General features: G+C 52.1%; 109 protein-coding genes, 1 other RNA gene and 1 riboswitch (2 of these 111 cut by a window edge). Of the genes, 74 read left to right on the forward strand and 36 right to left on the reverse strand.

Going from position 1 to position 115343, the window contains the following annotated elements:
• From BKD14_RS16210 to BKD14_RS16240, 7 genes are all read left to right on the forward strand, one after another.
• Positions 1-1739: the 3' portion of a primosomal protein N' gene (locus tag BKD14_RS16210; RefSeq protein WP_075657255.1), read on the forward strand. 451 nt of this gene lie to the left of the window's left edge; 1739 of the gene's 2190 nt are visible here — the last part of the coding sequence; its start codon lies off the left edge, out of view; it ends in the stop codon at positions 1737-1739.
• 152 nt (positions 1740-1891) lie between these two features.
• Complete coding sequence (locus BKD14_RS16215; protein WP_022709892.1) at positions 1892-2281, forward strand: DUF4345 family protein; 390 nt, start codon at positions 1892-1894, stop codon at positions 2279-2281.
• Positions 2282-2812: 531 nt separating this feature from the next.
• Positions 2813-3373, forward strand: a complete 561-nt coding sequence (locus tag BKD14_RS16220; protein ID WP_022709893.1) for a F0F1 ATP synthase subunit delta — start codon at positions 2813-2815, stop codon at positions 3371-3373.
• Complete coding sequence (atpA, locus tag BKD14_RS16225; protein ID WP_022709894.1) at positions 3373-4902, forward strand: F0F1 ATP synthase subunit alpha; 1530 nt, start codon at positions 3373-3375, stop codon at positions 4900-4902. The genes BKD14_RS16220 and atpA overlap by 1 nt, the downstream gene beginning before the upstream one ends.
• 22 nt (positions 4903-4924) lie before the next feature.
• Positions 4925-5815 carry a F0F1 ATP synthase subunit gamma gene (locus BKD14_RS16230; RefSeq protein WP_022709895.1) on the forward strand — a complete coding sequence of 297 codons (891 nt, stop codon included), beginning with the start codon at positions 4925-4927 and terminating at the stop codon, positions 5813-5815.
• A 17-nt stretch (positions 5816-5832) separates the two neighbouring features.
• Complete coding sequence (atpD, locus tag BKD14_RS16235) at positions 5833-7314, forward strand: F0F1 ATP synthase subunit beta (protein ID WP_022709896.1); 1482 nt, start codon at positions 5833-5835, stop codon at positions 7312-7314.
• A 176-nt stretch (positions 7315-7490) separates the two neighbouring features.
• Positions 7491-7898, forward strand: coding sequence for a F0F1 ATP synthase subunit epsilon (locus tag BKD14_RS16240; RefSeq protein ID WP_022709897.1), 408 nt, complete (start codon positions 7491-7493; stop codon positions 7896-7898).
• A gap of 84 nt (positions 7899-7982) precedes the next feature.
• On the opposite strand, the gene BKD14_RS19385 is transcribed toward BKD14_RS16240, so the two are convergent.
• The 4 genes from BKD14_RS19385 to BKD14_RS16255 form a co-directional block, all read right to left on the reverse strand.
• Positions 7983-8129: a hypothetical protein gene (locus BKD14_RS19385; RefSeq protein ID WP_175576125.1), complete on the reverse strand. Its 147-nt coding sequence runs from the start codon at positions 8127-8129 to the stop codon at positions 7983-7985.
• 79 nt (positions 8130-8208) lie between these two features.
• Positions 8209-8508, reverse strand: a complete 300-nt coding sequence (locus tag BKD14_RS16245; RefSeq protein WP_075657355.1) for a DUF883 family protein — start codon at positions 8506-8508, stop codon at positions 8209-8211.
• A gap of 140 nt (positions 8509-8648) precedes the next feature.
• Positions 8649-8933, reverse strand: a complete 285-nt coding sequence (locus BKD14_RS16250) for a hypothetical protein (protein ID WP_139316454.1) — start codon at positions 8931-8933, stop codon at positions 8649-8651.
• A gap of 172 nt (positions 8934-9105) precedes the next feature.
• The gene (locus BKD14_RS16255) at positions 9106-9768 is read right to left on the reverse strand and encodes a GntR family transcriptional regulator (RefSeq protein ID WP_075657257.1); all 663 of its coding nucleotides are present in this window, start codon (positions 9766-9768) and stop codon (positions 9106-9108) included.
• Between the two features lie 292 nt (positions 9769-10060).
• Here BKD14_RS16255 and BKD14_RS16260 point away from each other — a divergent pair, with 292 nt between their 5' ends.
• The 11 genes from BKD14_RS16260 to pyc all read left to right on the forward strand — a co-directional run bounded on the left by BKD14_RS16260 (position 10061) and on the right by pyc (position 25194).
• Entirely contained in the window at positions 10061-10954 is an 894-nt protein-coding gene (locus BKD14_RS16260) for a dihydrodipicolinate synthase family protein (RefSeq protein ID WP_028233386.1), read from the forward strand.
• Positions 10955-11071: 117 nt separating this feature from the next.
• Entirely contained in the window at positions 11072-12349 is a 1278-nt protein-coding gene (locus tag BKD14_RS16265) for an FAD-binding oxidoreductase (protein ID WP_075657258.1), read from the forward strand.
• A gap of 8 nt (positions 12350-12357) precedes the next feature.
• Positions 12358-13359, forward strand: coding sequence for a 4-hydroxyproline epimerase (locus BKD14_RS16270; protein WP_075657259.1), 1002 nt, complete (start codon positions 12358-12360; stop codon positions 13357-13359).
• Between the two features lie 422 nt (positions 13360-13781).
• Positions 13782-14690 (forward strand): branched-chain amino acid ABC transporter permease, encoded by a 909-nt coding sequence (locus tag BKD14_RS16275; protein WP_022709905.1) that lies wholly within the window; start codon positions 13782-13784, stop codon positions 14688-14690.
• A 1-nt stretch (position 14691) separates the two neighbouring features.
• Positions 14692-16086: a high-affinity branched-chain amino acid ABC transporter permease LivM gene (livM, locus tag BKD14_RS16280; protein WP_022709906.1), complete on the forward strand. Its 1395-nt coding sequence runs from the start codon at positions 14692-14694 to the stop codon at positions 16084-16086.
• Between the two features lie 17 nt (positions 16087-16103).
• Entirely contained in the window at positions 16104-17381 is a 1278-nt protein-coding gene (locus BKD14_RS16285; protein ID WP_075657260.1) for an ATP-binding cassette domain-containing protein, read from the forward strand.
• Positions 17378-18112 carry an ABC transporter ATP-binding protein gene (locus BKD14_RS16290; RefSeq protein WP_022709908.1) on the forward strand — a complete coding sequence of 245 codons (735 nt, stop codon included), beginning with the start codon at positions 17378-17380 and terminating at the stop codon, positions 18110-18112. Before BKD14_RS16285 ends, BKD14_RS16290 begins: the two co-directional genes overlap by 4 nt.
• 168 nt (positions 18113-18280) lie before the next feature.
• Positions 18281-18625: a DUF6867 family protein gene (locus tag BKD14_RS16295; protein WP_022709909.1), complete on the forward strand. Its 345-nt coding sequence runs from the start codon at positions 18281-18283 to the stop codon at positions 18623-18625.
• Between the two features lie 296 nt (positions 18626-18921).
• Positions 18922-20034, forward strand: a complete 1113-nt coding sequence (locus BKD14_RS16300; protein ID WP_028233388.1) for a branched-chain amino acid ABC transporter substrate-binding protein — start codon at positions 18922-18924, stop codon at positions 20032-20034.
• Between the two features lie 241 nt (positions 20035-20275).
• Positions 20276-21394: a branched-chain amino acid ABC transporter substrate-binding protein gene (locus tag BKD14_RS16305; protein WP_028233389.1), complete on the forward strand. Its 1119-nt coding sequence runs from the start codon at positions 20276-20278 to the stop codon at positions 21392-21394.
• A 341-nt stretch (positions 21395-21735) separates the two neighbouring features.
• Positions 21736-25194 (forward strand): pyruvate carboxylase, encoded by a 3459-nt coding sequence (pyc, locus tag BKD14_RS16310; RefSeq protein ID WP_075657261.1) that lies wholly within the window; start codon positions 21736-21738, stop codon positions 25192-25194.
• Between the two features lie 34 nt (positions 25195-25228).
• Here the strand turns inward: pyc and BKD14_RS16315 are convergent, their stop codons facing one another.
• Together BKD14_RS16315 and BKD14_RS16320 are read right to left on the reverse strand one after the other, a co-directional pair.
• Entirely contained in the window at positions 25229-25828 is a 600-nt protein-coding gene (locus tag BKD14_RS16315) for a response regulator (RefSeq protein ID WP_075657262.1), read from the reverse strand.
• Positions 25825-27825 (reverse strand): PAS domain-containing sensor histidine kinase, encoded by a 2001-nt coding sequence (locus tag BKD14_RS16320; RefSeq protein WP_083647233.1) that lies wholly within the window; start codon positions 27823-27825, stop codon positions 25825-25827. The genes BKD14_RS16315 and BKD14_RS16320 overlap by 4 nt, the downstream gene beginning before the upstream one ends.
• Before the next feature lie 223 nt (positions 27826-28048).
• Between BKD14_RS16320 and BKD14_RS16325 the strand changes: the two genes are divergently transcribed.
• The 5 genes from BKD14_RS16325 to ispG all read left to right on the forward strand — a co-directional run bounded on the left by BKD14_RS16325 (position 28049) and on the right by ispG (position 33970).
• On the forward strand, positions 28049-29047 hold the full coding sequence (locus tag BKD14_RS16325; RefSeq protein ID WP_028233390.1) for a TRAP transporter substrate-binding protein: 999 nt from the start codon (positions 28049-28051) through the stop codon (positions 29045-29047).
• A 204-nt stretch (positions 29048-29251) separates the two neighbouring features.
• On the forward strand, positions 29252-29866 hold the full coding sequence (locus tag BKD14_RS16330) for a TRAP transporter small permease (RefSeq protein ID WP_075657263.1): 615 nt from the start codon (positions 29252-29254) through the stop codon (positions 29864-29866).
• Entirely contained in the window at positions 29863-31188 is a 1326-nt protein-coding gene (locus tag BKD14_RS16335; RefSeq protein ID WP_022709917.1) for a TRAP transporter large permease subunit, read from the forward strand. The genes BKD14_RS16330 and BKD14_RS16335 overlap by 4 nt, the downstream gene beginning before the upstream one ends.
• Before the next feature lie 184 nt (positions 31189-31372).
• Positions 31373-32566, forward strand: coding sequence for an MFS transporter (locus tag BKD14_RS16340; protein WP_245293665.1), 1194 nt, complete (start codon positions 31373-31375; stop codon positions 32564-32566).
• Positions 32567-32698: 132 nt separating this feature from the next.
• On the forward strand, positions 32699-33970 hold the full coding sequence (ispG, locus tag BKD14_RS16345; protein ID WP_075657265.1) for a flavodoxin-dependent (E)-4-hydroxy-3-methylbut-2-enyl-diphosphate synthase: 1272 nt from the start codon (positions 32699-32701) through the stop codon (positions 33968-33970).
• A 59-nt stretch (positions 33971-34029) separates the two neighbouring features.
• On the opposite strand, the gene BKD14_RS16350 is transcribed toward ispG, so the two are convergent.
• Entirely contained in the window at positions 34030-34878 is an 849-nt protein-coding gene (locus BKD14_RS16350; RefSeq protein ID WP_245293673.1) for a polyprenyl synthetase family protein, read from the reverse strand.
• A gap of 286 nt (positions 34879-35164) precedes the next feature.
• On the opposite strand from BKD14_RS16350, the gene mtgA reads away from it, so the two are divergent.
• The 8 genes from mtgA (at position 35165) to BKD14_RS16395 (ending at position 45263) form a co-directional block, all read left to right on the forward strand.
• Positions 35165-35932 (forward strand): monofunctional biosynthetic peptidoglycan transglycosylase, encoded by a 768-nt coding sequence (mtgA, locus tag BKD14_RS16355; RefSeq protein ID WP_075657267.1) that lies wholly within the window; start codon positions 35165-35167, stop codon positions 35930-35932.
• 259 nt (positions 35933-36191) lie between these two features.
• Complete coding sequence (rpmF, locus tag BKD14_RS16360; RefSeq protein ID WP_022709922.1) at positions 36192-36374, forward strand: 50S ribosomal protein L32; 183 nt, start codon at positions 36192-36194, stop codon at positions 36372-36374.
• Between the two features lie 303 nt (positions 36375-36677).
• Entirely contained in the window at positions 36678-37862 is a 1185-nt protein-coding gene (locus BKD14_RS16365; protein ID WP_075657268.1) for an acetyl-CoA C-acetyltransferase, read from the forward strand.
• Positions 37863-38717: 855 nt separating this feature from the next.
• Positions 38718-41807, forward strand: coding sequence for a helicase-related protein (locus tag BKD14_RS16370; RefSeq protein ID WP_139316456.1), 3090 nt, complete (start codon positions 38718-38720; stop codon positions 41805-41807).
• 4 nt (positions 41808-41811) lie between these two features.
• Positions 41812-42216: an RNA-binding S4 domain-containing protein gene (locus BKD14_RS16375; RefSeq protein WP_075657269.1), complete on the forward strand. Its 405-nt coding sequence runs from the start codon at positions 41812-41814 to the stop codon at positions 42214-42216.
• 490 nt (positions 42217-42706) lie between these two features.
• Complete coding sequence (fdxA, locus tag BKD14_RS16385; RefSeq protein WP_022709929.1) at positions 42707-43045, forward strand: ferredoxin FdxA; 339 nt, start codon at positions 42707-42709, stop codon at positions 43043-43045.
• Between the two features lie 437 nt (positions 43046-43482).
• Positions 43483-44061 carry a CarD family transcriptional regulator gene (locus tag BKD14_RS16390; protein ID WP_028233395.1) on the forward strand — a complete coding sequence of 193 codons (579 nt, stop codon included), beginning with the start codon at positions 43483-43485 and terminating at the stop codon, positions 44059-44061.
• A 296-nt stretch (positions 44062-44357) separates the two neighbouring features.
• Positions 44358-45263 carry an RNA polymerase factor sigma-32 gene (locus BKD14_RS16395; protein ID WP_075657358.1) on the forward strand — a complete coding sequence of 302 codons (906 nt, stop codon included), beginning with the start codon at positions 44358-44360 and terminating at the stop codon, positions 45261-45263.
• Between the two features lie 69 nt (positions 45264-45332).
• On the opposite strand, the gene pyk is transcribed toward BKD14_RS16395, so the two are convergent.
• From pyk to BKD14_RS16410, 3 genes are read right to left on the reverse strand one after another with little or no spacing between them, the layout of a single operon-like run.
• Positions 45333-46769, reverse strand: a complete 1437-nt coding sequence (pyk, locus tag BKD14_RS16400) for a pyruvate kinase (RefSeq protein WP_075657271.1) — start codon at positions 46767-46769, stop codon at positions 45333-45335.
• Positions 46766-47236 carry a DUF1036 domain-containing protein gene (locus BKD14_RS16405; RefSeq protein WP_022709932.1) on the reverse strand — a complete coding sequence of 157 codons (471 nt, stop codon included), beginning with the start codon at positions 47234-47236 and terminating at the stop codon, positions 46766-46768. Before BKD14_RS16405 ends, pyk begins: the two co-directional genes overlap by 4 nt.
• Before the next feature lie 30 nt (positions 47237-47266).
• On the reverse strand, positions 47267-47572 hold the full coding sequence (locus BKD14_RS16410; RefSeq protein ID WP_075657272.1) for a hypothetical protein: 306 nt from the start codon (positions 47570-47572) through the stop codon (positions 47267-47269).
• A gap of 292 nt (positions 47573-47864) precedes the next feature.
• Between BKD14_RS16410 and BKD14_RS16415 the strand changes: the two genes are divergently transcribed.
• From BKD14_RS16415 to BKD14_RS16425, 3 genes are all read left to right on the forward strand, one after another.
• On the forward strand, positions 47865-48662 hold the full coding sequence (locus tag BKD14_RS16415; RefSeq protein WP_139316457.1) for an N-formylglutamate amidohydrolase: 798 nt from the start codon (positions 47865-47867) through the stop codon (positions 48660-48662).
• 18 nt (positions 48663-48680) lie between these two features.
• Positions 48681-48986, forward strand: a complete 306-nt coding sequence (locus BKD14_RS16420; RefSeq protein ID WP_075657273.1) for a DUF1244 domain-containing protein — start codon at positions 48681-48683, stop codon at positions 48984-48986.
• A gap of 257 nt (positions 48987-49243) precedes the next feature.
• Positions 49244-49513: a DUF2312 domain-containing protein gene (locus tag BKD14_RS16425; RefSeq protein ID WP_075657274.1), complete on the forward strand. Its 270-nt coding sequence runs from the start codon at positions 49244-49246 to the stop codon at positions 49511-49513.
• A 62-nt stretch (positions 49514-49575) separates the two neighbouring features.
• Here BKD14_RS16425 and BKD14_RS16430 read toward each other — a convergent pair whose 3' ends face one another.
• Entirely contained in the window at positions 49576-49929 is a 354-nt protein-coding gene (locus tag BKD14_RS16430) for a DUF1428 family protein (protein WP_075657275.1), read from the reverse strand.
• Between the two features lie 72 nt (positions 49930-50001).
• Between BKD14_RS16430 and BKD14_RS16435 the strand changes: the two genes are divergently transcribed.
• Entirely contained in the window at positions 50002-50457 is a 456-nt protein-coding gene (locus BKD14_RS16435; protein WP_022709938.1) for a MarR family transcriptional regulator, read from the forward strand.
• 111 nt (positions 50458-50568) lie between these two features.
• Positions 50569-51516 (forward strand): aldo/keto reductase, encoded by a 948-nt coding sequence (locus BKD14_RS16440; RefSeq protein WP_075657276.1) that lies wholly within the window; start codon positions 50569-50571, stop codon positions 51514-51516.
• A gap of 63 nt (positions 51517-51579) precedes the next feature.
• Here BKD14_RS16440 and BKD14_RS16445 read toward each other — a convergent pair whose 3' ends face one another.
• From BKD14_RS16445 to BKD14_RS16455, 3 genes are all read right to left on the reverse strand, one after another.
• Entirely contained in the window at positions 51580-53391 is a 1812-nt protein-coding gene (locus BKD14_RS16445) for an ABC-F family ATP-binding cassette domain-containing protein (protein ID WP_075657277.1), read from the reverse strand.
• Between the two features lie 159 nt (positions 53392-53550).
• A complete protein-coding gene (locus tag BKD14_RS16450; protein WP_075657278.1) occupies positions 53551-53835 on the reverse strand; it encodes a glycine zipper 2TM domain-containing protein in 285 nt (94 codons plus the stop codon).
• 110 nt (positions 53836-53945) lie between these two features.
• The gene (locus BKD14_RS16455; RefSeq protein WP_075657279.1) at positions 53946-54587 is read right to left on the reverse strand and encodes a thiamine diphosphokinase; all 642 of its coding nucleotides are present in this window, start codon (positions 54585-54587) and stop codon (positions 53946-53948) included.
• A gap of 185 nt (positions 54588-54772) precedes the next feature.
• Positions 54773-54882: riboswitch (TPP riboswitch) on the forward strand.
• A gap of 67 nt (positions 54883-54949) precedes the next feature.
• On the opposite strand from BKD14_RS16455, the gene thiB reads away from it, so the two are divergent.
• The 4 genes from thiB (at position 54950) to BKD14_RS16475 (ending at position 60263) form a co-directional block, all read left to right on the forward strand.
• Positions 54950-55951 (forward strand): thiamine ABC transporter substrate binding subunit, encoded by a 1002-nt coding sequence (thiB, locus tag BKD14_RS16460; protein ID WP_075657360.1) that lies wholly within the window; start codon positions 54950-54952, stop codon positions 55949-55951.
• A 70-nt stretch (positions 55952-56021) separates the two neighbouring features.
• Positions 56022-57668 (forward strand): thiamine/thiamine pyrophosphate ABC transporter permease, encoded by a 1647-nt coding sequence (thiP, locus tag BKD14_RS16465; RefSeq protein WP_139316458.1) that lies wholly within the window; start codon positions 56022-56024, stop codon positions 57666-57668.
• Positions 57665-58399 (forward strand): ATP-binding cassette domain-containing protein, encoded by a 735-nt coding sequence (locus BKD14_RS16470; protein WP_075657280.1) that lies wholly within the window; start codon positions 57665-57667, stop codon positions 58397-58399. The genes thiP and BKD14_RS16470 overlap by 4 nt, the downstream gene beginning before the upstream one ends.
• Before the next feature lie 358 nt (positions 58400-58757).
• A complete protein-coding gene (locus tag BKD14_RS16475) occupies positions 58758-60263 on the forward strand; it encodes a M48 family metalloprotease (protein ID WP_051138948.1) in 1506 nt (501 codons plus the stop codon).
• A gap of 98 nt (positions 60264-60361) precedes the next feature.
• Here the strand turns inward: BKD14_RS16475 and BKD14_RS19390 are convergent, their stop codons facing one another.
• The 5 genes from BKD14_RS19390 to BKD14_RS16500 form a co-directional block, all read right to left on the reverse strand.
• On the reverse strand, positions 60362-61087 hold the full coding sequence (locus BKD14_RS19390) for a hypothetical protein (protein WP_175576126.1): 726 nt from the start codon (positions 61085-61087) through the stop codon (positions 60362-60364).
• A 143-nt stretch (positions 61088-61230) separates the two neighbouring features.
• Positions 61231-61356: a type B 50S ribosomal protein L36 gene (ykgO, locus tag BKD14_RS16485; protein WP_075657282.1), complete on the reverse strand. Its 126-nt coding sequence runs from the start codon at positions 61354-61356 to the stop codon at positions 61231-61233.
• 242 nt (positions 61357-61598) lie between these two features.
• On the reverse strand, positions 61599-62672 hold the full coding sequence (locus BKD14_RS16490; protein WP_075657283.1) for a 5-(carboxyamino)imidazole ribonucleotide synthase: 1074 nt from the start codon (positions 62670-62672) through the stop codon (positions 61599-61601).
• Positions 62673-62675: 3 nt separating this feature from the next.
• Positions 62676-63182 carry a 5-(carboxyamino)imidazole ribonucleotide mutase gene (purE, locus tag BKD14_RS16495; RefSeq protein ID WP_075657284.1) on the reverse strand — a complete coding sequence of 169 codons (507 nt, stop codon included), beginning with the start codon at positions 63180-63182 and terminating at the stop codon, positions 62676-62678.
• 120 nt (positions 63183-63302) lie between these two features.
• Positions 63303-63506: a YdcH family protein gene (locus BKD14_RS16500; RefSeq protein WP_033315775.1), complete on the reverse strand. Its 204-nt coding sequence runs from the start codon at positions 63504-63506 to the stop codon at positions 63303-63305.
• 334 nt (positions 63507-63840) lie between these two features.
• Here BKD14_RS16500 and BKD14_RS16505 point away from each other — a divergent pair, with 334 nt between their 5' ends.
• The gene (locus tag BKD14_RS16505) at positions 63841-64023 is read left to right on the forward strand and encodes a DUF465 domain-containing protein (protein ID WP_028233180.1); all 183 of its coding nucleotides are present in this window, start codon (positions 63841-63843) and stop codon (positions 64021-64023) included.
• Between the two features lie 96 nt (positions 64024-64119).
• On the opposite strand, the gene BKD14_RS16510 is transcribed toward BKD14_RS16505, so the two are convergent.
• Positions 64120-65505, reverse strand: a complete 1386-nt coding sequence (locus BKD14_RS16510; protein ID WP_245293666.1) for an MFS transporter — start codon at positions 65503-65505, stop codon at positions 64120-64122.
• 68 nt (positions 65506-65573) lie between these two features.
• Here BKD14_RS16510 and BKD14_RS16515 point away from each other — a divergent pair, with 68 nt between their 5' ends.
• Positions 65574-65972 carry a helix-turn-helix domain-containing protein gene (locus tag BKD14_RS16515; protein ID WP_075657286.1) on the forward strand — a complete coding sequence of 133 codons (399 nt, stop codon included), beginning with the start codon at positions 65574-65576 and terminating at the stop codon, positions 65970-65972.
• A gap of 33 nt (positions 65973-66005) precedes the next feature.
• On the opposite strand, the gene BKD14_RS16520 is transcribed toward BKD14_RS16515, so the two are convergent.
• The gene (locus BKD14_RS16520; protein ID WP_075657287.1) at positions 66006-67292 is read right to left on the reverse strand and encodes an MFS transporter; all 1287 of its coding nucleotides are present in this window, start codon (positions 67290-67292) and stop codon (positions 66006-66008) included.
• Positions 67293-67534: 242 nt separating this feature from the next.
• Complete coding sequence (locus tag BKD14_RS16525) at positions 67535-67726, reverse strand: DUF1192 domain-containing protein (RefSeq protein WP_028233183.1); 192 nt, start codon at positions 67724-67726, stop codon at positions 67535-67537.
• Positions 67727-68120: 394 nt separating this feature from the next.
• On the opposite strand from BKD14_RS16525, the gene BKD14_RS16530 reads away from it, so the two are divergent.
• The 3 genes from BKD14_RS16530 to BKD14_RS16540 all read left to right on the forward strand — a co-directional run bounded on the left by BKD14_RS16530 (position 68121) and on the right by BKD14_RS16540 (position 70197).
• Positions 68121-69125 (forward strand): NAD(P)H-quinone oxidoreductase, encoded by a 1005-nt coding sequence (locus tag BKD14_RS16530; RefSeq protein ID WP_075657288.1) that lies wholly within the window; start codon positions 68121-68123, stop codon positions 69123-69125.
• Positions 69115-69339 carry a hypothetical protein gene (locus BKD14_RS16535; RefSeq protein WP_075657289.1) on the forward strand — a complete coding sequence of 75 codons (225 nt, stop codon included), beginning with the start codon at positions 69115-69117 and terminating at the stop codon, positions 69337-69339. The genes BKD14_RS16530 and BKD14_RS16535 overlap by 11 nt, the downstream gene beginning before the upstream one ends.
• A 171-nt stretch (positions 69340-69510) precedes the next feature.
• Positions 69511-70197, forward strand: a complete 687-nt coding sequence (locus BKD14_RS16540; RefSeq protein ID WP_022709100.1) for a DUF1013 domain-containing protein — start codon at positions 69511-69513, stop codon at positions 70195-70197.
• Positions 70198-70268: 71 nt separating this feature from the next.
• Here the strand turns inward: BKD14_RS16540 and BKD14_RS16545 are convergent, their stop codons facing one another.
• Positions 70269-72197 carry a propionyl-CoA synthetase gene (locus BKD14_RS16545; protein WP_075657290.1) on the reverse strand — a complete coding sequence of 643 codons (1929 nt, stop codon included), beginning with the start codon at positions 72195-72197 and terminating at the stop codon, positions 70269-70271.
• A 203-nt stretch (positions 72198-72400) separates the two neighbouring features.
• Here BKD14_RS16545 and BKD14_RS19395 point away from each other — a divergent pair, with 203 nt between their 5' ends.
• A complete protein-coding gene (locus BKD14_RS19395) occupies positions 72401-72568 on the forward strand; it encodes a hypothetical protein (protein WP_022711757.1) in 168 nt (55 codons plus the stop codon).
• Positions 72569-72629: 61 nt separating this feature from the next.
• On the opposite strand, the gene BKD14_RS16550 is transcribed toward BKD14_RS19395, so the two are convergent.
• Positions 72630-73655: a class I fructose-bisphosphate aldolase gene (locus BKD14_RS16550; protein ID WP_075657291.1), complete on the reverse strand. Its 1026-nt coding sequence runs from the start codon at positions 73653-73655 to the stop codon at positions 72630-72632.
• Positions 73656-73946: 291 nt separating this feature from the next.
• On the opposite strand from BKD14_RS16550, the gene BKD14_RS16555 reads away from it, so the two are divergent.
• Complete coding sequence (locus BKD14_RS16555; RefSeq protein ID WP_075657362.1) at positions 73947-75104, forward strand: PQQ-dependent sugar dehydrogenase; 1158 nt, start codon at positions 73947-73949, stop codon at positions 75102-75104.
• 59 nt (positions 75105-75163) lie between these two features.
• Here the strand turns inward: BKD14_RS16555 and BKD14_RS16560 are convergent, their stop codons facing one another.
• The 3 genes from BKD14_RS16560 to tkt all read right to left on the reverse strand — a co-directional run bounded on the left by BKD14_RS16560 (position 75164) and on the right by tkt (position 79532).
• Complete coding sequence (locus BKD14_RS16560; RefSeq protein WP_075657292.1) at positions 75164-76357, reverse strand: phosphoglycerate kinase; 1194 nt, start codon at positions 76355-76357, stop codon at positions 75164-75166.
• Between the two features lie 85 nt (positions 76358-76442).
• Positions 76443-77450 (reverse strand): type I glyceraldehyde-3-phosphate dehydrogenase, encoded by a 1008-nt coding sequence (gene gap / locus BKD14_RS16565; RefSeq protein ID WP_075657293.1) that lies wholly within the window; start codon positions 77448-77450, stop codon positions 76443-76445.
• 96 nt (positions 77451-77546) lie between these two features.
• Complete coding sequence (gene tkt, locus BKD14_RS16570; protein ID WP_075657294.1) at positions 77547-79532, reverse strand: transketolase; 1986 nt, start codon at positions 79530-79532, stop codon at positions 77547-77549.
• A gap of 416 nt (positions 79533-79948) precedes the next feature.
• Here tkt and BKD14_RS16575 point away from each other — a divergent pair, with 416 nt between their 5' ends.
• The 6 genes from BKD14_RS16575 to BKD14_RS16600 all read left to right on the forward strand — a co-directional run bounded on the left by BKD14_RS16575 (position 79949) and on the right by BKD14_RS16600 (position 83724).
• The gene (locus tag BKD14_RS16575; RefSeq protein WP_028233611.1) at positions 79949-80221 is read left to right on the forward strand and encodes a DUF4164 domain-containing protein; all 273 of its coding nucleotides are present in this window, start codon (positions 79949-79951) and stop codon (positions 80219-80221) included.
• An 85-nt stretch (positions 80222-80306) separates the two neighbouring features.
• Positions 80307-80672, forward strand: coding sequence for a cell division protein ZapA (locus BKD14_RS16580; RefSeq protein ID WP_022710822.1), 366 nt, complete (start codon positions 80307-80309; stop codon positions 80670-80672).
• Positions 80673-80772: 100 nt separating this feature from the next.
• Positions 80773-80931: non-coding RNA, 6S RNA (ssrS, locus tag BKD14_RS16585), on the forward strand.
• 193 nt (positions 80932-81124) lie between these two features.
• Positions 81125-81715 carry a 5-formyltetrahydrofolate cyclo-ligase gene (locus tag BKD14_RS16590; RefSeq protein WP_075657295.1) on the forward strand — a complete coding sequence of 197 codons (591 nt, stop codon included), beginning with the start codon at positions 81125-81127 and terminating at the stop codon, positions 81713-81715.
• 48 nt (positions 81716-81763) lie between these two features.
• Positions 81764-82588: a TIGR00282 family metallophosphoesterase gene (locus BKD14_RS16595; protein WP_075657296.1), complete on the forward strand. Its 825-nt coding sequence runs from the start codon at positions 81764-81766 to the stop codon at positions 82586-82588.
• A gap of 389 nt (positions 82589-82977) precedes the next feature.
• Positions 82978-83724 carry a TerC family protein gene (locus BKD14_RS16600; protein WP_075657297.1) on the forward strand — a complete coding sequence of 249 codons (747 nt, stop codon included), beginning with the start codon at positions 82978-82980 and terminating at the stop codon, positions 83722-83724.
• Between the two features lie 84 nt (positions 83725-83808).
• On the opposite strand, the gene BKD14_RS16605 is transcribed toward BKD14_RS16600, so the two are convergent.
• Both BKD14_RS16605 and BKD14_RS16610 read right to left on the reverse strand, forming a co-directional pair.
• Entirely contained in the window at positions 83809-84384 is a 576-nt protein-coding gene (locus BKD14_RS16605; RefSeq protein ID WP_075657298.1) for a biotin transporter BioY, read from the reverse strand.
• Positions 84385-84726: 342 nt separating this feature from the next.
• Entirely contained in the window at positions 84727-85413 is a 687-nt protein-coding gene (locus BKD14_RS16610) for a GntR family transcriptional regulator (protein WP_075657299.1), read from the reverse strand.
• A 385-nt stretch (positions 85414-85798) separates the two neighbouring features.
• On the opposite strand from BKD14_RS16610, the gene BKD14_RS16615 reads away from it, so the two are divergent.
• Entirely contained in the window at positions 85799-86545 is a 747-nt protein-coding gene (locus BKD14_RS16615) for a YebC/PmpR family DNA-binding transcriptional regulator (protein ID WP_022710828.1), read from the forward strand.
• Positions 86546-86831: 286 nt separating this feature from the next.
• Positions 86832-87617 (forward strand): aspartate/glutamate racemase family protein, encoded by a 786-nt coding sequence (locus BKD14_RS16620; protein WP_075657300.1) that lies wholly within the window; start codon positions 86832-86834, stop codon positions 87615-87617.
• 128 nt (positions 87618-87745) lie between these two features.
• Here the strand turns inward: BKD14_RS16620 and rpmE are convergent, their stop codons facing one another.
• Positions 87746-87967, reverse strand: a complete 222-nt coding sequence (gene rpmE, locus BKD14_RS16625; protein WP_075657301.1) for a 50S ribosomal protein L31 — start codon at positions 87965-87967, stop codon at positions 87746-87748.
• 183 nt (positions 87968-88150) lie between these two features.
• Here rpmE and BKD14_RS16630 point away from each other — a divergent pair, with 183 nt between their 5' ends.
• The gene (locus BKD14_RS16630; protein ID WP_075657302.1) at positions 88151-89956 is read left to right on the forward strand and encodes an ABC transporter transmembrane domain-containing protein; all 1806 of its coding nucleotides are present in this window, start codon (positions 88151-88153) and stop codon (positions 89954-89956) included.
• A gap of 97 nt (positions 89957-90053) precedes the next feature.
• Here the strand turns inward: BKD14_RS16630 and BKD14_RS16635 are convergent, their stop codons facing one another.
• The 6 genes from BKD14_RS16635 to BKD14_RS16660 all read right to left on the reverse strand — a co-directional run bounded on the left by BKD14_RS16635 (position 90054) and on the right by BKD14_RS16660 (position 96420).
• Positions 90054-91082: a peptidoglycan -binding protein gene (locus BKD14_RS16635; RefSeq protein WP_075657303.1), complete on the reverse strand. Its 1029-nt coding sequence runs from the start codon at positions 91080-91082 to the stop codon at positions 90054-90056.
• Positions 91083-91092: 10 nt separating this feature from the next.
• On the reverse strand, positions 91093-92127 hold the full coding sequence (locus BKD14_RS16640; RefSeq protein WP_139316459.1) for a MotA/TolQ/ExbB proton channel family protein: 1035 nt from the start codon (positions 92125-92127) through the stop codon (positions 91093-91095).
• Between the two features lie 312 nt (positions 92128-92439).
• Positions 92440-93231: an inositol monophosphatase family protein gene (locus tag BKD14_RS16645; protein ID WP_022710518.1), complete on the reverse strand. Its 792-nt coding sequence runs from the start codon at positions 93229-93231 to the stop codon at positions 92440-92442.
• Positions 93232-93676: 445 nt separating this feature from the next.
• Positions 93677-94237, reverse strand: a complete 561-nt coding sequence (gene efp, locus BKD14_RS16650) for an elongation factor P (RefSeq protein ID WP_022710520.1) — start codon at positions 94235-94237, stop codon at positions 93677-93679.
• 335 nt (positions 94238-94572) lie between these two features.
• A complete protein-coding gene (locus tag BKD14_RS16655; protein ID WP_175576127.1) occupies positions 94573-95742 on the reverse strand; it encodes a tetratricopeptide repeat protein in 1170 nt (389 codons plus the stop codon).
• Positions 95743-95754: 12 nt separating this feature from the next.
• Positions 95755-96420, reverse strand: a complete 666-nt coding sequence (locus BKD14_RS16660) for a thiamine phosphate synthase (protein ID WP_075657305.1) — start codon at positions 96418-96420, stop codon at positions 95755-95757.
• Between the two features lie 74 nt (positions 96421-96494).
• Here BKD14_RS16660 and BKD14_RS19190 point away from each other — a divergent pair, with 74 nt between their 5' ends.
• From BKD14_RS19190 to BKD14_RS16745, 18 genes are all read left to right on the forward strand, one after another.
• The gene (locus BKD14_RS19190) at positions 96495-96770 is read left to right on the forward strand and encodes a hypothetical protein (protein ID WP_139316460.1); all 276 of its coding nucleotides are present in this window, start codon (positions 96495-96497) and stop codon (positions 96768-96770) included.
• 44 nt (positions 96771-96814) lie between these two features.
• Positions 96815-98035 (forward strand): OpgC domain-containing protein, encoded by a 1221-nt coding sequence (gene opgC, locus BKD14_RS16665; protein ID WP_075657364.1) that lies wholly within the window; start codon positions 96815-96817, stop codon positions 98033-98035.
• Between the two features lie 620 nt (positions 98036-98655).
• The gene (locus tag BKD14_RS16670) at positions 98656-99162 is read left to right on the forward strand and encodes a DUF1465 family protein (RefSeq protein WP_028233530.1); all 507 of its coding nucleotides are present in this window, start codon (positions 98656-98658) and stop codon (positions 99160-99162) included.
• Positions 99163-99423: 261 nt separating this feature from the next.
• The gene (gene ruvC / locus BKD14_RS16675) at positions 99424-99957 is read left to right on the forward strand and encodes a crossover junction endodeoxyribonuclease RuvC (RefSeq protein ID WP_022710526.1); all 534 of its coding nucleotides are present in this window, start codon (positions 99424-99426) and stop codon (positions 99955-99957) included.
• Positions 99954-100571, forward strand: a complete 618-nt coding sequence (gene ruvA / locus BKD14_RS16680) for a Holliday junction branch migration protein RuvA (protein WP_075657306.1) — start codon at positions 99954-99956, stop codon at positions 100569-100571. Before ruvC ends, ruvA begins: the two co-directional genes overlap by 4 nt.
• 36 nt (positions 100572-100607) lie before the next feature.
• Entirely contained in the window at positions 100608-101648 is a 1041-nt protein-coding gene (ruvB, locus tag BKD14_RS16685) for a Holliday junction branch migration DNA helicase RuvB (RefSeq protein ID WP_075657307.1), read from the forward strand.
• Positions 101648-102124 carry a tol-pal system-associated acyl-CoA thioesterase gene (gene ybgC / locus BKD14_RS16690; protein WP_075657308.1) on the forward strand — a complete coding sequence of 159 codons (477 nt, stop codon included), beginning with the start codon at positions 101648-101650 and terminating at the stop codon, positions 102122-102124. Before ruvB ends, ybgC begins: the two co-directional genes overlap by 1 nt.
• 483 nt (positions 102125-102607) lie before the next feature.
• Entirely contained in the window at positions 102608-103318 is a 711-nt protein-coding gene (tolQ, locus tag BKD14_RS16695; RefSeq protein ID WP_022710531.1) for a protein TolQ, read from the forward strand.
• A gap of 81 nt (positions 103319-103399) precedes the next feature.
• Positions 103400-103849: a protein TolR gene (gene tolR, locus BKD14_RS16700; RefSeq protein ID WP_022710532.1), complete on the forward strand. Its 450-nt coding sequence runs from the start codon at positions 103400-103402 to the stop codon at positions 103847-103849.
• 7 nt (positions 103850-103856) lie between these two features.
• Entirely contained in the window at positions 103857-104936 is a 1080-nt protein-coding gene (locus BKD14_RS16705) for a hypothetical protein (protein ID WP_075657309.1), read from the forward strand.
• 126 nt (positions 104937-105062) lie between these two features.
• A complete protein-coding gene (gene tolB, locus BKD14_RS16710; RefSeq protein WP_022710534.1) occupies positions 105063-106373 on the forward strand; it encodes a Tol-Pal system beta propeller repeat protein TolB in 1311 nt (436 codons plus the stop codon).
• Between the two features lie 336 nt (positions 106374-106709).
• A complete protein-coding gene (pal, locus tag BKD14_RS16715; RefSeq protein WP_022710535.1) occupies positions 106710-107225 on the forward strand; it encodes a peptidoglycan-associated lipoprotein Pal in 516 nt (171 codons plus the stop codon).
• A 235-nt stretch (positions 107226-107460) separates the two neighbouring features.
• The gene (ybgF, locus tag BKD14_RS16720; protein ID WP_075657310.1) at positions 107461-108435 is read left to right on the forward strand and encodes a tol-pal system protein YbgF; all 975 of its coding nucleotides are present in this window, start codon (positions 107461-107463) and stop codon (positions 108433-108435) included.
• 25 nt (positions 108436-108460) lie between these two features.
• On the forward strand, positions 108461-109915 hold the full coding sequence (gene tilS, locus BKD14_RS16725) for a tRNA lysidine(34) synthetase TilS (RefSeq protein WP_083647237.1): 1455 nt from the start codon (positions 108461-108463) through the stop codon (positions 109913-109915).
• Between the two features lie 152 nt (positions 109916-110067).
• The gene (gene ftsH, locus BKD14_RS16730; protein WP_075657311.1) at positions 110068-112005 is read left to right on the forward strand and encodes an ATP-dependent zinc metalloprotease FtsH; all 1938 of its coding nucleotides are present in this window, start codon (positions 110068-110070) and stop codon (positions 112003-112005) included.
• 266 nt (positions 112006-112271) lie between these two features.
• Positions 112272-113618: a phosphoglucosamine mutase gene (gene glmM / locus BKD14_RS16735; RefSeq protein ID WP_075657312.1), complete on the forward strand. Its 1347-nt coding sequence runs from the start codon at positions 112272-112274 to the stop codon at positions 113616-113618.
• A 251-nt stretch (positions 113619-113869) separates the two neighbouring features.
• Positions 113870-114736 carry an outer membrane protein gene (locus tag BKD14_RS16740; protein ID WP_075657366.1) on the forward strand — a complete coding sequence of 289 codons (867 nt, stop codon included), beginning with the start codon at positions 113870-113872 and terminating at the stop codon, positions 114734-114736.
• Positions 114737-114841: 105 nt separating this feature from the next.
• Positions 114842-115343, forward strand: partial view of an outer membrane protein gene (locus BKD14_RS16745; protein WP_075657313.1) — the 5' portion only. 203 nt of this gene lie beyond the right edge of the window; the window shows 502 of its 705 coding nt (coding positions 1-502); the start codon lies at positions 114842-114844; its stop codon lies off the right edge, out of view.

A 115343-nucleotide genomic window follows, 5' to 3' on the forward strand; every position in this document is an offset into this window, starting at 1 on the left:
CCGGCCTTGCCCATGCAGCCGGTGTCTCCGGCAGCGTGGTTGAAGGGCTGAAAGCGCAGGGGCTGTTCGAAGAGGTGATGATCCCGCCGCCGCCGGTGGTTGGTGAACCTGATCCGTTTTACGGGCAGGCGGATCTGTCAGAGGATCAGCAGGGCGCAGCACAATGTCTTGTCGAAGCGGTGGAAGAGCAAGCCTATTCAGTATCGCTGCTGCATGGTGTGACCGGTTCCGGTAAGACAGAAGTTTATTTTGAAGCAGTGGCGCGCGCTGTCGAGTTGGGCAAACAGGTTCTGATCTTGCTGCCGGAAATTGCGCTGACCCAGCAGTTTCTCGACCGTTTTGAAAGCCGTTTTGGCACGCGTCCTGCAGAATGGCATTCTGATCTGGCACCACGCCAGCGGGAGCGCGTCTGGCGGCAGATTGCGGAAGGTACGGTCAAAGTCGTGGCCGGAGCGCGCTCGGCTTTGTTTTTGCCTTTTGCTAATCCCGGTCTGATTATTGTCGATGAAGAACATGACCCCGCCTATAAGCAGGAAGACCGCGTGTTTTATAACGCCCGCGATATGGCGGTGGTGCGTGGTTCTATCGGCAAATTCCCTGTTATTTTGGCCTCGGCCACGCCGTCGATTGAAAGTCTGGTCAATGCCAATCAGGGGCGCTATCGCTATGTGCCGTTGCAGGGGCGTTATGCCGATGCGGCTTTGCCGGATCTGAAGCCTATCGATATGCGCCGTTCGCCACCCGTGACAGGACGGTTTTTGTCGCCTGCTCTGACGGAAGCTGTCGGGCAGGTTTTGCAACGTAAAGAACAGGCTTTGCTGTTTCTCAACCGGCGCGGTTATGCGCCGCTGACTTTGTGCCGCGTCTGCGGGCATCGTTTTCAATGTCCGGATTGTTCAAGCTGGCTGGTTGAGCACCGTTTCCGCGGTCAGCTGATGTGCCATCAATGCGGCTATCACGAGAAAAGTCCTGATGCCTGTCCGTCCTGTGGGGCGCTGGATCATCTGGTGGCTTGCGGTCCCGGTGTGGAGCGTATTGCCGAGGAAACTGCTGCAACCTTTCCGGATGCACGGATTATCGTGCTGTCATCCGATATGCTTGGCGGGGTGACACGGCTGCGCATGGAGATGGAGGCGATTGCCAAAGGGGAGGCGGATATTGTGATCGGCACCCAGCTGGTCGCCAAAGGCCACAACTTTCCTTTGATTACGCTAGTCGGTGTGATTGATGCCGATCTCGGTCTGGCCAATGGTGATCCGCGTGCTGCAGAGCGCACATTTCAGCTGCTCAATCAGGTGACAGGTCGTGCAGGTCGTACAGGGCGTAAAAGTGTTGGTCTCATTCAGACCTATCAGCCCGATCATCCGGTATTGAAAGCCATTATCGCCGGTGATGCGCATGCTTTTTATGAACGGGAAATTGAAGAGCGTCAGCGCGGTATGTTGCCGCCTTTCGGGCGGCTGGCGGCGCTGATTATTTCGGCTGACAGCAGAGCAGAAGCGGAGAGCCATGCCCGTGCATTGCGACGTGCTGCGCCGAGAGATAGCGAGATTGAAGTGCTGGGGCCTGCCGAAGCGCCTTTGGCAGTGATTCGCGGGCGGCATCGCTTCCGGTTGCTGGTGCAGGGATCAAAACGTTCTGATCTGCAGTCCTATTTGCGGGCATTGCTGCAGGCAGCGCCAAAAGCGCGCGGTTCCTTACGGGTGCAGGTGGATATTGATCCGCAAAGCTTCCTGTAACTTGCAGAGTTTTAGAAGCCTTGCTTGGCAGCGGTATCAATGCGAACCGATAATTTTGCTTTGCTTGGCTCGAAGTCAGGAATATAGCTCACTTATCGTGTTATGTTTGGTGCTGCTCACAGAGAAGCAACGACGGTTTTAAGAGGTGTAACGTGGCGTTTTATCTACCTTCAAGTCAGGGTGAATGGCTGGCATGGACTGTGGGCGTTATCACGTTGCTCTTTGGTTTGATCCTGATGTTTGCACCGGGAATTTCGCTGAAAATTCTGCGTCTCAACGCGCCTGATCTGCGTGCAAATGCTCTTTCATCGGTACGGGCGACAATTGCAGGGCCTTATATCGGCCTTGGCGTGGCCTGCCTGTTATTCGCGCAACCGTTTTTATGGATGGCGCTGGGTTGCGTCTGGGGCTTTGTGCTTTTCGGCCGTCTGATTTCGATGATGTCGGATAAGGCTAACAGTTTTTATAACTGGATTGCCGTTGTGGTCGAGCTGATGCTGGCCGCAGGCCCGTTGCTCTTTGCTTTCGGCTTTGTTGCCTGACTTTTGAAACAGGCCGCGCTTCAGCAGAATCTGTCAGACAGAGGCTGAAGCGGGAATCAGTTGCGGCTGAATTATGCTCCAAAGAAAAATCGTATGATGTGAGCATAATTTTGCCGGAATTCTGCAAATGGTTAGCGAAATGCCTGTTTGGATAATCCGGCATTTTCTTCGCGGTAAAATCATCCTGCATATTCATTTAAGTTATTGTTATATTTGAATAATTATAAGCGGTTCTGCTTTTTTCAGTCTGCAGTGCTTATGAACTTTAGCTCATGAAACTTGTCCGCAGCATCAAAATAGCACTGTAAAGCGCATGAAACGGCGGGATTCGCGTGTTGCGAGTCCTGATTGTCTATGCTAGACGGCTTTCGAATTTCAATGCAGTCAGGCGGGTCGTCCGCAGGGCACAGATGGCGGTGCAAATCGGCACTTCATCGGGGGGTATTGAAAAACATCAATAAAATCGCTGTTTTTGTGCATGGATAAACTATGCGTTAAAAGCGGGATTTCAACCAAGAGAGATGGTTATTCGTGACAGGATCGTCTTCGCTCATTTCCGGTGTTGCTCAGCGCTATGCTGGATCCCTGTTTGATCTGGCGCTTGAGTCTAAATCCGTTGCTCAGGTGGAGAAAGATCTTGGCCGCATCGAGGCTATGATCGGTGAAAGCGAAGAACTTCGCCGCCTGATCCACAGCCCGGTCTTCTCTGCTGAAGATCAGCTCCATGCAATCGCCGCAGTTGCAGACAAAGCCGGTATCACCGGTCTGGTCGGCAATTTCCTGCGTGTTGTTGCTGGTAATCGCCGGCTTTTCGTATTGCCGGACATGATCAAAGCTTTTTATCTGATCGCCGCTGAAAGCCGCGGTGAAGTTGCAGCTGATGTGACTTCTGCCCGCGAATTGACGCAGGCGCAGCAAAATGAATTGAAGGCGACGCTGAAGAGTGTGGCCGGCAAGGACGTGACAATCAATGTCACTGTCGATCCGTCGATTCTTGGCGGTCTCATTGTGAAGCTGGGATCGCGTCAGATTGACACTTCCCTTCGCACTAAACTTTCTTCTCTTAAGCTTGCACTGAAAGAGGTCGGCTGATGGACATCCGCGCTGCGGAAATTTCCGCAATTCTGAAAGAGCAAATCAAGAATTTTGGCCAGGAGGCAGAAGTCTCCGAAGTTGGTCAGGTTCTTTCCGTTGGTGACGGTATCGCCCGTGTATACGGTCTGGACAATGTTCAGGCCGGTGAAATGGTCGAATTTCCGGGTGGCATCCGCGGTATGGCGCTCAACCTTGAAAGCGACAACGTTGGTGTTGTTATTTTCGGTTCTGACCGTGACATTAAAGAAGGCGATACCGTTAAACGTACCGGCGCCATCGTTGACGTTCCAGTCGGTCCTGGCCTGCTCGGCCGCGTTGTTGATGCTCTTGGTAACCCGATCGACGGCAAAGGCCCGATCGTTGCAACCGAGCGTCGCCGCGTAGACGTTAAAGCTCCTGGTATCATTCCGCGTAAATCGGTTCACGAGCCGATGTCGACCGGTCTGAAAGCCATTGACGCTCTTATCCCTGTTGGTCGTGGTCAGCGCGAGCTGGTTATCGGTGACCGTCAGACCGGTAAGACCGCAATCATTCTCGACACCTTCCTGAATCAGAAGCCGATCCATGATAACGGCCCTGACAAAGACAAGCTGTTCTGCATTTATGTTGCGATCGGCCAGAAGCGCTCGACCGTTGCCCAGTTCGTTAAAGTGCTCGAAGAGCGCGGCGCTCTGGAATATTCGGTTGTTATCGCTGCGACTGCTTCCGATGCTGCGCCTCTGCAGTATCTGGCGCCGTTCACAGGCTGCGCAATCGGTGAATATTTCCGCGATAACAGCCAGCACGCTCTGATCGGTTATGATGACCTTTCCAAGCAGGCTGTTGCTTATCGTCAGATGTCCCTGCTGCTGCGTCGTCCTCCGGGCCGTGAAGCTTACCCAGGTGACGTATTCTATCTTCACTCCCGTCTTCTCGAGCGTTCGGCTAAGCTGAATGACGAACTCGGTGCAGGTTCTCTGACCGCTCTGCCGGTTATTGAAACTCAGGGCGGTGACGTTTCCGCGTTTATTCCGACCAACGTGATTTCGATCACAGACGGTCAGATCTTCCTTGAAACCAACCTGTTCCACCAGGGTATCCGCCCTGCTGTTAACGTTGGTCTGTCGGTTTCCCGCGTGGGTTCTGCCGCTCAGATTAAAGCGATGAAACAGGTTGCCGGATCGATTAAGGGTGAGCTCGCTCAGTATCGTGAAATGGCTGCGTTTGCGCAGTTCGGTTCCGATCTGGATGCTGCAACCCAGCGTCTTCTGAACCGCGGTGCGCGTCTGACTGAACTGCTCAAGCAGCCACAGTTCTCGCCGCTGAAAACCGAAGAACAGGTTGCTGTGATTTTCGCCGGTGTTAACGGCTATCTCGATAAGCTGGCTGTTAATCAGGTTGGCAAATTTGAAGCCGGTCTTCTGGCATCGCTGCGCAACGAGCACAAAGATGTGCTGGATGCGATCCGCGATCAGAAGGCAATCAGCGACGAAATCAAGGGCAAACTCAAGGCAGCTATCGACGCTTTCGCCAAGAACTTTGCTTGATTAACTCTGACGGGATGAACGGATGCCTTCACTAAAGGATCTGAGAAACCGTATCGCCTCGGTTAAGGCGACGCAGAAAATTACCAAGGCGATGCAAATGGTCGCCGCGGCTAAGCTGCGTCGTGCCCAGGAAGCAGCCGAAGCGGCACGGCCGTATTCTCAGCGGATGAGTGCAGTTCTGGCCAATATTGCCCAGAATGTAAGCGGTGATGATGCACCGAAACTGATGGCGGGTACCGGTAAAGACGATGTGCATCTGCTCATCGTCGCTACTGCGGAACGTGGTCTGTGCGGTGGGTTCAACTCGCAGATCGCACGTCTCGCCCGTGAACATGCCCGCCAGTTGCTGGCAAAGGGTAAGACAGTAAAAATCATTACTGTCGGCAAAAAAGGTGCGGACATTCTGCGTCGTGACTTTAGTGGTCAGATCATCGATCACGTTGATCTGCGCGAAGTTAAGCAGCTTGGTTTCGCCAATGCCGACCAGATCGGTCGCAAACTGATCGCGCTTTTCAACAAGGGCGAATTTGATGTTGCGACACTGTTCTACTCGCAGTTCAAGTCGGTGATTAATCAGGTTCCGACTGCTCAGCAGCTTATTCCGGCATCTGCCAATGGCGGGGCTGGTGATGCTGGGGAAGCGGTTTCTACTGGTGGTGCGATCTATGAATATGAGCCGGATGCGGCTGCTATTCTTGACGATCTTCTGCCGCGCAACATCTCTGTCCAGATTTTCAGCGCTCTGCTTGAAAATGTGGCCGGTGAAATGGGCGCAAAAATGAGCGCGATGGATAACGCAACGCGTAATGCGGGCGATATGATCAACAAGCTGTCGATCACATATAACCGTCAGCGTCAGGCTCAGATCACCACAGAACTGATTGAAATTATTGCGGGCGCGGAAGCGCTCTAATCGGAAGGTAAGGATCGATGGCTAAAGCAGCGACACCGAAAACTACCAAGACCACGGCAAAGGCTAAGTCCGGCGAGGCTGCATCTGGTGCAGTCGGCCGTATCAAGCAGGTCATCGGCGCTGTCGTCGACGTCCAGTTTGATGATCATCTGCCTCTGATCCTGAACGCGCTGGAAACCGACAACCTCGGTAACCGTCTCGTTCTGGAAGTTGCTCAGCATCTTGGCGAAAATACAGTACGTACCATTGCTATGGACTCGACCGAAGGTCTGGTTCGCGGTCAGGAAGTACGTGATACCGGCGATGCGATCCGCGTTCCGGTAGGGCCTGAAACACTCGGCCGTATCATGAACGTGATCGGTGAACCAGTTGATGAAGCTGGTCCGATCGTGACTGCTGCGACCCGCGGTATTCACCAGCCGGCTCCTGAATATATCGAACAGTCACCTGAATCCGAGATTCTGGTAACCGGTATTAAGGTTGTGGATCTTCTCGCCCCTTACGCTAAAGGTGGTAAGATTGGTCTGTTCGGCGGTGCGGGCGTTGGTAAAACCGTTCTCATCATGGAACTCATCAACAACGTGGCTAAAGCCCACGGTGGTTACTCGGTATTCGCCGGTGTTGGTGAGCGTACCCGTGAAGGTAACGATCTCTATCACGAAATGATCGAATCCGGCGTTAACAAGCTGGGTGGCGGCGAAGGCTCGAAAGCAGCTCTCGTTTACGGTCAGATGAACGAGCCGCCAGGTGCGCGTGCCCGTGTTGCTCTCTCCGGTTTGACGATCGCTGAAAGCTTCCGTGATGACGGTCAGGACGTGTTGTTCTTCGTGGATAACATTTTCCGCTTCACACAGGCTGGTTCGGAAGTGTCCGCGCTTCTCGGCCGTATTCCTTCCGCTGTGGGCTATCAGCCTACGCTGGCAACGGATATGGGCGCGATGCAGGAACGCATCACCACCACAACCAAAGGCTCGATCACTTCGGTGCAGGCAATTTACGTTCCTGCGGATGACTTGACTGACCCTGCGCCTGCGACTTCCTTTGCGCACTTGGATGCGACTACGGTTCTTAACCGTTCGATCGCTGAAAAGGGTATTTATCCTGCGGTTGATCCGCTTGACTCAACATCCCGTATGCTTGACCCGATGATCGTTGGTGAAGAGCATTACGAGACTGCCCGTCAGGTTCAGTCAATTCTGCAGCGCTACAAGTCGCTCCAGGACATCATCGCCATCCTTGGTATGGACGAATTGTCTGAAGAAGATAAGCTGACAGTGACCCGTGCCCGTAAGATCGAGCGCTTCCTGTCCCAGCCGTTCTTCGTGGCTGAAATCTTCACCGGTTCGCCAGGTAAACTGGTTGATCTTCAGGATACAATCAAAGGCTTTAAAGGCCTTTGCGCAGGCGATTACGATCACCTGCCTGAAGCAGCTTTCTACATGGTCGGTTCGATTGAAGAAGCGATTGAAAAAGCACAGAAGCTGGCACAGGCCGCTTAATGTGATTGGTCAGGCAGGCTTTGGTCTGCCTGACCGTTCTTACAACAGGTGTGTCTCTTCAGACCCTCTTGTAAAACAGTTAAAACTGACAGCGTTGTTTCGATACGCTGACCTATAGAATTCAACGCCGGAACACTGCTCTAGAGCAGCTTGTTCAGGAAATTTGAGTGAGAATCATGGCTGGAACCTTCAAATTCGAACTGGTATCACCGGAACGCCTGTTGCTCTCTGCTGAAGTGAGCGAAGTGGTCATTCCCGGTAGCGAAGGCTATCTGACAGTTCTGGCCGGTCATGCTCCTTTGATGACCACCATTATTCCCGGTAAAGTAACAGTCAAAACTGCTGACGGTAAGAGCGATGCTTATATCGTTTTCGGCGGCTTCACTGACATTACTCCGGAAGGTTGCTCATTGCTGGCAGAATCCGCACTTCATATTGATGAAGTTAAGCGTGAAGATATTGCTGCCCGCATCGAACATGCACGTCAACTGATTGATGATGCTGCTTCACCGGAGCATCGCACTGCTGCAGAATTGTTCCTGCATCAACTGACAACTCTTGAAGGCGCTATTCTGCCTGCATAATGCAGCGCGTTTACAGCCTTTTGATTATAAAAAAACCGCGATAAATTTATCGCGGTTTTTTTGTATCTCAATAGATTTACAAAATCAGTTCTGTTCAATCGATAGGCCTTGCTCACCGATTTTCAATTCGACACCTTTGGGTTTGGATTCCTGCTGATAGGTGTAAATCGAAAAGCCGATAATAATTACAATGAGCGCTCCGAGCAGAATATATAATCCGTTTTTATTCATAAGACCTCAGATATGCAGTGTTTTTCAGCGATCCCCGTGTATTACAGGGATCACTTCTGTCTTGCTGAAAGCTACGATCTTAACGGCGGGCTAACAGAGCCAGCACCAGACCGATACCAGCGACAAGCGCGGCGGTTGCCAAAGGATTTTCTTTGGCTGTTTCGGTCACGACCTGTGCCTGATGTCTGACCTCTCTTGCTGCAACGCGGCCGCGTTTACGGAGAGTCTCATAGGTTTGGGATGCATTCTCGCGGGCATCATCGTAAAATGCAGAACCCTGCTCGGAGAGTTTCTTGGTCACCGAAGCCAGTTCGCTTTTCAGTTCCGCAATCTGGTCTTCAAATGTCTTTTCTGCATCATTACGCAATTTGGAAGCCATAGGATCTCCTTGTGTGATGGCCATAAACCGGAGACGGGTATCTTCCGGTTCAGAAAACTATTCAAAGAGATAACGATGCAGCGCGAAATAAGTTCCTGAGTTTAATAAATTGCCTGTCTTCCCAGCCGAATAGGAGGAACTTAGTCCTGCTGCAAGCGGGTGGAGCAGGGGTCAATCACTACACCACCCTCAAAGCTGTTGGTCAGCATCCCGCTGACTTTCACATGATCTCCGGCTTTCAATGCACTATTGTCATATTCAAGACAGATGACTTGCAGTCTCTGGTTCGGGCAAAGCTCTGTTACGGCAATCGGATTGGCCTCATGTACAGCTTTGACTTTTGCCTGCAGGATAATTTCCGGCCATTGTTCGGATGTTTTGTCCCATTTGGCTGCAAGGGTGCCAATGGTCTTGCAGCTGGTCACAACCGGTCCCTGATAATCACTCTCAGCTGTTTGCGTAAAACCGGTACTGCTGAACAGGAATAGCAGGCAAGGTGCTGCTAATAATTTGAATGAAAAATGCGAATTAAAAACAAACATATAGCCGATAAGCCTTTCGGAGATGATGCAGGCTTATCGGCAGCAATTACGGCACTTATGGGGTGAGTGTACGCAGATAGGCGATGAGCTGTTTTGCGCTTTCAATGGCGGCTGTTTCATCGCGGGAGACAATTGCATCAATCATCTGCGTATGGGCGGTTGAAGAATCCTGCAGGCTGTTGTCACGACGCAGGCGGAACCAGAAGCGGCGGCTGTGGCTTTGCAGAGGCGCGGCCAGACGTGTGGCATAGTTGTTGAGTGAGGCGCTGCCAAGAACTTCATCAAACGCTTTATCGGCGTCCAGAAATAACGGGATATCCTGTGTTGTGGCGGCTTGCTTCATCATGACCGCAGCTTCGCGCAGTTTCTCATGCTCATAAGCACCGGAATAACGCGCTGCATCGCGGCAAAGAATTTGTTCGACACCTTCGCGGGCATCCAGAACCTTGGTGAAATCCTTAGGGTCAAGGGCCGTAATCGCAATGCCCGAGCGCGGCCGCACTTCCATCAGGCCTTCCCATGCCAGCCGCTGGATAGCTTCGCGCACCGGTGTTCTGCCCATGCCGGTGAGCTCGATCAGGACACGTTCATTGGTAACACTTCCCGGTTGCAGCTGCAGTGTAACAATATGGCGTTCGAGCAACCGGTAAGCCTGATCCGAGAGGCTGAGTGCGGTTACGGTCTGCTGGTCGTCGGAATAGTCTGACTGCCCTGACATAAAGGCTTTATCCTTGTTCTTGATAGCAGTTCTGCTGCCGGCAGAATTTGCGGCAAGCTGTGCTCTGCTTTAGTTTTTGCGAAGCCGATATCGCTGAAGCGCAATATGCAGGATGTATAAATTTCAATGATATTTTTCTGAGAGATACTACAAGAAGCTGGTTTTCTCAATATGAGTGCCGGTCGTCCTGGCTGGGCGATTGTTTATAAGTCTGCATTATCCCGTGCAGAATTTAATTGACGCGCATTCTGAATTTAGATATATCAGAAATATATCAATTGGGAGAATGATTATGTGGTCAGGTATTTTTCCGGCAGTCACAACAAAATTTACTGAAAATGATGCTCTGGATCATAAAGAGATGGAGCGTTGCTTCGGTCTGCAGATTGATGCGGGCGTTGACGGTTTTGTTGTCGGCGGCTCTCTGGGTGAAGGCCCGATGCTGTCGGGAGAGGAAAAGCTGGAAGTTTTCAAAACCGCCCGTGCGGTTGCCGGAAAACGTCCGGTGCTGATGACCGTTTTCGAGGCCGGTACACGTGAAGGTGCTGCTGCTGCCAAAGCTGCTGCGAAAGCCGGTGCAGACGGCCTGATGGTTGTGCCAAGCCCGATCTATTTCACCAATCCTCAGGAGACTGTCACCACGCTGAAAGCCATGGCTGCTGCCGGTGGTCTGCCGGTGATGATCTATTCCAACCGCATGGCCTATCGTGTGGATGTGACCGGTGAATGCCTTGAAGAACTGGCGAAGGACGATCTGTTTGTTGCGATCAAGGAATCCTCGGATGATATCCGTCGCACAATCGATATCGTCAATCAGTTCGGCGATCGTTTTGATCTTTTCACCGGCGTAGATAATCTGGCTTTTGAAGCACTGACAACCGGTGCAATCGGCTGGGTTGCCGGTGTTGTGACCTCACTGCCGCGTGAAACTGTGGTTCTGTATCAGCTTATCAAACAGAAGCGTTATGATGAAGCGCTGCCGCTTTATCGCTGGATGCGTCCGCTGCTTGATCTCGATGTTTCAACCTATCTGGTGCAGAATCTCAAGCTGATTGAAGTTCATGCGATTCAGTCGAATGACCGTGTTCGTCTGCCGCGCCAGCCGCTGAGCGGAGAGCGCCGTGCACAGGTTGAAAAGATTGTAAAACAGGCTCTGGCGACACGGCCTGAACTGCCAAAAATCTGACAATCTGAACCCCGGTTAATTCAAAAATAATCGGGGTTTTTCATAGCAAGAATGTATTTTACGGCGTAAGGTCTGCACCAGCTGAAATAACAATAAGTGTAGCAGGCAGGAGGGCACATGGCGTCGGTCAATAGCGTCAATGTGGATGGGAAGCAGAATAATTCTGAAATTATTATAATCGGGGCAGGTATTGTCGGTATCGCTGCAGCAGCTGTGCTGAGTGAGGCGGGGCATTCTGTGCTGGTTGTGGATCGTACCGGTATTTGTGAGGAGACAAGTTCCGGTAATGCGGCGGCACTGGCATTTTCTGAAGTCTTGCCGCTCGCTTCCAAAGGTGTGATGAAAAAAGTGCCGGGCTGGCTGATGGATCCGCTGGGGCCCTTCGCTATCCGTCCGTCTTACTTGTTGAAATTGCTGCCATGGCTTTATCGCTTCTGGCGTGCCAGCAGCCCTTCGGCTCTGCGCAACAGTACCGTCGTGCAAGGGGAGATGATGCAGCTTGCCGAGCGTGAAATGCTGGCATTGGCGGAACGCGCCGGTGTGACGGACATGATCCATCATGAAGGCAATCTTGAGCTTTATGAAAGTGAAGCTGAACTGCAGGCGGCTATGCCGGGCTGGGAAGCCAAAAAACAGGCGGGCATTGATTATACTGTGGTGCGCGGCGCTGAACTGGCAGCCTTGCAACCGGGATTATCACCGCGTTTTGTGGTTGGCTGTTTTGTTCCGAAATGGAAAAATGTCTCCGATCCGAAACTTTATGGCAAAGCTCTGTGGGCTTATGCAGAGAAACTCGGCAGCCGCTATCAGCAGGGTATTGTTACTAAAATCGCGCATATGCAGGGCGGTGCTGAAGTCACGCTGGCTGACGGCAGTAAGCTGCAGTGCAAAAAACTCATTGTTGCCGCAGGGGCTTGGTCACATCATCTGAGTGCCCAGCTGGGCGATGCGGTGCCGCTGGAAACAGAGCGCGGATATAATACGACACTGCCGGTCGGGGCTTATGACATCCGCCGTCAGCTGACATTCCCCGGCCATGCTTTTGTGATTACGCCGCTGACGACCGGCGTGCGCGTGGGCGGTGCGGTCGAACTCGGCGGGCTGACATTGCCGCCGAATTATGCGCGTTCAGAAGCTATGCTGAAAAAGGCAAAGCAGTTCCTGCCGCAGATGAATATTGAGGGCGGGCGGCAATGGATGGGCTATCGTCCTTCAACGCCGGATACGCTGCCGGTCATCGGTTATTCATCGGTCTCCAAAGATATTGTCTATGCTTTTGGCCATGGACATCTGGGGCTGACACAATCGGCGGCAACAGCACGGCTGGTAACGCAGCTGCTTAATCACGAAACAACCGCACTGCCTGTCAGTGCTTTCAGTCCGAAACGTTTTTGAGAAACATCATGGCAAAACATTCCTTCTTCTGTGTTGATGGTCATACCTGCGGCAATCCCGTCCGGCTTGTTGCCGGCGGGGGACCGAACCTGCATGGCTCAACAATGATGGAAAAGCGGGCGCATTTTCTGGCCGAATATGACTGGATCCGTACAGGGCTGATGTTTGAGCCGCGCGGTCATGACATGATGTCCGGCTCGATCCTGTATCCGCCGACACGGGAAGACTGCGATGTGGCCGTGCTGTTTATTGAAACATCGGGCTGCCTGCCGATGTGCGGACATGGCACGATCGGTACTGTAACCATGGCGATTGAGCAGGGGCTGATCACGCCGAAAGTACCGGGCAAGATCAATCTGGATACACCGGCCGGTAAAGTCGCAATCGAATATGAGCAGAACGGCCAGTATGTGGAGAGCGTGCGGCTGACAAATGTGCCGGCATTTCTCTATGCGGAAGGTCTGGAAGTGGAATGTCCTGATCTCGGCATGCTGAAAGTTGATGTCAGCTATGGCGGAAATTTCTATGCAATTGTTGAGGCGCAACAAAATTACACGGATCTTGCCGATTATTCGGTACTGGATCTGATCGGCTGGAGCCCTGTTTTACGTCAGCGACTCAATGAGTTGTATAAATTTCAGCATCCGGAACTGGCTGATATCAACCGCCTCAGCCATATTTTGTGGACAGGAAAACCGACGAAACCGGAAGCTCATGCACGAAATGCCGTTTTTTACGGGGAAAAAGCGATTGATCGTTCACCATGCGGCACCGGTACCTCGGCGCGTATGGCGCAGCTGGCGGCACGCGGAGAGCTGAAGGCAGGCGACGATTTTGTTCACGAATCTGTGATCGGGTCACTGTTCCACGGACGTGTGGAAGCAGAGGTACAAGTTGCTGATAAGAAAGCGATAATTCCGTCAGTTGCCGGCTGGGCGCGCATGACCGGATATAATACGATTTTTATTGATGACCGTGACCCGTTCGCGCACGGATTTGTAGTTCGTTAAAGACGTCGCAAACGGAACATTGTTCAATCTTTGAAACAATGCAGAAGGGCGATTGACCGGCATTAAATTATGAGTAATCTTAAATTTCAGGAGCAGAGCAGGGGGAATATAATACTATATTACTAGTCGTTATTTCTATAGTTTCTGTGTATGCGAGCTATCCGGTTTGGCGCATGTTCAGCCAAAGACAGAGGGAAGCTTGTCTGACTACGCAGAAACTATCGGGGGAGAATTTTGCCTGAAATGCTGAAATGAATAATGCCGGTCTGTCCTCAGGGACATGCGGCGGATCTATAAATGCTGGGCGGTACCAAGGCAGATTTTGCCTGCCGGATTGTGCAGTAGGAGTAAACGATCTGAAATATAAGGGAAGAGCCTGTTAAAGGTGACAATAATTCAGATCATAAAAGGGTGACTTTGCAATGGAATATTTTATCCAGCAAGTGATCAACGGGCTCACGCTCGGATCGATCTATGGATTGATCGCCATCGGCTATACCATGGTTTATGGTATTATCGGCATGATCAATTTTTCTCACGGTGATGTTTTTATGCTCGGCGCCTTTATGGCGCTTATTGTTTTTTTATTGCTGACAACATTTGTTGGTGCAGTACCTGTCGTACTTGCAATCCTGCTGATGATGATTGTCGCTATGATCCTGACCAGTATGTGGAGCTGGACCATTGAGCGGGTCGCCTACCGGCCATTGCGCGGGTCTTTCCGGCTTGCACCGCTGATTACAGCAATCGGTATGTCCATTGCGCTGTCTAACTTCGTGCAGGTAACACAGGGTCCGCGTAACAAGCCGATCCCTTCGCTGATTAATGACTCTTATTCATTATTCGGTACCAGTGTTATCATCTCGCTGAAACAGATCGTTATCATTGCAGTTACCATCGTTCTGCTCACAATCTTCTGGTATATTGTTAACCGTACATCCTTGGGGCGCGCCCAGCGTGCCTGCGAACAGGATCGTAAAATGGCATCGCTGCTCGGTATCAATGTTGACCGCACGATTTCTCTGACCTTCGTTATGGGCGCCGCACTGGCCGCCGTGGCCGGTACGCTTTATCTCACATTCTACGGGGTTATCTCGTTTACAGACGGCTTTATTCCGGGTGTGAAAGCGTTCACCGCAGCGGTTCTCGGTGGTATCGGCTCGCTTCCGGGCGCTGTGATCGGTGGCTTGCTGATCGGTCTGATCGAGGCGCTCTGGTCTGCCTATTTCTCGATTGATTATAAAGATGTTGCTGCGTTCTCGATCCTTGCGATTGTGCTGATCTTCATGCCTTCCGGCATTCTCGGCCGTCCAGAAGTTGAAAAGGTGTAACATGACCAATGCTTTTCAAACTTCTCCGGCGGGTGCACCGAAGGCTGAACCGTCAGATTTTGCAGCCGGTATCCGCGAAGGTATCATTGCAGCCATTCTGGCATTCGGCCTGTTCGTACTGATCGTCGGTTTCAAAACCGAGCAGAATATCAATAATGAGCTGGTGCTGGTTCAGCGCTGGGGGCTGTTGTTTACCCTTGTAGCTCTGGCAGGTATCGGCCGTTTTCTGCACCGCGCTTTTCTTGTGCCTTATATGGCAAAGCGCGGAAAATCCGAAAAACAGGTTGTTGCCAGCGGTGATGTTTCGTTCTTCCGTAAGAATTTTTCGAAACTGGCAATCCTTTTCCTGTTTATCTATCCGGTGCTGATTGTTCTGACACTTGGTTTTCAGGGCTCCCTGAAATGGGTTGATAATTTCGGTGTGCAGATCCTCATCTATATCATGCTGGCATGGGGGCTGAATATCGTTGTCGGTCTCGCCGGCCTGCTGGATCTGGGTTATGTGGCCTTCTATGCGGTCGGTGCTTATTCCTACGCATTGCTGTCCTCCTATTTCGGTCTGTCTTTCTGGACGCTGCTGCCGGTTGCCGGTATTCTCGCAGCCTTCTGGGGCATTATTCTCGGCTTCCCTGTGCTGCGTCTGCGGGGCGACTATCTTGCGATCGTGACGCTGGCTTTCGGTGAAATCATCAGACTTGTGCTGATAAACTGGACGGCGGTTACCAAAGGTACCTATGGTGTATCGGGTATTGCCAAGGCTACCTTCTTCGGTATTCCGTTCAAAGCCGGTCCTGATGGTTTTGCTGCCACTTTCGGCCTGCAATTTTCTGCAGCCCATTATAAAATCTTCCTCTATTACGTCATTCTGTTGCTGGCGCTTTTGACCGCATGGGTCACAATCCGTCTGCGCCGTATGCCGATCGGCCGTGCATGGGAAGCACTGCGTGAGGACGAAATTGCCTGCCGTGCGCTGGGTATCAATACGACAACAACCAAGCTGACCGCCTTTGCAACCGGCGCGATGTTTGGCGGCTTTGCCGGTGCCTTCTTCGGCGCGCGTCAGGGTTTTGTCAGCCCGGAATCCTTCATCTTCCTCGAATCCGCGGTTATTCTTGCCATTGTGGTTCTTGGCGGTATGGGATCGCTGATCGGTATTGCGATTGCTGCAATCGTGATGATCGGCGGTACAGAAATCCTGCGCGAACTTTCATTCCTGAAAGCCGTGTTCGGCCAAAGCTTTACGCCGGAACTCTATCGTATGCTGATTTTCGGTCTGGCTATGGTTGTGGTGATGGTCTGGAAACCGCGTGGTTTTGTCGGTCATCGTGAACCAAGCGCCTTCCTGAATGAGCGTAAGCTGGTGTCCGGTTCCTTTACCAAGGAAGGTCACGGTTGATGGCGGGGATAAATACTATGGCAAATTCTGAACTTGCTGAAAAAAGACAAAACGCCGATACCATTCTGAAAGTCGAGCATCTTTCCATGCGTTTCGGCGGTCTGGTGGCAATTAATGATCTGAGCTTTGAAGCCAAACGCGGCGAGATCACTGCGGTGATCGGACCGAACGGCGCCGGTAAAACCACTGTGTTTAACTGCCTGACCGGTTTCTACAAGCCGACCGGCGGCATGGTGACAATGCAGCATAAAAACGGCGATAAGTTCCTGCTGGAACGGATGCCGGATTTTGTGATTACCAAAAAAGCCAAGGTTGCCCGTACCTTCCAGAATATCCGCCTTTTCACAGGTCTGACAGTTCTGGAAAACCTGCTGGTTGCCCAGCATAATCCGCTGATGGTGTCATCCGGCTTTACTTTTCTGGGGCTGCTCGGATTTCCCGGCTATAAAAAGGCAGCGAAAGACGCGATTGAAAAAGCCCGTATCTGGCTTGAGAAAATCAATCTGATCCATCGTGCTGATGATCCGGCAGGTGATCTTCCTTATGGCGATCAGCGCCGTCTGGAAATTGCCCGTGCTATGTGCACCGATCCGGAAATGCTGTGCCTTGATGAGCCGGCAGCCGGTCTGAACCCGCGAGAATCTGCGGAGCTTAACAAGCTTTTGCTGGATATTCGTGCAGAGACAGGCACGTCCATTCTGCTGATTGAGCATGATATGTCGGTGGTTATGGAAATTTCCGATCATGTGATCGTGCTTGAATATGGCACGAAAATCTCTGACGGCGCTCCGAGCTTTGTGCAGAATGACCCTAAAGTTATCGCCGCCTATCTCGGTGTTGATGATGATGAGGTAACCGATCTGATTGAAGGCTCCGGCGGTGACGTCGGGGAAGTCGATCAGCTGGTCACGCAGCTTGCAGATGTTGATCCTGCGGATGAGGTTGCTGCACCGGAGCATCTTGCCGGTGGTCTGGATGCGCCGCGCGGCGGTATCGCTGATAATCTGACCCTGATTAAAGGGATCGGCAGTGTTAACGAGACTAAGCTCAATGCCCATGGCATCTATCATTTCGATCAGATTGCCGCGTGGACAGAAGCTGAAATCAAACAGGCTGAGATGTATCTGAGCTTTGACGGCCGTATTGCCCGTGAAGACTGGGTAGGGCAGGCACGCCAGCTGGCCAGCGGCGGAAAAACGGAATTCTCATCCCGTGTGGAAGCCGGCAAAGTACCGTCCAGCCATGAGACATCCGAAGAGACAGATTCGACGAAGAAAACTGAGGGGGGTAAATGATGCAGGCTCAGAACCCGCTTCTGGTTATCGATAAGGTTGAAACCTATTACGGCAATATCTGCGCGCTGAAAGGTGTTGATGTCACGGTTAAATCCGGTGAAATCGTCACGCTGATCGGTGCAAACGGTGCCGGAAAATCAACTCTGATGATGACGATTTTCGGTACACCGCGTGCCCGCACCGGACGCATTCTTTTTGAGGGCAAAGATATTACTTCTATGCCGCCTCACGAGATTGCAAAACTGCGTATTGCGCAGTCTCCGGAAGGGCGCCGTATTTTCCCGCGCATGAGCGTGATGGAAAATCTGCAAATGGGTGCCAGTCTCGATAATCAAAAATACTTTGATGAAGATGTGAAACTGATGTTTGATCTGTTTCCGCGTCTTAAAGAGCGTATCAATCAGCGCGGCGGTACTCTGTCGGGCGGTGAGCAGCAGATGCTGGCGATTGCCCGTGCATTGATGGCACGGCCAAAATTGCTGATGCTGGATGAGCCGTCACTTGGTCTGGCACCACTGATCGTCAAACAGATTTTTGAGGCGATTAAAGAGCTGAACCGCACCACCGGACTGACTGTGTTTCTGGTGGAGCAGAATGCTTTCGGTGCGCTGAAACTTGCTCATCGCGGTTATGTGATGGTTAATGGTGTGATTACTATGAGCGGCAGCGGGCAGGAGCTTCTGGCAAATCCGGAAGTACGCGCAGCCTATCTGGAAGGCGGACGTCATTGATGAGAAAGCCGGGCAGACAAATTGTCCGGCACTCTTCATAATGTTCAGCTTTAGATGAATTAACGCAGTTTCTGACAAGCCGGGGCGCTAAAAAATCAGCCTCGCTTCCGGAAACTGCACCAGCCGGAAATTCTGTTCAGAAATCCGGTGAATTGGGGAGAATTATTGATGCAAGGCATTCTCTATGAAGAGCCGTCATTCTGGCTGTTTTTGTTGATTACCTGCATTCTCGGCGGCTGGGCCGCATGGATGACAGGGCGGGCCTGCGCACAAACATGGCGTCCATATGCAATGTTTGTGCTCTATCTCCTGCCTTTGACAGCGATGGTTCGTTTTATTCATTTTGCAATGTTTGAAGGAACATTGCTGTCGCTGCATTACTATCTGGTCGATTTTGTTGTGTTGCTGGTGATTGGCACGCTTGGCTATCGTTTCACAAAGGTGAAGCAGATGGTGCGTCAATATAACTGGCTCTATGAACAGACTTCACCATTTTCCTATAAGTCGAAATAACAGGCGATTTAAAGGAACCAAGAAACAACATCCCTGAGCTGATTATTGAATTTGGGGGTGTTTTGAAATTGCAATATTCCGCTTTGCGGGAACGAAGTGAGTATTGTGATACGCCGGTGTAACACTCCGGTATGAACTGCCCGGGAAACCGGTTTCTGCTTAATGATTGTAATAAAAATGACCGGCCGATCATCGGTATTGCATCGCAAAACTTTGATCTCCGTATTTAATAAAACAAGGAAACTGATCTGCGGCAGACGGTTTCCGGCATAATCATTGTAATGGGAGCAGTTAATATGAAAAAATCTTTATTCTACAGCGTAGCAGTGTCGGCTCTCGTGGCTTTCAGCGGCTCGGCTTTTGCGGATGTTCTGGTGGGTATCGGCGCACCGCTGACTGGACCGAACGCGGTTTATGGTCTCCAGATTCAAAAAGGAGCCGAGGCTGCAGCAGAAGTCATCAATGCAGAAGGTGGCCTGAACGGAGAGAAAATCGTTTTCACCCTTGGTGATGACGTTTCCGATCCGAAACAGGGCATTTCGGTTGCCAACAAGTTTGCCGCTGACGGTGTTAAATTCGTTATCGGACACTTTAACTCCGGCGTAACAATTCCGGCTTCGGAAGTGTATCAGGAAAACGGCATTCTGGAGATTTCACCAGGTGCGACCAACCCTGTTTATACTGATCGCGGTATGTGGAACACATTCCGTACCTGCGGCCGCGATGACCAGCAGGGTATTGTTGCAGGTCAGTATATTGCTGAAAAGTTCAAAGACGCCAAAGTGGCTGTTGTTCACGACAAGACACCTTACGGTCAGGGTCTGGCTGATGAAACCAAGAAAGCACTCAATGCAGCAGGTATGAAAGAAACCCTGTATGAAGGTGTGAATATTGGCGAGAAGGACTTCTCGGCACTGATCGCAAAAATGAAGCAGGAAGGCATTACCGTTATTTATTGGGGCGGTATGCACGCGGAAGCCGGTCTGATTATTCGTCAGCTCGGCGATCAGGGGCTGAAAGCACAGTTCATTTCCGGTGACGGTATCGTCTCCAATGAGCTGGCTTCCATTGCCGGTAATGCGGTTGAGGGAACTCTGAATACTTTCGGTCCTGATCCGCGCAACAATCCGGCCAATGCTGATCTGGTGAAGAAGTTCCGCGATGCCGGTTTCGAGCCTGAAGCTTATACACTTTACTCCTATGCCGCGATGCAGTCGCTGGCCGGTGCAGCGAAAGCTGCAGGCAGCAATGATCCGGAAACAGTTGCGAAAGCACTGAAGTCCGGCACATTCAAGACTGTGCTCGGAGATATCTCTTTCGATGAGAAAGGCGATCCGAAGCTGCCGGGCTATGTCATGTATAAGTGGGAAAAAGGCGCTGACGGTAAGTTCACTTACATTCAGCAGTAAACCTGTCTTTGAAAATCAGCGGGGCCGGCTCAGTCCGGCCCCGTTTGATTGAAAGCTGTATTGCAGACAGCGGAGACAGTTTTTTGTTTCAGAACAGTTCCGTGTGAAACCGGTTTTCATAGAGGAACTGTTGAAAGAAATTCTGCCGGATGTCTCATTCCGACAGAAAAATGCCGGTGTTCCGGCGACCTCAAAACCTGCTTTTTGTCAGTTTTTGAGCATATTCACGGGAGTAGGAAATATGAAGAAGTCTCTGTTCTGCGGTGTTGCACTGTCTGCAATGCTGGCCTTTAGCGGTTCATCATGGGCCGATATTCTGGTCGGTGTTGGTGCACCTCTGACGGGCGGTGGTGCCGCATATGGCGCACAGATTAAAAACGGTGTGGAAGCAGCTGTTGAAGTTGTGAATGCAGAAGGCGGTCTGAATGGCGAAAAGATCGTTCTTGTTTATGGCGATGATGTTTCTGATCCCAAGCAGGGCATGTCCGTTGCCAATAAATTTGCTGCCGATGGTGTGCAATTTGTCATCGGTCACTTTAATTCGGGCGTGAGCATTCCGGCTTCGGAAGTTTATGCCGAAAACGGTATTCTTGCGATTGCACCGGGCACAACCAATCCGGTTTATACCGATCGTGGTCTCTGGAATACATTCCGTACCTGCCGCCGCGATGACAATCAGGGTATCGCTGCCGCCAAATATATCGTCGATAATTTCAAAGACGGTAAAATCGCAATTGTTCATGACAAAACCCCTTATGGTCAGGGACTTGCAGACGCCACCAAGAACGCGATGAATGAACTGGGTCTGAAAGAGACAGTTTATGAAGGCGTGAATGTCGGTGAAAAAGACTATTCCGCGCTGATCGCCAAGCTGAAGCGTGACGGTGTTACGGTTATTTACTGGGGTGGTCTGCATCCGGAAGCCGGTCTGATTATCCGTCAGATGGGCGATCAGGATCTGAAGGCGCAGTTCATTTCCGGTGACGGTATTGTGTCCAACGAACTGGCTTCGATCGCCGGTGATGCGGTTGCCGGTGTGCTGAACACTTTCGGCCCTGATCCGCGTGAAGATCCGGCCAATGCTGAACTGATCAAGAAATTCCGTGATGCCGGATTTGAGCCGGAAGCTTATACTTTCTATTCCTATGCGGCAGTGCAGTCTCTGGCTGCAGCGGCAAAGGCTGCCGGTACCAATGATCCTATGACTGTTGCGACAGCCATGAAGGAAAAAGGTCCGTTCAAGACGGTTCTCGGCGAAATTTCCTATGATGAAAAGGGCGATCCGAATCTTTCGCCTTATGTCATGTTTGAATGGCGCAAAGGTGATGACGGAAAATATAATTATTTCCAGAAAAAATAATTCCTGAAATCAGGGAATTATTTCAGAATTAGAATAGTATTCTCTTTCTTGAAAAGAGGTCTAATACTTTGGAATAATTGGCTCAGCAATGCCCGGCACTTGTGTCGGGCATTGTTATTTTAAGACGTATTTTCGCTGTTCTTTCACAAAAAAAACGATCAGTATGCAGACGGAATTTTGCCGGTCACGGGAACGACCGGCATGTGTCAGAATAGAGCATAATTCCTTAAACTTGGATCAGTTTAAGGTGAAATTATGCTCTAATTTTAAAGTGTTAGAGCGACCTTTGTGTGCCAAGTCTGGCACACGGCGCTCTAGTTTTGCAGTGAGGGAGACCTGCTTTGCCTATCCATAAAATTCTTGTCGCAAACCGCTCTGAAATTGCTATCCGCGTATTCCGCGCTGCAAATGAGCTAGGCATGAAAACCGTGGCGATCTGGGCAGAGGAAGATAAACTTGCATTGCATCGTTTCAAAGCCGATGAAAGTTATCAGGTCGGGCGCGGCCCGCATCTGCAGCGTGATCTGGGACCGATTGAAAGCTATCTCTCAATTGAGGAAGTAATCCGCGTTGCCAAGCTCTCCGGTGCTGATGCCATTCATCCGGGCTATGGTTTGCTGTCGGAAAGTCCTGAATTTGCCGATGCCTGCGCTGAGAACGGCATTATTTTCATTGGCCCGAAAGGCGATACGATGCGCCGCCTCGGTAATAAAGTTGCTGCGCGCAATCTGGCCGTTGAGGTCGGTGTGCCGGTGGTGCCTGCCAGTGACCCTCTGCCGGAGGATATGGATGAGGTGCGCAAAATTGCCGACAGCATCGGCTATCCGTTGATGCTCAAAGCCTCATGGGGTGGCGGCGGACGCGGTATGCGTGCAATTCGTGAGGCCAAAGATCTGGCGCGTGAGGTCACGGAAGCCAAGCGCGAGGCCAAAGCCGCTTTCGGTAAGGATGAGGTCTATCTCGAAAAACTCATTGAACATGCGCGCCATGTGGAAGTGCAAATCCTCGGTGATACCCATGGCAATGCCGTGCATTTGTTTGAGCGTGACTGCTCCGTGCAGCGGCGTAACCAGAAAGTGGTGGAACGCGCACCGGCGCCTTACCTCAATGATGGGCAGCGTCAAGAACTGGCCGATTATGCGCTGAAGATCGCCCGCGCCACCCATTATATCGGGGCGGGGACGGTCGAGTTCCTGATGGATGTGACATCAGGGAAATTCTATTTCATCGAGGTCAATCCGCGCATTCAGGTGGAACATACGGTGACGGAAGAAGTCACCGGCATTGATATTGTCAAAGCGCAAATCCGTATTCTGGAAGGCGCAGCTATCGGCTCGCCGGAATCCGGTGTGCCGGAGCAGAGCAAGATTGTTCTGCGCGGTCATGCATTGCAATGCCGCATCACAACGGAAGATCCGGAGCAGAATTTCATTCCGGATTACGGGCGGATTACTGCTTATCGCGGAGCGACCGGTTTTGGCATTCGTCTGGATGGCGGCACCGCCTATTCCGGCGCCTTCATCACCCGCTATTATGACCCGCTCTTGGAGAAAGTGACGGCATGGGCATCGACACCGGAAGAGGTGATCCTGCGTATGCATCGTGCTTTGCGGGAGTTTCGTATCCGCGGTGTGTCGACCAATCTGACCTTTCTGGAAGCGATTATTACGCATCCGAAATTTCGCAGTAACGAATATACTACGCGATTTATTGATACGACGCCGGAATTGTTCGAGCATGTGAAACGACAGGATCGCGCGACTAAGCTTCTGACCTATATTGCTGATGTTACGGTCAATGGTCATCCGGAAACCAAAGGCCGTGCCTTGCCGGACATGAATGCGGCCGCACCGAAAGTGCCTTATGTGCCTGATGGTGATATTCAGCACGGCACCCGTCAAAAACTGGCAGAGCTGGGGCCGCAGAAATTTGCGCAATGGATGCGTGAGCAAAAGCGGGTGCTGGTGACCGATACGACCATGCGTGACGGGCATCAGTCGCTGCTCGCCACGCGTATGCGTACCTATGATATTGCGCAGATTGCCGAAACCTATGCGCGCCTGCTGCCGAACCTGTTTTCTCTGGAATGCTGGGGCGGTGCGACTTTCGATGTTTCCATGCGCTTTTTGACAGAAGATCCGTGGGAGCGTCTGAGCAAGGTGCGTGATGGCGCACCGAACCTGCTGCTGCAAATGCTGCTGCGCGGCGCTAATGGCGTGGGCTATAAGAGCTATCCCGATAATGTGGTGACGCAATTTGTGCGTGAAGCAGCACGTGGCGGCATTGATCTGTTCCGCGTGTTTGACAGCCTCAACTGGGTTGAGAATATGCGCGTGTCGATGGATGCCGTGCTGAGCGAGGGCAAGCTTTGCGAGGCAGCGATCTGCTATACCAGCGATCTGATGAATGCAGCGCGCCCGCAATATGACCTGAATTATTATCTGAAACTGGCGCGTGAGGTTGAAAAGGCTGGTGCGCATATTATCGCTATTAAAGATATGGCCGGACTGCTGAAGCCGCAATCGGCACGCAAACTCTTCACGGCCTTGCGGCAGGAAACCGATCTGCCGATCCATTTCCATACCCATGATACATCCGGCATTGCGGCGGCAACAGTGCTGGCGGCTGTAGAGAGCGGTGTGGATGTTGTGGATGCAGCAATGGATGCGCTGTCCGGTAACACGTCCCAGCCATGTCTCGGCTCCGTTGTTGAAGCACTGGCGGGCAGTGAGCGTGATCCGCAGCTTGATCCGGCTTCGATCCGCCGGATTTCCTTCTATTGGGAGGCGGCGCGTAATCAATATGCAGCTTTTGAGAGTGACCTGAAAGGCCCTGCCTCGGAAGTTTACCTGCATGAAATGCCGGGCGGACAATTCACCAATCTGAAGGAGCAGGCACGCTCGCTGGGGCTGGAGAGCCGCTGGCATGAGGTGGCGCAGGCCTATGCCGATGTGAACCTGATGTTCGGCGATATTGTTAAAGTCACGCCGTCTTCCAAAGTGGTCGGCGATATGGCGCTGATGATGGTCAGTCAGGATCTGACAACGACTGATGTGACCAATCCTGCCAAGGATATTGCCTTCCCAGATTCCGTAGTCTCGATGATGCGCGGCGATCTCGGACAGCCGCCCGCAGGCTGGCCGAAGGATTTGCAGGCCAAAGTGCTGAAAGGCGAAAAGCCATTTACAGAGCGGCCGGGTGCGTTGCTGCAACCGGCTGATCTGGAAGCAGAGCGTAAAGAGATTGAAACCAAGCTGGAGCGCAAAATCAGCGATCAGGAATTTGCGTCCTATCTGATGTATCCGAAAGTCTTCACTGATTTTGCTGGCGCACAGACCCTTTACGGGCCGACAAGCGTGCTGCCGACGCCGGTCTATTTTTACGGGCTGGCGCAGGAACAGGAAGTCTTTGTTGAGATTGAGCGTGGCAAGACACTGGTTATCCGCAATCAGGCAGTGGGCGATGTTGACGATCAGGGCATGGTCACGGTGTTCTTTGAACTGAATGGTCAGCCGCGTCGTATCAAAGTGCCGGATCGCACACGCGGTGCCGCCAAAGGTGCTCGTCGCAAAGCCGAACTGAACAATGAGACCCATATCGGCGCACCGATGCCCGGCATTGTTTCAACCATTGCAGTGGTTAGCGGGCAGAGTGTGAAAGCCGGTGATGTCTTGCTGTCGATTGAAGCGATGAAGATGGAAACCGCCCTTCATGCCGAGCGGGACGGTGTGCTGGCAGAAGTGCTGGTACGCGCCGGTGATCAGATTGATGCCAAGGATCTGCTGATTATTTACGCATAAAATTCAGACCGGCAGAGTGTATTTGCTCTGCCGGTTAATCCTGTTCGCTGAAACTGATCAGACGCGCCAGTTCCACGGCATTGCGCGCCCCCATTTTCTCCATAATATGGGCGCGATGCACTTCAACTGTGCGCACGGTGATCTCCAGCCTGTCGGCAATCTGCTTATTGAGCAGCCCCTCCAATATCATCGACAAGACTTCATTTTCGCGCGGGGAAAGCTGGGTGCGTTTACGCCGCAATTCATCGCGCTGACGGTCTGAGGCGGCACGCTCTTTTGCTTTGTGCAGGGCAGCCAGAACCCTGTCGACCAGATTATTGTCGTTGAACGGTTTTTCGAGAAAATCCGCCGCACCCTGTTTCAAACATTCCACGGCCAGCGGAATATCACCATGTCCGGTCAGAAAAATCACCGGCTGACGGGCATGAAGCTTGATGAGCTTGTCGAAAACCTCAAGACCGGACATGCCGTCCATTCGCATATCCAGCAGAATACAGCCCTGAAGATCCGGCGACCAGTTTTGCAGAAAAGCCTCGCCGGACGGCCATGTGACAACGCCCACACCACGGGAGCGAAACAGCCATGACAGGCTATCGCGAATGGCTTCATCATCATCAACAATATGAACGGTCATTGCGTGATTTCCTGCGTGCTTAGCGGTAAAGAAAGACAGAAGCTGGCACCTTGCCTGTCAGGTGTTGCCTGCAACCATAAGCGGCCTTTGTGCGATTCCAGAATGGAACGGCAGATCGGCAGCCCCATGCCCATGCCTTCCGATTTTGAGGAGATAAAGGGCGTGAAAATCTCATTTTCCATGCCTTCCGGAATACCGTGCCCGTGATCGGTGATGGTGATAACGGCTTCATGCTCATCACTCTCAAGGCTGATATGTAATTTCTGCCGGTTACGCGGCAGGCCTAGGGCTGCTTCGCGGGCATTGCGGATCAGGTTCAGCAAAACCTGCTGGATCAGCACCGCATCAGCCCGCACGGCTACCGGCATATCGGGCAGGCGCATGTCGATATGACCGCCGCCCTTGATAATATCGCTACTGACAAAACTGGCAGCATCCTGCAAAATTTTGCGCAGGTCGTGCTGTTCCGGCGTTACGGAGCGCTTGCGCACAAAATCATGCACACGGTGGACAATTGTACCGGCGCGCTGTGCCTGATCAGACAGTTTTTGCAAGGCTCCGGTCAGATCAACGGGCTGTACCGTGCCTGATTGCAGCAGATTGAGACTGCCGGTCGCATAGCTGGTAATGGCAGCCAGTGGCTGATTGAGCTCATGCGCCAGTGTGGAGGCCATTTCACCCATCGTAATCAGACGGGCATTATGCTGAAGTTTTTCAGCTTCCGTCTGGCGGGCTTCTTCCAGTTTCTTTTTCTCGGTCACATCAACAAGAGAACCCATCCAGCCGATATGGGTGCCATCCGCATCAATCAGCGGTGCTTCATAGACCTGAATATCAATCAGCTTGCCATCAGGCCGGATGAAACGTGTTTCAAATTCACGCGGGGCAATACCGGTACTGCGCATATCATTCTGCCGCTGGATACCTTCCGACATGATTTCCGGTGCCCAATAGGGATGCGGTGGCATCATGCCGATCAGCTGTTTCTCCTCATAGCCGACCATGCGGCAGAATTCCGGATTCACATAGATAATGCGTCCGTCGCGGTCACGGGCACGCATGCCGATGGTCAGGGAGTTTTCCATCGCCTGCCGGAATGCATATTCTGTGCGCAAAGCGTGTTCAGCTGCGGCTCTGCGCCGGTTCTGGCGATAGGCCATCCAGAGATTGATAATCACCAGAATAGTCAGGCCGATAATGGCGGCAGAAATGACAATCGGGCCGATGGCGGCACGGCTCTGATAGGGCGTGACAGTGATATAGGTGCCGGTCAGCGGCGGATCAAACGAAATTGTGTGACGCGCCTGATCGTTGGTCGGCATGATGCTGGACTTTGAGATCAGGGGATCGCCGCCGGAATCTGTGAGCGAGACCTGATATTTTCCCGCAACCCACCAGGGCACATTGCGCGACAGCAGCCTGTCCAGTGAGATGATGACCCAGATCGTGCCTGCGGAACGGTTATTATTATAAACCGGTGCCACCATATCGACCACCCAGCCTTCGCTCGTATGGCGGGGAGAAGAATAGACCGGTTTGCCGAACAGGCGGCTATGCTCGGCCAGTGCCGGTTTATAGTCGGCGATAACATTGAGACCGGGCGGTGCGCTTTCCAGCAATTGGCCATCCGGCGTGAACCAGCTGATATCGATGAATTCCGAATGGATGGAAACCAGATGCTGGGCTTTGGTTCTGATCGTGTCTTTCTGCTGCGGATCGCGTTCGATATCTGCCCCGAGATCGCGTAATTCTGTCTCAAAGGTTTGCAGCTGAAAACGCAGATATTGCTCAACCCAAAGCGCGTCAGTTGTGAGTTTTTTCTCCGTTTCTGACTGGTTATCACGCGAGGTCATCCAAATCAGCGCGACGATCAGGGTCACAATCAGCAGGATCGCGAGCAGGGGAATAGCCAGCGTATAATCACGCACAGATGCGCGGAAGCCGGAGAGACTCTGGCTATTGTCTTGCGGATTTGCTGCTGTATGACGAAATTTCATGTGATCGTCTGAATATCCTCACTATGCTTTATAAGCATAACCTTTTGTCTGCACGAAGTTATGCCTGTGGTAAACCACAATAGAAATACTGTGGTATTCCACAATAGAATTGAGGCTCTACTCCTTTTAAGGATTTTATCTGATTTTTACTCCGTTTGGAGTCCGTGCCGGTTTATCCGCCGGAATGTTTTACTGACAGATGCAGGCTTGGGAGGGCCTCTCAATGAAATTTCTTACAACTGCCGGTCTTGCTGCAATTCTCGCTTTTGGTGTGAGCACAACTGCGCTTGCGCAGGCAATTACCATTAAATTCAGCCATGTTGTGGCACCTGATACACCAAAGGGCAAAGCCGCTGAGAAGTTCAAGGAACTCGCTGAATCCTACACCGAAGGCAAAGTGAAGGTCGAGGTCTATCCGAACTCGCAGCTTTACAAGGATAAAGAGGAGCTGGAAGCTCTGCAGCTTGGCGCTGTGCAGATGCTGGCACCGTCTCTGGCAAAATTCGGCCCGCTCGGCGTACGTGAATTTGAAGTTTTCGATCTGCCGTTCATTATGAAAGACTATAATGATCTGCGCAAAATCACCGATGGTCCGGTTGGCCGTGCGCTGCTCGACAAGCTGGATGCCAAGGGCATCAAAGGTCTGGCCTATTGGGATAACGGCTTCAAAGTGATGTCGGCAAACAGCCAGCTGCATGTGCCGGATGATTTCCTTGGTCTGAAAATGCGTATTCAGTCTTCCAAAATTCTGGAAGCACAGATGAAGGCGCTGGGTGCCGTGCCGCAGGTTCTGGCTTTCTCCGAAGTCTATCAGGCTTTGCAGACCGGTGTTGTGGACGGTACGGAAAATCCGCCATCCAATATGTATACCCAGAAAATGCATGAAGTGCAGAAACATGCCACGGTCTCAAACCACGGCTATCTGGGCTATGCGGTGATCGTCAATAAGGCGTTCTGGGAAGGCCTGCCGGAAGATGTGCGCACCCAGCTTGATAAGGCCATGGCTGAATCAACTGCCTTTGCCAACGAAATCGCCCAGAAAGAAAATGACGATTCTCTGGCGGCAATGAAGGCGGCCGGTACGACCACATTCTACGAACTGACACCGGAAGAGCGTGAAGAATGGGTTGCAGCGCTCAAGCCTGTGCATACTGAAATGGCTGACCGCGTGGGCGCAGACCTGATTAAGCAGGTTTATGAAGCCGTCGGTATGAAAGAGTAATCTTCTCAAACCCCGCTGCAGGAGTTTCTCCGATTGCAGCGGGCCTGCCTGCCCTGACGATGGTGCTTGGGGCAGGCACATTTTCCGAATTCTGTTTTCAATCACATTTGTGCGTATCGGCTGTTATCACGGCTGGTTTTTTGCGCTCATAATTAACAAGACGGAGCACCGAAAAGCGGTGCGCCCTCACATGAGGAGCATCCTATGGTGTTGCGTATCCTCGACCGCTTTGAAGAAATATTGCTGTCTTTTTTGATTGCAGCGGCCGTTGTGCTGATCTTTGTCGCGGTTGCTCACCGTTATTCTATCGGGCTGGTTGCCGATGTGCTGTCTTGGGCACGCGCCAATGATTATGCCGAATTGCAGGGCTATGCCCGCAGCTTTTATCGCTGGCTGGCATCAATCAATCTGACCTGGGCTCAGGAAGCCTGTATTTATCTGTTTGTATGGATGGCGAAATTCGGCGCGGCCTATGGCGTGCGTATCGGCATCCATGTCGGCGTTGATGTGCTGGTGGAGCGTATGTCACCGAAAAACCAGCGACTGATGATTATTATCGCTTTTCTGGCCTGTATCCTGTTCACGGGTATCGTGGCGTGGATCGGCACGGATTTCGTCTGGCATATTTCCAAAACCGGCCAGATTTCCGCTGATCTCGAAATGCCGATGTGGATTGTCTATCTCGCCGTGCCGCTCGGTTCCGCGCTGATGTGTTTCCGCTTTATTCAGGCGCTGTGGCTCTATCTCACCACAGGCACTATCGCCCATCACGATCATGGTCATGTTGACGGGCTGGAAGATGCGGAGGCCGCACGATGACCGCTCTGATTATCTTCCTCATTCTGGCACTGTTGCTTGTGACAGGGATGCCGGTTTCCATTGCGCTGGGTCTGACGGTTTTCACCTTCCTGTTCGGGTTCACCTCGATCCCGATGGATTCAATTGCGCTGAAACTGTTCACCGGTATTGAAAAATTCGAGATCATGGCGATTCCGTTTTTCATTCTTGCCGGTAACTTCCTCACCCATGGCGGTGTGGCCAAAAGGATGATCCGCTTTGCCACCTCGATGGTCGGGCACTGGTATGGCGGTATGGGGCTGGCTGCGGTTGCCGCCTGTTCGCTGTTTGCTGCAATTTCCGGCTCGTCACCGGCAACGGTGATGGCGGTTGGTTCCATCCTGATACCGGCAATGGTCAAGCAGGGTTATCCGCCGCAATTCGGTACCGGCGTTATCGCGACCTCCGGCGGGTTGGGTATTCTCATTCCGCCGTCGATTGTGATGGTGATGTATGCGGTGGCAACCTCCGGCATGGTGGTAACCGGCCCTGATGGTGCGCCGGTCATGTCGGCCTCAATCGGCACATTGTTTATGGCGGGTGTTGTTCCGGGGCTGATGCTGGCGGCAATGCTTGGCAGCACAACCATCTGGCGCGCATGGAAGAACGGCTATCCGCGGATGCAGAAAGCCAGCTGGCGTGAGCGTTGGGAAGCCTTCCGCTCCTCCGTCTGGGGGCTGATGCTGATCGTTATCATCATGGGTGGTATTTATGGCGGTATTTTCACACCGACTGAAGCTGCTGCGGTTTCTGCCGTCTATGCATTCGTGATTGCAGTCTTTGTCTATAAGGACATTAAACTGCGCGATGTGCCGAAAGTATTGCTGTCTTCGGCGGCGATGAGCGCGATGCTGCTCTATATCATTACCAATGCGGTGATGTTTGCCTTCATCCTGACCTCGGAACAAATTCCGCAGCAGATGAGTGCATGGATTGTGGAGCAGGGCTTTGGCATGATCGGCTTCCTGCTGATGGTGAATATCATCCTGCTGCTGATCGGTATGGTGATGGAGCCTTCTGCCGTGGTGCTGATTATGGCGCCGATCCTGTTCCCGATTGCCGTGAAACTCGGTGTTGATCCGGTGCATTTCGGGGTGATGATGGTGGTGAATATGGAGATCGGTCTGTGTACACCGCCGGTGGGGCTCAATCTCTATGTGGCCTCATCCATATCGAAAATGGGGCTCACGGCCGTGACCAAATCGACATTGCCATGGATTATCACTACGCTGATTTTCCTCGGGCTGGTCACCTATGTGCCGCAGATCACACTCTGGCTGCCGCATACGCTGGGTATGAAATAAAGCGCTGAACAATCAGACAAAAGGCGGCTTCGGCCGCCTTTTTCTTTGGCTGCAACAGCTGACAGGCTTGTGACGGTTAGGTGATTTCTTTTGTCATAAAAATCGACTAAACAGAGGCTCAGGAGCAATTCTCGCTTTTCGGGATACGCTTTAAATAATGTTCTGAACCTGATGGAGCGGTTTTGTGAGCGGAGATGCAGGGATCAGTACAGTGCAGCCTGCTGTTATAGACAGTGGTGCGCGTTATTACCGCTGGGCAGTGGCGGGTGCATTTTTTTCCAACGGCTTTGTTACCGGCAGCTGGGCTTTGCATATTCCGTTGATGATGAGCCGGTTGGGCGTTTCTGAAGGTGTCTTCGGATTACTCATTCTGGTTTTCGGTCTTGGCGCTCTGGCAGCCATGGGACTGTGCGGCCCTTTGCTGGCGCGCTATGGCTCGGATCGCGTCACCAAAAGCTTCGCCGTCGGCGTGGCGTTCTGGCTGATTGTCGTCGCTCTCACCAATAATCTTTATCTGGCCGTGCCGGTACTGTTTATGCTGGGCGCGGTCTTCGGCGGTATGGATGTGGCGATGAATGCCAATGCCGTTGCGGTGGAGAAAACGCTCGGCCGTGCGCTGATGTCTTCCTCTCACGGTTTCTGGAGCCTTGGCGGTTTTGCAGGCAGTGCGCTTGGCAGCTTTTACCTGCACTATCAGGGCGCATTCAGCCATGCGGTTCTGGTGAGCGTGATTGCCGGTATCATTATGCTGATAACTTTGCCGCGACTGGTCATGGATCGTCAGCAGCAGACCAGCGAGAAAATCCGCTTCCGCCTGCCTAATCAGCCGGTGATCTATCTGATCGGTATGATGGCGCTGTTTGCAATGGTGCCGGAAGGTGCGGTGCTGGACTGGGCAGCGGTCTATATTCAGCAGGCCTTTTCTGCAGATCTGACCACAGCCGGTTATGGCTATGCGGCTTTTTCTGCCACCATGGCGCTGGTTCGTTTTCTCGGGGACGGCGTGCGTAACCGGTTTGGAGCCGTGCGGACATTCCGCGTGTCGATCATTATTGCCGCAGCGGGCTTGTTTGTCAGCGGTTTTGCACCACATGCGTGGATAGCAATTCTGGCGTTTGCCGTTGCCGGACTTGGTGTGGCCAATATTGTGCCGATCATTTTTTCGGCGGCAGGCAATCAGAGCGGCATCCATGCGGGTACGGCGTTAAGTCTTGTCACATTGATGGGCTATTCAGGCATTCTGGTTGCACCGTCCCTGATCGGTTATATCGGCGGGTATATCGGTTTTGGTCCTGTCTATATGGTGCTGGCGCTGATGCTGGTGGTGGTGTTTATGCTTTCATCGCTCGCAAGTGCCGCAGATCAGAAAAGAGAATAGAAGTTTTGAACGACCTGCTGTAAGACTGTCACAATTGCGGTTCAAAAGCTGTTCCGTCACGGTTATGGAACAGCATTGAACCGAGATGTTCCCGTATCACTGTAAGATTGCCCACTTTAAGATTGTATAATTATGGCTTCTGATAATCTGCACTATTATGCCCATCCCTTTGCCCGCCGCACATCTGTCGGGGTCAATGTCGGCGGCGTGATTGTTGGCGGTGATGCGCCGGTGGTTGTGCAATCCATGACCAATACGGATACGGCGGATATTGACGGCACAGTTGCGCAGGTGGCTGCCCTGCATCATGCGGGTTCCGAACTGGTGCGTATTACCGTTGACCGTGATGAATCTGCTGCCGCGGTGCCGAAAATCCGTGAGCGCCTTGAGCGCCTCGGTCTCAATGTTCCGTTGATCGGTGATTTTCATTATATCGGCCATAAGCTGCTGTCAGACCATCCGGCCTGTGCGGAAGCGCTGGCGAAATACCGTATCAATCCGGGCAATGTCGGCTTCAAAGACAAAAAAGACAAGCAGTTTGCCGAAATTATCGAAATGGCAATCCGCTATGATAAGCCGGTGCGTATCGGCGTGAACTGGGGTTCGCTGGATCAGGAATTGCTGACCACGCTGATGGATCGCAATCAGGCTGCCGGTGCACCAATGACCGCGCAGGAAGTGATGCGCGAGGCGATTATCCAGTCTGCACTGATCTCTGCTGATCTGGCTGAGGAAATCGGCCTGCCGCGCGACAAGATCATTCTTTCCGCCAAAGTCAGTCAGGTACAGGATCTGATTGCCGTTTATGCGGAACTGGCCAAACGTTGCGATCATGCGCTGCATCTGGGGCTGACCGAAGCCGGTATGGGCACCAAAGGCATTGTGGCTTCTTCCGCTGCGATGGGGATTCTGTTGCAGCAGGGTATCGGCGATACAATCCGCATTTCTCTGACACCGGAGCCGAATGGTGACCGTACCCGCGAGGTGCAGGTCTCGCAGGAATTGCTGCAGGTGATGGGCTTCCGTCAGTTTATCCCGATTGTTGCTGCATGTCCGGGGTGTGGTCGCACGACTTCAACAGTGTTTCAGGAACTGGCGCAGACCATTCAGAACGATATCCGCACCAATATGCCGATCTGGCGTGAAAAATATCCGGGTGTTGAAGGTCTGTCCGTCGCGGTGATGGGCTGTATCGTGAACGGTCCGGGTGAATCCAAACATGCGGATATCGGTATTTCTTTGCCGGGCACCGGTGAAACACCATCCGCACCGGTTTTTGTCGACGGTAAGAAAGTTGCCACACTGCGTGGCCCTGCCATTGCCGAAGACTTCCAGAAAATGGTGGCCGATTATATCGAAAACCGTTACGGGCTCGGTGCGAAAAAGCCGGAAGCCGCAGAATAAGAATAATAAAAAAGCTCTCATAAAATATGAGAGCTTTTTTATTGCGACTTTTATTGAATTTAGTTCTCGCGCCATGCGATGAAATGCGCGGCTTCTTTCAGAACCTGTGCTTTTTCACCGAAAGGTGCCAGCAGGTCTTCTGCCTGCGCGACCAGACCGGCCAGCTGTTTCTTTGTCCAGTCAATGCCATGCAGTGAAACAAGGGTCGCTTTGCCTGCGGCGGCATCTTTGCCGGTGGCTTTACCCATAGTGGCTGCATCGGCGGTTACATCCAGCAGATCATCGGCAAGCTGGAAAGCCAGACCAATGGCCGAACCGAATTCAGCAAGGCGCTCACGCTCTTCTGTGTTTGCATTGCCGATAATTGCACCCGCTTCACAGGCGAAACGGATCAGCGCGCCGGTTTTCATCGCTTGCAGGGTAATAATGTCTGCTTCATCAGGACTGGCAGTTTCTGCCATCAGATCAAGTGCCTGACCGCCGACCATGCCGCCGACACCGGAGGCGCGCGATAAAGCCAGCACCAGATCAAGACGGGTTTTTACCGGCAGTTCGGTGGCATCATCAGCAATAATATCGAAAGCATAGGTCAGAAGGCCGTCACCGGCGAGAATCGCTGCCGCTTCATCATAGGCTTTGTGAACAGTTGGCTGGCCGCGACGCATATCATCATCGTCCATGGCAGGCAGATCATCATGAACCAGCGAGTAGCAATGGATACATTCCAGCGCTGCGGCAATGCGCAATGCAGCTTGGGGATCAGCATCATAGAGACGGGCGGTTTCCGTGACCAGAAACGGGCGCAGGCGCTTGCCGCCATTCAGCGCACCATGACGGATTGCGGCCATCAGGCGCGGCGGACGGATAACCTCGCCGAGACGCGGGCGCTCATCCAGAAGTGAGACCATCAGTTGCTCAACGGAAGCGGCATGAAGTGCCAGCCGCTGTCCGAAACCGGAAATGTCATGATCGTTTTTCATGGACAAGGGCATGAACCATTCGCCTGTAATAATCAACTCCTGTCCGGCCGGCTCAATATGAAATTTCTGTATCAGAGGTGATGCAGAAAAGCCGCGAAATGATTTTTACCAACAAAAAATGCCTGAAAACTGATATGTCTTGCAGCACCGGCTTTTCAATCGGCTGAAATTATGCAGTAACGATATGGCAAGTAACGGAGACACTGCGGGCACAATGACAAAATTTGTCATGTATAAGGAGGACGGAGATAAAGGGGACGGTCATCATGAAACCGCAGCTCCGAAAACCGTCGCCAGCTTTGTGGCGGATCCGGTGAGCGTGCGGCCGTGGTATTGGCTGAAGCGCTTTTTGCTGTTGCTGGCAATTGCGCCTTTCGCTCTGCTTTTTCTCTACAAACTGCCTTTTGTGCATCCGGTCTCAACCTTGATGATCAAGGATCTGGTGACGCTGAAAGGCTATGAGCGCCAGTGGGTGCCGCTGGAGGATATTGCGCCGGTACTGGTCAATTCGGTGATGATGTCTGAAGACGGGCAGTTTTGCAGCCATTATGGCATTGACTGGAATCAGCTGAAACTGGTGCTGGGCAGTGACGGTGAGCCAAGCCGCGGCGCCTCGACAATCCCGATGCAGACGGTGAAAAATCTGTTTCTCTGGAACGGGCGCTCTTATGTGCGCAAGGCACTGGAATTCCCGCTGGCGCAGGCCGCTTCATTGATTCTTTCCAAGCGCCGGATGATGGAGATTTATCTCAATATCGTGGAGTGGGGTGACGGGATTTATGGCGTTGAAGCCGCTGCCCAGCATTATTTCAAGCGTCCTGCATCCAAATTAACGGCGCGGCAGGCTGCCTATCTCGCAGTCACGCTGCCGAATCCGATTCTCCGCGATGCGTCCAAGCCAAGCCGCGGTATGGTGCGGATTTCCCGTATTATTGAGCGCAGAGCCCAAAACAGCGGCGCTTATGTCGGCTGCGTGCAATAAAATCAGCAAAATTTGAGCAAAAGCGCGAAATCTTTTGTCCTTTGGCCGGGAATGATGCTATAGGGCAGCGACTGAAATACATTTCTGAGCAGGTTTTTAAGCCGGTAAATCGGGATTTGCATAAAAAAAATGCGAGTCCTGCTGGTCAAAAGACGTTTGAGCGTGTATAGGCAGCAAAACTTTCCGGAACAATGTCCGATGTGACAGCCTCGCTATGAGGCACCGGACATTCGATTGACTAATCACTGGAGCAGAATCAATGGCTGTACCTAAACGAAAAACTTCCCCTTCGAAGCGCGGCATGCGTCGTTCGGCTGATGCGCTGAAGGCTCCGACATATGTTGAAGACAAGAACTCCGGCGAACTGCGTCGCCCGCACCATATCGACCTGAAAAGCGGTATGTATCGCGGCCGTCAGGTTCTGGAGCCAAAGGAAGCGTAATTTCGCTTTTTCTTGGAGCTTTTAAAAAAAGACCGGCTTTTCAGCCGGTCTTTTTTTGTTTGCAATTTGCCTGTCTATTCCGCCAGCGCATCACCTGTGCAGCGAGGACCGGTTGTTTCTGGCATGTTTTGCGCAAAAGCACGGCAATCTGCCTGTAATGCAGCACGGGGTTATGCGAAAAATTCAAAACCTTGATCGCAATTAGTGCCAGCATCATTTGTAACTGACGCTATACTGAGGAAAAGCCGGTTCTGCGTATATGCGGAAAACAGGCACTATTGGGATGTGAGGAAGTTATCTGTCATGAGCAAAGAAACAACAGTCGTCATTGCCAGCGCTGCGCGTACTCCTGTCGGTTCATTCAACGGGGCTTTCGCCAATGTGCCTGCCCATGAGCTGGGTGCTACAGCAATTAAGGCTGCGCTGGAGCGCGCCGGTGTTGCTGCCGCTGATGTTGATGAAGTGATTTTCGGTCAGGTGCTGACAGCAGGGCAGGGGCAGAATCCGGTGCGTCAGGCTGCAATCGCTGCCGGTTGCCCGATTGAGACAACGGGTTTTGCCGTGAACCAGCTTTGCGGCTCCGGCCTGCGCTCTGTGGCGCTGGGCTTGCAGCAGATTGCCAATGGTGATGCATCGGTGATTGTTGCCGGTGGTCAGGAATCCATGTCGATGGCTCCGCATTGCGCGCATCTGCGCTCCGGTACCAAAATGGGCGACATGACCATGATCGATACCATGATGAAAGATGGTCTGACGGACGCTTTCCACGGTTATCCTATGGGGGTAACAGCCGAGAATATTGCTGATCGCTGGCAGCTGACCCGTGAGGATCAGGACAATTTCGCTCTTGCTTCCCAGAACAAGGCCGAGGCAGCACAGGTTGCCGGTCGTTTTAAGGATGAGATCGTGCCTGTCACCATCAAAACCCGTAAGGGTGAGGTGGTTGTGAGTGAGGATGAATATATCCGCCACGGCACCACGATTGAGGCTTTGCAGAAGCTGCGTCCGGCTTTTGCCAAGGAAGGTACGGTTACCGCCGGTAATGCATCCGGTATCAATGATGGTGCGGCCGCAACAGTGCTGATGAGTGAAGCGGAAGCGGAGCATCGCGGTATCAAACCATTGGCACGCATCACCTCCTGGGCAACGGCAGGTGTTGATCCGGCAGTGATGGGCACAGGACCTATTCCGGCCTCACGCAAAGCGCTGGAGAAAGCCGGCTGGACAGTGAAAGATCTGGATCTGGTTGAAGCCAATGAGGCTTTTGCGGCGCAGGCTTGCTGTGTAACCCGTGAGTTGGGGCTTGATCCGGCTATCGTCAATGTGAATGGCGGTGCTATCGCTATCGGTCATCCGATCGGTGCGTCCGGTGCCCGTGTTCTGACCACGCTGCTTTATGAAATGCAGCGCCGTGATGCCAAGAAAGGTCTGGCAACCCTGTGTATCGGTGGCGGCATGGGGGTTGCGCTCTGTGTTGAGCGCGACTGAGCGCGTTTGCCGATAAGTTAACAAGGCCCATTGTTACGAAAATCGAAGCCCCGAAGGAAATTAACCTTTTCGGGGCTTTTTGTTGCAGTGAAATTGCGTTTCATAAAGGCCTAATACTATATATAGTATCTATAATTTGTTTTGGCTCTGTATTTTGTGAAAACGAAACAGGAACTTTCATATAGCAGCGATTCGTCGCCGATTCGTTCAGGGTTTGGCCGAAAGCTTAATGAAAGCATGTTGTTTCGCTGCAATGTAGCGCATTCCGGTAATGTATTTTTAATCTTTATTAATGCTGTGCGGGTTTTTAAATTGGTATTATGTGCATATTACCACATCGCTATGTGCGATCGGCGGTAAAAGTTAATTTCTCCGCTTTTTACCGCGCTATTCCTGTGTAGTTGAATCTGTATATTGTGTCTCTGCTTATGGAAAACACAGGATGTTGTTTTGAACAAAATGAGAACTCGTGAAAACCATTGATTCGTAGCCTCTTTGTTCTTCTCGTGTTCTTTTCATTAAAATACAGGGTTTTTGCGAGCATTTTAGTGGATCCTAACGCCTGAAATGCGCGTAAAATTCTGACAAGATCGGGTTTTTGTGAAGAGCTGACATGGTTTCCTGTCATTTTCTGAAGTTTTGATACAAAAGAAGTCATAAAGGTGCCGTTGTTACCCTTTTAGTCAGAGACAGATAATGCTACCTGCTTTGCTCAATCTGTACTGGCTGACGGCAGGCAGACAGAAAAAATGGGGTTTGCCGGATCGGGTTGGCTATATTGCAAAATATGGCACTGACCTGCGGGGCGGATTTCATGTGTAACGACTTCATGAGACGGGGAATAATCAATTCCGCATGAATGACCAGAAGAACTCATTGACGCCTCCGCTTGGGGCGGCGTCTCTGCATCAGGGAACAGCGCCGCTTATTGTGAGTGGTCGCGATGTAACCGCTGTGCTCGGGCCTACCAATACCGGTAAGACTCATCTGGCGCTGGAGCGTATGCTCGCCCATGAGAGCGGGATTATTGGTCTGCCGCTGCGCCTGCTGGCGCGTGAAGTCTATAATAAGCTGGTTACCAAAGTCGGCCCTGAAAAAGTAGCGCTGGTCACCGGCGAAGAAAAAATCATTCCAGCCGGTGCGAAATACTCCGTATGTACCGTTGAGGCTCTGCCGCGCCAGACCAATGCAGCTTTCGTTGCCATTGATGAAATACAGCTGGCTGCCGATTTGGAACGCGGCCATATTTTCACAGACCGTCTTTTACATTTGCGCGGCCGGCAGGAAACCCTGCTGCTGGGCGCGGCAACTATGCGGCCTATTCTCGAAAAACTGCTGCGTGGTATCAATATTATTACCCGTCCGCGTTTGTCGCATCTGGCCTATGCAGGTTCGAAAAAGATTACCCGCCTGCCGCGTCGCAGTGCCATTGTCGCTTTCTCTGCCGATGAGGTTTATGCGATTGCCGAGCTGATCCGCCGTCAGCGCGGTGGCGCAGCCGTAGTGATGGGTGCTTTGAGCCCGCGCACCCGCAATGCGCAGGTGGAGCTTTACCAGTCCGGTGATGTGGATTTTCTGGTCGCCACCGATGCGATCGGCATGGGACTTAACCTTGATGTTGACCATGTGGCCTTTGCGCAAGCGCGTAAATTTGACGGATTTCAGTATCGTGATCTGAACCCCGGTGAGCTCGGGCAGATTGCCGGTCGTGCGGGTCGTCACCTGCGCGATGGTACATTCGGCGTCACCGGACAGGTTGATCCGTTTGATAAAGATCTTGTCGAGCGGATAGAATCGCATAATTTCGACGCGGTTAAAGTGTTGCAATGGCGCACGGCTCAGTTTGATTTTTCATCTGTTCGCGCATTGAAGCACTCATTAGACCTTTCAGCGCCTTTGGAAGGGTTGACACGGGCGCTACCTGCGGTTGACATGCAGGCGCTTGAAAATCTGGCGCGTGATGAAGACATTATGCGGCTTGCGGATACGCCCAAGCGTGTGGAAATTTTGTGGGATGCCTGTGCGCTTCCCGACTATAGAAGGATTGCGCCGGCACAACATGCCGATATTATTGCCGCAATCTATAAGGATATCATCCGCAAAGGTTTTGTGGATGAAGACTATATGAGCGAGCAGGTGCATCGGTCCGACAGGACTGACGGTGAGATCGACACTCTATCTCATCGTATTGCACAAATTCGCACATGGACTTTTGTGTCGCATCGGCCGGGCTGGCTGGCAGATCCGGCACATTGGCAAGAAAAGACGCGCGAAATTGAGGACAGATTGTCTGACGCGCTGCATGAACGGTTGACGAAACGCTTTGTAGACCGCAGGACAAGCGTGCTTATGAAGCGCCTGAGAGAGAATGCCATGCTAGAAGCAGAAATTAGCCCGACAGGGGATGTACTTGTCGAAGACCACAATGTCGGGCAGTTGGAAGGATTCCGATTTACCGCCGACGTCAAGGCCGAAGGGCCAGACGCGAAAGCGGTAAAGGGGGCTGCACAAAAAGCGCTGGCCGCTGAATATGACCGTCGTGCAGAGCGCTTCTCTGCTGCGGCCAATGGCGATTTTGCCCTTGGCTCGGATGGCATTCTGCGTTGGGTCGGCGCTCCGGTTGCAACTCTGGTTGCCGGTGACAGCGTGATGCGTCCGCGCAGCGTTCTGCTGGCTGACGAGCAGCTGACAGGTGCTTCCCGTGAGAAAGTACAGAGCCGTATTGACCGCTTTGTCGCTCATCATATTGAGACAGTTCTCAAGCCGTTGCACGATCTGACTGAGGCCGATGCCCTGACCGGCATGACCCGTGGTCTGGCTTTCCGTCTGGTTGAGAGCTTCGGCGTGATCCAGCGTCGCGACATTGCTGAGGAAATCCGTGGTCTCGATCAGGATTCCCGTGCAGCTCTGCGTCGTTTCGGCGTGCGCTTCGGTGCCTATCATGTGTTTATCCCTGCTTTGCTGAAACCGGCACCTGCGGGTCTGATGACACTGCTCTGGGCGCTGAGCAATGACGGCCGTGAACGTGCCGGTTACGGTGATGTTGTTCATGTTCTGGCCGCAGGCCGTACCTCGGTTGTTGTTGATCCGGCTTTCGATCCGGTTTTCTACACACTGGCCGGCTACCGCGTTCTTGGCCGCCGCGCTGTGCGTTTCGACATTCTGGAGCGTCTGGCTGATCTGATCCGTCCGGCTCTGGCCTGGCGTCCGGGTGCGGGTCTGCGCGCGGAAGGTGCCTATGATGGTGCCCGTTTCATGGTAACGCCGTCGATGATGTCTATTCTTGGTGCGACACCGGAAGACATGGAAGAAGTGCTGAAAAGCCTCGGCTACCGTCATGAAGCGATGGAAGCACCGGCTGTTGCTGCCAAGCTTGCAGAACTTGATGCTTTTGCTGAAGCCGATGCTGCCAAGCAGACCGGCGAAGCTGTAACAGAAGCTGCCGCTGAAACTGAAGAGCAGCCGGAAGCTGTGGCCGAAACCGTGAATACGGAAGAAGCTGAAGCACCGGTTGCAGAAGCGGCTGAGACTGCTGATGCTGTTGCAGAAGAACCAGTGAAAATGGTTCTGCTGTGGCGTCCGGGTCGTCACGACAACCGTGGCCGCGAGCAGGGCAAGGGACGCGAGCAGAATCGCAACCGTCCGCAGGGCAATCGCCGTGCACCTGCTAAAGACGGCGCACCGGCTGATGCAGCTAAAGATAATGCGGGTGATAATCAGAACCGTGAAGGTCGCAGCAAGCGGTTTGAAAAAGCCGCACGTGTTGATTTCCGCAATGGTGAGCAGAAATCCGGCCGTAATGAACATCACGGCAAGCCACGTCATGGCAAACGGGATCATGCTCAGGACCAGAAACGCGTTGAGCGCAATGAGCGTCCGGTGCAGATCGATCCTGATTCACCATTCGCCAAGCTGCTTGCTCTGAAAGAGCAGCTGAAGAAATAAGCGTATGAATACGGGTGTTTTAAAACAGCGCATTGATAAATGGTTGTTTTTCACCCGTGTCGTTAAATCACGCTCGCTCGCGGCAAAACTTGCTGCCGGCGGGCGTGTTCGTATTAATCGCGATAAAATAGATCAGGCATCTCACGGAATTAAAATCGGAGATGTGGTGACGGTCACGCTGGATCGCCGCATATTGATTTATAAAGTGCGCGAGCTGGGAGAGCGTCGCGGCTCTTTTCTCGAAGCGCAACTACTCTATGAAGATCTGACACCGCCAGCTGAAAAGACGGAAGAGCAGATGGCTGCGGCTGGTGAAAAACGGGATGCCGGTTCCGGCCGTCCGACAAAACGCGACCGCAGGGCAACGGAACGACTGAAACAAGGTGGTTCCGGTTTTGATGAGTTCTGAACTGCTTGATCGGGCTGATGTGAGTCGCATTCAGAGCATAATTCCGCAGGCTGACCGGTGTTTTCAGAAGCTGAACTATGCTTGAGATACTGAGTCGGGTCTGACCATTCTTTCAAATCTTCGTGTTGGCTTATTTTCTGTCCGGAATGAAGAATGATGCGGCGGAAGGATTGTGCTTTGTTAAAAGCCAGCGGGGATGCAGTTTTTCAGAAATTACGGCGATACAGAATGTGGTTCTTTTTTTGCGGCGGAGCGTCGCGGCTGAGGGAAAACCCTCTTGCAAGCTGCGGCTAAAGCCTTTACCTGACAGACAGGTTTTCTGCCGTATTTCATATAGCGCAGTTGCTGAAAAACGGCATTCCGGTTTCGCAGGCCGGATGGCAGGATCAGTCAGTTATCCTGACACTCTGCCGGATGTTATGCCAAATGATATGATTGTAATTTTGGCCGCAGATTATGTGTGGCAGTTCAAAGCTCTGGGAGTTCGACAATGACTTATGTCGTGACCGATAACTGCATTCGTTGCAAATATACGGATTGCGTGGAGGTCTGCCCTGTCGATTGTTTCTATGAAGGCGAGAATATGCTCGTCATCAATCCTGATGAGTGTATTGACTGCGGCGTGTGTGAGCCGGAATGTCCTGCTGAAGCAATCCGTCCGGATACGGAACCGGGTCTTGATAAATGGATTGAGCTGAATTCTGAATATTCAGCGAAATGGCCAAATCTCACCGTGAAAAAAGACCAGATGCCTGAAGCCGCTGAAATGGATGGCGTCGCTAATAAGCTTGAACAGTTCTTCTCGGCAGAGCCTGGCGAAGGCGATTGATTCTCCGCTGATATGCCGGGATAACCACAGGATCAGCCCTGTCAATTAACGGTTTATTAACACAAATCGCCCGGTCGGGCGGCTTGTGACGGCATTTTGTTGATTCTGCCGGTTTTTTGTGTTACTGTCCACGATAATGTCGATGAGCAGGCGTCATTTCGTGGCGGCTACAGGTATTCACTGAAAGGCTGATATAAATTACAGGCTGAAATAGTGCCGGGGCAAGTTTGTTTTTAAATTTTGCTCCCACCGTTTATCCTGTGATTTTTTTTGCTTAAGTTTTGCCTCAGCATCCCTTTTACATTCTGTTTCGGCACTTGTTTTAATCAGCTGTTATGCCCGTTCCGTTTCCCGCGGGGCTGGTCGCAGGACTGATTGTATCACCGCGTGTAAACCGGCGCTCCAGGTGCCGGACACTACAGGGAGTATTGAAGCGTATGTCATCCCAGCAGAAGAAGGCCGCCGTCCGTCAGGGTTTTAAGACGGGTGAGTCGATTGTGTATCCGTCGCATGGTGTGGGACAGATCGTTGCAATCGAAGAGCAGGAAGTTGCAGGCATGAAGCTTGAGCTTTTTGTTATTGATTTCGATAAAGATAAGATGCGCCTTAAAGTGCCGGTGGCTAAAGCGGCTACCATTGGTATGCGTAAATTGTCAGAAGGTGATTTCGTAGAACGCGCCTTGAAAGTCTTGCAGGGTCGTGCCCGTATCAAGCGCACCATGTGGTCGCGCCGGGCTCAGGAATATGATGCAAAAATCAATTCCGGTGATCTGATTTCCATTGCAGAAGTCGTGCGTGATCTTTTCCGTGCAGAAAACCAGCCGGAACAGTCTTATTCCGAGCGTCAGCTTTATGAAGCAGCTCTGGATCGTATGGCGCGTGAAGTTGCAGCTGTAAACAAGCTGTCTGATACAGAATCTGTACGCCTCATTGAAGCTAATCTGGCTAAAGGACCGAAACGCGGTGCAAAGACTGATGAAGCTGAAGTTGAGGATGATGAAGCCGAAGCTGCTTAATTTTACGCAATTCAGGCTGAAACATAGTCCTTTATAACAATAACGCCGTTCTGTTCACTCAGAGCGGCGTTATTGTTTTATGTATATTTTCGCTACGTAGTAATGATTGCACAGCATGTATCTGCTCTGAAGCATGTGCTGGAGCACAAAAAGTGTTTTTCAAGCTCTCTGTTCAAAAAAATCATAAAATTAGCAGAAGATGAAGGAACCGGCCTTCCATTGATGCGTTTAACTCCTAGCGGATAACGTGATCCTCATAAGCAGGTTGCGTTGATATTTTCGTTATGGAGATTGAAATGAAGCCTGTAGCGTCCTCCTCCACCGAAGTTACGAAACGTACCGTCTCTTTTGTATCCTCCAGAAATCTTATTCGCAGTGCTATGTCCGCGCCTTATCTTGAACGGGAACAGGAACAGGAACTTGTTCAGCGCTGGAAAGAGCAGGGCGATCAGCATGCGCTGGATGAAATTACCTCATCCCATATGCGGCTGGTGATTTCCACCGCCGGACGTTTCCGCAAATTTGATCTGCCGATGGCCGATCTCATACAGGAAGGGACAGTGGGGCTTATGGAGGCTGCTTTCCGCTTTGAACCGGAGCGGGAGGTGCGTTTTTCCACCTATGCGATCTGGTGGATCAGAGCATCGATACAGGACTATATTCTGCGCAATTGGTCGATTGTTCGTGGTGGTACAAGTTCAACGCAGAAAGCTTTGTTTTTCAATCTGCGCCGTTTGCGTGCAAAACTGGTGCAGAGCAATGAAACCCTGTCGAAGCGCGAATTATATACCCGTATTTCCGATCAGCTCGGCGTGTCTGAAAAAGATGTAGAACTGATGGATTCCAGATTATCCGGCCCCGACAGTTCTTTAAGTATGACTGTTTCGCCGGATGACAACAGCAGTGCGGAGAAGATTGATTTTCTGGTCGATGATCACCCGCTGCAGGATGAAATTGTTGAGAATATGATCGACAGCGAGCGACGTGTCAGCTGGCTGAAACAGGCATTATCCGTGCTGAATGATCGTGAATTGCGCATTATCCGCGAGCGTCGTTTGAAAGATGATGCCGTGACACTGGAAATGCTGGGAGAAAAACTTGGTATTTCTAAAGAGCGTGTCCGCCAGATTGAAAACCGTGCTTTGGAAAAACTGCGGGCTGCGTTGCTTTCCCAAAATGGCATTGCAGCCTATCACGCCTGAGCACGACCTATGTGCTTATAAAAAAGCCCGCTTTAAAGCGGGCTTTCTCGTTTCAGGTTGAAGGTGTCGTCAGATGCCTGTCAGACCGTCCATACCGATATAGGCAATGCGCAGCATATTGGTATTGCCAGGGGTTCTGAGCGGCACACCGACAGTGATAATCACACGATCGCCCGGTTTGGCGAACTCTTCCCGATGGGCAATATGACAGGCGCGGTTGACCACATCATCCAGATCACGCGCATCTTCAGTCACCACGCAATGCAGCCCCCAGACGATCGACAGACGACGTGCTGTCTCAACGACTGGCGACAGGGCAATAATCGGCGTCAGCGGGCGCTCACGTGACGCTCTGAGGCCTGTGGTGCCCGATGAAGTATAGCAGATGATCGCCGAAAGGTTGAGTGTGGTGGCAATCTGGCGGGCTGCCAGCGATACCGCATCCGCACCGGTGGCTTCCGGTTCGGAACGCTGATTATTGACGATGGACGGATAATTCGGGTCGCGTTCTACTTTCTCGGCAATCCGCGCCATGGTCGCAACCGCTTCCACCGGATAATCACCGGCGGCAGATTCCGCAGACAGCATCACCGCATCTGCACCATCAAACACGGCAGTCGCCACGTCGGAGACTTCCGCACGGGTTGGCACCGGAGCTGTAATCATGGATTCCAGCATCTGGGTGGCAACCACAACAGGCTTACCGGCTTTGCGGCAGGCACGCACGATCTGCTTCTGAATGCCCGGAACGCTTTCCAGCGGCATTTCTACACCCAGATCACCACGGGCAACCATCAGCGCATCCGACAATTCGATAATTTCATCGAGACGGGTAACTGCCTGCGGTTTTTCAATCTTGGACATCAGAGCAACACGGCCACGCGCAATCTTGCGGACTTCCGCGAGATCTTCCGGCCGCTGAATGAAGGACAGGGCTACCCAGTCAATATCTTCCAACAACACAGCATCAAGATCGCGGCGGTCTTTTTCCGTCAATGCACCAACCGGCAATGTCGTATCCGGCAGGCTTACACCTTTGCGGTCAGAAATTTTGGTGCCGGAGATTACTTTACAACGGATAGACTTACCGTCGGTCGCTTCAGCCTGCAAAGCTAAACGACCATCGTCAATCAGCAGACGGTCACCGGCCTGTACGGCCTGCAGAATTTCCGGATGCGGCAGGAAAACACGATTTTCATCGCCCAGTGTTTCATCGTCATCAAGCGTGAAAATCTGACCCGGTGTGAGTTCGACTTTGCCGTCTTTAAATTTGCCGACACGCAGTTTCGGGCCCTGCAAATCTGCGAGAATACCGATCGGGCGTCCGAGCTTGCGCTCTACATTGCGGATGCGGCGCACCAGCTCACGCATCAGATCGTGATCGGCATGGCTCATATTGATGCGGAAGACATCGGCACCGGCCGCGAATAATTTCTCAATAACCGCTTCATCCGAAGATGCGGGCCCAAGTGTTGCGAGGATCTTTACCTTACGCGCACGTCTCATTGGTGATTGGTTCCTGTCACTGTGGCATTGCCGGCCGGTGCATCATCAGTCAGCTGCACCATCCAGCTTGATTGTTCGCCCGTATCATATTCCTGAAAACCGGAGCGCTGATAACCGCGGGCAAAACAGTCATTCACGCCGTTAATTTTGAATTCGTTTTCAGCCACACACATATTGACCTTGCCGTCCCAGCGGCCGCCGCCTTCTGAATCCTCAGCATAAACATAGTAATAGCGGGAGGTCAGCGGGCCTTCGATCAGGGTCTTGCAGCTTGATCCGTTAATATGCCACCAGCCTTCCGTGATCCATCCGCTCTTGGCGCGATAGCCGATTGCGACACCGACAAGATTTTGTGTCGAATTACAAACGCGAAAATCGGCACGGGCTTCAGGTGCGGAAAAGATAACAGAAATCAATGTGACCGAAACAAAAGCCAGACAATAGAACAAGGTAGAATGAAGACGCATCCGCCAGAACCTTTCAGCGCACGGTACTGCTTAAATATGACAGCAAGGTGTAACAGCCTGACCATTACCACCGGACTGCATCTTTTGTTCGGCTCTGTTTCGGGCAGAAACAAATGATACAGCACTGTAAACAATCGGGTTGCGGCACCGTATCTGCTTCACCATGAAAATGCGATGCCGTAAAGCCGCATAATTCACGCAAGTTGCAGGCAGACTCAAGAGCCTGAGGTCAGTTTTCCGCTGTAAATCAGAACTAATTGCAAAATAGCCTGTCTTGCCGGTCAAGCCGCTATCGGCAACCTTTGTAATCATCTCCGGCAGATAGTGACGGATCACAGTCTGAAGAATACCTCCTGTTTTGCGAATTCAGTGGTTTTCAGTTGTCACAATTGTAATCAAATCGATTTAATTACTGTTTTGTCTATAGCCCACACTCCGACCGGATACTAGAGCGTATCGCGTTTAATTATATCCGCTGCGTGTGCTCTATCTTTTTGTTTTTACGTCTATCCATTTGAGCCAGACATGCTCTGGCCTATCTTGCAAGATGGGGCGCCGGTCACAAATGGCTCGCAATTCCTTGCAATCCATTTATATGTTGATCATCCAATCCATAGCCGGAAACGAGATGACAGGTTTTTCCCCTTTTGAGACCATTGACGGTGATTTTGAGCAAGGTCTGCTGCTGATTGCCGATCATGCCAGCCGTGCAGTGCCTGAAGATTACGGCACGCTCGGGCTGGAGCCACGTGTTTTTGAACGCCATATCGCTTATGATATCGGCGTTGAGATGCTGACCAGAGCGCTGGCAGAAAAGCTGAACAGTCCGGCGGTGCTCGGCGGTTTTTCGCGGTTGCTGATTGATCCGAACCGCGGTGAGGATGATCCGACGCTGATTATGCAGTTGTCGGACGGTGCTGTTATTCCGGCCAATTATCCGATGCGGACTGAAGAGCGCGAAAACCGGCTGAACCGCTTTTACCGCCCTTATCACAATGCGGTTGATGCAGCCTGCAACAAGATGCTGCAAACCGGTGGCCGCGCCCCTTTTGTCGTCTCTGTTCATTCCTATACGCCGGTCTGGAAAACCATACCGCGCCCGTGGCAGGTTGCATTGCTCTGGGATAAAGATGACCGGGCGATAAAACCGCTTTTGTCGATGCTGCGTGAAGACGGCACATTATCTGTCGGCGACAATGAGCCCTATGACGGCGCTCTGCGGAATGACACATTGTTTCGCCATTGTACCGCCAAAGGCTATGCCAATGTGCTGATTGAAGTGCGGCAGGATCTGATTGCAACGCCGGAAGGTGTGCAGATTTGGGCTGAGCGTCTTGCGCCTATGCTGGCACATATCAATATGATGGATGGTATTCACGATATCCGTCATTATGGTTCACGCACCGGTTCCGTTGAACGGATTTGAGCTGCGAAAGGAAATTGCATGACAAATATTACGGATAATCAGCGTCTCGCCTATGAGGCTGCCGCTTTTCGCAGGCTGGTTGAGCATTTGCGCAACCGCACCGATGTTCAGAATATCGATATGATGAACCTGACCGGCTTTTGTCGCAACTGCCTGTCCAACTGGTTTCAGGAAGCGGCCAATGCTGATGGCAATGCGCTGACCAAAGACGAAGCACGCGCCGAGATTTACGGCATGCCTTATGATGAATGGCGGGAAAAATATCAGACACCGGCCAGTCAGGCGCAGCAGGATGCTTTTTCTGCACGAAAACCAAGCCACTAATAAAGCTGCTTCAGAAAAAGTGGCTACCGGTTTTTTGCCCGAAGCAGCGACAGATAAAAAACAGAGTGGGTTTTCACTCGAAAATTGAACCACTCTGTAGATTTTAACCAGTATCTTACCGCTTGGCGGCTAGTTTAAGTTCCAAGATTCTTAAATCCATTGCTTGACCATGCGGCTCATGTGAGGCAACCAAGACCACCTGTTTTAAGGCCTGCGACTCGCCCAGCGTTTCATATGGTCTTGTCTATAATCGGAGAATGATATTGAGCGACGATATTACCGGCGACAGCGCCCAGTCCATTGCAGTCGGCCAGCTGCGTGCATTTATTGAACGTATTGAACGTCTGGAAGAAGAAAAGAAAACCATCTCTGACGATATCAAAGAGGTTTTCGCTGAGCTGAAAGGCTCCGGCTTTGACTCTAAAGCTGTACGCACCATCATCCGCCTGCGTAAGAAAGAAGCGCATGAGCGTCAGGAAGAAGAAGCGATGATCCAGCTTTATATGGACGCGCTCGGCATGAGCTGATTTCAGCAGTGCTGAAACAAAAAGGGGGCTTTCGCCCCCTTTTTTATTGTTAAAAATCAGCGTTAAACATCAAGCAGTTTCTCAAAACCACCATAGATCATACGCTTGCCGTCAAAAGGCATGGATTCACCCATCGCCTGCATGCGGGGATCTTCCATCATTTTTTTCCAGGTTGTATCGCGCACAGTTTTGTTCGGAAATTCAATCCAGCTGAACACAACAACTTCGCCGTCTTTGGCCTGCACGGAGCGGCGGAAATCCGTCAGCTTGCCATCCGGCACATCATCGCCCCAGCACTCAACAATGCGGGTGGCGCCAAATTCTTTAAAAATCACAGCCGCTTCAGCTGCATGTTTACGGTAGTCTTCTTTACGGTTTTCCGGCACAGAAGCGACAAAACCCTCGACATATCCCATTTTCATTCTCCTCCTTGTGGGCAACTTTATTCTTGCGTTGACTTAATATGTTGATATCAACATAATTGTAAAATGTCAATGAATGTACCATTTTCGACCACATTGGAAGTCCGTGATACATGTCTGTGCCTGCACGCACAGCGCGCAGCCCGTGCTTTAGCCCGTTATTTTGACGATGCTTTGAGGCCTTTCGGACTGACAAACGGCCAGTTTTCTTTGCTGATGGCTTTAAACAGGCCTGAACCGCCATCCATCGCACCGGTTGCCCAATTGCTGGCCATGGATCGCACGACATTAACGGCCGCACTCAAGCCGCTTCAGAAAAAAGCACTGATAGAAATTATACCAGATGCAACGGACCGGCGCAGCCGATTATTACTGCTGACACCCAAAGGTTCAGCTCTGCTGGCAGAAGCCGTGCCTGTCTGGCGGCAGACCCATGCAGAACTGGAAAATAACCTTCTGAACGGTAACGGTGATTTTTTGCGCTCAATGCTGCTCAGCCTTGGGAATATCACTCCGGCATGAAACACAAAACTGTGTTATCAGAATAGTTTGTCGCGCTTTTTCTTTCCCTCCGCATCTTTTTAGTCATAATCCGCTTTGAACGAATAATGCATATCCTGCGGAGGAAACGGAATGCGCATGAAACAACTCGGACGGTCAGATTTACAGGTTTCACCTTTCTGCTTCGGCGGCAATGTGTTCGGTTGGACAGCCGATGAAACCACATCTTTTGCGTTGCTCGACCGTCTGCTCGATGCCGACCTGACATTTATTGATACGGCCAATGTCTATTCCCGCTGGGTAGAGGGGCATAAGGGCGGTGAATCGGAAACCGTTATCGGCAACTGGCTCAAAAGCCGTGGCAGTCGTGACAAGATGATCATTGCCACCAAGGTCGGTGCCGATATGGGCGAAGGCTTTACCATGGCGCCTGCCCATATCCGTGAATGTGTTGACGCTTCGCTCAAGCGCCTGCAAACAGATTATATTGATCTCTACCAGTCGCATTATGATGATCCGAATACGCCGTTTGAGGATGTGCTCGGTACATTTCAGGATCTGATCAAAGCCGGTAAAATCCGTGCAATCGGTGCATCCAATATCACCGGCGAGCGTCTGCAAAGCGCATTGGAAATCTCTGAGAAACATAATCTGCCGCGCTATAACTCATTGCAACCGTTGTATAATCTCTATGATCGCAAGGATTATGAAACCACGCTGGAGCCGGTGGTGAGTGCCAATCAGGTTGGTGTTATTCCCTATTATACACTGGCGGCCGGTTTCCTCACGGGGAAATATCGCAGCGAGAAAGATTTAGGCATTAGCCCGCGTGGTAACAGGGTCGGCACCAGCTATCTCAATGAACGCGGATTGAAGATTCTGGAAGCGATGGATCAGGTGGCGGATCGCTATAGCGTGACAGTGGCGCAGATTGCGGTTGCATGGATGATGGCGCAGCCGTCAATCACAGCGCCGATTGCCAGCGCCACCAAGATTGAGCAGCTGGAAGAGCTGATTAAAGCGACACAGCTGACGCTCGATCAGGATGCATTGGATGTTCTGAACAAGGCCAGCGCATAAAACAAAAAGCCTGCCTGAAACATCATTCAGGCAGGCTTTTATCAGAGCATTGCGAAGAACTGATTAGCCTTCAATTTCCTCACGCAGCATTTCCAATTCAAGCCATTCTTCTTCATGGGCTTCATTTTCACTGCGTTTCTTTTCAATCTCAGCAGCGATCTTGGCAAACTGCGCAGGGTCTTTGGTGTAAAGCGCCGGATCAGCCATTTTTGCCTCAAGCGCTGTAATTTCTGCACTCAGCTTTTCCATCTTCGCCGGTAGCGTTTCCAGCGCAAATTTCTGCTTATAGGACAGTTTGCGCTTTTCATCGCGTTTTGGTGCGGGGGCAGCTTCCGCCTTGTCACTACCTGCGGGTGCGGCAGATTTTACCTGACGGCGTGCCAGTGCGGTTTCTTTGCGCTGCGCCATCATATCCGCATAACCGCCGGCATATTGCAGCCAGCGCCCGTCACCTTCCGGTGCAATCACTGATGTTACAGTGCGGTCGAGAAAATCACGGTCATGGCTCACCAGAATAACGGTGCCTGCAAAACCGGAGACCAGTTCCTGCAACAAATCCAGCGTTTCCATATCCAGATCGTTAGTCGGCTCATCGAGGATCAGCAGGTTGGCCGGACGGGACAGAACCCGCGCCAGCATCAGACGTGCGCGCTCACCGCCGGATAATTCACGGATCGGCGTGCGTGCCTGTTCCGGCTGAAACAGAAAGTCCTTCATATAGGAGACAACATGGCGCTGCTCGCCGTTGACCACCAGCGATTCACCGCGCCCGTCTGTCAGATAATGCGACAGGGTTTCATCCGGATTAAGCTCACGCTTCTGATCCAGTTCGGCAAAATCCAGATTAACACCGAGACGGATTGTGCCGGAATCCGGTTCAAGTTTACCGGTCAGCATCGACAGCAATGTGGTTTTGCCTGCACCATTAGGTCCGACAAGACCGATACGGTCACCGCGATTGACGCGGATGGAGAAATCCTTGACCAGCACACGCTCATCATAGGCTTTGCTGATCTTATCTGCTTCAATCACCAGCTTGCCGGATTCTTTCACATCGCTGGCCTGCAGCGTTGCCACGCCTTGCGCATGGCGATGGGTGCGGAATTCATGGCGCATTGTGTGCAGCTCGCCAAGGCGGCGCATATTGCGCTTGCGGCGGGCAGTCACGCCATAGCGCAACCAATGTTCTTCACGAACAATCTGACGGCCGAGTTTCTGATGATCGCGCTCTTCTTCTTCCAGAACCTTATCGCGCCATTCTTCAAAATGCGCGAAGCCCTGTTCAATACGGCGTGTCACACCGCGATCCAGCCAGATCGTGGCGCGGCTGACATTTTCCAGAAAACGACGGTCATGGGAAATCAGCACAATCGCCGAGCGGATCTGGCGCAATTCCTGTTCCAGCCATTCAATCGTTGCGAGATCAAGATGGTTGGTCGGTTCATCCAGCAGCAGCACATCCGGCTGCGGTGCAATCACCCGCGCCAATGCCGCACGGCGTGCTTCACCACCGGAGAGCTGCTCCGGTGTTTCATCGCCGGTCAGCCCCAGATTTTCCAGAAGATAGGCCACGCGATACGGATCATCAGTCGGGCCGAGACCTGCTTCCACATAATCACGCACATTGGAAAAACCATCCATATCCGGTGCCTGTGCCAGATAACGAATGGTTGCGGAAGGGTGACGGAAAACCTCGCCGCCGGTTGGTTCAACCATACCGGCTGCAATTTTCAACAGCGTGGATTTGCCGGAGCCGTTACGCCCGACCAGCGCAATCCGCTCTCCCTCGCTGATCGACAGGCCTGCATCTTCCAGCAGCGGTGTGCCACCAAAAGTCAGGCTGATCTGGTCAAGTCGGAGAAGAGGAGGAGCCATGGATAATTACGCTTTAAAAAGAGAGGCCGAAGATTGTTACTGCTCATTACTGCATATTGCTGCAAACAGGAACCCTTACAGCTAAATTCCTGGGTCAATGCGCAGGCATAAAAAAACAGGCCGGAAACCGGCCTGTTTTTAAATTCAATTTTGTAACTATTAGTTACAAGGCGCTTCGTAAACGCGGCCGTAATTGTCGCGGTAGCGGCAATACTGAACGCCGTTACGGGTCTGTGCTGCGCCGAGCAGCGTACCGGCAACCGCACCGATTGCAGCACCGGTCAGGGCGCCACGGCCGTTACCGCCAATTGCGCCACCGGCAAGCGCGCCGAGTGCTGCGCCGCCCACACCGTAACCGGCGGTGCGCTGTTCGCCTGTTGTACAGGCAACAGTCGAAAACGCGAGCACTGCTGTTACTGCGATCATAGAAAGACGTGATTTCATCTAAAGTTACTCCCGTTGAGGCTACTCACTTGCCATAATCTCCTGCATTTTATAGCAAAAAGAAGACGGCAACTATCAAAACAATTTACAGGTTTTTACGTTCAGTCACATCAGATTGAATCAATGGCAGGCGATGCGACTAAAATTGCCGCGCCTCCACCTAACGTCACTGTTAAGTTTTCTTTTACCCTATTTGAAAGCGTTAAAGAAGAGCCAAACGGTACAGTCACATTATCCAGCGGCCATTCGGCGCCGGAAATTGATAATCTGGTTAATGTCTCAAAGCCCAGAATACTGAATAATGTTTCTTCCGGCAGGTCAAAACCGGTTTTCCCGCAGATCAGCGGTGTTGCTTCCTCGTGGCCGCTGGAGAGAAATATTTTTCGCCCTCTATGTGCCTGCGCTACCGCCATACTGAGATGCAGAAATGTGTGATCGGTGCGCTCGCCGCCAAAAGCGCCGGCCAAAATCACTTCTGTTGCGCCGCGCTCATAGGCTTCATGCAATGCCAGTTCGCCATCGGTCATATTCTTTGCAACGGGAAAGACCTGCCGCTCAATGTGTCCATATTGTGCGGCCAGTGCCGTATCAGTGGAATCAAAGTCGCCGAGCCATAATTCCGGCACCACGCCAAGGCCGGCCGCATGGCGCATACCGCTGTCTGCCGCCAAAACGCGTGCACCGGCAATCTGCTTTTTCAGCCGCGAAGTGACGGTGAGATCACCGCCGAGAAGAATGAGAAATTTTGACATGGTGCTGCATATCACGCTGTTTCACAGACCGGAAGTCTGGAGTGTGTTGCGTTTAATCGTACCCACTGCGCTCGCTCCGGATTTTTTAATTGTCGCATGTTCGCAGCAGCTTAAATGAAACCATTTGAGTCCGACATGCTCTAACAATCCTCTTGCTCCGTGACGCTGTTTTATCCTATTGTCCGCTCGCTCTAACGGGGTGCCTTCGGTTTCGGAGGCTGAGAGGCCGGTCTCCGGCTAACCCGCTGAACCTGATCCGGTTTGTACCGGCGGAGGGATTAGATGCTGTCCGGCTTCCGGCGCTCAATCCTTGGATCAATTCATAACCAGAGGAGAGCCCGCGCGGCTGTTATCTCATGCTTATCAGAAATCTACTTCTCACAACCGGTCTTCTGTCGGTTTTAAACCTCGGCGCAAGTGCAGCACAGGCTCAGGACCTGACCATCTATACCTATGACAGTTTTACATCTGACTGGGGGCCGGGCCCGAAGGTTAAAGAGAATTTTGAAAAATCCTGCGGCTGTACTGTCAATTTTGTCGCTGTTGCCGATGGTGTGGCCTTGCTCAACCGCCTGAAGCTGGAAGGCAAATCCACCAAGGCCGATATTGTTCTGGGGCTTGATACCAATCTTATCAATGATGCCAAAGCCTCCGGCCTGTTTGCCCCGCACGGATTGAGCGATGTGAAAAGCAATGTGCCTGATAATTTTCAGGACGAGGTTTTCCTGCCTTATGATTACAGCTATTTCGCTGTGATCTATGACAGCGAGAAGATGAAAAACCCGCCGAAATCCATGGCAGAACTGATTGACGGCGATGCTTCGCAGAAAATCATTCTGATGGATCCGCGCACATCGACACCGGGGCTGGGCATGATGCTCTGGGTGAAAGACCTCTATGGCGACAAGGCTGGGGAACAGTGGCAGAAGCTTAGCAAACGCGTGCTGACAGTCACACCGGGCTGGTCTGAGGGCTATGGTCTGTTTACCAAAGGCGAGGCGCCGATGGTGCTGTCCTATACGACTTCTGCCGCCTATCACATGATCTCGGATAAAACCGAGCGCTATAAAGCAGTGACTTTTGAGGAAGGTAATTATCTCCAGATTGAACTGGCCGGCCAGACGATAAACGGTGCTAAAAACCCGCGTGCTGCAGAGTTTCTGAAATTCATGACCACAGCCGGTTTTCAGGATGTTATTCCGCAGACCAACTGGATGTATCCTGCCTATGACACATCTGTGCCGCTCGATGCGGCTTTTGATGCTCTGCCAAAACCGGATAAGAGCTTGCTGATTGCTTCTGAAACCGTTGCACAAAACCGCAAAGCATGGGTTGATGAGTGGCTGAAAGCCATGAGCCGCTAAGACACAACTGTCTATGACCTTGAATATGACTGCACCCGCCGCACCTGTGGCGGGGCAGCTACGGAGAAATATGCAGGCCTTCCGTTTTAAAACTGTTTCAGGCTTTATCGCGCTGATGCTGCTGCTGGTTCTGACCGGCGGTGCTTTGCTGTCACTTGGCATTCAGGGGCTGCAATCCGATAGTGATGCTCTGGCCGCTTTTGACAGCTATTTATGGAATATTACGCGTTTTACGCTGCTGCAGGCGCTGTTGTCAGTTCTGCTCTCAGTGCTGTTTGCACTGCCGGTTGCCCGTGCATTCCATGCCAATACCGCATTTCGCGGCCGCAAATTACTGCTGCGCTTTTTCGCGGTGCCTTTGACATTGCCGTCCTTGGTCGCCGTCTTCGGCATTACCAGTATTTACGGGCGCAATGGTTTTATCGCGCAGGGCAGTACGACTTTGGGTCTGCCGCTGATACCGGATATTTACGGGCTGACCGGTATTTTGCTGGCGCATGTGTTTTTCAATATGCCGCTTGCTGTACGTTTGCTGCTGGCCAGTCTCGAATCCATCCCGCAGGATTACTGGAAACTCTCGGCGCAATTGGGTATGGGCAGCTTTGCCCGTTTCCGGCTGATCGAATGGCCGGTGATTGCCCGAAATCTGAGCGGTATTGCAGGGCTGATTTTCATGCTCTGCGCCAGTTCCTTCACCATCGTGCTGACCTTAGGCGGAGGCCCCCGCGCGACTACGCTGGAAGTTGCCATCTATCAGGCCTTGCATTTCGACTTTGATCTGGCGCGTGCTGTTGCCCTCACGCTCACCCAGCTGCTGCTGACTATTGGCGTGTTGTGCCTGCTGCGTCTGACCGGTAAGCCGACAGAAGAGGGGCTGTCGCTGGTCACGACCAACAGAGATTATATTCACCACGGCCGATGGTCGAAAATCTCATCAGGTATCATTATCCTCTTTGCCACCTTGTTCATTGCCTTGCCTGTTCTGGGGATGGTTCTGTCCGGTTTGGGTTCTGATCTGTGGCGTTTGCTGAATGAAACCGTGGTGCAGCAGGCAATTATCACCTCGCTTTTGCTGGCTTTTGGCGCAGCCAGTCTTTGTGTCGTGTTGTCGCTTACGCTGGTCACCGCACGCGAATTTAGCGCCGCGCAAAATCTGAAATCGCCGCACCGGCTGCGCAGCTTTTTCACCACTGCCCTCGACAGTGGTTCCAGTCTGGTGCTGATCATTCCGCCGATTGTGATCGGTGCAGGCTGGTTCATATTGCTGCGCCAGTTCACCGATGTATTCACGCTCGCGCCCTTCATGGTCATTGCTGTGAATGGTGTTATGGCTATGCCTTTTGCGGTGCGCTTGCTGCGTCCTGCATGGGACAGTACAGCGGCACAGAATAACCGGCTCTGCACGTCGCTCGGTATCAGCGGGCTCAACCGTCTGCGTCTGATCGACTGGCCGGTCATCCGCCGTCCGCTTATCCTGAGCTTTATCTTTGCCATGGCGCTGTCTATGGGCGATCTCGGCACGATTGCTCTTTTCGGCAGCGATGCGGTGCAGACCTTGCCTTATCTTCTGTTGCAGCGCATGGGCAGCTATCGTACCAGTGACGCAGCAGGCCTTGCGCTGATCCTTGCCGCTATCTGTTTTGCACTGATGCTTATCACTGATAAAACCGGCAGCCGGATCAATTCAGGCAAATCTACTGAGCGGAATGCCTCATGACACGACATAATGCTGCAATCACCCTTGATAATGTTCGTTTCTCCTATGGAGCGACAGACATGCTGTTCAACCTGCATTTAAAGGCCGGTGAAACCGGTGTGATTGTGGGGCCGAGCGGTTCCGGTAAATCGACACTGCTCAATCTGGTTGCCGGATTTGAAGCACCGCTTTCCGGCCATATTCTGATCGGTGACGAGGAAATCAGCACTGAGGCCCCCGCCGGACGACCGGTTACGATGGTGTTTCAGGAGAATAATCTGTTCGCGCATCTTGATGTGCGCGCCAATGTCAGCCTTGGCCGGTCACCTGCGCTGAAGCTGAATGAGGCGGATTATCTTGCGGTGCAGAATGCCATTGACCGTGTGGAGCTGACCGGCAAAGAAAACCGCAAACCGGAAGCGCTTTCCGGTGGTGAGAGGCAGCGTGTTGCGATTGCCCGCGCATTGGTGCGTGACAAGCCTGTTTTGCTGCTGGACGAGGCTTTTGCTTCTCTCGGCCCCGCCTTGCGACAGCAAATGCTGGATCTGATCCGTGAATTGCAACAGGAAACCGGCATCACCATTCTGATGGTGACGCATACGCCGGAAGATGCACTGCGTTTCGATTCAACGTTGTTTTTTCTCAAAGACGGGCAAATCAGAGAGCAGGGTGATGCAGCCATGATGCTCTCGCCCTCCGGCCCTCAGCCCGTGCGTGACTATATGGGCACGTCAGAGCATAAAACATCCTGATTACAATACGATAATCAGATTATCATAGCGAATGACGTGATATTGACACAAAGCATGCGCAGTTAAATGCTCGACTTGAGCCGCCGGCTATGCGGCGGTTCAGGCGATCCGGAGCGGGTGCATTACGATCATTTAATGCGACCGGCTCTGGTTAAACAGAGAACCAGCCTATATCTACTAATGATGCAATAGCTGACAATTTGTGAAATACCGCAAAAATCATTTCACTTCTATTCAGAAGAGCATTGTTTATATTGCGGGCAATTCGCTTGCAGACGAGCAGACAGAATCGCTGAACAGGCCGTGCAACCGGCACCGCCAAATCAGCTTTGAAGTAAACGGGGACACGACACTGGATATGCTTTTAAGGGCAGCACGGTTTTCCGCAGCGGAAAAGCCCTCTATTTCTCCAGTTTTCAAACGATCAGCCGCTATTGGTCTGGTCGCGCTTTTATCTGCCTGCCGTACTGTAGATTTCAGTGATCCCGATGTGATCGGCCCGTCGTCCAATCCCGTTACGGTTGCCAATGTCAGCAAGAATGACAAGCTGGCACAGCTTGGCGCGCAGCAGCATCCGCGTATTCTCGCCACCTATGGCGGGGAATATAAAGATGCCAAGCTTGAGCGCATGGTTGCAAAGATCGTCGGCAATCTCACAACGGTTTCTGACAATCCTGACCAGACATACCGTATTACAATTCTCAACAGCCCGAATATCAATGCTTTTGCGCTGCCCGGCGGTTATCTCTATGTGACCCGCGGTTTGCTGGCGCTTGCCAATGATTCATCCGAAGTGGCTGCTGTAATTGCCCACGAAATGGGGCATGTCACGGCCAATCACGGTATTCTGCGACAGGCAAAAGAAGCTGAATCGGTACTTGCCAAACGCGTTGCCTCCGAGGTGTTGCATGATGATGCGGCCGGTCGTGAGGCGGCAATCCGCAGCAAGCTGCGCCTTGCCCAGTTCTCGCGCAATCAGGAATTACAGGCCGATGCAATCGGCATTAAAATGATCGGCGCTGCGGGTTATGATCCGTTTGCCTCGGCACGTTTTCTGCAGTCGATGGAAGCCTATACGGGGTTCCGCTCTGTCTCCGGTGCGACCGATGCCAGCCTCGACTTTCTGGCCAGCCATCCGGCCACACCACAGCGCGTTGATCTGGCCATCGGCCATGCACGCCGCATCGGTGCACCGGGTGTCGGCACCACTGACCGCCCTTCATTCCTGAACGGAATTGACGGCCTGCTCTATGGTGACACGCCGCAGGAAGGTTTTGTGCGTGAGCGCACCTTTATTCACCCGAAACTCGGTGTGACTTTCAGTGTTCCGCAGGGCTTTACGATTGATAATTCAGCCAGTGCCGTTATGGCCAGCGGTCCGGGTGAACTGGCTATCCGTTTTGACGGTGCAGCACTGCCACAGGGCGGTGATCTTGCAGCCTATCTGCGCAGCGGCTGGGTGACAGGCCTTGATGAGCAGTCTGTGCAGACAACCACAATCAATGGTTTGCCTGCAGCCACTGCGCGTGCCAGTGCCGATAAATGGCAGTTTGAAATTGTTGTCATCGCCTCCGGTCAGAAAGTTTATCGCTTCCTCATCGCCGCACCGAAAAACAGCAATGCTTTGAGCGCAACGACACAAGCGACCACACAAAGCTTCCGCGTGCTGACACCAGCCGAGCAGGCTGCAGCGAAGCCTCTGCGCATCCGCGTGATCAGTGTGAAAGCCGGAGATACGCTCGGCTCGCTGGCCAACCGGATGCAGGGAACTGATCGCAAGCTTGATCTCTTCCGCCTTCTGAATGCTCTGCCGAGCGGCGGTACGGTTTCTGCGGGCGACCGTGTGAAAATCATCAGTGAATAAGCTAAAAGCCCCGTAAGGGGCTTTTAGAGCGCCGTGTGCCAGACTTGGCACTACAACAGGGTCGCTCTAACACTTTAAATTATGCTCTAATTGCGGGTTCAGAGGGCGGTATCGCTGTCAGCTTCCGTGAGCTTCAGCATTTCATCTTGCGCTTCTTTCATCATCGGATAAACACTCAAAGCCTGTTCATAGAGCCGGAGGGCACCTTTGCGATTTCCGGTTTCGCGCAGCAAAGTTGCATAATTGATGAGAACATCAAAATTGCGCGGCTCTAAAATCATTGCCTGTCTGATGTCATTGAGGGCAGGAGCCAGCTCGTTGCGGCGCAGATGCAGGCGAGCGCGCAATTGCCAGACCGTTGCATTGTCAGGGCGCTGTGCCATCACCTCGTCAATATAATCCTGTGCTTCCGCATCGCGTGATTGATTGAGGGCGGTTTCAGCCCAGCGCAGCATCAGATCCAGACTATCGCTGCCGGTGCGCACAAAGCTCTGGCGCAGGCGGCTGGCTATGGCATGGGACTTCTCCGGCGTGGATGCCTTGCGCAAATCCGTGAACAGCTGCTCCTGTTCTTTCCGGCGGGTTTCTGTGAGCGGCCCTGCCATTTCCACATCGGGATTTTTCGGTTTCTCTTTGGGTTTTGCCGCCGTGTTGTTGATTGGTGCCGGTTTCGGGGTTTCAGGTATGGTCACGGCAGGCGGCATTGGCTGCGGCTCTGTTTTGCCGGTAGCACTGATATCTTCTGCCGCAGCAAAGCCCGCAGCGCCCGTGATCATCAGGGCTGATATCAGAGAAACGGTGAGGGAGCTGCGTGTCTTGGTCATAGTGCTATCATAAAGCAGAAACCGGCTGATTAAAGGCATAAAAACAGCGCCGGTAAATTAATACCGGCGCTGTTAAAATTCTCTACAACTTACTGTCTGAAACAACTCTCAGAGCTGTCTCACTCAGCTCATTAACCCCAAGATTAACCTTGGCGGGCTTTAAAGCGAGGAGCAGTTTTGTTGATGATGTATACGCGGCCCTTACGACGAACCAGCTGGCAGTCACGATGACGGCCTTTGAGCGCTTTAAGCGAATTCTTGATCTTCATGTTACTCACCAATGTGTTTGGCCCGAATTGGGCATATTCCTGGAACGTGTCTCATTTCATTAGAAACGCTGCGCTCGTTCCAGCTCTTTGTTTCTATACATGCCTTGTTCCCAAAACCGTTTCCCGTATTTGGGAGCATGTTTCAGAGCGAGCCAAAGAGCACGTTTGAATGGTTGAGGTGAAATAGTCAATGAATGGGTCAATTGTCAACCATTGATGCGCACGGAACCCGCAAAACGGTGTTATTTTCCGTTTTTAATGCGTGTGACATGCCCCATTTTGCGTCCCTCACGTGCTTCGGCCTTACCATAGAGATGCAGTACCGCATCCGATTCTGCCAGAATCGCCGGAACTTTGAGTACATCATCACCGATCAGGTTTTCCATAACGCAGTCACTGTGACGTCGCGGATCACCGAGCGGCAGGCCGGCCACAGCACGGATATGCTGCTCAAATTGCGAAACAGCACAGGCCGCTTCTGTCCAGTGACCGGAATTATGGACACGCGGTGCAAATTCATTGGCAACGACAGAACCGTCCGGCAGAACGAAAAATTCAAAGCCGAGCACACCAACATAATCCAGCGCATGAAGCAGCTTCTGTGCGGCCTCGGTGCAGGCTGCTGCGGTTTCAGAGCTGACCGATGCCGGTATGGTTGAGGTATCGAGAATGCCGTTCTTGTGAACATTTTCTGCAATGTCATAAAGGCGGACATTGCCTGCCTTGTCGCGTGCGGCAATGACAGAAACTTCACGGGTAAATTCCACAAAGCCTTCAAGAATTGCCGGAGCATTTTTAATGGCAGCAATGGCTTCCGCCGCAGCGTCATTATCGAGGCTGTTCAGGCGCACCTGACCTTTGCCGTCATAGCCGAAACGGCGGGTTTTCAGAATGCCGCGCTCGTTCAGCGCGCCAAGCGCTGCGACCAGATCCTGCACATCGTCAACCACACGCCATGGTGCGGTGGCAATACCGCTCTCATTGAGAAACTGTTTCTCGGCAACGCGGTCCTGAGAAATTTCCAAAGCCAGCGGTGGCGGGGAGACAATGTTTTTTGTTGCCAGAAATTGTGCGGCTTCTACCGGCACATTTTCAAACTCATAGGTGATAACATCGCAGGCTTCAGCCAGTTCCAGCAAGGCGGCGCGATCATCATAGGCAGCCACGATCTGGTGATTGGCGACCTGTGCGGCAGGGCAATCCGCCTGCGGTTCCAGAATAATGGTTTTGAAGCTCAGGCGCGCTGCCGCCATGGCCAGCATACGGCCAAGCTGACCGCCGCCGATAATTCCGATTGTTGATCCTGCTTGCAGCATGGCTCAGTCCTCATCTTTCGGGGCGGCAGCCACGGCATCGGTCTGGGCTTTGCGATAGGCATCCAGACGGTCTGCCAGCGGCTTGTCATGCAGTGCCAGAACTGCAGCGGCAAGCAGTGCGGCATTGGTGGCACCGGCATTGCCGATAGCTACTGTGCCGACAGGAATACCCGCAGGCATCTGGACGATGGAAAGCAGTGAGTCCTGACCCGACAGCGCTTTGGACTGTACCGGCACACCAAAAACCGGCAGCGGCGTCATGGATGCAACCATACCCGGCAGATGGGCGGCACCGCCTGCACCGGCGATAATCACATGAAAGCCCTGATCGCGTGCCGTTTTGGCAAATTCAACCATGCGATCCGGCGTGCGGTGCGCAGAAATAATACGGGCATCATAAGCAACCCCCAGCGTATCCAGTGCCTGCGCCGCATTGCGCATGGTTGGCCAGTCGGACTGGCTGCCCATAATGATGGCGACTTTCGGGGAAGTTGGTGTGTTATCTGCCATGAAATGTCCTGTCAGGTGCTGGATTTAAAAAATAAAAAATCGGTCAGGCTTCGTAAAAGTCTGCCGGTCTTTTATTTGCTGTGAGAATGTAAAGTGATCGAGTCGGTTTTGGTGCCGAACTCAGGCAATAATATCCGGAATGATTTTATCTTCCAGCTTGCTCAGCTGATCCTTGATCGCGAGTTTTTTCTTTTTCATGCGCTGAATGCTGAGCTGGTTACAACCGGTCTGCATCATCGCATTAATGGCAAGATCAAAATCCGTGTGTTCCTGGCGCAACCGTGCAACGGAGAGGCGAATTTCGGCTTGTTCCTGATCGGCCATGGCATATTCCATCTGATCTTGTCTTCACAGCGAGAACAGAACCGCAGACATCTGCATTTATCGCGCACCAATATGGGTTGCGATTTTCACAGAAGCACCGCAGGTCAGTATAATCCGCCCTTTTTCAGCTTTGCCGTAGCACAAATTTGGCAAAGTTGAAATGTGCCAAATATGAATTCGACATTAATCAAATCTCATGCAAGACTGTCATTGTTTTGTCATAGTCTGGTTCGAGGCTGGGAACTGTCACAAGCAGGTTCCTGCAGACCGAACGGGTCTTGGAGCCTGATCCGCTGACAAAATGAGAGTGACGCGTAAATATAAAGGAGAAGCAATAATGGCACTTGAATCCCATCTTGCCTCACTGGAAAAGAAGCATGATGCACTGGAAAAGGAAATTTCCGACGCCGCAGCATTGCCAGCTACTGATACGCTGACGATCGCCGATCTTAAACGCAAAAAGCTGTATCTGAAGGAACAGATAGAAAAGCTTAGGACCCAAGTCACCCGACATTAATTACGCTAAACTGTAAAGCACAGTTTCAGACAGAACCGCCGGATTGGCAGGCTCTGAAAGATGAGGTGCAGGCCGGATATCAGGCCCGCACCGGATTTATTTTCTTATGCTGATGAGCGTGATTATCAGTGAAAGCAGTGCAAGTCCTGCTGCCGTCAGCAAGGTGACAGTAAAGGCAAATCCGACGGATTTTGCAGCTGCATGAACAAGCTCTTCCTGTCCCAGTGCGGTAACAAATATTGTGGCCATGACAGATGCGCCGGTCATCAGTCCCAGATTGCGCGACAGGCCCAGCAATCCGGACAAGATACCGCGCTGGTCTTCGGGTGCTGCAAGCATGATGGCTGTATTATTGGCGGCCAGAAACAGCTGAAAACAGGGTGTCAGCATTATCAGAGATAAAATATATCCTGTAGTTCCGAATCTGACGGGCAGTAAAGCCATGCAGATGAGCGCAATGCTCATGACAGCCAGTCCGTAAGCCAGCGCGCGTCTTATACCAAACCGGTCTGTAATGCGTCCGGCAGGGATACCGGCCAGCGCCGCAACAACAGGACCAACAGCGACAACCAGTCCCGTTGTCGCCTCCCCCAGCAGCAGGCCGAATGACAAGAAGAATGGCCCGACCACCAGCATTGCCATCATCACTGAGCTGATGAGCAGGTTGGTTATCAGCGAGGCGCTGATAACAGGATTGCGCAAGAGTGACAGAGGCACCAGCGGTGAAGAAGACCGGATTTCAACACCCACAAAAATTATCAGGGCAACCAGAACCGCCGGAATGGTGACAGCCATATCCCAGTTCAGTCCGTTTTTATTTCCGGTCGTTATCACTGCATAGAGAAACAGCACAATAGCCAGTAAGGTCGCGCCTGACAGATCCAGCGAGCGGTTGATTTTATGATTTGGCGGTGATGCCGGTATCGCTTTGATAGCAGGAACCAGTAAGACAAAACCGGATATTGCCAGCAGGATAAACGCGGAACGCCAGCCAAAGACAGCAATCAGGATGCCTCCGAGTGCAGGGCCAAGCGCGGTTCCGATTGCTGACATGGAGCCGAGAAGCCCCATGGCGGTGCCTGTCTGTTCGCCGGAAACCATGCCTCTTATTATTGAGACCGGTAATGCCATAAGGATGGCACCGCCTATACCCTGTATTGCTCTGGCGGCGATGAGCATTGTGAAATTTGGTGCTGCGGCGCAAAGCAGCGAACTGATTGTGAAGATTATCAGGCCGGTCAGCAGGATAAAACGCTGGCCGAACAGGTCGGCACAACGCCCCGCCAGTACAATCACTATTGTGACGGACAACAGGTAAATCAGCACAATCCACTGAACTGCAGATACAGGAGCGTCCAGTGTTCTGCTGAGCGCCGGTAATGCGACAGCGGTGATGCTCACGGCCATGGAGGCCAGCAGCATGGAACCTGAAAGAGCAAGGATTGCTAGGCGAGGAGAAGTATCAGAGAGGGCGAAACGCACAGCTGTTCCTCTTGTGGCTTGTTTGAGTCGCTGTTACATTGCCACTTCAAGTCAACTTGAGGTCAAGTATGAAACTTCTTGATATAGGTGTGCTGGCGGAGAAGAGCGGAGTGTCACCTTCCGCACTCCGTTATTATGAGGAGATCGGCCTGATTGAATCTTTCAGCCGCCATGGTTTGCGCCGTCAATATGCACCGGAAGTGCAGCAGCAGCTGGCTTTGATTTCGCTGGGGAAGATAGCGGGTTTTCCACTGTCTGAGATGAAAGGCATGTTCGGCAAAGACGGCTCGGCTGATTTGCCACGACAGGCGCTGCATCAGCGGGCAGACCAGCTGGATTTGCAGGTCCGTCAGCTGACAACACTCAGCAAGGCCTTGCGGCATGTGGCTGAATGTCCTGCAGAAACCCATACGGAATGTCCGAAATTCCGCAGGCTGATGCAGGCAGCACTTCATGCCCGTAAATAGCTATATTGGATAAAAGAGCTAACTACCCGTGTGTCAGTTCTCTGATTTTGCCGGTTCCGGTACAGGGGCGGATTTCTCTTCCTGTGCCGCCTCAGAGCGCGGATCAAGCAGCACACTTTCCTGTGTGGCAGGGCGTTCCGCAGCCATGCTCTGGAACTGCTCTTTTTCGGAAGGTAGCGGCGAGGCGCGTTTACGCGAGCGCAGAATAGCATAACCGGCAATGGCAATATGCGAGACCGCTGTCACCAGAAACAGGCCGGAAGGCCATAAATTATTCATCGCTTCCGCAGCAATCAGCGGCCCGAGCATGGTGCCGAAACCATAAAGCAGCAGCAAACCGCCGGAAACCTTGACGAAAGTCTCAGGTGTTGCGTGGTCATTGGCGTGTGCAACGGCAACCGGATAAATCGCATAAGCAAGCGAACCGTATAATGCGGTCATGACCAGAATGAGTGTACCGTTGGTTGGTGCGATGGCGAAAATAAGAAAACCGATCAGGGCTGCAGAACCGGCCACGCTGGCCATGACATAGCGGCGATCGATACGGTCGGAAAAACGTCCGACAGGGATTTGCATTAATGCACCGGCAGCAATGGTAAAGCTGACCATCAGCGCGATTGTGGTTTTATCAATACCGCTGAGTGAGCCGAAAACCGCGCCGAGTGTACCCCATGCACCATTGGCAATACCAATCAGAATAACGCTGACAAAGGCAACCGGAGAATTGGAATAAAGCTTTTTCAGATCAAGCTGTACTTCGGTCAGCGGGCGCGGCGAAGATGCTTTGGATGCTGCGGTTGGCAGCAGCGCAAGGCAGAAGAAGATCGCGGCAATCATAAACAGCGAACTGCCTTCCACATCGCCGGTAATCACCAGCATCTGGCCGGTCATGACGGCACCGTAGTTGACCATCATATAGAGGCCGAAAATTTTACCGCGTGTTTCATTGGTGGCTTTTTCATTCAGCCAGCTCTCAATCACCATGAAAATACCGGCCATGGCAAAACCGGTAATGGCGCGCAGAACCACCCAGATTGAAGCGTCAACCATCAGGCCGGTCAGCAAAACCACAATTGCCGCAGTGGATGCGAAAAAGCCGAAAGCCCGCACATGTCCGGCACGGCGCACCAGACGCGGTGCAAAAATACAGCCAGCAACGAAACCGCCTGCCCATGTTGTACCGATCAGACCCAGAGCCGTAACCGAGAAGCCTTCCACATTTCCGCGCAGTGGCAATAAAAGACCATGCAGACCTGAACCGATCAGCAGAAAAGCGGTGCCGCAAAGCAGTGCGAAAATCTGGACATAGGAACGGAACACGCAGAATCCTTTATTCTATTGCAGGTTATTTTACAGTTTTCTGATCTTGAAACCTGTTCGTCTGAAACTGCAAGGTGAAATTGCCGCTTCGGACAGATTGAGTGTAACCATGCTGACCTATCGCTTGGAAGAGTGCAAGGCTTTGTATTGATGAGATATTGTGTCAGGTAAAATAAAAAGAACCTCCGCCTGTTTGAGAGCAGAGGTTCTGAAACTATGGTGCATCCGGAAATAGCAAAGGCTTACAGGCGAAACAGAGCCTCTGCGGCCGCACGGCTGCGGTTTCTGTCATTGCGATCGGTTTCCAACCGGCGGATTTCCGCTTTAAGCAAGGCAATACGATTGTCGATTTCAGCCGCTGAAAGCAGGGTCACATCCTCACCGATATGGTGATTATAGGTTGTTGTCTCCTGCGCATTATCATCAAAGAACATGGCGTTTTCCTCACTTCCTGCTGCAGCCTGTCCACGGCAGCTTTCAATATGGTTCGCAATATTCGTGACCTGTTTGCCTTTAAATGCAGGGCGGGCAGGCCACATAAGTTTTCAGCATCTCATAAACCTGCATCATTAGCGATATGATTTTTATAGATTGCATTTTTTCAGCATAATATGGCTAGTGGATTGAATTTGCCGTTTGAGCTCCCGTCGAAACAAATGTTGTTTCAAACGGCAAATTCGAAAAATCCACTAGCATTATTTAGTTGCTAGTGGTCTTTTTGATTGCGACATTTGCTCTGCGCCTGTCACGAACGGGCGCAAATGTCGTAATCTGACCACTAGATCAGGGAAAGCGCTTTGGGCGGACCAGAGAATTTAAGGAGCGGATATGACAACGGAACTTGCTTCCCAGATGATGGCAATTGCGATTGAACAGGCCGGTGCGCCATCGGTACTGAAACCAGTCAAGCGTGCCGTGCCGCATCCGGGTAAAGGCGAAATTCTGATCCGTGTGAAAGCTGCCGGTGTGAACCGTCCTGATGTGCTGCAACGACAGGGGCATTATCCGCCGCCAGCCGGTGCTTCAGATTTGCCGGGGCTGGAAGTGGCCGGTGATGTGGTGGCTATCGGCACAGATGTGCAGCGTTATAAGGTCGGCGATGCGGTGACTGCCCTTTTGGCAGGCGGCGGTTATGCTGAATATGCCGTGGTTTGTGAAGGTAATGCACTGCCGCTGCCTTCCGGTTATGGTTACGTGGAAGCGGCGGCTCTGCCGGAAACACTTTTTACCGTCTGGCACAATGTGGTGCAGCGCGGGCAGTTGCAGGCCGGCGAGACATTGCTGATTCACGGCGGCAGTTCCGGTATCGGCACAACGGCAATTCAGCTTGGCAAGGCGCTGGGTGCCAAAGTGATCGTAACAGCAGGCTCTGCGGAGAAATGCTCTGCCTGTCTGAAGCTTGGGGCGGATGTTGCGATTAATTACCGTGAGCAGGATTTTGTCGAGCAGGTGAAAGCTGCCACCAATAACAAGGGTGCAGATGTTATTCTCGATATGGTTGGCGGGGATTATGTCGACCGTAATTATGATGCGGCGGCGGTTGAAGGACGCATTGTGCAGATCGCTTTTCTTGGCGGAGCCAAGGCGAAAGCCAATTTTGCCAAGCTGATGACTAAACGTCTGACCCATACCGGTTCGACCCTGCGTGCGCGTGATGTTGCTTTCAAAGCGCAGATTGCAGCGGAACTGGAATCAAAGGTCTGGCCGTTGCTGGCATGCCGCACTATTTCTCCGGTGATGGATATGATTTATCCGCTGAAAGATGCATGGCGTGCCCATGAACGTATGGAAGAGGGCAATCATATCGGTAAAATCGTCCTCGATGTCGGTTGATATTTCGCCTCTGGCGGCCTGCAAATGGTGTTTTTCTGTGAGTCCGGTGCTCATGTACTGGAGCGGTTCCGGTTTAAAAGGAATCGGTCGAACCGCTTTGTTTTTTGTTTTGTCGCATTGTCCTACGCAAAACCGCTATGCACTTTTGCTGGAAATGCTCAATGCTAGACTCCGCTCCGGTTCTCAAAAAAACACCATTTTCGGCACGCCATAACCGAAATCTCCCTGCAAACAGGGGGAGTGAGTTACAAATGCGCTGAATTCCTGTGCAGGGTTTTCTTGCTCATTGTGTAAAATTTGGTTATAGAGGGAACGAATTCCCGGAAATTGTGGTTTACCCCACGTCCCGCGCTACCGGAGCGGGCGAACGAGAGGATTATATCTTATGGCCACTCAGCTTCTTATGCCTAAGGCAACAGCCGTATGGCTTGTCGATAATACTGCTCTGTCTTTTGACCAGATTGCAACTTTCTGCAAACTGCATGTGCTTGAAGTGAAAGCGATTGCGGATGGTGAAGCTGCACAGGGTATCAAGGGTCTTGATCCGGTCATCACCGGCCAGCTTTCCCGTGAAGAAATCGCACGGGCTGAAAAAGACATTAATTACCGTCTGAAACTGTCCGAACCAAAAGTGCGTGTACCGGAAGCCAAACGTAAAGGCCCGCGTTATACGCCTTTGTCCAAGCGTCAGGATCGTCCGAATGCGATTCTCTGGCTGGTGCGTAATCATCCGGAACTGAAAGATGCCCAGATTTCCCGTCTGATCGGCACCACCAAATCCACCATCGAACAGATTCGCGACCGCACTCACTGGAACTCGGCCAATCTTCAGCCGATGGATCCGGTAACACTGGGTCTCTGCTCGCAGATTGATCTGGATATCGAAGTTGACCGCGCAGCGCGCAATCGTCCGATTGAGCCGGAATCCGGTGATACATTGCTGCCGGCATCGGCAACAGAAAATCTGGATTACAGCCGCAATGACGAATCGGATGAGCTGGATGCGGATAAAGTCTTCGCCAAGCTTTCTTCGATGAAGAGCGCACCGGAAGACGAAGAAGACGATCTGTAAGATCTCTTTATATTTGTAGTTTTAAAAAGCCGCCGGATCATCTCCGGCGGCTTTTTTGTATCTGATAATTGTCAGGCCGCAGGTTTTGTTGCTTCGGAGCAGGTGCCGATGCCACGTTGATGAAGGCAGTCACGGATATCATCCAGTGTCTGCGGATCTTCAATCGTGGCAGGCATTTTCCATGGCTCGTGGTCAGCGATTTTTTGCATGGTGGAGCGCAGGATTTTGCCAGAGCGGGTTTTGGGTAATTTGTTGACTGTCAGAACTGTGCGCAGAGCGGCAACAGGCCCGATCTGATCGCGTACCCGTTCCACACATTCTGCTTCAATCTCACTATGGGCTTGCGTCACACCGGCCTTGAGCACGATAAAGCCGCAAGGGATTTGCCCTTTGAGCTTATCGGCAATGCCGATTACCGCACATTCTGCGACCTGTGGGTGACCGGCAATCACCTCTTCCATCGAGCCAGTGGATAGGCGATGTCCCGCAACATTGATGATGTCATCAGTACGGCTCATGATGAAAATATAGCCGTCTTCATCCATGTAACCGGCATCAGCGGATTTATAATAGCCTTTGAATTCATCAAGATAGGCTTCATGGAAGCGCTGGTCGGCCTGCCATAAAGTTGGCAGACAACCGGGCGGCATCGGCAGTTTGATGACAATATTGCCAAGCTCACCGGTTTTCGCCGGATGGCCTGCATCATCCAGTACCTGCACATCATAGCCTGGCATCGGCACGCAAGTTGAGCCATGTTTGACCGGCAACATACCAAGCCCGCGCGGATTACCGGCAATCGGCCAGCCGGTTTCAGTTTGCCACCAGTGGTCAATCACAGGGCGGTTGAGCATCTGCTCTGCCCATTCCAGCGTATTCGGGTCTGCACGCTCTCCGGCGAGATAAAGTGCTTCAAGGCTGGAGAGATCATATTGATGCAGCAGCTTGCCTTCGGGGTCTTCTCGCTTAATCGCGCGCAAAGCGGTTGGTGCAGTGAAAAGCACTTTCACCTTGTGCTCGGCAACCACGCGCCAGAATGTACCGGCATCGGGCGTGCCGACAGGTTTGCCTTCAAATAGCACTGTTGTGGTGCCGATCAGCAGCGGAGCATAGACAATATAGGAATGGCCGACCACCCAGCCGATATCCGATGCTGTCCAGAAAATATCCCCTGCCTGAATGCCATAAAGTGCGCCCATCGACCATGCGAGCGCAACCATATAGCCGCCATTATCGCGCACAACGCCCTTGGGCTTACCAGTGGTACCGGAAGTGTAGAGAATATAGAGCGGGTCAGTGGCGGCAACGGATGTGCAAGGCACATCACGTCCTGCGGCCTGTTCGCAAAGCTTTGTAAAGTCGTGATCGCGGCCTGTGATGAGCTCGCAGCGGCATTGTTCGCGCTGATGGATCAGGCAATGCTTTACCTGATGTTTGGCTGTGGTGATCGCTTTGTCGAGCAGCGGTTTGTAGCTGACTGTCTTATTGGCTTCCAGCCCGCAGGAGCTGGCAATAATCAGGGCAGGGGTGGCATCATCAATACGTGCCGCCAGCTCGTCAGCGGAAAAGCCGCCAAAAACCACAGAATGAATTGCACCGAGGCGGGCACAGGCCATCATGGCAAATAATGCCTGTGGCACCATGGGCATATAAATCAGCACCCGATCGCCTTTTTGAATGCCGAAATCCTGCATCACGGCGCTGAGCCGCATCACCTGTTCCAGAGTCTCGCTATAGGTGAAACGAGCCTTCTGGCCGCTGACAGGACTGTCATAGAGAATAGCGGGAACATCACCGCGACCGGCCTCAATATGACGATCGAGCATATTGTAGCAGGTGTTGCATTCAGCGCCTGCAAACCACCGTCCGTAAGGGCCTTGTTCAGGGTCAAAGATTTTTGTCGCTGGTTTATACCAGTCGATAAGTGCGGATGCCTTGCCCCAGAAAGTTTGGGGATCATTTTTCCATGCCTGATAAATTTCGGGATAAGCCGAAGTCATGTATTCCTCCCATTGCAATGCAAGCTGTGCTTGCACCTCTCAGGCGCAGAATAACTTTAACCGGATCTTTGTGCGGTTTTGAAAAATATAAACTACGCCATTCTCCTCAGCTGATATTAATCCACACTGTTAAAGTGACGTCCATTCGACTAAAGAGGGGGCAAGATACAAGTCAGGCCGCAATAATATTCAGAGGATGCGCAATGGCAAAGATTGCACCGGTTTTATTGCTGATCCTGATGGGATTGCATCTGCTGAAGCCATTGGGACTGCCGGGACTGAAGCGGCGCAGTGATTTTTGGAAAATTGCCGTTGCGGCCATTGCCGTGATGATGATTACAGTCTTGCTGCAGGCTCATACCGGTTATTAAAGGTCCGATATAAAAAAAGCCCGCGTTTAACGCGGGCTTTTTAATTTAATAAGAAAACTGATTAAGCATTCTTTTCCTGTGCTTCAGTCCATGCGCCGGTCGCGGCAAGGCCGTTCATACGGGCGCGATGGGTGAAGGCAGCCTGTGCTGCAGGAACGTTTTCGTCTTTACCGCCCCATGCCTTGATAGCAGCAGCCTGCAGAGCGCGACCATAGGAGAAGGTCAGGTTCCAAGGCATATCATAACCGGCATTCATTGCGGAGAGATGTGCAGTTGCTTCAACATCCGACTGGCCGCCGGAGAGGAATGCAATGCCCGGAACTGCGGAAGGAACATTGGCTTTCAGCACGCGAACGGTGAGTTCTGCGACCTGTTCAACAGAAGCTTTACGGGCGTTCTTACCGTCGATAACCATGTTTGGCTTGAGGATCATACCTTCAAGCTTAACGCGGGCATCATAGAGTTCGTTGAAAACGGTTTTCAGAACCAGATCGGTCACTTCATAGCAACGCTCAATCGAATGGTCGCCCGGTACGCCGTCCATCAGGATTTCCGGCTCAACGATTGGCACGATACCGGCTTCCTGACACAGAGCTGCATAGCGAGCCAGTGCCTGTGCATTCTGACGCACTGCGCCCCATGTCGGCAGCTTGTCGGAAATTGCGATAACGCCGCGCCATTTGGCAAAACGTGCGCCGAGTTCGTAATATTCATTCAGGCGTTCACGCAGGCCATCAAGACCTTCGGTGATGGTTTCGTCAGCAAAACCGGCTAGAGACTTGGCACCGGCATCAACCTTGATACCCGGGATAGAGCCGGCTGCTTTGATGAGGTCTGCAAGACGAGTACCGTCACGGGCGCTCTGGCGCAGGGTTTCATCATAGAGAATAACGCCGGAGATGTAGTTCTTCATCGCATCATCTGCGCGGAACAGCATTTCGCGGTAATCGCGGCGCGCATCTTCTGTCGAAGTCAGATTGATGCTGTCAAAGCGCTTCTTGATAGTACCGGAGCTTTCATCGGCGGCAAGAATGCCTTTGCCTTTTGCTACCATGGCAACTGCAATATCTTCGAGACGTTCGCTCATAAAAAACTCCGTGTTAAGAAGGGCGTTGGAAATTGGTACCCAGCCGATAGCAGATGTGCCGGATAAAACAAATACTGTGCCAAGCACTTGAACCGATTGAATTAATTTTAACCGATTAAGTTCGGACAAGTTTTCTTAAAACTGGTTAAAATTACCGGATAAGTTTATCTGCACAACAGACTTGTCAACAGCCGCCGGATTGCGTTTGATACAGCCAGTCATAATCAACCGGTCAAGGGGGAGAGCGTGCTGAACGGACGCGTCAAGATTACAGGTCTGAAACATGCAGGCATTCGTTATTTTCTGGCCTCTGCAATAGCTGCCAGCCTGTTCAGTCCGCCGGTTTTTGCATCCCAATCTGTTAATGCCGGTGGCCGCGCAGCGGTTGCTGAAAATCCGTTTAAAGTGCAGGAAATTGCCGAATTTAATACGCCTTGGGCGATTGCTTTTTTACCGGATCAGCGTCTGCTGGTAACGGAAAAAGCCGGACATATTTTTCTGACGGATCGGGCCGGTAAAAAGACCGAAGTCAGCAATGTGCCTGCCGTGTCTTTTGAAGGGCAGAACGGCCTGCTGGATATTGCTGTTTCACCGGATTTTGACTCTGATCGGCTGGTCTATTTCACCTATGCCGAACCGGAACGCAGCGGGAAAGATATTGTCAGTTCGCTGGTGCTGGCACGGGCAAAATTGAACGAAAAGGATGGCAAAGCTTCGCTCGATGACCTGACTGTGATGTGGCGGCAGTTGCCGAAAAGCAAATGGGGGCAACCGGGCGGCATTATCGCTTTCTCACCGGACGGAAAATATCTGTATTTAAGCTCCGGTGACCGGATGAACCCGAAAACTGCGCAAGATCCGAAACTGGCTCTGGGTAAAGTGCTGCGTTTTAACCGCGACGGTTCTGTGCCGCAGGATAATCCGCGTGCCGATCTGGCAGGGCAGGATGAGGATAATGCACGGGCGCTGACATGGACAACCGGCCATCGCAATCCTTACGGACTGGCTTTTGCGCCTGATGGCAAATTATGGCTGCATGAAATGGGCCCCAAAGGCGGGGATGAGCTGAACCTGATTAAACAGGGCTTGAATTACGGCTGGCCGGTGGTGTCGAATGGCACGCAATATAGTGGTGAGCCGATCCCGCACCATGATACGCGGCCGGAATTTGAACCGCCGGTTGTTTACTGGACACCGGTGATTGCCCCAGCAGGGCTCGCTTTTTATGAAGGCGTATTGTTCAAAAACTGGAAAGGCTCGGCGCTGATCGGCGGCCTTGCTTCCATGGCTTTGATACGGGTTGAGTTCAAAGAGGATGGCAGTGCTGATGAAGCGGAGCGCTATGATATGGAAAACCGTATCCGCGATGTGGCGATTGCCAATGACGGTTCCGTCTATGTGATCGAAGATGATATTCCGGGGCGGTTACTACGCCTCACACCGAAATGAGTGAACATTAAAAAAAAGCCCGCTGAAATCAGCAGGCTTTTTTGATTTTCGGATATGTCTTATTTGGCTTTCAGCACGTCTACGCCCGGAAGCGGTTTGCCTTCCATCCATTCAAGGAAAGCGCCGCCTGCGGTGGAGACATAGGAGAAGTCATCGCTGACTTTGGCGTGGTTCAGCGCTGCAACAGTATCACCGCCGCCGGCAACGGAAACCAGCTTGCCCTGTTTGGTGCGTTCAGCCGCATGTTTGGCGGCGGATACGGTTGCCGCATCAAAAGGATGCAGTTCAAAAGCACCGAGCGGGCCGTTCCAGACCAGTGTGGAAGCATCGCTGATTGCCGCATTGATGCGGTCAACCGAGAGCGGGCCCACATCCAGCATCATGCCGTCATGCGGGATTGCATCCACACCATAATTCTGGTGCGGGGCATCCGCTGCAAAATGCCATGCAACCACAGCATCAACCGGCAAAATAATCGCGCAATTGGCGCTATCCGCTTTTGCCATGATCGCACGGGCTGTATCGGCCAGATCATGTTCGCAGAGCGATTTACCGACATTGTGACCTTGTGCTGCAAGGAAAGTATTGGCCATACCGCCGCCGATCACCAGAGCATCAACCTTTTCAACAAGGTTGGAAAGCAGGTCGATCTTGGTGGAAACTTTGGCACCGCCGACAATCGCGATTACCGGACGGGCTGGCTGGCCGAGACCTTTTTCCAATGCAGTCAGCTCGGCTTCCATGGTCAGACCGGCAAAAGCAGGCAGAACATGTGCCAGACCTTCGGTCGAGGCATGGGCGCGGTGCGCAGCCGAGAAAGCATCATTGACATAGATATCGCCATTGGCAGCGAGCGCCTTGACGAAATCGGCATCGTTCTTTTCTTCGCCTTTGTGAAAACGGGTGTTTTCAAGGAGCAGAACATCGCCGTCTTTCATGGCGTTAACGGCTGCAGCGGCTGCATCACCAATGCAATCTTTGGCGAAAGCAACATGATGCTTAACCGCATGTGCCAAAGCTGGCACGATCTGTTCCAGCGAGAATTCAGCCTTCACTTCGCCTTTCGGGCGACCGAAATGCGCAAGCAAAATGACTTTGGCGCCACGCTCACGCAAAGCATTGATGGTCGGAATAATGCGGTCGATACGGGTGGTATCCGAGACTTTGCCGTCCTGCATAGGTACGTTCAGGTCAACGCGGACAAGCACGCGTTTTGAAGCAACATCTGCGTCTTTAAGAGTGCGGAAATTCATAAGAGGTCTCCGGTTTTTGCGGAATAAAAAAGCCGCGCGTCCAGTGAGGTCACGCGGCTTCGGCATATTTGGTCCGAGCAGATGCTTAGATCAGCTTGCCAAGCGCAACCGCAGTATCGCTCATGCGGTTTGAGAAGCCCCACTCATTGTCGTACCAGGTCAGGATACGCACCATGGTGCCGTCCATAACTTTGGTCTGATCCATATGGAATACGGATGAATGCGGGTTGTGGTTGAAGTCGATGGAAACCAGCGGCTCATCAGTAAAGCCGAGAATGCCTTTGAGGCGGCCATTGGCAGCTTCGCGGATTGCATTGTTGATTTCTTCAACAGTTGTGGAGCGTTTTGCTTCAAATGTCAGGTCAACAACGGAAACATTCGGGGTTGGTACGCGGATTGCAACGCCGTCGAGCTTGCCTTTGAGTTCCGGCAGAACCAGACCAACAGCTTTAGCCGCACCGGTTGAAGTCGGGATCATCGACAGGGCAGCAGCGCGGGCACGATACAGATCTTTATGCATGGTATCCAGCGTCGGCTGGTCACCGGTATAGGAGTGGATCGTGGTCATGAAGCCTTTTTCAATGCCGATTGCGTCATTGAGAACCTGAGCCACCGGTGCAAGGCAGTTGGTGGTGCAGGAAGCGTTGGAAATGACCAGATGATCTTTGCTCAGCTTGTCATGGTTGACACCGTAAACAACTGTCAGGTCAGCATTGTCCGCAGGTGCGGAAACGATAACGCGCTTGGCACCGGCTTCCAGATGAGCAGCGGCTTTATCGCGGGTTGCGAAAATACCGGTGCATTCCAGAGCAATGTCCACGCCTTCAGCCGCCCATGGCAGTTCAGCAGGATTGCGCACAGCGTGAACTTTCATCGCGCCGCGGCCAACATTAATGGTGTCGCCTTTGACAGTCACTTCTGCCGGAAAACGGCCGTGAACGCTGTCATAGCGCAGCAGATGCGCATTGGTTTCAACCGGACCCAGATCGTTGATTGCTACAACTTCGATATCGGTACGACCCGATTCGATGATGGCGCGCAGGACGTTACGGCCGATACGACCAAAACCGTTAATAGCGACGCGAACTGCCATATTATGACTCCCGAAACTGTTCGATGTTTTTCAGTCTGCTTTTGCAGGCTGAGAGAGAAAAAGGAGTAATCAGGTCACCTGATTACTCCTGATAAATTAACCCAGCTTGGCTTCTGCTGCGGCAACCACAGCTTCTGCAGTGATGCCGAAATGCTTGTAGAGATCATTGATCGGGCCGGAAGCGCCGAAGCCCTTCATACCGATGAATGTGCCGTTTTCGCCGATGAAGCGTTCCCAGCCCATGGAAATTGCTGCTTCAACCGCAATACGTACCGGCGCATTGCCGATCAGTGCTTTCTGATAGGCTGCTGTCTGGTTTTCAAACAGCTCAAAGCAAGGAACGGAGACTACGCGGGTCGGAATACCTTTGGCTTCCAGCTGTGTGCGGGCATTGAGCGCGATTTCAACTTCGGAACCGGTGGCGAAGATGGTGACTTTTGCATCATCCGAAGCGGTCGCCAGTTCATAGGCACCATATGCGCAGAGATTGTCATCATCGTGCTGGGTGCGCACGGTCGGCAGGTTCTGACGGGTCAGAGCCAGTGTCGACGGTGTTTTGGTTGAGTTCAGCGCAATCTGCCAGCATTCTGCAGTTTCAACCGCATCAGCCGGACGGAATACGAAATGGTTCGGAATAGCGCGCAATGCAGCCAGATGTTCAACCGGCTGGTGTGTCGGGCCGTCTTCACCAAGACCGATGGAATCATGGGTCATGACATAAGCAACGCGGATGCCCATCAGTGAGGACAGACGCATGGCCGGACGTGCATAGTCGGAGAAGCAGAGGAAGGTGCCGGAATAAGGGATAACACCGCCATGCAGCGCCATACCGTTCATTGCAGCGGACATACCGAGCTCACGGATACCGTAATGCACGAAACGGCCATGGTAATTATCCGGTGTAATCGGCTTGGTCTGCGAGGTCAGCGTGTTGTTGGAGCCGGTAAGGTCAGCGGAGCCGCCGATGGTTTCCGGTACAACGCCGTTGATAACTTCCAGAGCCATTTCCGAAGATTTACGGGTGGCAACCTTCGGCTTATCTTCCGAGAGCTTTTTCTTATAGTCGATGATCGCCTGATCGAAGGCGCTTGGCAGATCGCCGCGCATACGGCGTTCAAATTCTGCACGAACCGATGCGTCAGCGGCAGCAAAGCGCTTTTCCCATTCGATACGCTTCTTCGCGGAGTTCAGGCCGGCCAGACGCCATGCATCAAGCACATCCTGCGGGACAACAAATGGCTCATATTCCCAGCCGAGTGCTTTGCGGGTGGCTGCAATTTCTTCTGCGCCGAGCGGCGAACCGTGAACCTTGCTGGTACCTGCTTTGTGCGGCGAACCAAAACCGATGGTGGTTTTACAGGCGATCATGGTTGGCTTGTCAGATGCTTTGGCGAATTCAATAGCCTTGGCAATTGCATCCTGATCGTGACCGTCAACTTTCAGCGTGTTCCAGCCGGAAGCTTCAAAGCGGGCGCACTGATTGGTGGAGTCGGACAGGGAGATCGGACCGTCGATGGAGATATTGTTGTCATCCCAAAGAACGATCAGACGGTTGAGCTTGAGGTGACCGGCCAGCGAAATCGCTTCCTGGCTGATACCTTCCATCAGACAGCCGTCACCAACCAGAACATAAGTGTGGTGGTTGACAAGTGCATCACCGAATTCTGCGTTCAGAATACGTTCTGCCAGTGCCATACCAACGCCGTTGGCAATACCCTGACCGAGCGGGCCGGTTGTGGTTTCAATACCGGCAGCATGGCCGAATTCCGGATGACCTGCGGTGCGGTGACCGAGCTGACGGAAATTTTTGATTTCGTCGAGCGTGATGTCTTCATAGCCGGTCAGATACATCAGGGAGTATAGCAGCATCGAACCGTGACCTGCGGACAGGACAAAACGGTCACGGTCAGGCCATGTGGTGTTCTGCGGATCATGGGACATGAAACGGGTGTAAAGCGTGGTCGCAATATCAGCTGCGCCCATCGGCAGGCCCGGATGGCCCGAATTGGCTTTTTCTACTGCGTCCACAGACAGGAAGCGGATTGCGTTGGCCATCTGGTTCTGTTTATCGGAATTACTCATGGTTTCGGCTGTCTTTCCTGTGGTGCCTGCAGAATGTGTAAAGAGCTGTTAGCCTCAGACATCGGCAGATTTGTGAGCATTAGGACATAACTTGCAGTAAAAAGATAAAAAGAGCTCTGCTGCAAGGGTTGGCGACACATAACATTTGCATGAAGAGAGTCAACAAAGCGCTGGCATTCTGCACGTATAACAGGGGATTTCAGGCCTGCATGCGACACAGTGTGCGCGCTTAAAACGGTTGAAGTTACAACAGCGCTTGTCAAACCCCGTTGTAAATATGGTGTATGAGTTAACGCCTTTGTGTGACATTTGTTGCTTCACAGCATTGTGCTTATTAAAGTGATGGCAAATCTGCCGCTTCCGGCATGACGATTCGGCCTTATTTTGAAAAGCCGTTATCGGCAAAGGGAAAGAATATGGCTTCAGAAATTACGCTCAGACAGGCGATTGAACAACTGGAAAAAGCAATGACTACTCTTGAGCAGGCTGTTGAATTACGGCTTGAAAAAGAGGGGGACTTTGTGGAAGCGGAAGAAGAAGTGCAGCGTATGAATGCTGACCGCTCCAAACTGGCACAGGAACTTGATTTGTCTGAGGCTCGTGCCGAGCGGCTGGAGACAGCCAATCGTGAAGTCTCGCGGCGGCTGGTAACAGCTATGGAAACAATCCGCACGGTTCTCGATCGTTGAGGCTCTTGCCGGACAAAATTTAGCAGCTATTTATGTTCTATAGCTTGCACGGCAAAATAATAAAAAACGGCAGAACGGAGGTCCCATGGCTACAGTAACAGTGACAATCGATGGCAAAGCCTATCGTATGGCCTGTGACGAGGGTCAGGAAGAGCATCTCTCCGGTCTGGCTGACCGTTTTGACCAATATGTCATGCATCTCAAAGGCTCTTTCGGTGAAATCGGCGATCTGCGCCTGACCGTTATGGCCGGTATTATGGTGATGGACGAACTGGCCGAATTGCAAAAACGCTTGCAGGGGCTGGAGAATGAAGCGGAAACGCTGCGCCGCTCCCGTGATGATGCCTTGTCCCGTGCCGATAAAAGCGACAGCGCTTTGACACAGGCAGTGGCACGTGCTGCCCATCAGATTGAAGGTCTGGCTAAAAAAATTGCACCACGCGGCACTTGATCTGGCAGTTCTGATTTATTGTGATGAGTTGAATAAAAAAATCTGTATCCGCGAGAATGCCCTCTGGTACAGGGGCATCAGAATCCCTATAATAAATACAGGCGTACTGCTCTTCACGACAGAAGGTTTAACATCCCCGGGGCCTTATTGATCTCTAAGGGAACTGTCCCTGAGGAGGCTCGAGGGCTTCTTCATATGGTGCCCACCTACGTTGTAGGTTCCCGGGATCAATCGCTTCATCGGTCGCTGTGGTTCGCCGCTCTTTCCTTTTTCATATTTGCCTTTTTTCGCGTCTTTCTGTTTTAATCGGGAAGAGGCGTTCAGAGCATAATTCCTTAAACTTGGATCAGTTTAAGGTGAAATTATGCTCTAATTTTAAAGTGTTAGAGCGAGTTTTGTGTGCCAAGTATGGCACACGGCGCTCTAGGTGTGTGAAATGAAGGAAAATGAGCATGGCGGATGGTGATCTGAAAATGCAGAAGGCCGATTTGCGAAAATCCGTTCTGCAGGCGCGCAATGCTCTCCCTGAAATTTTCCGTAACACTGCTTCTGAGACCATTGTTCAGAACTTTCTGAATGGCATAACTTTGCCTGAGAAGGCCTGTGTCTCCGGTTTCTGGCCGATCCGCTCGGAAATTGATCCGCGACCATTAATGCGGGTGCTTGAAGCGCGTGGCATGACACTTTGTGTGCCGGCGATTTTGGATAAGCAGACCATTGAATTCCGCACCTTGTCATTTGGCGATACGCTGGTTGAGACGGGCTTTGGTACAATGGGGCCACCGGCGGACGCGCCGGTTGTTGATCCGGATATTATGCTGATTCCGCTGGCGGCATTTGACCGTGCAGGCAATCGGATCGGCTATGGTGCGGGCTATTATGACCGTGCAATTGCAGCTTTACACCATAAAAATAAGCATCCGCTGCTGATAGGTGTTGCGTTTGATGCCCAACGGGTAGATCACATAGCCCATGAGCCACATGATGTGGCATTGAATTATATTCTGACTGAAACCGGACTTATTGCGGCATCGCCAGTGTGATATTTGCGTGATATTTGCGGAAAATCCAAAAGCAGGTTTGAAGGATCTATGCGTTTTCTTTTCTTGGGTGATATGGTTGGCCGCTCCGGTCGCACAGCAGTTTTTGAAAAATTACCGGGTCTGATTTCTGATCTGAAACTGGATTTTGTCGTTGTTAACGGTGAAAATGCTGCCGGTGGCTTCGGGGTAACGGAAGAAATCTTTCATGAGACCATCCGTGCCGGTGCCGATGTCATGACCACCGGCAATCATGTCTGGGATCAGCGCGAGGCTCTGGATTTCTCCCGCCGCGAAGATCGCTTTTTGCGCCCTGCGAATTTTCCGAAAGGCACTGCCGGTAAAGGTTCCGGTCTCTATATTGCTAAGAACGGTGCGCGCGTGCTGGTCGCCAATATTATGGGGCGCGTTTTTATGCATCCTGATCTGGATGATCCGTTTAAGGCCGGTGAGGAAATTCTCGGAGCCTGCCCGCTTGGTGAACAGGCAGATGCGGTGATCTTTGATTTCCACGCGGAAGCCACCAGTGAAAAGCAGTGTTTCGGCCATTTCGTCGATGGTCGCGCCAGTCTGGTTGTGGGAACACATACCCATGTCCCGACTGCTGACTGCCAGATTCTGACCAATGGTACGGCCTATATGTCTGATGCCGGTATGTGCGGTGATTATGATTCATCGCTGGGTATGGACAAAGAAGAGCCGCTCAACCGTTTTCTTTCCAAAGTGCCGAAGGGACGTTTTGAGGCTGCCAGCGGCCCTGCAACTATCAGCGGTATCGGGGTTGAAATCTCAGATCGTACAGGTCTGGCAGAAAAGGCGGCGCCATTGCGCATCGGGCCGCGGCTTGAAGAAACCATTCCGTCTTTCTGGCGCTGAAGTATCGTTTTGCTGAATAAAATTATAAGACCCGCATATTTTACGGATATGCGGGTTTTTTGTTTGGCTGAACATGCGAAATATTTCAGACAGAAATAAAATGTTGGGCTTCTGTTTTATTGAAAAACAGGCATTCTTTTCCCATGTGCCTGTCTCGTGATTTCATGAGATTGTAAAATATCTGTGCGTGTTCAAGTCTTTATTGCCTGTATAGGCGGTTTATAACCGGAACATGGACTGAGTTTTGAACTGTTTTGTCATAAGTAAAATGACGCAGCTCACCTGTCTCTTTGGCTTTGCGCACTATCTGATGCAAGGCCGCATGGTATTTGCCGGATATGCTTACATTACAGATCTATCAATAATTCTTCGACGCAAAGGGCGCCTGAATGGAATTTTTCGCTGAGTATTTTGGTTTTTTGAACAGCCCTGCGGGATGGGCTGCCTTGGTCACATTGCTGGTCATGGAAATTGTTCTCGGCATTGATAATCTGATCTTTATCTCGATCCTCACCAATAAGCTGCCGCTGCATCAGCAGGCAAAAGCCCGAAAAATCGGTATTGGTGCTGCGTTGATCCTGCGTCTCGGACTGTTGTTCACAATTTCCATCATCGTACAGATGAAGGATCCGGTGATTGAGCTGTTCGGTAATCAGTTCTCATGGCGCGATATTATTCTGATTGCCGGTGGTCTGTTCCTTGTCTGGAAAGCGACCAAGGAAATTCATCACACGGTTGATCCTCATGACGGTGCCAAAGCCGGTGCAGGTAAAGTTGTGACATTGAGCATGGGTGCTGCAATTACACAGATCCTCCTGCTTGATCTGGTCTTCTCGGTTGACAGTATCATCACAGCGGTTGGTATGACCGATGAGATCGTGATCATGGTGATTGCTGTTGTCGGTGCTGTCACAGTGATGCTGCTTGCTGCTGACCCGCTGTCGCACTTTATCGGTAAGAACCCGACAATCGTTATGCTGGCGCTGGGTTTCCTGCTGATGATCGGTATGACCCTGATTGCCGATGGCTTCGGTTATCATGTGCCGAAAGGCTATATCTATGCTGCGATGGGCTTCTCGGCGCTGGTCGAAATCCTCAATATGCTGGCACGTCGCCGCAATAAGCCTGCTGAGTAAATCAGTATAAAATCCGCATAATGAAAAAGCCCCGTTGCAATGATCTGCAACGGGGCTTTTATTTTTACCGAAGCTCAAAAGCTATTAAGCGTCTTTACGGAAAGAAGCTTTCAGGATCGAAGCGCCGAGAGCGGATTTGATCAGTGCGCCGATCAGGAATGGTGTAACACCAACCAGTACAGCTTTTTCAATACCGACTGACTGGCTCAGCCATGCAGCACCGAGAACCAGAGCCAGAATATTGGCGGTCAGGAAAGCGGCGAAAGCTTTTGGCAGGCTGCTGCCGTTCCAGCCGCGTTCGGCCAGATAGCCGGTGAGGGCTGCGATAACAGGGAATGCAAACAGGTAACCGGCTGTCGGGCCTGCGAAAGCGGCCAGGGTGCCGTTGCCGCCAGCAAGAACAGGCATGCCCATTGCTGCTTCACCGAGCCATGCAAGCACGGTCAGTGCGCCAAGACGCCAGCCATAGAGTGCGCCGATCAGTGGAACAACCAGTGTCTGCAGGGTGATTGGCACCGGTAGCATAGGCACTGTGATCTGGGAGGTCAGTGCGAGAATCATGGTGCCGGAAATGACGGCAAATAATTTCATGGCCGCGCTGCGATTGTCGAGATTGAGCGGGCTGAAAGCCGGTTTGCGAACTGCATGTGCGAGAGACATGAAAAGCTCCTTATAGCGTGATGTGTATTCAAATGATCTTATTTGACGGGCACGATCATGCAATAAACAAAAACTGAGAGCGGGTGCAGCGGGTAAAATGATATGCGACACACTCTGGTGAAAATTATAGATAGTTTGCAATGTGCATCTATCGTAAAAATCATTAGGTCAATTTGCGCGACTTGGCCAGACAGAATTGTCGTAAAATTGTTTATAGACGGGTCGTAAACAGAGCGGATTGCAGCAAGCCGGGCAAGGGCAGGTTTTAAAACTGCCCGCATCTGCTCTGAGACTTATGAATTGATATATTTTATAGATAATTTATGCGGAATTGGTTTTATTTTACCCGACAATCGCAAAGGCATCGCGCACTTTGCCTGACGGGCTGGTTACCGGCTTGCGGCCAATCCACTGCACATGGCGGGTGAGAATATTGGCAGCCTGCTCCACATCGCCGTCCCGCAGAGCTGCAAGAATAGCCAGATGGTCGTGATCGGTGCGGGCTTCCCATTCCGCACGCCATGAGACGAACAGAAAGCGTGCGCTGGCATCATGCAGATCATCAATCGTTGCCAGCAGACGCGGCATGGCGCAAGGTGTAATCAGCAGACGGTGAAATTTGCGGTTGGCCGCTTCCCATGAGCGCACATCACTGGAATTATCACCGGCATGGGTGGCTTCTTCCGCCTCATCCAGAATGGCGCGGGTCAGATGCGGTGCGGCATGGCGCAGTGCCAGCACTTCCAGCGCTGCACGCATTTCGGCAACCTCACGGATTTCTGCGAGCGAAAATGAAGCGACACGCACACCACGGCGCGGCTCAGACACGGCAAGCCCCTGCGCTTCAAGACGGCGAAAAGCCTCGCGCACCGGTACATGGCTGGTGCCGAACTCATCGGCAATGTGATCCTGACGCAGTTTTGCTCCCGGTTCCAGTTCACCGGCGATGATACGCTGCGACAGAATCTTGCTGATCTGTGCGGCTATCGTGTCGTTTTTCTGTCGCGGTGCGGCTGGCTGTTCGGTCACGTCAATCTATATCCGGTGTAACGGGCAGTTTCAGAGCTTGCCCGTGGATAGAGCATTCTGGGATTCAAATAAAGGTACGGGCAAATAAAGGTTTGAGAATGAGTATAATGCCAGGGATGCGGCATAATATATTCACGTTATTGATAAGGCGCATATCAGAGCGTGTCCAGTTGCAGGGCTCGGAACCGGTGTAAAAAACTATCATCTGCAATGAAAAGACGATATTATCGCAGCCTGCAAAGAAGTGCGGTGTGGTGTGGCTGGACGTGGCGCACCATTTTCCTTATAAAGCGCACATTCCGCAGGGATGAATGCGGATGCCTCGCTCTTGCTGCGCCGCATATTCAATCCCGTGCCCAAATTTTAGAACCTGAACAGGGGTGCTATGGCCGGCCATTCACAGTTTAAAAATATTATGCACCGCAAAGGCAGACAGGATGCCATGCGGTCGAAAATGTTCTCCAAGCTTGCACGCGAAATTACCGTTGCAGCCAAGCAGGGTCTGCCTGATCCGTCGATGAATGCGCGTCTGCGTCTGGCAATTCAGAACGCTAAAGCGCAGTCCATGCCAAAGGACAATATCGAACGCGCGATCAAAAAAGCTGCCGGTGCCGATTCCGAGAACTATGATGAAGTACGCTACGAAGGCTACGGCCCGGGCGGTGTGGCCGTTATCGTTGAGGCGCTGACAGACAACCGCAACCGTACCGCATCCAATGTGCGTGCTGCTTTCACCAAATCCGGCGGTGCGCTGGGTGAAACCGGCTCCGTGGGCTTCATGTTCTCCCGCGTTGGCGAGATCGTCTATAAGCCTACTGCCGGTGACGCTGATACCGTTATGGAAGCAGGGATTGAGGCCGGTGCTGAAGACGTGCAGTCTGATGAAGAGGGCCACGTCATTATCTGTGCTTTTGAAGATCTCGGCGAAGTTTCCAAAGCGCTTGAAGCCGCGTTGGGCGAAGCTGAGTCCATCAAGGCAGTCTGGAAGCCGCAGACTTCGGCTCCGGTTGATGAAGAAAAGGCACAGTCCGTTCTGCGTCTGATTTCGACACTGGAAGATGATGATGATGTGCAGAACGTTTATGCCAATTTTGAAGTCAGCGAAGAAGTGCTGGCCAAGCTGAGCGTATAATTTAGCCTCCTTGCTCAATATTAAAACCTCCGGCAGCTGACGTTGCCGGAGGTTTTGCTTTTTGTGCCATATAATCGTCCTGTTGACCTTGGCAGGTAAAATCGGGACACTAAATTGATAGAGCATATCTGAGACGGGCCGGAGCATTTCACCGTCAGGTTGAATAGTTTGATGGCAATGAAATGCGACGACTCTAAGAATCGAGAGCGATTGCTGTGATTCAATCGGGGCGTAATCGCTCTCGAGGCGGACACCGTTCCGCAATACGGAAACGGGAGAATGATCTATGCACAGACCGATTGCTGTTTTTGATGCAGGTATCGGCAGCTATGCTGTCGTTGCGGAAATCCGCAACCGCTTGCCGCATCAGGATATTATTTATTTTGCTGACCGTGCCAGTTTTCCCTATGGCGGCAAAAGCCGCGCGGAACTGATTCAGGTGATGCGCCGCACGATTGATTATCTCTCAAGCTTCAATCCTTGTGCGATTGTGATCGCTTCCAATGCGCCGTCGATCATGGTGCTGGAGGAACTCAGTCAAGATATTCATCTGCCGCTTTTCGGTGTCTATCCGCCTTTGCGGGAGGCATGGGGCTTGTCCCATAGCGGACAAGTCGGGATCATGGGTGTTCAGTCGCTGGTGGAAAGTCCGATGATCGGTGAGTTCGTGGCTGAACACAGTGCTTATAGTGATCGTGTGGCGCTGATTAATGCCTCTCCGATGGTGGAGCTGGTAGAATCAGGTGCGTTTCTGTTTGCACCGGAGAAAACACAGGCAGCGGTTGATGCATTTCTGGCGCAGGTTTTTGCCAAATATCCGGAGATTGATGTGCTGACCCTTTCCAGTACACATTTGCCATGGTTGCGCCGGTTTTTCGAAAATGCCCGTCCGCAATGCCATTTTCTCGACCCCGCCAAAGATATGGTTTCAAGGATCGGACAGGGTACAAAAGGGCAGGGGAAAATCCGCGCCTTGGTGACGGAAGATGAACGCTATGATCTGGCGACATTCCGCAAGATGCTCAGCGCGATTGGCGTGGATATTCCGCTGGAACCGGTGCGGCCCTATTAAAACCTGCTGCATTTGCAGCAAAAGTGGGAACCGGTTTTGCGTGAGGTAAATGCGCAAAAACAAAGAGACAGGTCATAAAAAAAGCTCCGCATTGCGGAGCTTTTTTATTCTCATCAAGAAATCGGGAATTAGATACCCAGATTGCCGAAGCGGTTCTTGAACTTGGTAACGCGGCCACCGCGATCCATCAGCTGCTGGTTGCCGCCGGTCCATGCCGGATGGCTCAAAGGATCGATATCGAGGTTCATCGTATCGCCTTCTTTACCCCAGGTGGAGCGTGTTGAATATTCGGTACCATCAGTCATAACAACTTTGATGGTGTGGTAATCCGGATGAATGTCTGCTTTCATAGTCAGCTTCCTGAAAGGTTTATGGCATTTAGCCACGCCCCGGCCATCACCGGAACTGCGGCAGATACGCCCACTTGTCTCATTGAAGCTGCAGACAATACGGCTACGGCTTCCAAAAGGGTTGGGGAGCCTATACATCAGGCAGCAGCTAATAACAAGGGCGCAATATAGCAAGCAAGCAGAATGACAGCGACGAATTTACAAAACAAAGCGGTTTCTGAGGCCGAGAGCGGTAAAAAGCCACGCCGGTCCTTAAAGCCGCTGGCGCGAATCTTTCCTTACGTCCGTCAATATCCCCGCTCTGTTGCCGGTGCGCTGGTTGCATTGGTCACTGCCGCAATGGCGACCTTGGTTCTGCCGGTGGCTGTGCGCAGCCTGCTGGATAACGGGTTGATATCGGCTTCGAGCAGTCTGGTTGATACGTCTTTTGCTGCTCTAATGGTTCTGGCTGCGGTTCTGGCTGTGGCCTCTGCTGCACGCTATTATTTCGTCATTACGCTGGGTGAGCGCATTGTTGCTGACCTGCGGCGCGATGTTTTTGCCCATGTTACCCGCCTTTCGCCTGCTTTTTTTGATGAAGTGCAGTCGGGAGAGATCGTTTCCCGTCTGACAGCCGATACAACACAGGTGAAATCTGCGGTCGGTGCTACGGCTTCTATTGCCTTACGCAATCTGATTCTGGTGATCGGTGCGGTGGTGATGATGGTAGTCACCAGTCCTAAATTATCGGCACTGGTACTGGCTGCTATTCCGCTCATCGTTTTGCCGCTGGTGGCCTTTGGCCGCTCTGTCCGCCGCCGTTCGCGCCGTGCGCAGGATGAGCTGGCGCTGGCGACTGCCTATGCGGGAGAAAAAATTGCCGCAGTGCGCACCGTACAGGCTTTTACTCATGAAGCACCGGCGATTGCGCATTATACCGGTGCGGTTGATCACGCTTATGATGCGGCACAACAATCGATTCTCTCCCGCTCAATCCTGACTGCTTTTGCAATCTTCATCATCTTCGCCAGCGTTGTGGCTGTGCTTTGGTTCGGCTCGCATGATGTGATGAGCGGACGGATGTCTGCGGGCACATTGGGGCAGTTTCTGATCTATGCAGTGGTGGCGGCAGGTTCGCTCGGTGCTTTGTCGGAGGTTTGGGCGGAGCTGGCACAGGCTGCCGGTGCGGCGGAGCGGCTGGTGGAATTGCTGAATGAAGAATCAGCTGTCGCTTCACCGGCGAAACCGGTCAGACTTATCCGTGCTGAAGGCCGCGTTGAATTTTCCCATGTGGAATTTGCTTATCCGACGCGACCGGATGCACAAGCCCTTCACGATGTGAGCTTTGTGATTGAACCGGGCAAGACTGTTGCGATCGTCGGTGCCTCCGGTGCCGGTAAATCGACACTGATCGCCTTGCTGCTGCGTTATTATGATCCGCTACAGGGTAAAATTCTGCTGGATGGTAAGGATCTGCGGCAATTGTCGCTGGATGATCTGCGCGGCAATATTGCGTTGGTGCCGCAGGATGTGACGATTTTTGCTGCCAGTATTCGTGAAAATATCGCTTTCGGACGACCGGATGCCAGTAATGCGGAAATTGAAGCTGCCGCAAAGGCTGCGCAGGCACATGAATTTATCATGGCGCTTGAAGGTGGCTATGATGCGCCTGTCGGTGAACGTGGCGTCATGCTCTCCGGTGGTCAGCGTCAGCGCATTGCCATTGCCCGCGCTTTGCTGCGGGATGCGCCGGTGCTGTTGCTCGATGAAGCGACTTCGGCACTGGATGCGCAGAGTGAAATGCTGGTGCAGAAAGCGCTGGAACATCTGATGCAGGGACGCACGACACTGGTGATTGCGCATCGTTTGGCGACCGTGCTGAAAGCGGATCATATTCTGGTTATGGATCAGGGGCGCATTGTTGAGCAGGGTACCCATATAAGCCTGAGCCAGTCCGGCGGGATTTATGCCCGTTTAGCCAGCCTGCAATTTCAGCAGGCGGTAAACTAACAAAGCCTGCAATTTCAGCGGGCGGTAAACTAACAAAGCCTGCAGTTTCAGCAGGTGCATTGAAATGAAAAAGCCCGCGATAATCGCGGGCTTTTTATTATCTCTCAGTGAGTTTCAGCTCGATACGCCGGTTGCGGCTGCGGGCATCGGAGCTGTCATCCGCCTCCAGTGGCTGATATTCGCCAAAGCCTGCGGCTACGAGACGGTTCGCCGGTACACCATTGGCAATCAGGAATTTAACCACCGCCGTTGCTCGGGCTGAGGATAGTTCCCAATTGTCGCGATAACGGCCCGTGCCGGAGAGCGGCACATTATCCGTATGGCCGTCCACACGCAGCACCCAGTTGATATCGTCCGGTATTTCCTTATTCAGCTCTACCACCGCATCGGCCAGCTTTTTCATTTCGATCAGGCCTTGCGGATTGATATCTGCTGAGCCGGTCGGGAACAGCACTTCCGACTGGAAGACGAAGCGGTCGCCGACAATGCGGATATTTTCACGATCGGAGAGAATCTCGCGTAAGCGTCCGAAGAAGTCGGAACGGTAGCGGTTGAGTTCTTGCACCCGCTGGGCAAGTGCCACATTCAGCCTTTTGCCGAGATCTGCAATCTTGGTATTGGATTCACGATCACGCGCTTCGGATGCATTGAGTGCGTCTTCCAGCGCACCGATCTGACGGCGCAGGGCTGCAATCTGCTGATTGAGCAATTCGACTTGCGACAAGGCTCGGGCGCTGACTTGTTTTTCCGCATCCAGCGTAGCAGACAATTCACCGGCACGTTGCTCCGCAGTTGCACCGGAGCCACCGGAAGCGAGCAGGCTTTGCAGGCGGGATTTTTCATTTTCCGCAGCGGTGAGCGAAGCCTGAAGACCGGCCAGAGTATCCTCCAGATCCTGCCCCTTGCCGCGCTCAAGCGACAAAAGCTCGGTCAGTTCACTGATCTGGCTGTTGAGCCGGTTCAGCACAGAATCCTTGTTATTGACCTCTTGTGAGAGCAGAAACTGCATCAGCACAAAGACGGACAGCAGAAACATGATCGCCAGCAGCAATGTGGACAGCGCGTCCACAAAGCCCGGCCAATAATCAACATGGCGCTCACTGCGACGGTTACGGGATAAGGCCATCGGTTCCGCCTTATTGTTCGCGCTTGGTAGCGGAGAGGATGGTGTTCAGTTTTTCGACAGCCTGACGCAGAGCTTTCTGTTCTTCGGCCTGCCGTTCAACCCAGTCACTCATGCTCTGCTGGTCATGTCGCATGGTTTTCACCAATGCCTGCACACCGTCTGCCAGATTGGCCAGAGCAGCGGTTGTGCGCTGGCTGGTGCCGTTGCCGTCCTGCATCGTTTGCAGACGGTCGGAGAACAGGCGGATTTCTTCCAGTGTTGTATTGCCGTTTTCCGCATCAACGCGCAGGTCGGAATTCAGATCGGTGACCGAGGACAGCCAGTTTTCCAGTTCTGTATAGAAACGGTTCTGGGCGCGACCGGATTGCAGATCGAGAAAGCCGAGAATCAGCGAACCGGACAGACCGAACAGGGAGGACGAAAAAGCTGTGCCCATGCCGCTGAGTGGTGCCTGTAATCCGCTCTTGAGCGAATCCAGCACCGTGCCGGTATCATTGGACTTCGGATCAAGCGACTGAATGGTCTGACCAATGGAGCCGATAGTTTCCAGCAAACCCCAAAATGTACCGAGCAGGCCGAGAAATACCAGCAACCCGATCAGATAGCGGGAAATATCGCGGCTTTCATCCAGACGGGTGGCAATGGAATCAAGAATAGAGCGCATGGATGTGGCGGATAGTGCCATAGACTGGCGGCGGCCGATCATCGCCCGCATTGGTGCCAGCAGCACCGGATCCGTCGCGCCGTCATCACCGTTGCGGAAGGAATTGACCCAGCGGATTTCCGGCACAAGGCGCAGAACCTGAATGAAAGCCAGTATAATACCAACCAGCAATACACCGAGAATCAAGCCGTTGAGGCCGGGATTGGTGACGAAGAAAGTCTGGATCTGCCGTACCAGTACCAGAGCCAGAAAAGCGACAAGAGCGAGGAATATAATCATAATCATCATGACCTGCCGCGGGCTGGAAAGCCGGTTCGGGTCGTATTCTGTTCCCATGCTGATATCCCGCTGCGCCATAATATTCTCTCGCCTGAGCCTGATGTGTTTTGCTTCAGATGCTGTTCTGCATTGTCTGAAACCGCTTTGTGATACAGGACGCTACTGCAAAATTTTCAAAACTGAAACTTTTATTCCTGTCATATTTCCGACTGTGGCAAGCTATAGCATGTCGCGGAAAAGTGGACACCGGTTTTCCGATAACGACATGCGTAAAAATAAAGCGATAGAACGAGCGCTATGATCCAATCTGGACGTAAACCGCTCCAGAGCGGTGAAAACGGGAGCGGGATATAAAAAAATCCCCCGCGCATCAGAGATGAACGGGGGATTGGTGATTTCAGCCTGATCGTTTTATCAGACCGGCTTTTTGATTGTCCGCAGCAGCTGGCCGTGAATGAGCTCATTACCGGCTACGATGTTTTTCTGCTCATACATGTCCTGCTGGCCGTTTTTGTCGGAGATAAAGCCACCGGCTTCACGTACCATCAGAATACCGGCTGCCATATCCCAAGGGGACAGCGGCTCATCCCAGTAGCCGTCAACGCGACCGGCAGCGACATAAGCAAGCTCCAGAGAAGCAGCGCCAAACGCACGCATACCGGCGGCTTCGCCCATAACATTGCGCAGTTCGATGAGGTAGTGACCATGCTTGCCGCGACCCAGATGCGGCATACCATGAGTAATCACAGCATCAGAAAGCTTGGAGCGGGCTGCAACGCGCAGGCGGCGGTCGTTGAGGAATGCACCGCCACCACGCTCAGAGGTGTAAAGTTCGTCGGTTGCAGGATTGTAGATCACACCGGCAACAACCTGTCCCTGACGCTCAAGAGCGATGGAAACGGCAAAGGTCGGAATACCGTGCAGGAAGTTGGTGGTGCCGTCGAGAGGATCAACGATCCAGCGGTGCTGGCTGTCAGCACCTTCAACCGCACCGCGTTCTTCCATCAAAAAGCTATAATCAGGACGCGCACGGCGCAGTTCGCTGAAAATAATATCTTCGGCTTTTTTATCGGCCTGACTTACATAATCGCCCGGGCCTTTGAGCGAGACCTGCAGATTCTGTACTTCACCAAAATCACGCGCCAGTGAGCGTCCGGCCTTGATTGCGGCCTGAACCATAACGTTGAGAATTGCTGAGCGCGCCATATTTTTCGTCCTGTCAGTGCATAAGTCCGGTGCTGGCTGAAGTCTGCATCGCCGGCCGGTACAATTTATGCGTTCGTGTCAAAGAGAAAACCGCTAAGCCTCACCAAAGACGAGGGGCAGTTTTCATGTGTGGAAACCGGCTGGCACAGACGTTAAATGTGAGCAGCGTCTGTTCGCCGGATAATCTTTTATATGCATAAAGATCATGCATAAATAATATCTGAGCTAAAAGCGAGAGACTGTTTAGAGCATAGTCCGGCACGGCCGGATCAGATCGACGCAGCCCAATAATATGAGCACGCGCACATTCTCCGAAAAGTGCTTTCGTTTTCTGGATCTATTCACAAATGTCAATGTGCTTAACAGCTTTTTCATCCGCAAAGCATGCCTTGCGGATGAAACAATATTTAAATCCTGAAGAGTACAGGTGGTATTTTGAGCCGGATCAGGCGCGGGATACGTAGGTCAGTTCGTTGGTGTCAACGATAACACGTTCGCCGGATTCAATGAAAGGCGGCACGAGAATACGGATGCCGTTTTCCAGAATTGCAGGCTTGTAGGAAGAAGCCGCTGTCTGGCCTTTAACAACCGGATCAGCTTCGGTGATTGCCAGTGTAACCTGATCCGGCAGACGAATGCCGATCGGGCGTTCTTCGTGCATTTCAACGGTGACCATCATGCCGTCCTGCAGGAATGCAGCGCGCTCACCAACAAAGTCTTTGTTCAGTTCGAGCTGTTCGTAGCTTTCGGTATCCATGAAAATCAGAGCTTCACCCTGTTCATAGAGGAAAGAGAAGTCTTTCTGCTCAAGACGGATGCGCTCAACAGTTTCAGCGGAACGGAAACGCTCATTCAGCTTGGTGCCGTCGATAAGGTTTTTCAGTTCAACCTGATTATAGGCGCCGCCTTTACCTGGTTTAACCGCGTTGCATTTAACTGCTGCCCACAGGCCGCCATTGTGCTCAATGACATTGCCGGGACGGATTTCGTTACCGTTGATCTTCATATTCGTTCAATCCGGAATTAGTGTGAAATTTTCTCTGATTTACCCTTTGAAATTCTGCGTCGCTTCGCGCAAAACCGGTGGCGGTTTGGCAAAAAATGCCGCAGGCGGTATCAGAGGGCTCTCAAGCCATATCAATCGGGGTTTTCAAGACCATAAATCTGCAATTTTAGCAAGTCTGATACGATGCTTTGCCGGACTTCGGGCTGCACTAGAGCATAATTTCTTAAACTTGAATCAGTTTAAGCGAAAATTATGCTCTCATTTAAAGTGTTAAAGCGCTATGCGCCTGATCGGGCGCACAGCGCTCTATGTTAGTAAAAATGCAATTTTACCTGTCAGCGCAGATTGTTTGCACGGGCGATGGCCTGCTGAATCTCTTCATCTGTCAGCCCGTCCATGAAAGAATCGAGGTCTTTGGCATTGAGTTTTGAGCGCCGCGCCAGAATATACCATGCCGCAGCCTCAACCGAATTGCCGTCTGTGCCGATGCCGTCACGATAAAGCCGTGCCACACGCGCCATGGCTGCAATATTGCCGCCCCGCGCTGCTGTCAGCATCCAGCGGAAACCGGCATCATAATTGCGCTCACCGCCGCGCCCTTCGACCAGCCATGTGCCCAGATCAAGCTGTGCCGTGTCATAATTTTTACGGGCAGCACGCAATAAATATTCCCGAGCCTGCGCATCGTCGCGTTTGATTGTTGTCGTGCCATTGGCAAGCAGCTGACTGACAGCATATTCACCATCGGCAAGTCCGGCATCTGCCGCTTTCTGGAACCATGGTGCGGCTTCATCCAGCCCTTTGGCTCCGGGACGGCGCATCATCAGCATTTGCGCATAATTGAATTGTGCCATGGCATTGCCTGCCTCGGCCGCTTTTTGCATCAGCTCTTCAGCTTTTTTCGCGTCCTTGGTAACATAGATGCCCTGAAGCAGCATGGCGGCGTAGCGGAACTGGGCTTCATGTTCGCCTTTTTCTGCGGCTAAGCCATACCAGTGCGCTGCTTGTTTCTGATCGGATTTGACGCCAAGACCACGGGCATAGATTTCAGCTACCAGTGTTTGCGCAGCCGGATCACCGGCTTTGGCGCGCTCCATACCAAGATTGAAGGCTGTCAGATAAAGACCGCGCTGAAATGCACCAAAGGCCGGATCGGCAATTTTGTCTCCGAACCGGTTCTCGTTAAAAGCGGGCATGGCATCGGTTGTTGCCGGTTGCTGAAGCATATCAGACTTTTCAGTCTGATTTTTCGACCATGATCCGGCAAGTTCCGGAATAGTGAAGCCGGTTGAAACTGCCGGTACATCCATAGATGCGCCGGTCGGATCTGCCGGTTTATCCGTCTCTGTTTTATCCGTTTTGGACTTGTCAGCTTCAGGCACTGTTTTCTCAGGTGCCGGTTTTGCGGCCTCTGCAGCCATGACAGTGGTTGCCGGCATAGATGTCGCTGCGGCAACCAACCAGAAAGCACAGGTGCTGTTGAACAAAACGGATTTTTTCAGCATGGTCTAACTCTGTTACTCTTCAGTCTCAGCCGCGCTCATCTCATCGAGCTGGCGGTTTGCATCGGCAATAACCTGTGCAGGATCTTTTGCGGAAAACACAGCGGTACCCAATGCGATAAATTCTGCATGTGTGGCAAAACAAGCCGCGAGATCATCCAGTTTTGCACCGGCTTGCAAAATAGCCGGAATCTCGACCATTGCCGCCCACCATTCAGCCAGTGAAAGATTGCGCGGATGGGCTTCCGGTTTGGTATCGGCACCGATTTTGCCGAAGAACATATAATCCGGCTGCAACTCACCGACTTCCAGCGCTGTGTGGCGTTCTTTTACATTGCCGGTGCCGACGATCATTTTCGGCGTATAGCGCTCAACAGCATCTGCAATATCAGCCAGAGAGCCTTCAATATGCACGCCGTCTGCGCCGACACGACCGGCAGTGCGGGTGTCGTTCAGAATAATGGCTGCGGCGCCTGCTGCCTGAATTTTGCCAACAGCCAATGTTGCAAAAGACTGAAAGGATGCCTCGTCGGTTTTCCCGTTGTCGAGAATGACGCTGGCAATGTCGCCTGCAGTCAGGGCTTTATCCAGCGTGGCAAGCAGCGTATCTGCCGTATGCTCTTCCGAAGAAGGAGAAGGGACAACCAGCACCAGACGCGGACGGTTTGCAGGAAATTTCATCAGATAAAGCCTCGTTGAGCGGGCGCCAATAGCCCATAAAAATGGCAAAGTTCGGGAATTGCACAGTGTAAAATATGCAATATACCGGTCATTATCTTCTGTTTAGAGCATATTTGCCAAAAGATAACGCGGTTTTTAAAGACAGACAGAAAAACATCGGAGCACTGTCCTTTTTCCCCGAATTTCCCTTCGATCTTGATGCTAACAACTTATTGTCATTGCCGTTTTGTTTAGTTCTGGAAAATAATGTGATGGGGGTAGGCAGTAGCTTAGCCGCTTTCGTGTCCCATTTGAGTCGTATTGTTGTATGCAGACAAAAACTGTCTGCAGGACATGTTTTCGCTTCTTGAGAGATGAAAACATTCAGGCAAGTCAGGCAAAAGGCAGGCTGGCAATGACAATACATAATGCAGGACAGATGGTGAAAATGCGCGATACGCGTCTTGATGTTTTCAGGGCGCTGGCATTGCTGACGATCTTCATCAACCATGTTCCGGGCACAATTTATGAGAAATTCACGCATCGCGAATTCGGTTTTTCCGATTCTGCGGAAGCTTTTGTGCTGATTTCCGGTCTGGCTGTTGCGCTTGCCTATAGTTCCAAATTTGTTGAAGGCAATCGCCTGCTGCTGTCATTGAAGATGGCACGCCGGTCGATGACGCTTTATATGGCGCAGATGATGACAACGCTCATCACACTGGCGATTTTCGGTTTTACGGCCATTTATATGAAACGGCCGGAAATGCTGGAAATGATTAATATCAAGACTGTGATGGAACAGCCTGCGCAGGCTTTTGTCGGTCTGGCCACGCTTGGCCATCAGCTCGGCTATAATAATATTCTGTCGCTCTATCTGGTGCTGATGCTGTTTGCGCCGGTCATGCTTTATCTGTCGCGGATCAGCATTTCGCTGATGCTGACAATTTCCGGTTCGATCTGGTTTCTGTCCGGCTATTATCATATTGCGCCGGTGAATTATCCGACACAGGGCGTGTGGTTCCTTAATCCGTTGTCGTGGCAGTTTCTGTTCGCCATCGGTATTGGTGCGATGACCTATGTGAAGCAGGGCGGCCGCTTTGATCAGAACCGTCCGCTGATGATTGCGGCGATCGGTTATCTGGTTTTCTCCTTACTGTGGCTGCGTGTCCCGCATCCGAACTGGGATATTTCCTTCGGCCTGCCTGCGGTGTTGACCGGTTTTGACAAGACCTATCTCTCGGCAACCCGTTTGTTGCATGTGCTGGCGCTTGCCTATGTGATTACCGGTATTCCTGCGCTGTCGGAAAAAGCCCGTCTTGATATGAACCATCCGCTGGCCTTGCTGGGTAAACATTCGCTGCCGGTTTTCGTGGCCGGTACTATTCTGGCGATGGTTGGTCAGGCGCTGCGCCATGTCTATCCGGTGAGCCTGTCCTTTGACACCTTGCTGATTGCGGGCGGTATTATGGCTCAGTTTGCGCTGGTCTATTATCTGGAATGGCTGCCGCGCATCGGCTGGAAAGGCAAAGCAGTTTCGAAAAGCCCTGTGCCTGAAATTGCAAGATCCGCACGGGCTGCAGAAAGCCGGAAGCCAGCTCCTATAGCTGTGAAGCCGCGTTCGGTTCCTGCTTCCTGAAAGTGATAGAAACCGCATTAACCAAATATTAAAGTTAACAAAAGAATATAAGGCTATCCGGTTTTGCCGGATTCTTACCGAGTGGACTTGGTCCCTCTGTATGACGCCTCCCTGTTAAACTTCTGAGAGCCGCTTTTGCGGCTCTTTTTTTATTTCCGGACCTGCTTTGTTTATCCGCAGTTGAGAGCCGCTTTGTGGATAAAGCACTTCTGCTAAAATCAGCGGGCAGGCATTGCTGTTAGTGGAAAATATGGGCGATTCTGCTTAACTATCTGAACAGGCTGGCTTTATTCGCCTGGATAGCATTATTTTCTCTGGCAAGCACAAAATCACAATTCATCTTTCTTTAACCATATTATTGCGCGAGCGTGTATGAGCGTGCATTTTGCTTGGATAGGCCATAGCCAAACGGTTTTTTACGATCACGCTTTGTGATGCAAACGAGTGAAGTGCAGCCTGATTATAGGGGATTCGCCTGTTTGGCCGGTTATAAACCGGAGAAAATACGGTGCCTTACGTGGTCGGAATGCTTGTCAAAAATTACAACTGCGTTTCAGTGAACTGCAGTTGCCAGTGAGCAGAACAAGATGATGGAACAGACACATCGCAGCGAAAACAGAGTGCCGGACAATATGATCCGTCTGTCGGAGCGTATGGTGTTTTCAGACAGTTTCAAACCGCTTTACAGTGAAGGTATGGCGCTGGTGGAAGAAGCCGCCGCTTATCTTGACGGTGAGGGGAAAGACGCTGCGCGTTCCCTGTCTCACAAGGCTGCAACACTTTATGCCGCTGAATCCATGCGTCTGACCTCGCGTCTGATGCATATTGCCTCCTGGCTTTTGCTGCTGCGTGCCAGCCGTTCCGGTGATATGCCGCGCGAAATGGTGGCAAAAGAGAAGGCAAAGGTCAGTTTGGAAACCCATTCTGCCGGTGAAAAGACCGCTGGCTGGAAAGAACTGCCGCAGGCTTTCCGCGATATGATTGCGCATTCGCTGCATCTTCAGGATCGTGTGCGTTGCATGGATGGTGACAGCTATCACCAGCCGATCCGTGAACTGGTTGAATGCAAGGGTAATCCGGTTTCGGATCAGATCATTCTGTTGCGCACAGCATTTGGCAGTAATTGATCTGCCGGCGCTTGTCGCGGAAAAGTGGGAACCGGTTTTCCGATAACGACATGCGTAAAACAAAAAGACAGAGCGAGCGCAGTGGCTATGATTAAATGCACACGCTCTGGTTTCATTTAATTGTCGCATATTCGCGGACGCTAAATGAATCCATTTGAGCCAGACACGCTTTGGCATCTTCTCCTGTCTTTAAATTGCGATGTTTCCATTTTGTTCACATTTTGATTGTTGAATGCACCTTACACAAGGTAAGGTCAGCATATGAAACAGGCGATTCGCATTATTGGTATTGATCCGGGCTTGCGCCGCACCGGCTGGGGCGTGATTGAGTCCATGGGTAATTCCCTGCATTTTATTGCAGCGGGAACTGTCACCTCTGATGACAAAATGGATCTCGCCTCGCGTTTATGCCAGTTGCATGAAGGATTGAGCGCTGTTCTGCATCAGATGATGCCGGATGAAGCGGCTGTTGAACATACATTCGTCAATAAAGATGCAGGTGCTACGCTGAAGCTGGGGCAGGCGCGCGGTATTGCGCTGCTGGTACCGGCGCAGGCCGGATTGCGTGTGGCTGAATATGCGCCGAATGCGGTGAAAAAATCCGTTATTGGTGTCGGCCACGGTGAAAAACAGCAAATTCATATGATGGTCAAAGTGCTGATGCCGCGTGCGAGCTTTGATACCAGCGATGCGGCTGACGCGCTGGCGATTGCCATTTGTCATGCCCATAACCGGCACAGCCTGTATAATCTGGCAGAACTGAAGAAAAGCGGGAGGATTGCAGCCATATCATGATCGGGAAACTGAAAGGTGTTGTCGATGAAATTGCTGACGATCATGTCATTCTTGATGTGCATGGTGTCGGCTATGTGGCTTTCTGTTCTGCGCGCACGCTGGGCAATCTGCCTTCAGCGGGTGAAGCGGCCATTCTGCTGATTGAGACCTATGTGCGTGAAGATGTGCTGCGGCTTTACGGTTTCGGCACGGCATTGGAGCGTGAGTGGTTCCGGCTGTTGCAGAATGTACAGGGCGTTGGTGCCAAAGTGGCACTGGCAGTGCTGGGCACATTAACGCCGTCTGAACTCGCCAATGCCATTGCTTTGCGTGATATTGCTATGGTGTCCCGTGCGCCGGGTGTCGGCAAAAAAGTAGCCGAGCGCATTGTGACCGAGCTGAAGAATAAAGCACCTGCATTTGCCGGTGATGCTGCGGCCAATATCGGGCTGAAGCAGGAAATCGGTGAGGGTGTGGCTTCCATTGCAGTAAGTGATGCGGTTTCCGCGCTGAGCAATCTCGGCTATTCACGCGATCAGGCTGCCAATGCGGTGGCCAGTGCCTTGCGCGAGACCGGAGAAGATGCAGATTCTGCCAAGCTGATCCGGCTTGGATTGAAAGAACTGGCGCGATAAGAGCGTTGCCTGAGAAAATGAATGCGGGTGTAACTGATGAGTGATGAAGATCGTCTGATTTCTGCGCAAAAGCGCGGGGAGGATACGGACACGGCTTTGCGCCCGCAAAGCCTTGATGATTTTGTCGGTCAGGCGGCAGCACGCGCTAATCTGAAAATTTTTATCGAAGCAGCCAAAACCCGTGGTGAAGCTCTGGATCATGTGTTGTTTGTCGGCCCTCCGGGCTTGGGCAAAACCACATTGGCGCAGATTATGTCCAAAGAACTCGGCGTTAATTTCCGCTCTACTTCAGGGCCGGTGATTGCCAAAGCCGGTGATCTGGCGGCATTGCTCACTAATCTTGAAGACCGCGATGTGCTGTTTATCGACGAAATTCATCGTCTCAGCCCTGCGGTGGAAGAAATTCTCTATCCGGCGATGGAAGATTATCAGCTCGATCTGATTATCGGCGAAGGGCCTGCAGCACGCTCCGTCAAGATTGATCTGGCGAAATTCACGCTGGTGGCGGCGACAACCCGTCTCGGTCTTCTGACCACGCCTTTGCGCGACCGTTTCGGTATTCCGGTACGGCTGAATTTCTATACGGTTGATGAGCTGGAATATATTGTGCGCCGCGGTGCGCGGCTGATGCAGCTGAATATTTCCGATGATGGTGCACGCGAGATTGCGCGTCGCGCACGGGGAACACCGCGCATTGCCGGACGTTTGCTGCGCCGTGTCCGTGACTTTGCGCTGGTAGCAAAAGCAGACATTGTCGATGCGAAGATTGCCGATGAGGCGCTGATCCGTCTGGAAGTGGATAATATTGGTCTCGATCAACTGGATCGTCGCTATCTCAATATGATTGCACGTAATTTTGGCGGCGGACCTGTGGGGATTGAGACGATTGCCGCTGGTCTGTCTGAACCGCGTGATGCGATTGAAGATATTATTGAACCCTATCTGATCCAGCAGGGCTTTTTGCAGCGTACACCGCGCGGCCGTGTCCTGACAGCACTTGCATGGCAGCATCTGGGACTGACGGCACCGACAGATCTGACTGCACGGCAGATCACCCTGTTTGAGGATGAAGCCTGATGCCGGATGTAACAGTTCCAGACGATTTAAGCGCAACTGAATCTGAAGTGATTAATGGCACGCTGACACCGGAAGGGCACCGGTTGCTGGCGCGGGTCTATTATGCCGATACGGATTTTTCCGGCGTGGTTTATCATGCCCGTTATCTGGAGTTTCTGGAGCGCGGCCGCACCGATTTTCTGCGCCTGAAAGGTGTGCACCATACGCAATTGGAAGAGGGACAGCTTGGCGAGCCGATTGTCTGGATCGTGCGACGCATGGAGATTGATTTCCGCTTGCCTGCCCGCATTGATGATATGCTGGTAATTGAGACTTGCGTGACCGAAGCCTCCGGTGCGCGGGTGACAATGCGCCAGCGCATTCAGCGCAAAAATGGTGAGCTGTTGATTGAAGCACAGGTCGAAGCGGCATTGATTAATAAGCAAGGTCGTCCGAAACGGATGCCCAAAGAGTGGAAAGCGCTGTTTACAGCTTAATTTTCGGCAGAGATTTTAATCATCAAGCCGGGACAATTGGGCGGGCATAATCCTGCGGCATTTCAAAAATCGGTTGTGATCGCGCAGGCAGTGCTGAATGTGGCGCTGGCTCAAAAACCGGCGGCGGAAAATCAGGCGCAGCACGTAAAATTGCCCGCAATAGTGCGAATCCTAACTTATCTTTAACCATAATAGTTCATCTTTAGTCCAAGACGGAGAGGTGAGGGCATGAATCTGCCTGTCGCCTTCCTTTCACCAAAATTAACCGTAAAAAGCAAAACAGCCGGTCATGCACAAGATTGTGTCCGGCACTATGCAGATACGGCGCAAAGCAATTCGGCGGGCCGTGCAGGCAAACAATGCATCCGGACCGCTTAAGGTAACAACAGATCGAAACGGTTGCGCAGAAAACTGCGCGGTGAACCGTTTTGCTTTTGCCGCCCGGTGATGAGCCGGGCGTTTGGATTCGAGGACAGGTGACAAATGGAAACGCTACCCATTGCAGCACATACAGCTGATGTCAGTCTCTGGGGACTGTTCATGCAGGCCAACTGGGTTGTGAAACTGGTCATGCTGGGCTTGCTGGCTGCCTCAATCTGGACATGGGCGATTATCGTCGACAAGACACTGGCTTATCGCCGTGCAACAAGTGCGATTGAGCGTTTTGAGCAGGTCTTCTGGTCCGGCCAGTCTTTGGAAGAATTATACCGCAATCTCGGTGAACGCCGTACCACCGGCATGAGCGCCATTTTCATGGCAGCGATGCGCGAGTGGAAAAAGTCTTTCGAAAAAGGCGCCCGTTCCCCGATTGCGTTGCAGATGCGTATTGAAAAAGCGATGGATGTGGCCTTGGCGCGTGAAAACGACAAGCTGGAATCACGCCTCGGTTTTCTGGCCACCATTGGTACATCCGCACCATTTATCGGTCTGTTCGGTACCGTTGTCGGTATTATGACCTCGTTTATGGCGATTGCCGCTTCCAAAAATACCAGCCTTGCCGTTGTGGCGCCGGGTATTGCGGAAGCATTGCTTGCAACAGCGATTGGCCTTCTGGCCGCTATCCCTGCGGTTATTGCCTATAACAAGCTGACCGCAGACTCGGCAAAAATCACCGCACGTATGGAAGGTTTTGCCGATGAGTTTTCGGCCATACTGTCGCGACAAATTGATGAGAAGCTGACGCCGCGCGGATAAATTATCCGGTTTGTGTGCGTCAGTCGTTTTAAATTCAGGCCGGATATCAGGTCAAAAGATTAAGGCCGGAAGGTTCCAGATATGGGTATGTCATTAGGAAGTCAGGGCGGAGCAGGCGGTCGTCGCAGACGCGGCGGCAAGAAGGCTCCGATGAGCGAAATCAACATCACACCTTTCGTGGACGTGATGCTGGTGCTGCTGATTATCTTCATGGTGTCCGCACCGCTGCTCACCTCCGGTGTGCCGATTGATCTGCCGGATACGCAGGCCAAGGCGCTGAATGCCGATACTCAGCCGATTACCGTGTCCGTGAATGACAAGGGGCAGGTCTATTTGCAGGAAACCGAGATCGACATTGCAGAAGTGGTGCCGAAACTCGAAGCTATCGCCAAAACCGGCTATGAAGAGCGCGTTTTTGTGCGCGGCGATAAAAATGCCGATTACGGTACTGTGATGAAAGTGATGTCACGTATTTCCGCTGCCGGTTTCAAGAATATCGGTCTGGTGACCCTCCAGGAGCAGGATAGCTGACGCCATCATGAAGGCAGGTCTGACTTCCTCAACACTCATCCATGTGGTCATTATCGGCTGGGGACTATTCTCGTTCTCTTCGCCGAAGCCTTTTGACATGACTGATACTGAATCCTTCCCTGTCGATATTGTACCGATTGAAGATATTTCACAGGTACAGCAGGGCGATAAAAAAGCGCCGAAAGCGGAAAAAGCAGCACCAAAACCAACGACTAAGCCGAAAACGGTTGAGCAGGCGGAAAATGCCGGTGACAGCGAGCTTGATCTGAAAACACCGCCGATGCCGAATGAAAAGCCGAAGCCTGTTGAAACCGCAGAAGCGGCTAAGCCTGCGGAAAAACCGGCTGAAAAGCCGGAGCCTGTACAGGAAAACAAGCCTGAACCAAAACCGGAGCCGGTTAAACCGCCTGAACCGGTAAAGCCGCCGGAGCCAAAAGTGGAGCCGAAGCCGGAACCAAAGGCTGAGGTGAAGCCGGATCCTGTTGCAGAAGCAATTGCGCAGCAGCCGGAACAGGCTGAAGAAGTCAAATTGCCGGATCGTGTTCCGGCGCCGGAAGCCAAACCGAAACCGCAGCCAACGGAAACGGCCAAGGCTGAGGATAAGAAAAAAGACGAGAAGAAACCGGAAAAGCCAAGCACGACCGCGCAGAATACGTCGAAAGATAAAGATGCGAAGGCTGACGAGGTTACCGCACTCCTGAACCGTGAAAAAGCGGCGGGCGGCGGAGCCAAGCGCTCTACCGACAAGGAAGCTTTCGGTGCCAAGAAAACAACCGGCGGAGCCAAACTCAGTCAGACGGAAATGGACGCTCTGAAAGGTCAGATCAGTGACAAATGGAGTATCCCTTCGGGTGTGGCCGATGCTTCTGACCTTCGCATTATCGTTAAGATGCAGCTGAACGAAGACGGCTCGATTAACGGCTCGCCGGAAGTCACCTATACGGGCGGCGATTCTATCGTTGGCCGTGCGGCAGCAGACAGTGCGCGGCGTGCGGTGATGCGTGCAGCGCCTTACAATCTGCCGCGGGATAAATATGAAACCTGGGCGACGGTCATCGTGAATTTTGACCCGAGCGAAATGTTCTAAACGGAATACGGACCGGCGCTGCGTAGCGCCGGTTTCAGGGGCTTTCTGTGAAGCTCTTCAATATCAAAGCATGTGAGACGTCTCACAGAACCAAATATGATCAGGACAAACGAGGTCCACGCCATCATGAAAACACTGTTTAAAACCTTATTTTCAGTTCTCGCTGTCGCTGCGGCAGTGAGCACGGCTGCGGTGCTGCCTGCACGCGCCGTTGTGGAAGTAAATATTAACAAGGGTAATGTTGACCCGCTGCCGATTGCTCTGACCGACTTCTTGTCCGGTGATGCGCTGGGTGCGGAAATTACCTCTATCATCGCTGCGGATCTTGAGCGTTCCGGCCTTTTTGCGCCGATCGACAAAAAAGCATTCATTGAAAAAATCAGCAATCCGGATGTGGCACCGCGTTTTGAAGACTGGAAAGTCATCAATGCGCAGGCACTGGTTACCGGCCGCGTGACCAAGCAGCCGGATGGCCGTCTGAAAGCGGAATTCCGCCTGTGGGATACTTTTGCCGGACAGCAGCTTGCAGGCCAGCAATTTTTCACAACACCGGAAAACAAGCGTCGCGTTGCCCATATTATCGCCGATGCGATTTATGAGCGCCTGACCGGTGAAAAAGGCTATTTCGATACACGTATCGTGTTTGTTGATGAGTCCGGCAGTGCGCAGAAACGCGTCAAGCGTCTGGCGATCATGGATCAGGACGGCGCGAATGTGCGTTATCTTTCGAATGGTAAAGATCTGGTGCTGACACCGCGCTTCTCACCAAGCCGTCAGGAAATCACATATATGTCTTTTGCCGGTGACCGGCCGCGCGTTTACCTGCTGCAGCTGGAAACAGGACAGCAGGAACTGGTCGGTAATTTCCCGGGCATGACGATTGCACCACGCTTTTCTCCTGATGGTCAGAAAGTGGTGATGAGCCTGCTGCAGGATGATGGTAGCGCCAATATTTACACGATGGATCTGCGTTCGCGCACAACCACCCGTCTGACCAGCAGTCAGGCCATTGATACCTCGGCATCCTATTCGCCGGATGGTTCCAAGATCGTATTTGAATCCGATCGTGGCGGTCGCCAGCAGATTTACGTGATGGGTGCCGACGGCTCCAACCCGCAGCGCGTCTCTTTCGGCAACGGCAGCTATTCGACACCGGTATGGTCACCGCGCGGCGATCTGATTGCCTTTACCAAGCAGTCCGGTGGTCAGTTCTCGATCGGCGTGATGAAAACCGATGGTTCGGGTGAGCGCCTGCTGACAAGCGGCTTCCATAATGAAGGTCCGACATGGGCACCGAACGGCCGTGTTCTGATGTTCTTCCGTGAAAGCGGCGGTACATCCCGTCTCTACACGATTGATCTGACCGGCCGCAATGAACGCCAGATACAGACGCCGAATGCGGCTTCTGATCCGGCATGGTCGCCATTGCTGAATTAAGTTTGAGATAAGCTCTGTGTGCTGAATAGGACACAGAGCTTATTTTTGAGGGCTGATGCTTTAGTCAAATCAGGCTTTTGTGATAACAAGCCGTGTTTTTGCCGCATTGCTTTCTAGGTTGCCGATAAATGGTTCGCTTTGAAATCAGGGAAGAACCACTTGAAACTGTCTCTGTGAATGAGCCGAAAAACGGATTTTTGACGGAGAAATCTTGAGTTTTTATGCTGATTAAGTAACAATTAACCATGTTATTTGAACGGTTTTTAACCTCAATATGATTAATCATCTGGTTAGTCATATATCATGTAAACGCATTATTCTTAAGGAGTACGGGCCATGCGCCGTTCCCAGTCGATTGCCCGCAGCCCGTTTGCTGTTGCCCTTTTCCTGTCGCTTGCCGTAGCCGGTTGCGCCAACAAGAAAAACCTGCCGAACAATGCAGGTGATCTTGGTCTGAACGGCATGGGTGCCAATGGTGCTGTTGCCGGTTCCGCACAGGACTTCACTGTGAATGTCGGTGACCGCGTGTTCTTCGATCTCGATAGCTCCGTGATCCGCGCTGACGCACAGCAGACATTGTCCCGTCAGGCTCAGTGGCTGGCCCGCTATCCGAACTATTCGATCACTGTTGAAGGTCACTCGGATGAACGCGGTACACGCGAGTACAACCTGGCACTTGGCCAGCGTCGTGCTGCTGCTGCCCGTGATTATCTGGCTTCCCGCGGCGTGCCGGTTAACCGTATGCGCACCGTTTCCTACGGTAAGGAACGTCCGGTTGCAGTTTGCGACAATATTTCCTGCTGGTCGCAGAACCGCCGTGCAGTAACCGTTCTGAACGGTGCCGGCAGCTAATCTGCAGCTAAGAAATACGTGACTTTTCGCGATTTGTATTAATTGCGCGATAAAAAAGACACAGACTTATGGGAAAAGCGGCCTCAGGGTCGCTTTTTTCAGTTTGAACATAAAAGCCAAAATTTGGCCGCACTCAATTGCACCATTTCAACTGAGATTATAAAGATTGAACCGGTCCATCTGAGAATGTGATGATGACCCTTGGAACAGAATTCGGGCGCATGAGGTATTGCGAATGAAGAAAGCGATGAAAAGACTGGCTTTGGCTGTCAGTTTGGTGCCGCTGCTGGCTATGGCAACGGGCGGAACTACAGCCTTTGCTCAGGCCAGTGATCAGCGGGTAATTCAGTTGCAGGAGCAGGTTCGTGACCTGACCGGCAAGCTTGAAGAAATGAACTTCCAGATTTTGCAGATGCAGGAGCAGATGCGTAAAATTCAGGAAGATAATGAATTCCGCTTTGAAGAGCTGGAAAAAAAGAAAAAGGCCGACGCCGGTTCTGATCAATCCACACAAACAGCGGCGGCAGATTCTGCCGCTGTATCCTCTGACGGTGCTTCAGCAGATAAAGAACCGCGCCAGACGGCTTCGGCGAGTGCGGATAATGACAACACCGCTCAGGATTCATCTGATTTTCAGCCTGCACAGGATGCCAATACAGATAATTCCGCCGCTTCCGTTGCTACTGGTCAGCAAACGCCGGTTACAGTCACATCGCAGGCTCCGCGTGTGCTCGGCTCTATCCGCTTTGATTCCAGTGGCAATGTAATCGGCGGCAGCCTGAGTGACGAGCCGGCACAGCAGACAGTTTCCCTGCCGCAGACCGACAATCCCAACGAACTTTATAATGCCGCCTATCAGTTTATTCTTGCCGGTGATTACCGCTCGGCAGAAGTGGCATTTCGTGCGCATATCGACCGCTATCCGGCCGATCCTATGACATCGGATGCCCGTTACTGGCTGGGTGAAGCACTGTACGGACAGGATCGTTTTGCGGAATCAGCTACGGTTTTCATCGACAATCAGCGGGATTTTCCTGATTCCAAACGCGGTGCGGAGAATATGCTGAAGCTCGGTATGGCTATGGCCAAGCTGAATGACCGTGAAGTTGCCTGTGCGACGCTGGCAAAAATCAGCAGCCGTTTCCCTTCAGCTGCTCCGGCAGTGCTGAAACGTGCGGATGAAGAGCGTAAACTGAACCGCTGCTCATAAATATGGCACAGGGGGCTGACGCCGGATGCAGGGCACGGATGTGAATGCTGCGAAAACGGCAATTTCAGACGGTGGCACCGCTGCGTTCATGCCGGATTTTCTGCCGCGAATTTTTGCAGGCTTTGATCATGCGCTGGCGGGGCAGCATCCGTCGGTGATGATTGTTGCGGTTTCAGGCGGCAGCGATTCTCTGGCTTTGCTGCTGCTGGCCAGACTTTATTTACAAGAAAGATTACCGGAGTGCCGCTTGGTAGCGGTGACTGTCGATCACAGACTACGCGCGGAATCTGCGGATGAAGCGGCGGGTGTTGCTGAGTTTTGTCAGAGCATCGGCATTGCGCATCAGATTTTGTGCTGGACAGGCGATAAGCCTGTGAGCGGTCTTGCGTCTGCTGCCCGTTCTGCACGCTATGATCTGCTGGTGCAGGCTGCATGCCAGCATAAGGCCGCTATTATTCTGACAGGACATACGGCTGACGATCAGGTTGAGACATATCTGATGCGTCGGGAAAGAGAAGGCTTGGCAGCTGGTCTTGCCGGAGCTGAGCGCGGGCTTGCCGCTATGGCTGTGCAAACTCTGTTGCAAACGAAAGTTCTGCTGTGCCGCCCGCTGCTGGATATCTGGCGGGATGAGCTGAGAGGTTTTTTATCAGCACAAAATATCCGTTGGGTGGATGATCCTAGCAATGAGAATCCCGCCTATGAGCGCCCGCGCGTGAGGCAGGTTGCGAAAATGCTGGATAAGCCAGCTTTGTTGCAGGCCGTTGATGCCGCAGCAGTGCAAAGACGTGCAGATAATCACCGCGTGGCTGACTTGCTGAAACAGGAAGACAGCCAGATCAGGCTGCTTACCGGTGACAGTTTGTTTTTACCTGCCGGATGGGGCGCATCAGATCGGGATATTATCCCGCTGACACTGGGCTATTTACTGGCTGCTATCGGCGGGCAGGCTTTTTTACCGGCACTGCGGGATTGTGCTGAGCTTACCAACTGGCTTGATGAACCTTCAATACCGGCCGGACAAAGGAAAACCCTGCATCGCTGTGTGATTGAAAAATCCCGTCATGGAACCACTATCCGCCGTGAGCGACGTAATTTGCCCGTAATTCCATTGCAGAGGGAAGAAGAGGCCTTGTGGGACGGGCGTTATCATATCCGCAATGAGGGAACAGAACCGCTTGTCATTGCTGCGCTGAGTGAAAAGCAGTTGTCTGCTTATTTGCAACAGCACAAGATAGGTACAGGAGAGGGAAAACAGGGATATTTTGACCGCAACAGTTTGCTCGCTGCACCGGCTGTCTTTTGTGACGGGGTGGTGACCGGTTTTCCTGCATTGTCCGGTCTGGTTCCGCAAAGTTCTGAAGTTCGGATAAAACGCACTCTTGCCTGTTTTGACAGGGTGCTTTCCGGCCATGATTTTGAGGTCGCACAGGTTGTAAAAGGGCTTTTAACCATGCCTTTCAACCATAATTACAGGTAAATTCTGCAAAGAATGCAGAAGAATCACTTATGAAGCTGTACACCGCCTTGGCAAGGCCGTGCATCGAACCTATGTTAGGTTTGAATATTTTTCCGGAAAGCGCCAAAACGGCAGATGAGCCGGAAAGACGTTGGTAATCGATTGGACCCGAGATGAATCCAAATTATCGCAACTTCGCCCTCTGGGCGATCATTGCTCTCCTGCTGGTTGCATTATTCAACCTGTTTCAGAGTCCGGCGCAGCGCGCGTCGTCTCGTGAGATTCCTTATTCGCAATTTATTGAAGATGTATCGGGCGGACGGGTTAAATCCGTCACCATTACCGGCCCGCGTATCGTCGGTTCCTATGCTGATAATAATGCGACATTCCAGACCTATTCCCCTTCGGATGCCAGCCTGATCGGCCGCCTTGAAGAGAAAAATGTTGCGATTACCGCAAAGCCTGAAAGCGATGGCTCGGGATCGCTGTTCGGTATTCTTCTGTCATGGCTGCCTATGATCCTGATCCTCGGCGTGTGGATTTTCTTCATGCGTCAGATGCAGGGCGGTTCGCGCGGCGCGATGGGCTTCGGTAAATCCAAGGCGAAACTTCTGACTGAGGCGCATGGCCGTGTGACCTTTCAGGATGTTGCCGGTGTTGACGAAGCCAAGGAAGATCTGGAAGAAATCGTTGAATTCCTGCGTGATCCGCAGAAATTCCAGCGTCTCGGCGGTAAAATTCCGCGCGGTGTGCTGCTCGTAGGTCCTCCGGGAACCGGTAAAACTTTGCTGGCGCGCTCTGTTGCCGGTGAAGCCAATGTGCCGTTCTTTACAATTTCCGGTTCTGACTTTGTTGAAATGTTTGTTGGTGTCGGTGCAAGCCGTGTCCGCGATATGTTTGAACAGGCAAAAAAGAACTCTCCTTGCATTATCTTCATCGACGAAATCGATGCCGTCGGTCGTCACCGTGGTGCGGGCTTAGGCGGTGGTAATGATGAACGCGAACAGACGCTGAACCAGTTGCTGGTTGAGATGGATGGTTTCGAAGCCAATGAGAATATTATTCTGATTGCTGCAACCAACCGTCCTGACGTGCTTGATCCTGCGCTTCTCCGTCCGGGCCGTTTCGACCGTCAGGTTGTTGTGCCTAATCCGGATGTGAGCGGCCGTGAACAGATCCTCAAAGTGCATGTGCGCAATGTGCCGCTGGCACCGAATGTCGATCTGAAAGTTCTTGCCCGCGGTACGCCTGGTTTCTCCGGCGCGGATCTGATGAACCTCGTCAATGAAGCTGCACTGATGACTGCACGCCGGAACAAGCGTCTGGTGACTATGCAGGAATTTGAAGACGCCAAAGACAAGATCATGATGGGTGCGGAACGCCGTTCTTCGGCGATGACACAGGCAGAAAAAGAACTGACCGCCTATCATGAATCCGGTCACGCGATTGTGGCGATGAATGTGCCTGTGGCTGATCCGGTCCATAAAGCAACCATCATTCCGCGCGGTCGTGCGCTGGGTATGGTGATGCAGCTGCCGGAAGGCGACAAATATTCCATGAGCTATAAGTGGATGGTGTCGCGCCTTGCAATCATGATGGGTGGCCGTATTGCCGAAGAACTGAAATTCGGTAAGGAAAACATCACATCCGGTGCGTCATCCGATATTGAGCAGGCAACCAAGCTTGCCCGTGCAATGGTGACCCGCTGGGGCTTTTCTGAAAAGCTCGGCTATGTTGCCTATGGCGAAAATCAGGAAGAGGTTTTCCTCGGTCATTCCGTATCGCGTACGCAGAATGTTTCTGAAGCAACAGCCCAGCTGATTGATGCGGAAGTTCGTGAGCTGATTGACAATGCCTATGTTGAAGCACGCCGTATTCTGACAGAAAAGCATGATGCATGGGTCGCCATTGCTGAAGGCCTGCTGGAATATGAAACCCTGAGCGGTGAAGAGATCAAACAACTGATCGCCGGTCAAAAGCCGAACCGCGATACAGGTGATGACTCATCCTCATCGCGCGGATCGGGCGTTCCTAAAGCCGGTGCATCGCGCAAGAAGCCTGATGCTGAGCCGGAAGCCGGACAGGATATGAAGCCTGAACCACAGGCATAAGACTTGTACCGGTAACGACTGTGTTAAATAAGAACCGGGCTTTTAAAGCCCGGTTTTTTATTTCGTTGATCTGAACGGGCACGCTGTGTCATTCGGAGGCAGCAATTTAAATATCCTGAGCGGATCTGTTTACCAGATGATCAGTTTCATGGTCTGGATATTTGACAAGAGATATAAAATCGCTGCATTGCTAGTTTTAAGAGAAGCCTGTTTTCTGTTCTTTAGAATAAGGCAGGTATGGCACTGCGCAAAGAAAAGGCTTGAATATGTCCCGTAAATATTTTGGTACTGACGGCATTCGCGGTAAGGCTAATTCTTTTCCGATGACGCCGGATATCGCTATGCGGGTCGGTATGGCTGTAGGCTTGTCATTCCGCGATGGCGGACAGGGGCAGCGTGTGGTGATCGGCAAGGATACCCGTCGTTCGGGCTATATGCTGGAAAATGCGCTTGTTGCCGGTTTTACCTCCATGGGCATGGAAGTGTTTCTTCTGGGGCCGATCCCGACACCGGCTGTTGCCATGCTGTGCCGTTCATTGCGTGCAGATATCGGTGTGATGATCTCCGCCTCGCACAATCCTTATTATGATAACGGTATTAAGCTGTTTGGCCCTGACGGTTACAAATTGTCAGACGCGCTGGAATTGCAGATCGAAAAGCTGATTGATGATGACATGAGCGCGCATATGAGCAGCCATGGCGAAGTTGGTCGGGCGAAACGCGTTGACGGCGATATTTATCGTTATATTGAGTTTGCCAAACGTACCATGCCGCGTCATTTGTCGCTGAATGGTCTGCGTATTGTAGTCGATTGCGCCAATGGTGCAGCTTATAAAGTGGCACCGGCTGCTTTGTGGGAACTCGGTGCTGAAGTCATCACCATTAATAATACACCGAATGGTACGAATATTAATGAGGATTGCGGTTCCACCCATCCGGAAGGTCTGATCCGTAAAGTTCATGAAACCCGCGCCGATGTTGGTATTGCCCTTGATGGTGATGCGGATCGTGTGCTGATGGTTGACGAAAACGGCACCATCATTGACGGCGATCAGCTGATGGCTGTGATTGCGGAAAGCTGGTCAAAGAGCGGACGTCTCGTTGGCGGCGGTATTGTTGCGACCATTATGTCCAATCTTGGTCTGGAGCGTTTCCTCGGCGATCAGGGGCTGACACTGGCGCGCACCAAAGTCGGTGACCGTTACGTTGTTGAACATATGCGTGAGAACGGTTTTAATGTCGGTGGCGAGCAGTCCGGCCATATTGTGTTGTCTGAATTCGGTACGACCGGCGATGGTTTGATCTCTGCGCTGCAAATTCTTGCTGTTATGCAGGAGCAGGAACGTCCGCTGAGCGAAGTTTGCCGTAAATTCCAGCCCGTGCCGCAGATTCTTAAAAACATCCGTGTTGCCGGCGGAAAATTGCTTGAGAATAAAACAGTTATTCAGGCGATCGAAGAAGGCAAGAATGCTCTTGGCAGCACCGGCCGTGTTGTGATCCGCCCTTCAGGGACTGAACCTCTGATCCGTGTAATGGCTGAGGGTGACGACCATAGATTGGTTGAAACTGTCGTCGATGATATTATCACATCAATCAGAACAGCAGCAAAATAACGGGCTGATTTACGAATTTGTGTCTGTTTTCATATGCGGTAGGCTGTATCGCTCATATATAAAACTGAATATTTTCAATAAAAAGAGGGGCATTTTTTGCCCCTCTTTTTTATATGGTTACATGCGTAATTATTAATAAATATCGTGAATAAACAAGGTTAAGTAGCATTTAACCTTTCCGAATTATGGTGTGTCTGAGAATAGTCGTCCCGGTGCTACATGGCCGTGGAAATGCGATAGGACACGCTATGATGAACTTAAAGAATTTGCTTATCGCCGGTGTTGCAGGGCTGACAATGGCGGGCTCTGTTTCCTCGGTCTTTGCGGCGGATATCGTCGATATCCCTGAACCAATCATTCCTGAAGTGGTGGTTCCGCCTGCGCCTGTCGGCGGTTGGTATCTGCGTGGCGATATCGGTTATGCCGGTGCGAAATTCAAAGGTGCCAATTATGCGACGATTGACAAGGGATGTGGCAGTCCCTGCTCGGGAACCAGCTTTGGTGAAAATTCACTGGATGGCAAGCTGAAAGGTTCATTCCTGCTCGGTGGTGGTGTCGGTTATCAGGTGACTGATTATTTCCGTACAGATCTGACGGTCGATTATCTGACCCGCGCGAAGTTCGAGGGCTCAACCAGTGGTGTTTGTACTTCTGGCGGTAATGCAGTGGCTTGTTCTTCCAACGACACAGCGAAAATGTCGGCGCTTTCCATTCTGGCCAATGCCTATATTGATCTGGGTAATTTCAACGGTTTTACACCTTATGTCGGTGCGGGTATCGGTGGCACACGCATTAAATGGGGTGATCTGACCAATACGATTGATCCTGGTTTTGATCAGTCCCGCTCCACAGTTCATTCCGGTTCTGCAAGCTGGCGCTTTACCTGGGCTTTGATGGCCGGTCTCTCTTATGATCTGACCCAGAGCCTGAAGCTGGATGCCGGTTATCGTTTCCGCCGCATTGAAGGTGGTGAAATGTTCGGTGCAACAAAAGATATCGGTCGCGGCTTTGATCGCAGCTTTGATATTCACGATGTCCGCGTCGGTCTGCGTTACCAGTTTGGCGGTTACAGCCGTCCGGTCGCTTATAATGACGTGACAACACCGGTTTATAAGTAAGTGAATTTGTGCTGCGCCCTAAAAGGCGCAGCACAGTCCGCACAGATTTCCATTTAGTATTTCAGTCTCATGTGAGGCGGAAAACAGAATTACAGGATGCAGATGATGAAAAAATCTTCATTCACATCATTGCATAAAGCAGTGATTGCAGTTTTCGCACTATCCGCTGCAAACGGAGTGGCGCAGGCCGCCGATCTCGATCAGATTCTTTATGCGACACCTGTCGAACAGGACGTTTATAAGCCCGTGGAAATCGGATCGGGCTGGTATCTGCGCGGTGATATTGCCTATGTACCGTCCGATAATGTTAAATCTCGCCTGAAGGGCTATGACTGGGTGGGTGAAGGACGCGGCGACACCAAAGCCACAGCTGCTTATAGCGGTGGTGTCGGTTATCAGTTTACCGATAATATTCGCGGTGATGTGACTTTGGGCTATCGCAAGATGAAGATCAGCGGTGAGCCGATTGAAGCCGGTATCTGGGATGTGATGGCAAATGCCTATTACGATATCGGTAATTTCTCAGGTGTAACACCTTATGTCGGTGCCGGTCTTGGTATGGCAAAAGTCGATTACAAAGTGCACGGACCAGTTGGTGACTTCATTA

This window comes from Pseudochrobactrum sp. B5, from assembly GCF_001939785.1.
GTDB lineage: Bacteria > Pseudomonadota > Alphaproteobacteria > Rhizobiales > Rhizobiaceae > Pseudochrobactrum > Pseudochrobactrum saccharolyticum.

Bases quoted from the DNA above. Each gene is read 5' to 3' on its own strand.
- atpA (WP_022709894.1), top strand. From the start codon at position 3,373: ATGGACATCCGCGCTGCGGAAATTTCCGCAATTCTGAAAGAGCAAATC.
- BKD14_RS16230 (WP_022709895.1), top strand. From the start codon at position 4,925: ATGCCTTCACTAAAGGATCTGAGAAACCGTATCGCCTCGGTTAAGGCG.
- atpD (WP_022709896.1), top strand. From the start codon at position 5,833: ATGGCTAAAGCAGCGACACCGAAAACTACCAAGACCACGGCAAAGGCT.
- BKD14_RS16240 (WP_022709897.1), top strand. From the start codon at position 7,491: ATGGCTGGAACCTTCAAATTCGAACTGGTATCACCGGAACGCCTGTTG.
- BKD14_RS19385 (WP_175576125.1), bottom strand. From the start codon at position 8,129: ATGAATAAAAACGGATTATATATTCTGCTCGGAGCGCTCATTGTAATT.
- BKD14_RS16245 (WP_075657355.1), bottom strand. From the start codon at position 8,508: ATGGCTTCCAAATTGCGTAATGATGCAGAAAAGACATTTGAAGACCAG.
- BKD14_RS16255 (WP_075657257.1), bottom strand. From the start codon at position 9,768: ATGTCAGGGCAGTCAGACTATTCCGACGACCAGCAGACCGTAACCGCA.
- BKD14_RS16260 (WP_028233386.1), top strand. From the start codon at position 10,061: ATGTGGTCAGGTATTTTTCCGGCAGTCACAACAAAATTTACTGAAAAT.
- BKD14_RS16265 (WP_075657258.1), top strand. From the start codon at position 11,072: ATGGCGTCGGTCAATAGCGTCAATGTGGATGGGAAGCAGAATAATTCT.
- BKD14_RS16270 (WP_075657259.1), top strand. From the start codon at position 12,358: ATGGCAAAACATTCCTTCTTCTGTGTTGATGGTCATACCTGCGGCAAT.
- BKD14_RS16275 (WP_022709905.1), top strand. From the start codon at position 13,782: ATGGAATATTTTATCCAGCAAGTGATCAACGGGCTCACGCTCGGATCG.
- livM (WP_022709906.1), top strand. From the start codon at position 14,692: ATGACCAATGCTTTTCAAACTTCTCCGGCGGGTGCACCGAAGGCTGAA.
- BKD14_RS16285 (WP_075657260.1), top strand. From the start codon at position 16,104: ATGGCAAATTCTGAACTTGCTGAAAAAAGACAAAACGCCGATACCATT.
- BKD14_RS16290 (WP_022709908.1), top strand. From the start codon at position 17,378: ATGATGCAGGCTCAGAACCCGCTTCTGGTTATCGATAAGGTTGAAACC.
- BKD14_RS16295 (WP_022709909.1), top strand. From the start codon at position 18,281: ATGCAAGGCATTCTCTATGAAGAGCCGTCATTCTGGCTGTTTTTGTTG.
- BKD14_RS16300 (WP_028233388.1), top strand. From the start codon at position 18,922: ATGAAAAAATCTTTATTCTACAGCGTAGCAGTGTCGGCTCTCGTGGCT.
- BKD14_RS16305 (WP_028233389.1), top strand. From the start codon at position 20,276: ATGAAGAAGTCTCTGTTCTGCGGTGTTGCACTGTCTGCAATGCTGGCC.
- BKD14_RS16315 (WP_075657262.1), bottom strand. From the start codon at position 25,828: ATGACCGTTCATATTGTTGATGATGATGAAGCCATTCGCGATAGCCTG.
- BKD14_RS16320 (WP_083647233.1), bottom strand. From the start codon at position 27,825: ATGAAATTTCGTCATACAGCAGCAAATCCGCAAGACAATAGCCAGAGT.
- BKD14_RS16325 (WP_028233390.1), top strand. From the start codon at position 28,049: ATGAAATTTCTTACAACTGCCGGTCTTGCTGCAATTCTCGCTTTTGGT.
- BKD14_RS16330 (WP_075657263.1), top strand. From the start codon at position 29,252: ATGGTGTTGCGTATCCTCGACCGCTTTGAAGAAATATTGCTGTCTTTT.
- BKD14_RS16335 (WP_022709917.1), top strand. From the start codon at position 29,863: ATGACCGCTCTGATTATCTTCCTCATTCTGGCACTGTTGCTTGTGACA.
- ispG (WP_075657265.1), top strand. From the start codon at position 32,699: ATGGCTTCTGATAATCTGCACTATTATGCCCATCCCTTTGCCCGCCGC.
- BKD14_RS16350 (WP_245293673.1), bottom strand. From the start codon at position 34,878: ATGGTCTCACTTCTGGATGAGCGCCCGCGTCTCGGCGAGGTTATCCGT.
- mtgA (WP_075657267.1), top strand. From the start codon at position 35,165: ATGACAAAATTTGTCATGTATAAGGAGGACGGAGATAAAGGGGACGGT.
- rpmF (WP_022709922.1), top strand. From the start codon at position 36,192: ATGGCTGTACCTAAACGAAAAACTTCCCCTTCGAAGCGCGGCATGCGT.
- BKD14_RS16365 (WP_075657268.1), top strand. From the start codon at position 36,678: ATGAGCAAAGAAACAACAGTCGTCATTGCCAGCGCTGCGCGTACTCCT.
- BKD14_RS16370 (WP_139316456.1), top strand. From the start codon at position 38,718: ATGAATGACCAGAAGAACTCATTGACGCCTCCGCTTGGGGCGGCGTCT.
- BKD14_RS16375 (WP_075657269.1), top strand. From the start codon at position 41,812: ATGAATACGGGTGTTTTAAAACAGCGCATTGATAAATGGTTGTTTTTC.
- fdxA (WP_022709929.1), top strand. From the start codon at position 42,707: ATGACTTATGTCGTGACCGATAACTGCATTCGTTGCAAATATACGGAT.
- BKD14_RS16390 (WP_028233395.1), top strand. From the start codon at position 43,483: ATGTCATCCCAGCAGAAGAAGGCCGCCGTCCGTCAGGGTTTTAAGACG.
- BKD14_RS16395 (WP_075657358.1), top strand. From the start codon at position 44,358: ATGAAGCCTGTAGCGTCCTCCTCCACCGAAGTTACGAAACGTACCGTC.
- pyk (WP_075657271.1), bottom strand. From the start codon at position 46,769: ATGAGACGTGCGCGTAAGGTAAAGATCCTCGCAACACTTGGGCCCGCA.
- BKD14_RS16405 (WP_022709932.1), bottom strand. From the start codon at position 47,236: ATGCGTCTTCATTCTACCTTGTTCTATTGTCTGGCTTTTGTTTCGGTC.
- BKD14_RS16415 (WP_139316457.1), top strand. From the start codon at position 47,865: ATGACAGGTTTTTCCCCTTTTGAGACCATTGACGGTGATTTTGAGCAA.
- BKD14_RS16420 (WP_075657273.1), top strand. From the start codon at position 48,681: ATGACAAATATTACGGATAATCAGCGTCTCGCCTATGAGGCTGCCGCT.
- BKD14_RS16425 (WP_075657274.1), top strand. From the start codon at position 49,244: ATGATATTGAGCGACGATATTACCGGCGACAGCGCCCAGTCCATTGCA.
- BKD14_RS16430 (WP_075657275.1), bottom strand. From the start codon at position 49,929: ATGGGATATGTCGAGGGTTTTGTCGCTTCTGTGCCGGAAAACCGTAAA.
- BKD14_RS16435 (WP_022709938.1), top strand. From the start codon at position 50,002: ATGTCAATGAATGTACCATTTTCGACCACATTGGAAGTCCGTGATACA.
- BKD14_RS16440 (WP_075657276.1), top strand. From the start codon at position 50,569: ATGCGCATGAAACAACTCGGACGGTCAGATTTACAGGTTTCACCTTTC.
- BKD14_RS16445 (WP_075657277.1), bottom strand. From the start codon at position 53,391: ATGGCTCCTCCTCTTCTCCGACTTGACCAGATCAGCCTGACTTTTGGT.
- BKD14_RS16450 (WP_075657278.1), bottom strand. From the start codon at position 53,835: ATGAAATCACGTCTTTCTATGATCGCAGTAACAGCAGTGCTCGCGTTT.
- BKD14_RS16455 (WP_075657279.1), bottom strand. From the start codon at position 54,587: ATGTCAAAATTTCTCATTCTTCTCGGCGGTGATCTCACCGTCACTTCG.
- thiP (WP_139316458.1), top strand. From the start codon at position 56,022: ATGCAGGCCTTCCGTTTTAAAACTGTTTCAGGCTTTATCGCGCTGATG.
- BKD14_RS16470 (WP_075657280.1), top strand. From the start codon at position 57,665: ATGACACGACATAATGCTGCAATCACCCTTGATAATGTTCGTTTCTCC.
- BKD14_RS16475 (WP_051138948.1), top strand. From the start codon at position 58,758: ATGCTTTTAAGGGCAGCACGGTTTTCCGCAGCGGAAAAGCCCTCTATT.
- BKD14_RS19390 (WP_175576126.1), bottom strand. From the start codon at position 61,087: ATGACCAAGACACGCAGCTCCCTCACCGTTTCTCTGATATCAGCCCTG.
- ykgO (WP_075657282.1), bottom strand. From the start codon at position 61,356: ATGAAGATCAAGAATTCGCTTAAAGCGCTCAAAGGCCGTCATCGTGAC.
- BKD14_RS16490 (WP_075657283.1), bottom strand. From the start codon at position 62,672: ATGCTGCAAGCAGGATCAACAATCGGAATTATCGGCGGCGGTCAGCTT.
- purE (WP_075657284.1), bottom strand. From the start codon at position 63,182: ATGGCAGATAACACACCAACTTCCCCGAAAGTCGCCATCATTATGGGC.
- BKD14_RS16500 (WP_033315775.1), bottom strand. From the start codon at position 63,506: ATGGCCGATCAGGAACAAGCCGAAATTCGCCTCTCCGTTGCACGGTTG.
- BKD14_RS16515 (WP_075657286.1), top strand. From the start codon at position 65,574: ATGAAACTTCTTGATATAGGTGTGCTGGCGGAGAAGAGCGGAGTGTCA.
- BKD14_RS16525 (WP_028233183.1), bottom strand. From the start codon at position 67,726: ATGTTCTTTGATGATAATGCGCAGGAGACAACAACCTATAATCACCAT.
- BKD14_RS16530 (WP_075657288.1), top strand. From the start codon at position 68,121: ATGACAACGGAACTTGCTTCCCAGATGATGGCAATTGCGATTGAACAG.
- BKD14_RS16535 (WP_075657289.1), top strand. From the start codon at position 69,115: ATGTCGGTTGATATTTCGCCTCTGGCGGCCTGCAAATGGTGTTTTTCT.
- BKD14_RS16540 (WP_022709100.1), top strand. From the start codon at position 69,511: ATGGCCACTCAGCTTCTTATGCCTAAGGCAACAGCCGTATGGCTTGTC.
- BKD14_RS16545 (WP_075657290.1), bottom strand. From the start codon at position 72,197: ATGACTTCGGCTTATCCCGAAATTTATCAGGCATGGAAAAATGATCCC.
- BKD14_RS19395 (WP_022711757.1), top strand. From the start codon at position 72,401: ATGGCAAAGATTGCACCGGTTTTATTGCTGATCCTGATGGGATTGCAT.
- BKD14_RS16550 (WP_075657291.1), bottom strand. From the start codon at position 73,655: ATGAGCGAACGTCTCGAAGATATTGCAGTTGCCATGGTAGCAAAAGGC.
- BKD14_RS16560 (WP_075657292.1), bottom strand. From the start codon at position 76,357: ATGAATTTCCGCACTCTTAAAGACGCAGATGTTGCTTCAAAACGCGTG.
- gap (WP_075657293.1), bottom strand. From the start codon at position 77,450: ATGGCAGTTCGCGTCGCTATTAACGGTTTTGGTCGTATCGGCCGTAAC.
- tkt (WP_075657294.1), bottom strand. From the start codon at position 79,532: ATGAGTAATTCCGATAAACAGAACCAGATGGCCAACGCAATCCGCTTC.
- BKD14_RS16575 (WP_028233611.1), top strand. From the start codon at position 79,949: ATGGCTTCAGAAATTACGCTCAGACAGGCGATTGAACAACTGGAAAAA.
- BKD14_RS16580 (WP_022710822.1), top strand. From the start codon at position 80,307: ATGGCTACAGTAACAGTGACAATCGATGGCAAAGCCTATCGTATGGCC.
- BKD14_RS16590 (WP_075657295.1), top strand. From the start codon at position 81,125: ATGGCGGATGGTGATCTGAAAATGCAGAAGGCCGATTTGCGAAAATCC.
- BKD14_RS16595 (WP_075657296.1), top strand. From the start codon at position 81,764: ATGCGTTTTCTTTTCTTGGGTGATATGGTTGGCCGCTCCGGTCGCACA.
- BKD14_RS16600 (WP_075657297.1), top strand. From the start codon at position 82,978: ATGGAATTTTTCGCTGAGTATTTTGGTTTTTTGAACAGCCCTGCGGGA.
- BKD14_RS16605 (WP_075657298.1), bottom strand. From the start codon at position 84,384: ATGTCTCTCGCACATGCAGTTCGCAAACCGGCTTTCAGCCCGCTCAAT.
- BKD14_RS16615 (WP_022710828.1), top strand. From the start codon at position 85,799: ATGGCCGGCCATTCACAGTTTAAAAATATTATGCACCGCAAAGGCAGA.
- BKD14_RS16620 (WP_075657300.1), top strand. From the start codon at position 86,832: ATGCACAGACCGATTGCTGTTTTTGATGCAGGTATCGGCAGCTATGCT.
- rpmE (WP_075657301.1), bottom strand. From the start codon at position 87,967: ATGAAAGCAGACATTCATCCGGATTACCACACCATCAAAGTTGTTATG.
- BKD14_RS16630 (WP_075657302.1), top strand. From the start codon at position 88,151: ATGACAGCGACGAATTTACAAAACAAAGCGGTTTCTGAGGCCGAGAGC.
- BKD14_RS16635 (WP_075657303.1), bottom strand. From the start codon at position 91,082: ATGGCCTTATCCCGTAACCGTCGCAGTGAGCGCCATGTTGATTATTGG.
- BKD14_RS16645 (WP_022710518.1), bottom strand. From the start codon at position 93,231: ATGGCGCGCTCAGCAATTCTCAACGTTATGGTTCAGGCCGCAATCAAG.
- efp (WP_022710520.1), bottom strand. From the start codon at position 94,237: ATGAAGATCAACGGTAACGAAATCCGTCCCGGCAATGTCATTGAGCAC.
- BKD14_RS16655 (WP_175576127.1), bottom strand. From the start codon at position 95,742: ATGCTGAAAAAATCCGTTTTGTTCAACAGCACCTGTGCTTTCTGGTTG.
- BKD14_RS16660 (WP_075657305.1), bottom strand. From the start codon at position 96,420: ATGAAATTTCCTGCAAACCGTCCGCGTCTGGTGCTGGTTGTCCCTTCT.
- BKD14_RS19190 (WP_139316460.1), top strand. From the start codon at position 96,495: ATGCAATATACCGGTCATTATCTTCTGTTTAGAGCATATTTGCCAAAA.
- opgC (WP_075657364.1), top strand. From the start codon at position 96,815: ATGACAATACATAATGCAGGACAGATGGTGAAAATGCGCGATACGCGT.
- ruvC (WP_022710526.1), top strand. From the start codon at position 99,424: ATGAAACAGGCGATTCGCATTATTGGTATTGATCCGGGCTTGCGCCGC.
- ruvA (WP_075657306.1), top strand. From the start codon at position 99,954: ATGATCGGGAAACTGAAAGGTGTTGTCGATGAAATTGCTGACGATCAT.
- ruvB (WP_075657307.1), top strand. From the start codon at position 100,608: ATGAGTGATGAAGATCGTCTGATTTCTGCGCAAAAGCGCGGGGAGGAT.
- ybgC (WP_075657308.1), top strand. From the start codon at position 101,648: ATGCCGGATGTAACAGTTCCAGACGATTTAAGCGCAACTGAATCTGAA.
- tolQ (WP_022710531.1), top strand. From the start codon at position 102,608: ATGGAAACGCTACCCATTGCAGCACATACAGCTGATGTCAGTCTCTGG.
- tolR (WP_022710532.1), top strand. From the start codon at position 103,400: ATGGGTATGTCATTAGGAAGTCAGGGCGGAGCAGGCGGTCGTCGCAGA.
- BKD14_RS16705 (WP_075657309.1), top strand. From the start codon at position 103,857: ATGAAGGCAGGTCTGACTTCCTCAACACTCATCCATGTGGTCATTATC.
- tolB (WP_022710534.1), top strand. From the start codon at position 105,063: ATGAAAACACTGTTTAAAACCTTATTTTCAGTTCTCGCTGTCGCTGCG.
- pal (WP_022710535.1), top strand. From the start codon at position 106,710: ATGCGCCGTTCCCAGTCGATTGCCCGCAGCCCGTTTGCTGTTGCCCTT.
- ybgF (WP_075657310.1), top strand. From the start codon at position 107,461: ATGAAGAAAGCGATGAAAAGACTGGCTTTGGCTGTCAGTTTGGTGCCG.
- tilS (WP_083647237.1), top strand. From the start codon at position 108,461: ATGCAGGGCACGGATGTGAATGCTGCGAAAACGGCAATTTCAGACGGT.
- ftsH (WP_075657311.1), top strand. From the start codon at position 110,068: ATGAATCCAAATTATCGCAACTTCGCCCTCTGGGCGATCATTGCTCTC.
- glmM (WP_075657312.1), top strand. From the start codon at position 112,272: ATGTCCCGTAAATATTTTGGTACTGACGGCATTCGCGGTAAGGCTAAT.
- BKD14_RS16740 (WP_075657366.1), top strand. From the start codon at position 113,870: ATGAACTTAAAGAATTTGCTTATCGCCGGTGTTGCAGGGCTGACAATG.